Genomic DNA, 115343 nt, shown 5'->3' on the forward strand with positions numbered 1-115343 from the left:
CCCCCGTCGGTCGCGATCGCCTGGCACAGCCTGCCTGCCCCCGATGTGCTCTCCAGGATCGAGAGCGCCGAGGCCGGCCTCGCGGGCGACGAGGCCGCCCGGCGGCTCAAGGACGTCGGGCCCAACGTGATCCAGCGCGCGAAGGGCGACGGCCCGCTCAAGCTGCTCTTCCGTCAGATCAACGACCCGCTCATCTACGTGCTGCTCGCGTCGGCGGCCCTCGCGATGGCCATGGGCGAGGCGATCGACGGCGCGGTCGTGCTGGCGGTCGTGGTGCTCAACACGGCGATCGGCTTCGTCCAGGAGCTCCGCGCGGGCAAGGCGATCGAGGCGCTCGTCGACATGGTGCCCCAGACGGCCACGGTCGTGCGCGGCGGCCAGCGGAGCGTGATCCCCGCCGCCGACGTGGTCCCCGGCGACGTGGTGGTGCTCGACGCCGGCGACAAGGTCCCGGCTGACGCCCGGCTGCTCTCGGTGAAGAACCTCCACGTGGACGAGTCGGCGCTCACCGGGGAGTCGGTGCCGTCGGACAAACACGTCGCGCCGGTCCCCGAGGACGCCGGCGTCGGCGACCGCAAGAACCTCGCCTTCGGCGGGACGCTCGTGACCAGCGGCGCGGCCACCGCGGTGGTCGTCGCCACGGGCGCCGCGACCGAGCTCGGCCGCATCTCCTCGATGCTCCACGAGGCGACCGAGATCGAGACGCCGCTCACGCGCTCGATGGCCAAGGTCGGCCGCGTGCTGACCGTCGCGATCGTCGCGGTCGCGCTGCTCATCGTCGGGGTCGCGCTGCTCCGGGGCTACCCGCCGGTCGACGCGATGCTCGCGGGCATCTCGCTCGCGGTCGCCGCGATCCCGGAGGGGCTGCCCGCGATCATCACCATCTCGCTCGCCATCGGCGTGCAGCGGATGGCGCGGCGCCGCGCGGTGATCCGGAAGCTGCCCGCGGTCGAGACGCTGGGCAGCACGGGCGTCATCTGCTCGGACAAGACCGGGACGCTGACGCGGAACGAGATGACGGTCCGGGCCCTGTGGACGCCCGCCGCCGGCGCGCAAGGGGAGGCGGCGATCGAGCAGGCCGGAGCCGCGCTCGAGGTGACCGGCGTCGGCTACGCGCCCGAAGGCGAGCTCCGCCGCGACGGCGCGCCGGTCGGCGAGGTGCCCGAGGCGGTGCGCGCGCTGCTCCGCGCGGGGCTGCTCTGCAACGACGCCCGCATGACGCGCGAGGGGGACGCCTGTGGCATCGAGGGCGACCCGACCGAGGGCGCGCTCGTCGTCGCGGCCCAGAAGCTCGGCGTGGACGTCGAGGGGACGCGGCGGGAGCACCGCCGCGTCGATGTCGTCCCGTTCTCGTCGGAGCGGCAGCTCATGGCGACGCTCCACGAGGCCCCCGGCGGAGACCGGGTGATCTTCATGAAGGGGGCGCCCGAGGCGGTGCTCGGCCGCGTCGCGATCGGCGAGGCGGGGCGGGCCCAGGCGATGGCGCAGGTCGAGCAGATGGCGGCGCAGGGCATGCGCGTGCTCGCCGTGGCCTCGCGGCCGGCGGGCCGCGACGTGGCCTCGCTCGACGAGGAGCACCTCCCGGAGGGGTTCGAGCTCCTCGGCCTGGAGGGGATGATCGACCCGCCACGGCCCGAGGCGATCGACGCGATCAAGGCGTGCCACGCGGCCGGGATCACCGTGAAGATGATCACGGGCGATCACCTGGCGACCGCGCGGGCGATCGGCGGGCAGCTCGGGCTCGTGCCCGACGGGGCGCGCGCGATGAACGGCACCGAGCTCTCGCGGCTCTCGGAGGGCGAGCTGCGCGCGGCGGCGACGTCCACGCACGTGTTCGCGCGCGTCGCGCCCGAGCACAAGCTCCGCCTGGTGAAGGCGCTGCAGGCCGAGGGGAAGGTCGTCGCGATGACCGGCGACGGCGTGAACGACGCGCCCGCGCTCAAGCAGGCGGACATCGGCGTGGCCATGGGGATCACGGGGACCGCGGTGTCGAAGGAGTCCGCCGACGTCGTGCTGACGGACGACAACTTCGCGAGCATCCGGGCGGCGGTCGAGGAGGGGCGCCGCGTCTATGACAACCTGGTCAAGGCGCTCGCGTTCGTGCTGCCGACGAACCTGGGCGAGGCGCTGATCCTGCTCGTTGCGGTGATGACCTTCCCGATCGTCGGGGGCGCGCCGCTCATGCCGATCACGGCCGTGCAGATCCTCTGGGTCAACCTGGTCGCCACGGTGGCGCTCTCCCTGCCGCTCGCGTTCGAGGCGATGGAGAAGGACGTGATGAGCCGCCCGCCCCGGGATCCGGGCGAGCCGATCCTGAGCCGGTTCGTGCTCGTGCGTACGGCGATCGTCGCGGTCCTCATGACGGCCGGGGCGATCGGGCTGTTCTTTTACGAGTACATCACGGAGGTGCGCGGCGGCGTCGTCTCGGAGATCGCCTACCGCGAGGCCCAGACCGCGGCGGTCACGACGGTCGTGCTGTTCCAGATCTTCTACGTGCTCAACTGCCGGTCGCTGCGCGATTCGATGCTGAAGATCGGGCTCTTCTCGAATCCCTGGGTCTACGTCGGGATCGGCGCGCTGCTCGCGCTGCAGCTCTGCTTCGTCTACGTGCCGTTCATGCACACGCTGTTCGGCTCGGCGCCGCTCTCGCTCGACGCGTGGGTGAAGTCGACGCTGGTGGCGATGTCGATCCTGCCTGTGATGAGCGCCGAGCGGTGGTGGCGCACACGCCGGGCGCGGCGCTCGGCGGAGCGCGAGCGCAGGTCCGACGCGTCCGACGTGGGCGGCGTCGCGGGCGCGATGGCGAACCGCGGCGCGTAGGTATCGTGGAACCGTAGATCAATGACAGCGGCGATACCGAGCGCCGGCCGCGCCCGCGGCTCCGTCAAAACGCTGGTGCTGCGCCGAGTACCACGGCATCATCCTCGGTCGAGATGATCTACCTCGTCGCCGCGACGCGCCCGAACTTCATGAAGCTCGCCCCCATCTGCCGCGCCCTCAAGGCGCGCCGTCTACCGATGCGGCTGCTCCACACGGGGCAGCACTTCGACACGACGATGAGCGATGTGTTCTTCCGGGATCTCGGCCTGCCGACGCCGGATCACACGCTCAAGGCAGGCGGCGGCTCGCACGCCCAGCAGACCGCGGCGGTCCTCGTCGGCGCCGAGGCCGACATGATCGAGCACCGGCCCAAGGTGGTTGTCGTCGTCGGGGACGTGACCAGCACCCTCGCGGGCGCGCTCGCGGCGTCCAAGCTCGGAATTCCCGTCGTCCACGTGGAGTCCGGGCTGCGCTCGCGCGACTGGACGATGCCCGAGGAGATCAACCGCATCCTCACCGACCAGCTCTCCGATCTCCTGCTCACCCCCTCTCACGACGCCCACCCCAACCTGCTCGCGGAGGGCATCCCGCCCGAGCGAATCCGGTTCGTCGGCAACGTGATGATCGACTCGGTGCACTACGCCCTCAAGCGCCAGACGGACGCGCTCTCGCGCTTCGGGCTCGAGCCGAAGAAGTACGCGATCGCGACGCTCCACCGCCCGGCCAACGTCGACAGCGCCGAGCGGCTCGCCGAGACGCTCGACGCGCTCGAGGCGATCGCGCAGCGCCTGCCGACCGTGTTCCCCGTCCACCCGCGCACCGTCGCCCGCGCCGAGTCCTTCGGGCTGTCGGCGCGCCTCCGCGAGACGAAGGGGCTCCGGATCATGGAGCCGCTCGGATACGACGATTTCGTGACCGTGATGGGCAATGCGCTGCTCGTCGCCACCGACTCCGGCGGCATCCAGGAAGAGACGACCGCGCTCGGCATCCCGTGCCTCACGATGCGTCAGGGCACCGAGCGGCCCATCACCGTGACGCAGGGCACGAACATCGTCGTCGGGCTCGACGCCGCGCTCATCGCGCGCGAGGTCGACGCCATCCTCGACGGCCGCGCCAAGCGAGGCTCCGTGCCCGAGGGGTGGGACGGCAAGACCGGCGAGCGCATCGCCGACGCGCTGGAAGCGTTCCTCGCGGGGGATCCGCCGCCCAAGACCGCTGGCCCGCGCGCCTGAGCTCACCGCCCATCGTCGCTCGCCGCGGTGCCGGAGCGACGGGCGCGACTGAAGCGACGGACGCGACGGACGCGACGCCGAGCGCAGGATGCACCACGGGCGCTCACCGCGCCGCCACATCGCTTCTTCCGTGGCCTACGTGGGAGTCGCGCCGCTCGCACGACCACACTCCCCACAACCCCCGACCAAACAGCGCTCCATGGCCCAGAGCGCTCTGGGTTGTGCTTGTTTATCGATGAACAGCCCCGGTATATAGTTGTATCGTGGCAAGAAATTTTCGACCTGGCGTGGAGTGGGCGGATCGAGGGCGAGGTCAACGAGGTTTCTCGCTCGTCGAGGTGATGGTCGCGGGCGGGGTCGTGGCGATCCTGGCCGCCCTGGGGACCCAGGGGGTGTCCAGGTACCTCGTGTTCGCCAAATCGGCCGAGGCCAAGCAGACGATCGGCGGCATCGCCAGGGCCGTCGTCGGTTCGGCCGAGCGCCTCCAGGCCATGTCGGGCACCGCGGCGGTCCAGCCGCTGTGCAGCGATGCGGTCACCGTGCCCAACGCGTTCTATCATGTCCAGGGGCACAAATATCAGCCCGATCCCAGGCCGGGTGTGGACTACAACACCGGGAGTCCGACCGTTGGCTGGAAGTGCCTTGCGTTCTCGATCAGCCACCCTCAGTCGTACCAGTATCGATATCGGCTCGGTGGCTCTCCCATGCCCGTCTCCGTCAACCATTTCCCGGAGGACGTGCCGGTGGATCGCAGGTGGGCCGCCTATGCGCGAGGCGACCTCGACGGGGACAATACGCACGCGTGGTTCGCGCTGGATGGCTACATGAAGGACGGGCAGGTGGTGTTCGCCAGCACGATCGGCACCATCGACCCGGACGAGTAGGCGGCGCCGCCATGGACACCGCAGCTCTCCACACGCTCTTCGGTGCCCTCTCGTCGCGCCGCGGCGGCGAGAGCACCGCCATCGAGCTCCCGGGCGCGGACCTCGCGGCCGCGCACCTGCGTTGCGCCGACCTCCAGGGCGCGAACCTCGCGGGCGCGCGCCTCGACGGGGCCAAGCTCACCGGCGCGAACCTCGGGGGGGCGCGGCTCGACGCCGCGTCGCTCGTCAACGCCGATCTCACCGGGGCCGACCTGCGCTGGGCCGATCTCTCGGGGGCGCTGCTCGGCGGGGCGCTGCTCGCGGCCGCGGATCTGCGCGGGGCCAAGCTCCCGCGCTCGTTCCCCTCGGCGGGGTCGCTCGTGGGCGCGCGCGTCGATCCGTCGGCGTGCGCGCGCTCCGGCTTCGACGAGGAGGCCATCCTGGCGCTGGCGAGCGCGGGCGCGTCCTTCGACGACGTCGCGTCGTTCCCTTCGCCGCTGCGCGACGCCCTCGCGAGCGCCGACGCGGTCCCCGAGAGCGCAGCGCGGAGCCGTCGCCCCGCGGCGCCTGACTCGCGGCGGATGGAGGCGGCGCCTGACTCGCGGCGGGTGGAGGCGGCGCCTGACTCGCGGCGGGTGGAGGCGGCGCCTGACTCGCGGCGGGTGGAGGCGGCGCCTGACTCGCGGCGGATGGAGGCGGCGCCGGAGTCGCGGCGGGTGGAGGCGGCGTGGTCATCGCAACGGATCTCGGCGCCACCCGAGTCGCAGCGGATACCCGAGTCGCAGCGGATGCCCCCCGCGACCGACGTTCCCCGCCAGGGCGTGGCGATCAGCGCCTCGCGCCGCGCTGCCGGTGAGCGCGAGGCTCCGGCGGTCCGCCGCGCCGCCGTGTCCGGTGGCCCTGGGAGGGCGCCGGACGCGCCCCAGCTCGCGCGGTCGACCGAGCTGCGCCTCGCGCTCGCCGGCGGCGCATTGCTCCTCGTCCTCGCGGCCGCCGTCGCCCTGGCGAAGATCCCTCCGCGCGGCCTCCTCCTGGCAGCGCACGCCGGCAGCGCGCTGGGCGCGGCGCTCTTGACGTTCGCGCTGCCTCTCGTCGGCGTCGAGCGCAACGCCCCGCGTTCCCTGGGCGCCCGCCTCGTGCTCGCCGCGTTCGCCGCGACGCTCGTTTATGGGCTCGATCCGTCGCGCCTCGCGGTCTTCCGGCTGCGCGCCACGCTCGTCTCGGGCGACGCGGCGCAACGGTCCACCGCCGTACGCCTCCTCGCGCGGAGCGGTCACCGCAGCTTCGACGGGCTGGATCTGTCGGGACTCGATCTCTCCCGCGCCGATCTCGGCCAGAGCAGCTTCCGGAACGCGCGCCTCGCCGGGGCGGACCTCTCGGGCGCCGCGCTGATGGAGTCGACCTTCGGATCCGCCGATCTGACCGCTGCCAACCTCCGAGGTGCAGACCTCACCGGGACCGACGCCGAACAGGCGACCGGCTGGGAGCTCGCGGCGTGCGATGCGGCGACGGAGCTGCCCGAAGAAGGCGTGTGCCTGCTGGGACACCCGGTGCGGGCAAATCAGCCCTCGGGCGACACCACCGCGCGCTCCGCGCACGAGGGCGCCGCGCCGGCGGGGGCGCTGTAGCGAGCGGCGCATCGACGGTCGCGGGCCGGATCGCTCGGGAGGTCGGGCGCCGGACTGGCCAGACGTCTGGCGGTCCCCTGGCCAGGCGTCTGCCCGCCCCGTCACCGCACCGACGTCAGCCCGGACGCCGCGCCGCCGCGCGGGCTGCGCGGGCCGCCGCCGCGTCGTCGACCGCGAGCGCCTCCTCGGCGACGGCGGCGAGATCGGCGAACGAGGCGCCGGCGAGCGCGTCCTCCACCGCGTCGAACGCGGAGGCGCACATGCTGAGGCGCGTGATCCCGAGCCCGACGAGGAGCGGCGCGACGCCGGGATCGCCGGCGGCCTCGCCGCACACCGAGACCGGCCGCTTCGCGGCGTGCCCCGCCTCCACCACCCCGCGCACGAGCCGCAGCACGGCCGGGTGCGCCGGATCCGCGAGCGCGTGCAGCCGCGGGTGACCGCGCTCGGCCGCCAGCGTGTGCTGCGTCAGATCGTTGGTCCCGATGCTGAAGAAGTCGGCCTGGCGCGCGAGGCGCTCCGCCATGAGCGCCGCCGACGGCACCTCGACCATGATGCCCGTGGCCACGGGCCAGCGGTGCGCCGCGCCCGTCGCCGCGAGCGTCGCGTGCGCGCGCTCCAGCGCGGCGCGCACGGCGCTCACCTCCGCGGCGGTCGAGACCATCGGGACCAGCACCCGGATGTCATGGCCGCGCCCCGCGACCAGGATCGCCCGGAGCTGCGCCTCGAGCAGCGCCGGCCGCGCGAGGGAGAGGCGGACGCCGCGGACTCCCAGGCTGGGGTTCGTCTCGGCGTCGAGATCGAGGTACGGCAGCGCCTTGTCCCCGCCGGCGTCGAGCGTGCGGACCACGATGGGAGCGCCGGCGAACTCGGCGAAGATCTCCGCGAGCAGCTCCGCCTGCTCGTCCTCGCCAGGCTCGTCCACGCGGTCCAGGAACAGCATCTCGGTGCGCAGGAGCCCGATCCCGAGGGCGCCAGCCTCGCGCGCGGCGCGCGCGTCCGAGGGGCCAGCCACGTTCGCCCAGAGCTCGACCTCGCGGCCGCAGGCGAGGCGTAACCGGCCGTCCCGGGCGCCTGGCGGTCGCCGTGACGCGCGGAGGGCCGTCTGTCGCCGCTCGATCTCGATCGTGGTCTCGGGATCCGGGTCGAGCCACACCTCGCCGGTCACCCCGTCGAGGCCGGCTCGCGCGCCGCCCGCGTCCGGCACCAGCGCCGCGGCCCCGGCGACCGCGGGGATGCCGGCGCTCCGCAGCAGGATGGCCGCGTGCGAGGTGGGACCGCCGCGCCGGTCGATGACGCCGAGCACCCGCCTCGTATCGAGCCGCGCGGCCTCCGACGGCGTGAGGTCCTCGACCACGACGACGGCCGGCGGCCCGTCGGGCAGCACCGCCGCGGCGCCGCCGAGCAGGGCGCGCACCACGGCGTCGCCCACGTCGTGGACGTCGGCCTCGCGCGCCCGCAGGTACGGATCGTCGAGCCGCCGGTAGATCGCGGCCGCCGCGTGGATCGCCTGGCGGAAGGCCCAGGCGGCGTTGCAGCGCTCCCGCTCGATCCGGGCGATCGCCTCGTCGACGAGCGCCGGGTCGCAGAGCAGCGCCTGATGGGCGTCGAGGATGTCGGTGCCGCGCAGCGCGCTGCCGAGGTCCTGCGCCGCCAGAACGAGCGCCCGCCGCAGCCGCTCGGCCTCGGCTGCAGGGTCGTCGACCGTGGTCTCGGGGACCTCCGGCATCGACCGCACCAGCCGGACCATGGGGCCGATCGCGACGCCGGGCGCGACGGGGATCGCGTGGCACGACGCGGGGGGCGCCGCAGGCGCGGCCGCCGGCGCGTCGCGCTGCAGGAGCGCAGCGAGCGCGTCGACCGCCTCGACCGCCTGCCGCCCGGTCGCGCGCAAGCGCAGCACGTCGCCCCGGCGCGCCCCGAGGGACGCGAGCGCGATCAGGCTCGAGGCCGGCACCGGACCGCGCGCGGCCGTCACGTTCTCCAGGGTGATCGCCGCGTCGAAGGCCACCGCGCGCGTGATGAGCCGCGCGGCGGGGCGGGCGTGCAGGCCGCCCGGATCGGCGATCGCGAGCTCGACCGCCGCGACCGCCGCGGCCGCATCGGTCGCGGCCACCGCCGCCAGCGCGGCCGCATCGGTCGCCGCCACCGCCGCCGCGGGGCGCTCCGCCTCGCCGAGCTGCTCGGCCTTCGGAACGAGCGCCTGCCGCGCCTCCGCGGCGACCTGATCGAGCGTGCCGCCCGCCGCAGCCCGCACGGCCGCCGCGACCGCCCCTTCCACGATCGGCCCGCCGGAGAGGCGCGTGCGCGCGGCGATGGCCGGATCGATGAGCTCGAGCGCCGTCTCGGCGCTCAGGATCGCGCCGCCGATGTCCATCAGCACGACGGCGCCGGCCGGTCCGCAGACGCGCTCGATCGCCGCGGCGATCGCGGTCGCGTCGGTGCCGAGCTCCGCGCCGCCGTCGCCCGCGCCCGCCGCGCACGCGATGGCGACCGCCTCGCCGGTCATCTGGCGGGCCAGCGCCTCGGTGGCCTCGGCGAGCTGCCGGCTGTGCGAGACCAGGACGAGCCCGACGCGGCCCGCCGCCCCGCTCATACGCCTGCCGTCGCGGCCAGGCTCCGCAGCAAGAGCGAACACGACGTGGCGCCGGGGTCCTGGTGCCCAGCGCTGCGCTCACCGAGGTAGCTCGCCCGGCCCTTGCGGGCGATGAGCGGCACGGTCGCGAGCGCGCCGGCCTGCGCCGCCTCGGCGGCGCTAGCGAGCCCGTCCATGAGCGCGGAGCGCGCCGGGTCGCCCGTGGGCGCCGGCGTGCTCAGCGCGGCCTTGAGCGCGTCGACCGCAGGGGAGAGCGCGTCGACCATCGTCTTGTCGCCGGGCGACGCCTTGCCTCGCCGCTTCACGCCGTCGAGGCCCGCCTCGAGGCACCCGGTCAGGGCCGCGAGATCGAGCGCCGCGGCGCCGGCCGCCCGCTGGCCCGCGTCGCGGAACAGCGTGCCGTAGAGCGGGCCGCTCGCCCCGCCGACGGTCGACAGCAAGATCATCCCGACGCCCTTCAGCAGCGCGCCGACGTCGCCGTGATCGAGGCCGCCGAGCCGGGCGCGCACCGCCGTGAAGCCGCGCGCCATGTTGACGCCGTGGTCGCTGTCGCCGATCGCCGCGTCGAGCTCGGTCAGGAGCACCTTCTCGCGCTCCATGACGTCGGCCGCGCGCTCGATCCACGCCGCGATGTGCGCGCCGTTCAAGGCGTCCATGGCTCAGGTCCCCCAGCGCAGCGCCGGCGTGTGCACCGGCGCGTCCCACCAGCGGAGCATCTCGTCGTCGAGCTTGAGCAGGGTCACCGACGCGCCGGCCATCTCGAGCGACGTGATGTACGACCCCACGAGGCTGCGCGCGACCTTGAGGCCGCGGCCCTGCGCGATCGCGCGCGCCTTGCGGTACAGGACGTAGAGCTCGAGGAGCGGCGTCCCGCCCATGCCGTTGACGAACAGCAGCACGTCGTCGCCCGGCTCGAACGGCAGGTCGTCGAGGATCGGCTGCATCAGGATCTCGGCCACCCGGTCGGCCGGCTCCAGCTTGGCCCGCCGCCGGCCGGGCTCACCGTGGATGCCGGTGCCGACCTCCATCTCGCCAGGGCCGAGCTCGAACGACGGCTTGCCGGCGTGCGGCACCGTGCAGGCGGAGAGCGCGACCCCCATGCTGCGGCCGCGCGCGTTGACCCGTCGGCCGAGCGCCGCCACCTCCTCGAGCGGGCGGCCCGCCTCGGCGGCGCCGCCGCAGATCTTCTCGACGAGGACGGTCGTCCCCACGCCGCGCCGTCCGGCCGTGTACAGGCTGTCCTCGACCGCCACGTCGTCGTTCACGAGCACGCCCTCCACCGGGATTCCCGCCTCGCGCGCGAGCTCGGCGGCCATCTCGAAGTTCATCACGTCACCGGTGTAGTTCTTGATGATGTGGAGCACGCCGGCGTCGCCGTCGACTGCCCGCGTCGCTTCGAAGATCTGGTCGGGCGTCGGGCTCGTGAACACGGCGCCGGGGCAGGCGGCGTCGAGCATGCCGCGCCCGACGAACCCGGCGTGCAGCGGCTCGTGCCCGCTGCCGCCGCCGGAGAGGAGCGCGACCTTGCCCTTGCCCTTCGCCTCCGCGCGCGTGACGAAGCGCGGCGCGGCGTTCACCCGGAGGAGCTCGGCGTGCGCGAGCGCCATCCCCTCGAGCGCCTCATCGACGAGATCGTCCGGCGCATTGATGAGCTTCTTCATCCTGCCTCCGCTCCGTACCCGTTCGGCCCGCGCGCAGGATATCCCCATGCCATTGCCCGCCGCGAGAGGAGATCTTCGGCCCGCGCCGTCCTATGATGAGGTCGCCGTGGATCGAATCGCCCCCACGCTCCGCCCTCCTGGCCGTCCGGCAGGCTTCCAGCGCTGGAGAGAGCTGCTCTTCCTGCACTGGGAGACGCCGATCGCCGCGCTGCGCGCCGTCGTGCCGCCTGCGCTCGAACTCGACACCTTCGAGGGCAGGGCCTACGTCGGCGTCGTCGCCTTCACCATGCGCGACGTCAGCCCCTGGTGGTCGCCGAGCGTGCCCGGGATCTCGAACTTCCACGAGCTCAACGTCCGCACCTACGTTCACCAGGAGGGGCGAGCGCCGGGCGTCTGGTTCTTCAGCCTGGACGCGGCCAAGGCGATCGCGGTCGTCGCGGCCCGGGTCGGCTGGCACCTGCCCTATCACTACGCCTCGATGGATCTCGAATCGAGGGACGGGGACGTCCGTTACCGCAGCGAGCGGCGCTGGCCGGGCCCCGTGCCTGCGCGCTTCGAGGCGCGCTATCGCGTCGGCGCGGCGATCGACGGCGGCGCCGCGGCGCCGGGGACCTTCGAGCACTTCCTGGCCGAGCGTTACCTGCTCTTCGCCGCGAGCGGCGGCGCGCTCAGGATCGGGCAGGTGCACCACGCGCCCTATCCGCTCCACCGGGCCGAGGTGACCCACCTCGAGGAGAGCGTCGTCGCCGCGGCCGGCCTGCCCGCCCCGGCGGGGGCGCCGCACGTGCTCTATAGCCCGGGCGTGGACGTCGACGTCTACGCGCTGACGTCCGCCGCGCCGCGCGGGTGACGCCGCCGCGCCGCGGCCGCGCGTCAATGCCTCGTGAGCCAGTGGATGACCTGGGACTCGAGGCCCGGCGCCGCCCCGAACCCGAGGCTCAGCGTCCGCGGGAAGCCCACGTGCCCGCCGTGGCGGAGCCACTGCACGTCGAGCAGCGGCGAGCGCGGGCAGGCCTCGATCGCCGGCCGCACCGTGTCGAGGGGCACCATCGGGTCGGCCTCCGCCGCGACGATCAGCGACGGGACGGCGATGTCGCGGAGGCGCGGGGCGGCGCTCTCGCTCGCGTAGTAGGCCTCCGCGCTCTGGTAGCCGAAGCGTCGCGTCATGATGCGCCGGTCCCATTCGCGGATCGTGCGAATGGCGAGCGCCTCGTCGAGGGGCACGGGCACGGCGCGGCGCGAGGCGATGGCGGTGTACATCTCCTTCAGCCCGGCCATCACGTGCCTGCGGTAAACCCACCGTTCGGGCTGATCGATGGCGGCCACGGCTCGCTCCAGGTCGAGCGGCGGGCAGACGGCCGCCACGGCCTGGACGCGCCCGTCGAGCGAGCCCGACGCCGCGTAACGGAGGGCGATATGCCCGCCCAGCGAGTAGCCGAGCACGAGCACGCGCTCGTACCGGTCGAGCTCGGGGGAGGTGATGGCGGCGTGGAGATCGGAGAACAGGCCAGCGTGGTAGATGTCGTCTCCGTCGCCCCCGGCGCCGCGCAGGTTGATGCGCAGGCAGGCGAGCCCGGCGCGCTCGGCCCTCAGGGCGGCCTCGACCACATAATAACTCTCGCTGGTGCCGCCGAGCCCGTGGACGACGACGAGGATCGAGCCCGCGCCTTCTCGGTGGCGGATCCTGCCGAGCAACCGGACGGGCCCGGCAGGAGTCTCATCGACGTGGATCGAGAAGGGGGAAGACGGAGCGAGCCGCGGGGCGCGAATCTGATGCTTGAGCCAGGGAGCGACCGTCCAGAAGTGGCCGTGGAGGATGCGCTGCATCATCCCGTTCGTAACACGGGCGACGCAGCGTTTCTATTTCACCCGCTCGCTCAGCGACACACGACCTCCGACGAGCCGCTGCAATCGTTCCGGCACACGTCGCAGTGGGCGCACTGGAGCATCGCTTCGTAGAGGTCCGCGCTGGCCGGGTCTGCCGTCCTGCAGGCCGCCTTGCAGGCGGCCGTGTCGCACGTACGGAAGCAGCTGACGTACTCCATGCACGGGATGCTGTCCGTGCACGCCGAGAGCTCGTCGGCGCAGCTGGTCTCGAGCGCGCACCGGGTGCACCCCGAGCTGCCGTCGCCGCAGGTGCCCGAGTTGTCGCATACAGGCGGCGGGACGGCCCGCTTCACGTTGAGCGTGAACGCGCCATCGCTGGTGTCGGTCGAGCCGTCCACCACGACCACGACGGTCTGACCCGCCGCGAGCGTCACCGTGACCTCCGACTGCTCGACGTCCGTGTCGTCGTTGCACGCGAGCTGAGCCCCCCTGCAGGTCGCGTCGTGCACGTGGAGCATCGTGTCGAACGCCGATCCGAACGTATCGAAGGTGTAGTCGCCGGCGACCGGCGCCGTGAACGCGTATCCCGCGTCGGGGCTGCTCGATTGGCGGCAGGCCGTCGTCACGGTCGGCCGCACGCTGTTGGGTCGGCCGATCGTGCTGCCGGTGATCGTCTGCGGCACCGACGAGGCGAGGGTCCCCGCCGGGCAGCTCGGCGCGCTCGCACGCGTCACGCTCAGCTCGAAGGTGCCCGCCTGGCCCTCCGCGCCGTCGACCACGATGTAGACGGTCTGGCCCATGGCCAGGTCGGCCGTGATGACCGCGCTCGGGTCGGCGCTGCACGCGATCTCGGAGCACCCCGTCGCGTCGAGGAGGGCGAGGACGACGCTGTAGCCGGAGTTCGTGCTGTCGAACGAGTAGACGCCCGCGGTCGCGGCGGTGAACGAGTAGATGCGCTCGCCCGAGCTCGTGGCGGAGCACGTCGGGGAATACGTGTTCGCCTGGCCCGCGGTCGTGCCGTTGACGATCTGCGGCACGGCGCTGCCGAGATCGTTGCCCGGGCTCACCGTGCACGCGCACGCCCCGGACTGGCAGACCTGCGAGTCGTTGCACGCGGCGCCGCACTCGCCGCAGTGATCGGCGCTGGTCTGGAGGTCGACGCAGACCTCGACGCCGTTGCAGGCCGTGAGCCCGGAGCCGCAGCCGTCCTGGCATTCGCCGGCGACGCACGTCTGGTCGTCCGTGCACGCGGTGCCGCACGCGCCGCAATTCCCGGCGTCGTTCTGGAGGTTGACGCAGGCGCCGTTGCAGTCGGTGAGCCCCGTCGAGCACTCGCCGTCCTGGCACTCGCCAGACTCGCAGGTCTGGCCGTCCGTGCACGCGGCGTCGCACTCGCCGCAGTTGTCCGGATCGGACGCGACGTCGACGCACGTGCCGCCGCAGTCGGTGCGCCCCGCGGGGCAGCTGCCCTCGTCCTGGCACTCGCCGGCCTCGCAGGTCTGCCCCTCCTCGCAGGCGTTGTTACAGCGGCCGCAGTTCGCCTCGTCGCTCTGGGGGTCGACGCAGCTGTCGCCGCACGCCGCGAGGCCGTCGTCGCACGCGGCCACGGCCACGCACTCGCCGTCGCGGCAGGTCTGATCGCTGTCGCACGCCACGCCGCACGCGCCGCAGTGGCTCGTGCTCGTGCCCGTGTTGATACAGATGCCGTCGCACTCCGTCTCCGGCGCGACGCACGCGCTCGTGCTGGGGCCGCCGTCCGAACACGATGCCACGGAGGCGAGCGCCGCCGCAGCGAGCCAGAGCAGGGTATACGTCGGCGCGAGCCTGAAGCGCGATTTGAGCTTTTCCATGAACCTTCCCTCGGCAGAGTCGCCGACGACGGGGGTCGTAACGCGGAGCTACCGGGAGGATACGACGATGGCCTTCCAGGATGTCAATGCTTGCAGCCTGAATCCCGCGCGTGGATCGTCGATCGTCATCTGCGCCGGCGCGTGCGCGCGCCGTTTTGCCACCGTCGCACACCTTGACCACAGGGTGCGCTGCTCGGGCTGGCCTAGCCGCGCGTGGCCAGCCCGCGCCGGCGCTCTCCGGAGGGGAGGGCGGCAGCGCGGATTGCCCTGGCGCGGGAGGCGGTCTACGGAGGGATGGCGCGCGTGAGGGCCTGCCATGACGCAAACCGCTCCTAGCACCGACCGATTTCCCCCTCAGATCAAGTACATCATCGGAAACGAGGGGTGCGAGCGCTTCAGCTTTTACGGGATGAAGAACATCTTAACGTTCTTCATGATCAACTACATGCTCATCCACGAGCATGTGGCCAAGGCCAATTACCACCTGTTCGTGAGCGCCTGCTATTTCTTCCCGCTCCTCGGGGGATTCCTGTCCGACCGCTTCCTCGGGAAGTATCGGACGATCCTCTGGCTCTCGCTCGTCTATTGCGCGGGGCACGCGTGCCTCGCGGTCTTCGAGAGCCGTCCGGCCGGCTTCTACGCGGGGCTCGCGCTCATCGCGCTCGGCTCGGGCGGCATCAAGCCCTGCGTCTCGGCGCACGTCGGTGACCAGTTCTCCGAGGAGAACAAGCACCTCGTCAAGAGCGTGTTCGCCCTCTTTTACTGGATCATCAACTTCGGCTCGTTCTTCGCGTCGGCGCTGATCCCGAAGACCCTGGAGTGGTGGGGGCCGAGGGTGGCTTTCGGGATCCCGGGCGCGCTCATGTTCATCGCGACGCTCGTGTTCTGGAGTGGGCGCGACCGGTATGTGCACGTGCCGCCGACCGGCAAGAACCCCCACTCGTTCCTCCGCGTCCTCTGGGACGCTGTCCGGGTGGGGCGCGACGCGCGTGGCAGCGCCGCGCGCGGGCACTTCCTCGACGCCGCGCTCGGCAGGCACCCGGAGGGCGCGATCGACGGCGCCAAGGCCGTCCTGCGGGTGATGACGATCTTTGCCCCCATCCCGGTGTTCTGGGCGCTGTTCGATCAGAAGGGGTCGACCTGGATCGTCCAGGCGACCCGCATGGATCTCGAGGTGCTCGGCCACAAGCTCGCTCCGTCGCAGCTCATGGCGCTGAACCCCCTCCTCGTGATGCTGATCATCCCCTTCAACACGATGATCCTCTACCCCGCGCTCGAGCGGCGCGGCGTCCGCCTCGCGGCGCTCGGCCGCATGACGGCCGGGATGGCGATCGCGGGGCTCTCGTTCGTGGCCGTCGCCGCCATCGAGCTCGCCATGACCTCGGGTGAGCGCCCGAGCGTGCTCTGGCAGGCCGGGCCGTACCTGCTCATCACGCTCGCCGAGGTGCTGGTGTCCACCACGGGCCTCGAGTTCGCCTACTCCCAGGCGCCGCGGGAGATGAAGAGCACCATCATGAGCTTCTGGAACCTCACCGTGACGGTCGGCAACCTGATCACCGCCGGCGTGGCGGCGCTCAACGTGTTCACGGGCGCGCTTCAATACCTCTTCTTCGCGGCGCTCATCCTGATCGCGGCTGTCGTCTTCGGCCTCCTCGCCCGGCGCTACGTGGTTGTCGACTACTTCCAGCGGAGGCCCCCGGGCGCGCCCGCCGCTGCGTCCTGACGCGTCGCGCCGGCTCAGCCCTCGCCGCGCCGCTCCTCGTCCTCGGGCTCGCTCGGATGCGCGGGCGGGATGCGGACCCGCACCGTGCGGATCTGCCGCGGGCTCGCGTCGACGATGTGGAGCTCCGCCCCGTCCGGGGTCGTCACGACGTCGCCGGGCGCGGGGATTCGCCGGGCGAGCCCCAGGCAGAGCCCCGCGACCGTCGACCAGCGGACGTCGTCCGGCAGCGCGATCGCGAGCTGCCGGCTGACCTCGTGGACCGGCATGTCGCCGGGCACGAGCGCCGACCCGTCCGGCTCGCGCCGGATCGTCTCTGCGTGGGGCGGGTGCGCCTCGTTCTCGGCGAAGATCTCGCCGACGAGCTCCTCGACGAGGTCCTCCATCGTGATGATGCCGATCATGCCGCCCTGCTCGTCCACGACGACGGCGAGCTGGAGCCGGCGCCGCTTCAGCTCGGCGAGGAGATCGACGGCCGGCATCGACCCGACAACGAAGTACGCCGGGCGCAGGATGCTCTCCAGCGAGAACTGCCCGTCGCCCCACAGGAGCGCCAGCACCTCCGGCATCGTGACGTAGCCGATCACGTTGTCGTTCGACCCCTCGTAGACCGGCATCCGCGTGTGGCCGTGCTCCAGCACGGCGCGCTGCACCTCCGGGGCGGCCGCGTCGCGCGGGAGCGCCACGACGCGGCCGCGGGGGAGCATCACCTGGAGCGCGGTGAGCCAGCCGAAATCGATGGCGCGGGACGCGATCTCGCCGGCGCGCTTGTCGACCGAGCCCGCCTCGGCGGCCTCGTCGACGATCTGCTGGATCTCCTCGGGGGAGAGGCGCGCCTCGACGAAGTTCGTGCGGTCGCCGAAGAGCCTCAGCACCAGGTTGGAGCTGGCGGTGAGCAGCCAGACGAGCGGGCGGGCGAGCGACGAGAGCCCGCGGAGCGGCGGGCCGACGAGCATCGCGTACCGCTCGGAGGCGCGGAGCGCGAGCGACTTCGGGACGAGCTCGCCGAGGACGAGCGACAGGAAGGAGACGAGCGCGACCACCGCGGCGAACGCGAGCTCGTCCGCCGCGTCCCCGACCCACGGCACCGCGCGGAGGACCGGCGCGAGGTCCTTCGCGAGGGTCGACCCGCCGAAGGCGCTTGCGGTTGCGCCGACGACGGTGATGCCGATCTGCACGGTGGCGAGGAAGCGCTCCGGGTTGCCCCGCAGGCGCTTCACCGCCCACGCCCGGCGGCTCCCCGACTGGACGAGCTGGTCGAGCCGCGTCTTGCGGACCGTGACGATCGCGATCTCGGCGCCCGAGAAGACGCCGTTCACGAGCACGAGGGCCAGGATGATGAGGATTTCCGAGAGAATGGCGGCTCCCTCCGCGGCGTTCCCGGGTGCAGGCATAGCGTGTCGCTCGCCCGGACGGCAGCGGCGCCGAGCCCGCGGCGCACGAAACCCAGGCGGCCGTGGCTGCAGCGTGCCGCGGGCCGTGAATTACGCTTATGATGAAATTTTCTGAAGGGATCCGCCACGCGCGGCGGCCGCCGCGCCATCACGCGCGGCCGCAGGCGCTGCGCGGAGGGCTCACGCCGCCTTGCTGGCTCGCCGGTCCCGCACCGCCTGCGCGAGCAGCTCGAGCACCGGAACGGTGTCGTTCCACCCGAGGCAGGCGTCGGTGATGCTCTGGCCGTAGGTGGGGAGCTTGCCCGGCGCGAGATCCTGCCGGCCTCCCACGAGGTGGCTCTCGATCATCACGCCGAGGATGTCCCGCGAGCCCGAGCGCAGCTGGTCGGCCAGGCTCTCGGCCACGATCCTCTGGCGCGCCGGATCCTTCTGGCTGTTGCCGTGGCTGCAGTCGACCATCAGCCGGCGCGGCAGGCCTGCCTTGGTCAGGCGGTCGGCCGCCTCGCGGACGTGCTCGGCCGCGTAGTTGGGCCCGCGCTGCGAGCCGCGCAGGATCACGTGACACGACGCGTTGCCGCGCGTCGCCACGATCGCCGAGATCCCCTGCTTCGTCACGGAGAGGAAATGGTGCGCCTCGCGCGCGGCCCGCACGGCGTCGACCGCGATCTGGACGTCGCCCTCGGTGCTGTTCTTGAAGCCGACGGGGCACGAGAGCCCGGAGGCGAGCTCGCGGTGGATCTGGCTCTCGGTCGTGCGCGCGCCGATCGCGCCCCAGGAGATGAAATCCGCGATGAACTGCGGCGAGATCGTGTCCAGGAACTCGGTCGCGCTCGCGAGCCCGAGCTCGGCGATGTCGCGGAGCAGCCCGCGGGCGACGCGGAGCCCCTTGTTGATCGAGAAGCTCCCGTCGAGGTCGGGATCGTTGATCAGCCCCTTCCAGCCGACCGTGGTGCGCGGCTTCTCGAAGTACACGCGCATGACCACGAGCAGATCGTCGCTCAGCCGGTCGCGCGCCTCCCGGAGCTGCGCGGCGTACTCCAGGGCGGCCTTGGGGTCGTGGATGGAGCAGGGGCCCACCACCACGATGATCCGGTCGTCGTCGCCCGAGATCACGCGCTCGGCGGCCTTGCGCGTGAAGGCCACGGTCTCGGAGGCCGCGGGGCTGACGGGGATCTCTTCGATAAGGATCGCGGGGGGGATCAAGGGCCTGAGCCCTGCAATACGAAGGTCGTCGGTCGAGTAGTACATCGTTGAGGCTCCAGCATAGCGCGACGACATACGCCCCGACTACCCGCGCGTGGGCCGGAGACGCTTTCTGGTCGGCGCACGGCGCCCCGTACTCCCGTATCCCGTGCGGCTTGCGATCGGCCTGAAGATTTGTCTCGCAGGCGCGGGCGGGCTATCGGGTCATGGGGGGCCGTCGGATCCGGGCTGACGCCGGCGTTCGGGCGAGCGCTGGCCCGACCGCGCTGGCGGCCTCCGCCGGTCATAAGCGCGCTGGTGAGTGTGGCCGCTCCCCGCCCGGCCGCCGCAGGAACGGGGCGCCCTTCGGCTGCGTGCGGCAGGGCGCCGCCGGCCGCTTCGTGCCCGCTGTGGTCGAGCGGACGGGTCGCTCTGCCAGCGCCGTCCGGCGTGGGGGGGGCGCCGAGCGTGCGGCGCTCGCCGAGCGCGCCGCCTCGGTGACGTCGCTCGCCGTCGGTCGCGGCGGTCGTTGCGGCCTGCGCTCTGCGCGGGGCTCCTCGAGCAGCGCGCGCAGGGACGCGAGCGCGCGCGTGCGCCACTTGTACGCCGTCGACAGCGGGATCCCGTGTTGTTCGGCGACCGTCGCCATCGGCACGCCTTCGATGTCGTGCGCGATGAGGATCTGCTGCTCCTCGGCCTGCAGCGACCTGAGCCGCGAGAGGATGAGGGAGCGCGTCTGCTCTGCGTCGATCTGCTCCTCGGCGTTCGGGCGCTCGTCGGCGACGCGGCGCGGGGCGTGGCCGGAGGACAGCTCTTCGCGCCGGTGGTGCGCGCGGTCGCGGTAGTGGGCGGCCACGTGGACCGTGATCCTGTTGAGCCACCGCTCCGGTCGCGCGCGGAGCGGGTCGTACGATGGGAAGCTCTGGTATCCGGCGAGGAACACATCCTGGAGAATGTCTCGCCGATCACGGCGTGGGACCCCGAGCCGCCTAAGCCAATTCCATACGGAGTCGTAGGTCTTCCCCCGAAAGAGCCGGACGAAGGCCCGCTGTCTATCCAGCGGCATCGACGGTGCGAGAGTGCGATGCGGTTGTCCCATGCTCGCTTAATTAGGAGGACCTGATCTCCCATCTCAAAAAAAAAGCCATCGGCTCTGAAAAATGATCTTCTGTGCGCGCCCGATCCCCTGCATCTCGCCCCCGAGCGCCAAGGACGGGAGAGCAGCGCTCGGTATGGAGCGTCTCCTGTGCAGGAGAGCAGCACTGACGTCGTCGAGAGCTGAACAGGGGAATCGCTCTCGACCGGGCTTCGGCTTCGCCGTGCCCCGGCGGTGCCGATAGGAGAGGCGGACGAGGGGTCTAGAGGGGCGAGGGCTCCAGTCTCCTGGTGTCCTCGGCGGTTCAAATCCTCGCCATCCGCGCAGTGCTACAGCGGTTTCCGCCCACCTCTGCACCATGCAGATACATGGAGAGCAGAGCGGCGGTCTCCCGCACAGGAGACGGGCCCAGATCGGCGTTTTCGGCGCGCAAGCGCACTCCGGTGCGCTGAGCACCGAAAACGTCGAGGTGGGCCCGTATCCGAAGCGGGTGACCGCCGCTCTACAGGAGCGGGCGGGGCCCGGCGGCTGCCGTCCTCGCGCGGAGCGCGCGCAGCGCCGCGTTCCTCTCGGCGGTGAGGCGGCCGGCTGGGAACCTCATCCGGTGCTCGATCAGGCGGCGCTTCGCCTCCGCATAACGACCGCGCGACAGCGCCGTGATCGCGCCGTCGATGAGGGTGCGCTCCGCGGCGATCTCCTGATCGTTCGACGCCCCAGACGGTCCCGCGGAGGGCAAGGTCGCTCCGCCCGACGGACGGGGCGCGGCCTTCTGCGCGGGCAGCGCCGCGCTTGTCGCTCGCGAGTTCCCGGCGCCCGCGATCCGGCCGCCCTGCGGATCGCCCGCCGCTGCAGCTGCGGCGGGCGGCGGCAGCTGCGCGGCCGGGGACGGCGGCAGCGCGGCCGGGGACGGTGGCAGCGCGGGCGGGGGCGGCGGCGGCAGCGCGGGCGGGGGCGGCGGCGTCGGGATGACCGCCATGGCGAGCCCGGTCGCCGCGCGCGTGCCGGCGGCGGCCGGCGTCGAGGCGGCGCGCAGCGCGCCGAGGGTGAGCGCGATGACGGCGGCGGCGCTCGCCAGCGGGACTGCGATGCTCGCTGCGATATGGAGCGAGCCTGTCCGCGTCGGCGCGCCGCCCTCGATCGGGAGCTTCCATGGCCACGGAGAGAACACCCCGCGGACGCTGCGGTACAGCCTCGTGAGCAACGTCGGCGCGCCCTCGCCTCCCGTGCGCGCCTCCTGGACGAGCGCGCCGGCGCTGAAGGGGATGAGCGCGATGCCGCGGCCGCGCTGCCGCGCCTGCCAGCGACGCATCGCCGCCTCGATGTCGACCCAGGCGAGCCGGTGCCGGCTCCACGCGGTGCTCAGGGGGATCGACAGCTGCTGGGCGATCTCGGCCATGTCGATCTCCTCGAGCTCATGGGCGACGAACACGCAGCGGCGCTCCATGGGCATCTCCTGGAGCAGCTTGTCGAGCACGCAGCGCCGGTCCCTCGCGATGGCGTGCTGCTCGGAGTCGGGGGTGACGTCGGGCAGCGCCGCGAGATCGTCGAACGGCCGGAGGCGCTCGTGGCGGCGGTGGGCCCGTCGGAAATGGTTCGACGCCTGGTGGGTCGCGATGCCCATGAGCCACGACCGCACGGTGCCCCGGCTGGGATCGAACCGCGGCAGCGCACGGTAGGCGCCGGCGAGGACCTCCTGGGTGACGTCCTCGATGTCCTGCGCGCGAACCCCGAGCCGGGCGAGGTAGCGGGCGATGAACGAGAAGTGCTCGTCGGCGATCTCCGCCATGCGGGCGTGGGAAGGCTCTGCGGATGTGTTTTTGCGTGACTGTGACCCCATCTCTGTTCCCCCCTCGAGCGTGGCGACGGCGTCGTCGTCGCGAAGCTTGTCAATGCGCTGCCTCGGCACCCCGAGGGAGGGCAGCGCGACGCGCGGGCGCCTCGCTCCGCGGATCGAGGTTGACGTCCAGGCGGAGGCCCACGAGCCCGCCGTAGGCGGGCGGGGTCCAGAGCACACGTTCCTGGCTCTCGACGCGGAACTCCGAGAGGCGGAGCAGGATGTCGCCATAGAACTGGATGGCGAGCCGATCGGAGATCGGCATCTCGATGCCTGCGCGCGGCCCTGTGGCGAGCCAGAGCGACGAGGTGTCGATGATCCTGGCGTCGGTGCTGGAGGTCGTCACGACCCCGACCGACGCGACGGCACACGCGAAGAGGTGACGGCGCTGCGAACACGGCATCACGTTCGCCGCCGCGAGCCAGGTCGAGATGCTCGTCGCCTCGTCGAGCTGAATCGTGACCGGCAATTGAACATGGCCTTCCACGCCGAGGGTGAAGGATGGATAGCGGAGCGCGACATGGAGCGCCGTCCCGGCGGTCGTCCCCTGCAGGGTTCCGAGCACCGCGGACCCCGCAAGGCCGACCCTGACGTCGGGCCACGCCCGCCGCGCGGGCGCGGCGGCAGCGGCGTCGGCCGGGGGCGGGGCGGGGGAGGGCGGCGGTGGGGGCGCGGCGGGCGGCACGTGGAGGCTCGGATCGAGCGCGACCCGGAGCGAGAGCGCCATGTTCATGACAAGCTCTTTGCAGTCGTCGTGATAGACGACCAGGTGCCGTGACCATGCGATGGATCCATCCGCGTCGTAGAGATCCATGGTGGCGTGTATCTCCCTCCCTGGACCGCGGAAGACAAGGGCTTTGGCCTGCGCGGCCGCCTCGGGCTCCACCGGGTCATAGCCGAGCTGCCTGGCCATCTCCTCGCGCAGGAGCGCCTCGCCCGGGCAGCGCTCGGCCCCTGGCGCGCGCCGGTACTCGAGCTGCACTGCGGCGCGGGGCGGCGCGGCGCCGGCGCGCCAGGGCGACAGCAGGGCCGCGGCCGCAGCGACGAGCCACCACGGCGCTCGGACGCTGGTTCCGCCCGCCCGAAGTCCGGCCAGGGATCGCCGACGCGCGGAGCCGGGTCGGTCCTGCGTCGCCGCGTCAGCCCCGGTGTCTCTTGCTGATGCTGCTGACATGGTGCTCATCGCGGCGTGGTGACCGCTTGTTCAGGCCAGGTGTCATCGGCCGCATTCCCGTCCAGGGGGCGGCCAGGGTGACTCGCTCAGAAGGCATCCACGGGGAGCACGAGCCCCACGCCGACCACGCCGGAGAGCGGAGGGACCCGCCATACCTCTCTGTTGTTCACCCAGAGGGACGGACGGCTGTGGTTCGTGTGCAGCTCGGCGAACCCGCGCAGGAACAGCTGCTCGGAGAAGCGCCAGTCGCCCGCGACCCGCAGGCCGACCGAGCTGACCCACGGCTGGCGCGCTTGAATGCTGACGCCGGGGTCGCTCGTGATCCGCAGCTCGCCGGCGTCGAAGACGGCGCACACCGACAGGACCCCGCGATGACCGCAGATGTCGAGCGTCGGCATCGCCAGGCTCGCATGGACCAGGACGCCGTCCGCGAAGGTGTCTGCCAGGGAGGTGAACATCCGCGCCTCGACGCCGATCGACAGGCTGGGCCAGCGGAACGCCGTGGCGAAAGAGGCCCCTCCGCCGAGCGCGGGCAGGAGGCCCACGGCGAGCAGCGGTGACGCGGAGATCTCGCCGCGGAACATGTGGTCGTCCTCCTGAGTCTCCCGTCCCGATTCAGACCGAGGCGTATCCGCGTGCACCGGGGTCGTCGCCATCAAAACAACGAGCACGGCGGCACAACCGGCGCGTCGCATCGGCGTCCCGGCTAGGGCGGGATCGGTGCGGTACGGAGCGGAGTGGACACCTCGACCCGATGCACGCCGCTGTCTCCCGTCCGGCCGCAACACCCCGCCATGTGGCCCCCCTCTTCAACGTCTCCGGCGCCCGTAGGACAGTGCACCTCTGCCGCGTGACGGAGGCCGGCTCGACGTCGCCGCTCCCACGTCGTGATCCTGTAGATACTGACTTTGGAGCGCACGTAAAGGCTTTTGTGTGCGCTCTCGAGCGCGCGGGTCGCATTGCGTTTTGGCTCGTCGATTTCTCCCTATCGAGAGATTTTTCCGTCATGCCCACGGATCCATCTACCTGGCGCCTTTGCCTGACATCGTAGATTCTGGTCAAGCCCGACCGTGGTTCAGGAGAAGCCCGAATCGTGTGGCTCGGGCGGCGCTGCGCCACCCTTCGCGGCGCGTGACCGTCACCCGTTCTCGCCTGGACGTGTTTGGCAGCAAAACGTGCTCGGGCCGGTGAGGACGATCTCGCCTCGCAGCTCTCCGCCGCTCGGCTCGCAGCTTCCGGGCTGATTGACCTGCCAGATAGCCTGCATGCTCTTGGGCGTTTTCCCCGGCACGGCGGCGACGCAGCCCGGGGCATGGCTCGAAGCGGTGCCGGCGGTGATCAGCTCGCCGCACGCGCCGTCCCGGAAGGAAAGGAGCGCCAGGGAACACTCGCTGCCTGTCGGAGGGCCGCACTCACATGGCGTGCAGTGGCGTTCGTCCCTCATGCCGTCGTAAAGGACGACGTCCTCCGGGTAATCTTCCGGGCAGGTCACCTCGCCCTCGCCGAGGTACATGATGCACTGAGCGAAGCCGTGTTCCTGATCGGGCGACACGCACGTCTTCGACGGAGAGGCGCACGTGCGTTCCTGGGGGATGCCTCCGCACGCCACGCCCGAGCGATACCACCGCAAGGTGAACTGTGGCACCGGGGGGGGCTCGATGCTGGCTTCGCAAGGCGTCACTCGGGTCGCGCCGAGGACGATCGATTGATGATCGTTCGCAAGGACGTCGCCGGGCACCACGCAGGTGCCGTTCAGCATGTCCCGGGGCTCATGCACCGAGACCGCCGGGCCACCGCACTTCAGCGAGGCGGCCGTCCTGAGATCGTCGGGCAAGGCGCAGGCTGGCTCGCCGCACCGACATGGGCTGCACGCGAAGGGGACGTCAGCGGTCTCGTACCCCCTGTACACCGTGGTCGGGGCGCTGCCGGGGCAGTTCGGCTCGTCCACCGTCCTGCCGACCCAGAGCAGCGCCGGGCCATAGAAGCCCTCGGGAGCCGGCTCGACACACTGGTCGCCGCTGCAGGTGCCGCAACGCGAGATGCACGCGTCGCGGTCGGGCTGGTTTCTACACACTTTCGCGCACGTCCGGCATTCCGCTATGCAATCCCAGCGGTCGGGCCCGAAGGGCTCGCTTTTACATTGATCCACGCACGTCCGGCATTCCGCTAGACACGCGTCCTGGTTGGGCACGTTCTCACACTCGGTGTCGCATGTTTCGATGGTCTCTCTGGTGTAGAACGAGCAGCCTGGGAGGCACACGGCGAACAGCAGCGCAAGCGCGAGAACGGTAGTCTTCATAGACCTCCTGTCGGGAAGAGCTCGCAGCCCGCTTTACTACAGAGGCGACCGTTCCAAGCGAAGATGGGCCGGAGTACACAAGGAATGACCTCTCTGGACGCATTGCGATCAGCGCCAACGAATTCCAAGAGAACGCCAACAGCGGCGATTTTTGTCAGCGCAGCCCGGGCTTGAGCGGAGCGACGCACCTCGTGAAATGAAGACACGCCGGGCCACGTAAGCGCTCTGTGTCGGAGTGCACCCTCGACCCAACTCCTGGGTGACCGAGCGCGCTCCTGCGCAACCCTGCGCGACCGAGCGCAGGCCGCGACGCTCAGGGCGAGCCAAGGCGACCGACCGGGCGCACCGCGTCGGAGGGGGTCGGTTCGGCTCGGATGCGCCCGCGCCCGATCGCAGGAAAGCGAGCCGCGTGTCCCCAGGCGGCGTACTGGGACCGGGCTCAGACGCTTGAACATGCGTCGAAAGCGTCGCAGGCGCAGAAAGCGCTCGCGGGGCGTGCGCTTGCTGCGTTAGGCTCCGATCCTGATGAGCGGGGATCCACCCGATAGCGAGCGCGGGCTGCATCAGGCCGGGCTCCGTCCTCAGGAAGAGATGGGCTCGCGGGGGGCGGCGAGCGGCGCGCCGGTCCCCTCGGCGACCGTCTCGCTCTCCTCCGGGCGGCGCTACGAGATGGAGGTGACGCCCTCGGGTGATCGGCTCGTCGTTCGCGGAAGGACGGGTGAGATCATCCTGCAGATGGAGATCACCGACGCCGGTCCGGTGCTGTCGTTCGCGGCGCCCGACGGCGAGCGCGCCGGCTCACGGCGAGGCGGCCGGGGGAGCGCCTCCTCTGCGCCGCCGCGGCGCGCGGCCTCGTCGCCGCAGTCGGTGATCGTCCCCATGTCGAGCGGAAAACGCCCCCCTTCGGAGGGCGAGGCCGACGAGACCGTCGAGGTGCCGCGGGCCCTGCCGCTGCCCTCGATCAAGCTCCCGTCGGACGCCGAGCCGCTGGAGCTCGATGGCGGCAACGCGCGGTCGGGGGTCACCCTCCGGCGATCTCCCGGCGAGCTCGACGCGAGCGGCGCCGTGCCGGCCGCGTCCGGGGTGGCGACGCCGAGCGTTGCGGCCCCTGCGCCCGCCCCGCGGAGCGACCTTCCGGGCGCGCGGAGCGCGCTGCCCTCGCTCAGCCTTCAGCAGTACGCGGTCCTCTGCGCCGAGTCGTCGATCGGAGCGGCCTCGTCGTTCGACCAGGCGCTCCTGCGCCACGGCATCGCCGACCGCGACCTGTGGAAAGCCGTCGATCGCAGCTGGCAGGATCGGCTCGAGCGCGAGCCGATCCTCACGTTGCGCTGGATGGAGCTCACGACGCGCTATCGCGAGCACCTGACGCGTCGGTGAAGCTCGCCGCGTGATGCCGCGCGGATACCTGCTACAGCAGCGCCCCGCTCATGCCGGGCAAGCTCCCGGAATCTGGAGGACGAGGCAGCGGAAGAAGCGGAAGAAGACGCCTGAACCTCTTTCCGTCATCCTCGTCTTTCTGTGAACATCCCAAGAAGTGGCGCTGGTCCCGGGAGAGCGCGCGAGCTACCGCGGCCAGCCGTCGGTGTCTGGAGTCTCAGTGCAGGGTCTTCTCGAAGCCATCAGGAAAGCCTGTCTTCCGGGCCTCTGGTCCCAGGGCGTCAAGCTCGCCCGTGAGGGCGCTGCCTTCGGACGGGAGGATCGCGGCGATGCCATCGTGGTCCGCATCAAGGCGGCCGGGCAGCCCGTTGCGCCAACCGTCACCCTCTACCCAGCGGACGCCGAGTGGACGTGCGACTGCGGTGGAAAAATCGACCCCTGCGCGCACGCTGTCGCGGCGACGCTGTCGCTCTCGCAACCGGTCGCGCAAGGCCAGCCGGCTGCGCAGGGCCAGCCAGCGGCGCAGGGCCAGCCGGCCGCGCAGGGCCAGCCAGCGGCGCAGGGCCAGCCGGCCGCGCAGGGCGGCGCGACCGGCGCGGCTGCGCCGCCGGCGCGGCTGCGGTACCGGCTCCGGCGCAAGGGGCTCGTGCTCGCGCTCGAGCGGATGATCGTGCACGCGAGCGGCGCCGAGGAGCCGCTCCGGGTCTCGCTCGCCAGCCTCGCTGGCCGCGCCGTGCGGGCTCCAGCGAGCCCGGAGCGGCCGGGGCCGAGGCTGCCCGAGCTCTACCCGACGCACGAGGACCTGGCGATCGACCGCCTCGTGGGCACGAAGCAGCACGGCTACTTCCCCTCGGATCGCCAGCCCGAGCTCTTCGCGGCGCTGGCGGGCGTCGCGGACGTGGAGCTCGACGGCGCGCCCGTGCGCGTCTCCAGCGAGGCGATCGGCCCTCGCGCGGCGGTGCGCGATCACGACGATGGCGCGGCGCTCGTCGTGGAGCGGGACCCGCGCGTCGACGAGGTGATCGCGTCGGGCGTCGTGCGGTGCGGCGGCACGCTGCACCTGCTCCGGGAGATGGACCTCACGGGGCCGAAGCTCGAGCGGCTGCCGCTCCGGCGGGTGTTCCCGCGGGGGGACCTCGGCAAGCTGGTGACCGACGTCCTCCCGGAGCTGACCAAGCGCGTCCCGGTCACGATCCAGAGCCAGCGCCTGCCCCGCGCGGGCGGCGCGTCCCGGCCGCGGATCCTCCTGGAGCTCAGCCAGAAGGAGCACACGCTCTCCGTCGTCCCCAGCCTCGTCTACGGCGACCCGCCGGAGGCGCGCATCGAGAACGGCCGGCTCGTGCACCTGTCCGGCGCCGTGCCCGTCCGCGACGAGCCCGCGGAGCGCATGTTGCTGGTCCGGCTGCGCGACGAGCTCCACCTCATCCCGGGCCGCCGGGTCGACTTCGACGGCGTCGAGGCGATCCGCTTCGCCTCGCGCCTCGAGTCGTGGGACACCCGCGCCTTCGCCGACGCGCGCGGCGAGATCTTCGGCAAGGCCGCGCTCGTGCCGCGCTTCGTCATCCAGGACCGGGCCTTCGACGTCGAGTTCGAGCTCTCGGCGGGGCGCGACGACGGCGCGGGTGACGAGGGCGACGGCGCCGGCGCGCCCCCGAAGCGCGCGGACGCGACGGCCGTGATCCGCGCGTGGCAGGACGGCCTGCCGCTCGTGCCGCTCCTCGGCGGCGGGTGGGCGCCGCTGCCCTCGGAGTGGCTCGACAGGTACGGCGCGCGCGTCGCCGATCTGCTCGCGGCGCGGCGCGAAGACAAGGAGGTGCCGCCCGCGGCGCTCCCGGCGCTGGCCGCGCTGTGCGACGAGATCGAGTACCCGCGCCCGTCGGGCTTCGACAAGCTCATGCCGCTGCTCGACGGCTTCGCGTCGCTCCCGGAGGCGCCGCTGCCCTCCGACCTGACCGCGACGCTGCGCCCCTACCAGCGGCGCGGCGTCGACTGGCTGTCGTTCCTGCGCGACGCCGGCCTCGGCGCGGTGCTCGCCGACGACATGGGGCTCGGCAAGACGCTGCAGACGCTCTGCTCGCTGCGCGGGCGGACGCTCGTCGTGTGCCCGCGCAGCGTCGTCCACAACTGGGCCGACGAGATACGGCGCTTCCGCCCGGGCCTCCGGTTCGCGATCTACCACGGCACGCGGCGCGCCCTCGATCCTGCGGCCGACGTCACGCTGACGACGTACGCCGTGCTCCGCAACGACGCCGAGCTGCTCGCGACGCAGGCCTGGGAGGCCGTGGTGCTCGACGAGGCGCAGGCGATCAAGAACCCCGACAGCCAGGCGGCGCGGGCGGCGTTCGCGCTCCGCGCCGAGCTGCGCGTGGCGCTGAGCGGCACGCCGGTCGAGAACCGGCTCGAGGAGCTCTGGAGCCTGCTCCACTTCACGAACCGCGGCCTTCTCGGCGGGCGGAGCGCCTTCCAGGAGCGCTACGGCCGGCCGATCGCCGAGGGCGTGCAGGGCGCCGCGGCCGAGCTGCGGCAGAAGATCCGCCCCTTCGTGCTGCGGCGGCTGAAGGGCGAGGTGGCGCCGGAGCTGCCGCCGCGATCGGAGATGGTGCTCTACTGCGAGCTCGAGGAGGCGGAGCGCGAGCTCTACGATGCGGTGCGCGCGGCCACCCGCAAGGACGTCGTGGAGAAGCTCGCGGAGGGGGCGAGCGTCATGGCGGCGCTGGAGGCGCTGCTCCGCCTGCGCCAGGCGGCCTGCCATCCGGCGCTGATCCCGGGATCGAGCGCCGGCGGCGCGGCGCCGGCGGCGCGGACCACGCCCTCCTCCAAGGTGACGCGGCTGATCGAGGCGCTCGAGGAGTGCGTCGCGGACGGCCACAAGGCGCTCGTGTTCTCGCAGTGGACCTCGCTGCTCGACCTCGTCGAGCCGCACCTCAACGGGGCGGGGATCCCGTGGAGCCGCCTCGACGGCGGGACGCGCGACCGCGCCGGGGTGGTCAACGAGTTCCAGTCGCCGGGCGGCCCGCCGGTGATGCTGATCTCGCTCAAGGCGGGTGGCACCGGCCTGAACCTGACCGCGGCGGATCACGTCTTCCTGCTCGATCCCTGGTGGAACCCGGCGGTCGAAGATCAGGCGGCGGATCGGGCCCACCGTATCGGACAGCACCGGCCGGTGATGGTCCACCGGCTCGTCGCGAAGGACACGGTGGAGGAGGGGATCCTCGCGCTGCAGGAGCGGAAGCGCGCGATCGCGGGCGCCGCGCTGGGCGAGGCGGACAGGGCGGCCTCGCTGACGCGGGAGGATCTGCTCGCGCTGCTGGGGTAGCGCACGTCGATCGCGGCCTTCCGCGCGGCGCTCCCCGCCGTGTCGTCGCTCGCGGGGCGGGCGCATCGCCGCGGCCTCTGGCGGTCCACGCGTTGCGCGTGTTGAGCCGCCATGGGATGAGCGGGTGTGATGCGAACGTTCATCCTCCCCCTCGCCGCGCTGCTGGCGCCGCTCGCTGCGTGCACCGTCAACGGTCCGCGCGAGCCGGCGCCCGAGCCGTCATCACCCGCGGGGCCGTTGTCCACCGCGGCGCCGGGCACGCCCGCGCCGCAGGCTTCGGCCACGGTCACCGCGACGACCCAGGCGCCGGCCACGACAGCGCGGACCGCGACCACCGGCCCCGGCGAGGAAGCTCTGTTCGGCACGTGGAGCTCCGCCGCGTGCGGTCCGCGCAAGTACGAGCGCCGGCTCTCCCTCGCGAAAGACGGCAGCTTCGTCGCCGAGGATCGCGTCTCTCCCTGCCCGCCGAATGTGGCGTGCGTCTGGTCGGGCATCGTCCATCGCAAGGGGGCGTTCCAGCGCGCCGACAGGACGATCCTGCTCTCGGTCTCCGAAGGGTCGCAGGGGCCGGGCGCTCACCCGTTCCCGACCGCGCTCACCATCGATCCTTCGACGGGCGCCCTCGCCGAGACCGGAGAAGGCGGCGCTCCCTGCCCCTACGCGCCCGCCGGCAAGTAGCGTCCTCTGTGCGCGAGCGCACCGCGCTCAGCACCCGCACGCCTTCTGGACCGCTCCGAGGAGGGCCTCGTAGCGGATCGGCTTCCTGAGCAACGGTGTTCCGGGCGGCGGGGACGTGATCGACGCGGCCGACAGGACGACGACCGGGATGCCCGCGAACCGCGCGTCGCGCCGCATCCGGTCGATCAACTCCACACCGTCCATGACGGGCATCAACAGATCGATGAGCATCATATTCGGCCGCTCGCCGCGCTCGAGCAGCGCGAGCGCCTCCGCTCCGTTTCCAGCCGTCATGACGATGTAAGCACCGTCTTCCTCCAGCGCGTCGCGGAGCGAGATCTGAATATCCTCGTTGTCCTCCACCAACAGGATGTGCTTCATCGTGTCAGCTTAAGGAGATTTGGTCTCGGTGTCATCGAGGTTCCCACGTTGTCGAGGCAACTCCACAGTAAAGGTCGAGCCGACGTCTGGTTCACTCGCGACGGACACCGTCCCACCCATGGCCCCGACGACCTCCCGCACGATCCACAGCCCGAGGCCGAGCCCCCCGTAGTGCCGCTCCGAGACCGCGCGCTCGAACTGGTTGAAGATGATGGCCTGGTGCTCGGGCGCGATGCCGATGCCCTGGTCCGCGATCGTGAGCCACGCGCGGACATCGCTTGACCACACGGTGATCGTGATCGGACGTCCACGGCCGTACTTGAGCGCGTTGGTGAGGAGGTTGTTCACCACCTGGTCGAGGCGCCTGCGATCCCAGCCGCCCGTGGCGTCGGCGGCGAGCTGGAGCGACATCGAGTTCCTGGCGAGGTCGTATTTGTGCTGCTCGACCACCTCGCACACGACCTCCGCGAGGTCGACCTCCTGTATCTGAAGCTCGATCCGTCCAGCGGCGATGCGCGAGACGTCGAGCAGGTCGGAGACCAGCCGTTCCAGGCGATCGATCTGCCGCTCCACGACCGATAGCTTGATGACCAGGCGCTCGGGCGTGAGGCGGTCTGCGCGCGCGGCGCGCGCCGCGCGCAGCACGCTCTCCACCTCGGCGCGCAGCGGCGTGATCGGTGTCTTGAGCTCATGGGCCGCGACGGCGAGGAAGATCTCTCGCGCCCTCACGGCCTCTCGCGCCTGCTGGAGCATCACCTCGCGCTCCTCGGCCGCGATCTTCTGCTCCTGGATGTCGGTGCAGGTGCCGAACCACTTCACGATCCGCCTGGTCGTGTCGTGCAGGGGCAACCCGCGCACGAGGAACCAGCGGTAGATCCCGTCGCTGCGCCGAATTCGGTACTCGATCTCGTAAGCGTCTCCGCTGGCGAAGCTCTCCTTCCAGCGCGCCACGACCCGATCCGCGTCCTCGGGGTGGATGGCGGCCGTCCAGGCCGCGCCGCTGGGCCGACGCTCGCCGACGTACTCCGCGAAGCGCCGGTTGACGTAGTCGAACTCCCCGTCCGGCGTCGCGGTCCATACGAGCTGGGGAATGGCCTCCGCGAGCGCCTCGCGCGTGCTCTCATAGAGCGCCGAGAGCTGGCGGTTCAGCTCCTCCCTGCGGAGCTCGTCCTCGCGTGTGACACGCGCCGCGCCCGCCAGCGCGACCACCTTGGGGAGCAGCGGAACGAGCAGGATCGCGGTGCCGACGGAGGCGATCGCCGTGATGGCCCGGAGGGCCCCATCCAGCCAGTACAGCGGCTGCCAGATGACCCACACATCCATGAAGTGCGTGAACCCACAGGCAACGATGAAGGTGCCGAACGCGAGGTACACCCACTGGAAGGGGATGTCCCGGATGCGCCGGACGAGGTGGGCGAGGGTCAGGGAGATCGAGAGATAGGCGAAGCCGATCGCGAGGTTGGTGATGACCTGCAGCCAGACCATGCCCGGCTGCCAGAAGTAGCAATGGCCATGGGGCATGAATTCCGTCGCGAACAGACTGTGTGCCGACTCGAGCATAAGATCCTCTGCTTGAGTTTCCGAGGGCTCAGGGGGATGTGCGGGCATAGTGTACAATCGTCAGCCGGCGAACAGGATGCGGCTCGCGCGACTCGTCCGCGGGGCTCTGGGCGCGGCGCGGCGCGGCACGATGGGGCACAATGGGGCGCGATGCGGCGCGGTTAGAAGCGTGCCGGCAGGACCCGAAGCGCCCCTGCGGTTCGCGCGCGGTCTCCCGCGTGCTATGCACGCACGCTTCGATGAGTCCCGACCGCGAAGCCGCCGGCGCAGGCCGGCCGTTCACTGCCGCCGATCTCGACGCTTGCCTCAAGGTGCTGGAGGCCTTGGCCCTCGATCGCGCGCAGCTCGCCGCCATCAGCTCCGAGGACCGCCGCCGGCTCCTCCTGGCCGCCGGCCGCGTCTCGCGCCCCGAGCGCGCCGAGCAGCGAGAGCTCGCCAGGGCGTTCCGCAAGCGCGACCGGCACGCGCAGAAGTCCGCCGACGCCGCCCTGCTCGATGCGGTCGGCATCCGCGTCGCCCGTCGAGAGCCGGTGTTCCGCACGCCGGACGCGCTCGCCCCGGCCGCGCCCCCGCTGTCGTGGGCCGACCCCGCCGAGGAGCCCGCGCCGCCGCCCGAGGCCACCGAGGAGCCTGGGCCGCCGGCCGAGCCGGGCGCGCCGGAGCTCGCACGGCCGCGCAAGTGTTACGTCTGCAAGGCCGAGTTCCGCAAAGTCCACTTCTTCTACGACGCGATGTGCGCCGCGTGCGGCGACTTCAACTACCGCAAACGCAGCCAGACCGCGCCGCTCGACGGCCGCGTCGCGCTCGTCACGGGCGCGCGCGTGAAGATCGGTTATCAGGCGGCGATCATGCTCCTCCGCGCCGGCGCGCGGGTCATCGTCACGACCCGCTTCCCGCACGACGCCGCGCGCCGCTTCTCGGCCGAGCGCGACTTCGACGCCTGGGGATCACGGGTCGCCATCTACGGCCTCGATCTCCGACACACGCCGAGCGTCGAGCTCTTCACGCGCCACCTCCTCCACACGCTCGACCGGCTCGATTTCATCATCAACAACGCGTGTCAGACCGTGCGGCGACCGCCGGGCTTCTACGGCCACCTCATCGAGGGCGAGACCGCGCCCGTCCACTCTCTCCCGCAGGGCGCTCAGGCTCCGCTCCGCGAGTACGACGCGCTCCGCGCGTGCGGCACGCTCCCCCTCGTCGCCGGCGCCGACCCCACCGCGGGCCTGCGCGAGCCCGCCTTGCTCTCCCAGATCCCGGCTCCGGGCGATGAGCGCCTCGACGAGCTGCTCTTCCCCCAGGGGCGCTACGACGCCGATCTCCAGCAGGTCGATCTCCGGACGCTGAACAGCTGGCGGCTCACCCTCGCCGAGGTCCCGACCGTCGAGATGCTCGAGGTGCAGCTCGTCAACGCGGTCGCCCCCTTCGTCCTGAACTCCCGGCTGAAGCCGCTCATGACGCGACGGCCCACGTTCGACAGGCACATCGTCAACGTCTCGGCGATGGAGGGGCAGTTCTACCGTCGTTACAAGACGGACAGGCACCCTCACACCAACATGGCGAAAGCCGCGCTCAACATGATGACGCGCACGTCCGCGCCCGATTATGTGAAGGACGGCATCTTCATGAACAGCGTCGATACCGGGTGGGTCACCGACGAGGACCCCGCGGCGCTCGCCGCGCGAAAGCTCGAGGAGCACGGCTTTCATCCGCCGCTCGATATCGTCGACGGCGCCGCCCGCATCTGCGATCCTATCTTCTCCGGGCTGCTCAGCGGCCAACACGCGTACGGCCAGTTCTTCAAAGACTACATGCCGACCGACTGGTAGGCGCCGCCTGCGCCAGGGCGCGCTCCTACGCTCAACAACCGCCCGCGAGAGGCACCCGCCGACGAGCTGGTCGAGCTGGGCCCGCTCGTCCGATCGCGCGGCGCACCTGGTCGCTCACGCGGCCTGCCTGACGCGCTGTCGGCGCGCCTCCGACGTCCTGTTCAGGCCGCTTGACGCTGCGCATCCCTTTCTTGACAGCCGAGACAGCCCGCTGATAAGCGATAACTTAACACTTACCACCAGGAGGGAGCGCTCCCCATGGAGATTCTGATCCACAACTCGCTGAGCCGCTTCCTCATCCAGGCGTTCTTGATCATCGCCTGCGCGCGGCTCGTGGGCCTGGTGGCCCGCCGGATGGAGCAGCCGATGGTCATCGCCGAGGTCACGGCGGGCATCCTGCTCGGCCCGTCGCTGTTCGGCTGGCTCTTTCCCGATACGTCGGCGCTCCTGTTTGCAAACGAGTCGCTGCCGCTCCTGAAGCTGGTGAGCGAGGTCGGCCTCATCGTCTTCATGTTCCTCATCGGGCTGGAGCTCGACCCGAAGCTCCTGCGCGGGCGCGGCCACGCCTCGGTCATCATCAGCCACACGAGCATCGTCGTGCCGTTCGCGCTGGGCGGGCTCCTCGCGCTCTACCTGTACCCGCGGCTCTCCGACAGCTCCGTCCCGTTCTCGTCGTTCACGCTGTTCATGGGCGTGGCCATGAGCATCACGGCGTTCCCGGTGCTCGCGCGCATCCTCACCGAGCGGCGCCTGCTGGGCACGAAGGTCGGCGCCCTCACCATCACGTGCGCCGCCGTCGATGACGTGACCGCCTGGTGCATCCTCGCGTTCGTCGTCTCGATCGCGCGCGCCACGGGGCTCGTGGGCGCTGTCTGGACCACCGTCTTCGCCGTCGCCTACATCGCCGGCATGCTGTTCGTGGTCCGCCCCTTCCTCGCCCGGCTCGGCGAGCGCGGCTCCAGCAAGGAAGGGCTCTCGCAGGATCTCGTCGCCGTCACGCTCCTCCTGCTCATCGTCTCGAGCTGGATGACCGAGATGATCGGCATCCACCCGCTGTTCGGGGCCTTCATGCTCGGCGCGATCATGCCGAAGGGCACCGGCTTCGCGCAGAGCCTCGCCGAGAAGCTCGAGGACTTCGCCGTGGTCTTCCTGCTCCCGCTGTTCTTCGCCTACAGCGGCCTGCGCACGCACATCGGGCTGCTCAACTCGGTCGACGGCTGGATGATGTGCGGCCTCATCATCCTGGTCGCCTGCCTCGGCAAGTTCGGCGGCAGCACCGTGGCCGCCCGCTTCACCGGCCAGAGCTGGCGGGAGGCCAGCGCGCTCGGCATCCTCATGAACACCCGCGGCCTGATGGAGCTCATCGTCCTGAACCTCGGGCTCGATCTGGGCATCATCTCGCCCAAGCTGTTCACGATGATGGTGCTCATGGCGCTGGTCACCACCTTCATGACCACGCCGCTCCTGCGCTGGATCTACCCGCCGGAGGAGCTCGCCAAGGAGCTCGCCGACGCGCCGGAGCGGACGCCTCTGCCCGCGGCAGCAGAGGTGTTCACCGTGCTCATGTGCGTCTCCTACGAGCGCTCCGGCCCCGGCATGGTGACGCTCGCGAGCGCGCTCGCCGGCACGGGCCCCGAGGCGAGGCGCCTCTACGCCCTGCGCCTCATCCCGCCGACCGATCGCGGCTCGTTCTACCTCGACCAGGGGCCCGAGCGGCAGGGGGCCGCCGCGCTCGCGCCGCTCCTGTCGAGGGCCAAGGAGCTGGGCGCCGAGGTCCGGCCGCTCTCCTTCGTCTCGCCCAAGCCGAGCAACGACATCTGCAACGTCGCCGACGTGAAGCAGGCCGACCTCGTGCTGGTCGGCTGGCACAAGCCGCTCCTCAGCCAGACCGTGCTCGGCGGCACCGTCTACGAGGTCATGCGCGGCGCCCACACCGACGTCGGCGTGCTCATCGATCGCGGGCTCGCCGCGGTCCGCAAGCTGCTCGTGCCGTTCCACGGCACGTTGCACGACAAGGCGGCGCTCTCGCTCGCCCGCCGGCTCGCGCAGCAGGTCGGCGCGGACGTCACCATCCTCCACGTCGTCAAGCCGAAGCGCAGGTCCGACGACGCGCTCGGCGCGCAGCAGACGGTCGACGAGGTGTTCGAGGGCGAGGAGGGCGGCGCGCTGCAGAAGTCCAAGGTGCTTCTCAAGGTGGTGGAGCACGACTCCCCCGCGGACGCGGCCCTCGAGGAGGCGAAGCGCGGCTACGATCTCGTCCTCGTCGGCGTCGGGCCCGAGTGGGGCCTCGCGCAGCGCCGGTTCGGCATCCGCGCCGAGCACATCATCCAGGGGTGCCCGACCTCGCTGCTCGTCGTGCGCCACTACGAGCCCGCCGCCGTGTCCGCCCCGGCCACGGCGCCCGTCCCGAAAGTCCTCCCGACCGCCCTCGCGGTCGAGCCCGATCGTTCCTGAAGCCTATGCCAGCGATGTCCGACGCTGACGGCGCCGCGCGCGCCCGCGCGGTCGCCGAGTTCGGGGCTACGCTGCGGCTCCTCCGCGTCGAGGCGGGCCTGAGCCTGCGCGCGCTCGCGCACCGCATCGGCGTCTCCAGCGCCTACCTGAGCCGCGTCGAGCATGGGCACGACGCCATCCCCACGCCCGACCGGCTCACGGCGATCGCGGGCGCGCTCGATCTCCCGCCGGCGGTGCTCCTCGAGCTAGGCCACCAGGTCGAGCCGCTCGTCTCCCGCTACCTCGACCGCGTCCCGTCGGCGAAGGCGCTCTGCGTGGAGCTCGCGCGGCGCAACCTCACCGGCCCGCAGCTCGCGCGCGTCAAGGCGTTCATCGACGCCGAGTTCCCGGCGAGCGCGGCCTTCGGGGGGCGGCCCGCGCGGCGGCTCTGCGAGCTGCTCACGCCCGAGCGCGTCGTGCTGCACCTCTCGTGCGCGGACATCGAGGACGTCATCGACGTCGCGGCGTCCCGGCTGGCGCCTCCCGGCAGCGTGCTCGCGGCGAGCGCGCTCGCCCAGGAGATCCTGCGGCGCGAGCGCGAGTCGCCCACGGCGCTCGGCAACGGCGTCGCGGTCCCGCACGCGATCGTCCCCGGCGCGTGCCTGGCGGCCGCGCTCGCGACGCTGGCCGAGCCGCTCGCGGTGCCGACGCCGGGCGGGGCGCCGCTCCGGTTGTTCGTCGTCCTCGTCTGCGCCGAGGGGGGCCGCGCGCACCTCGAGCTGCTCGCCCAGGCGGCCAGGCTCGCCAGGCTCGGGGCCGCCGACGCGCTGTGCGCAGCCCGCGACCCCGCGCAGCTCATCGACCAGCTCTCGCAGATCGAAGCGGGCTGCGGCTGATCGCCGCGGCCCCCGCCGCGGGGGCCGATGGGCCGCCGTCACTCCACGCGGACGAGGCGCTGCACAACGGACGAGCCGCCGCGCGCGTCGCGCAGGACCGCGGTGATCGTGGCGACGCCCGGCTCGGCAGGCGGGATCCACCTCACGGCGTGATCGCCGATGTACCCCTTATTCGCGTCGCTCACGAGCTTGATGCTCCCGTCGAGATCGCCCAGATCGGCGAAGTAGTCGACCCAGACGATCTCCTTCAGCGCCTGCTGCTGCGCGCTGGGATCGTCCTCCGCCACCGTGTCGGGGTCGACGATCGCGTCGAGCTCGTAGGCGTCGCACTCGACGAACGGATCCTCCGCGCTGCAGCCGGCCTCGCGCCGCGCCTCCGCGCTCACGCGGCAGCGCTGGACGGTGGGGATGTCGGCGAAGTCCTCTGGCAGGGGCTCGCCGTCGAGCGTGAGCCCCCGCATCTCCGGGTTCGCGTTCTCGCGACCCCCCTCGAAGGCGTAGATCTGCGTGTAGCCGGGCACGAAGCTGTCCGGGCCGAGCCGGCGCCCGCCGCTGAAGCAGGCGGCGGGGAACGTCCCGGCGCGGCCGGTGCCCTGGTCCTCCACGAGACCGAGCTCCCCGGTGCAGGCGACGAAGAAGACGAACGCGCTCCCGAAGGCCGGACCCCCGGTGGTGGGCGGCTTGCGGCCGGTGAGGATGTCGTCGCTGATCGTGATCGTGTACGTGTCCCCGAAGCCGGGGCGCACGCCGTTGAGGTCGGGCAGCGGGACCGTCGGGTCGCCTCGCTCCACCCACGCCTCCATCTCGGAGGCGATGCCTTCGAGCTGCGCGTAGCAGCCGTAGTAGTCGTCCCCGACGGGGTTCTCGCACCCGCCGAACCAGTAGACCGAGACAGGGCGCGACCCGTCCTCGGGGCCGCCCAGCCCGTCCTGGTAGTGGATCCGGAAGGTGACCTGGTCTCCGGGGTTGGCGTACGGCTTGTCGGCGACCACCGCGAGGACGCGGAGCCCGCTCACGAGGCTCGGCGCATCGAAGCCCGCGACGCACCCCGAGGCGATCGCCGGCGACGCGATCGCCGCGAGCGCGAGCGCCCCCAGGACCGCGCGCCGCCACCGGCGCCCGCGGCGCTCGGGACGCTCGCGCTTCGCCGCGCCGTTCATCACCTGCGCCCCGCGCATCTCAGAACTCTCCTCGCATCCCGAAGCTCGGCAGGATGGGCAGCCCCGTGACGTACTGCCGGGCTGTGTAGTTGTAATTGTACTGAATCGCCTCGCTGTTCGCGTTGTTGTAGACGTTCTGCACGTCGAGGTAGGCCGAGAGCCGCCAGGTCTTGAACTTCCACGTCTTGTCCAGGCGCAGATCGAGCTGGTGGAACGCCGGGAGCCGCTCGCTGTTCGGGCCGGAGAACGGGATGGGCGTATACGTCCCGGTGGGCGCGTAGAAGAGCGCGTTGGTGCGGTACGGGTCGCAGCTCTGCTCGTTGACGTTGCACACGTTGGGCGTGACCAGGTTGCCGGAGACGAGGCGGAACCGGGCGCCGAACTCCCAGCCGTCGCCCAGGCGGTAGCTGCCGAGCACCGTCAGGATGTGGGTCTGATCGAACGGGACGAGCCGCTCCGGCTCGCCGGGCTCCGGCACCCGCGTGCTGCGGGACAGCGTGTACGCGGCCCAGCCGAAGAAGCGATCGTCGGGCTTGTACTTGAGCAGGAACTCGCCGCCGATGACCCTGCCCGATCCGACGTTCTGGTAGTCGAGCTGGATCGACCCGGGTCGGTTCACGCCGACGACGAGCTCGTCGAGCTGCTTGTAGAACCCCTCCGCCGACGCCTCGATGTGCCGGGTCAGCTCCTGCTCGACGCCGGCTGCGTAGTGCAGCGCGCGGGTCGACTTCAGGCCGGGGTTGCCGAGCGGCGGGATCACCTCCTGGAACTGCGGCGGCTGATGGAACACCCCGAGGCCGCCCTTCACCGTGGTCCGCGGGAACCCGGGGACGACGTCGAAGCGCCCGTTCACGCGCGGGCTCACGGTGACCTGCTGGTTCAGGTCCTGGTAGTCGACGCGCAGGCCCGGGACGATCTTCGCCCGAGGGCTCGGGGCGAGCTCGAGCTCGGCGTACGCCGCGGGGTAGAAGAACTCGCCGTCGCGCGAGACCTCCTGGAGGGTGCGCGTCGAGAACGGCTGGTTCGGCGGCTCGCCGGGGCGGTTCGGCCCGGGGGCGCGGAGGTTCACGGCGTAGAGGCCGGCGAAGACGTCGAGCCCCGCGTTGAACACCGTGCCCTTCGAGACACGCCGCGCGTACTCGAGGCGGCCGGAGATCGTCTTGAGATCGAGCTGGAAGTAGATCGGCCCGATCCCGAAATCGGCGTCGTCGCGCGCGATCGCGAGCACGCCGTCGAGCCGGTCCTTGTCGGTCAGCTCGTGATCGTAGCGGAGCTGCAGCCGCTGAAACGCCGTGTGCAGCCCGACGTTGCCGGAGAGGGCCGGCTCGTTCGGCGCCGGGTCGCTGAGCAGCAGCTCGAGGGCGTCGTCGGAGCCGAAGAACGTGAGGCGGAGCCGCGCGGAGGGCGTGGGCTCGGTCTCGAGGAGGACCTGGTAGTCGTAATAGACCGGCGCCTGCGTGACGCCTGCGCCCGCGGCCTCGAGCACGGGGCCGAACGACTCGCCGATGTAGCTCCGCCGTCCTGCCACCATGAAGCGGGTGTTCTCGAGGAACGGCACGGGGCCCTCGAGCAGGACGCGCGCGTCGATGAGGTCCATCTGCGCCAGGCCGTGGAGCTTGCCGTCCTCCTTGGGGGAGCGGAGGGCGACGTCGACGATGCCGCCCTGCACCCGGCCGTACTTGGCGCTGAAGTTGCCGGGGTAGAAGTCGATCCGATCCAGCATCTCGGTCGGCACGACCGAGGAGAGGCCGCCGAAGTGGTAGATGAGCGGCACCTGCGTGCCGTCGACGAAGGTCTGCGTGTCCTGCGGGCCGGAGCCGCGGACGATGAGCAGCCCCGCGATGCTGGGCGGGCGGGCGACGCCCGGCAGGTTCTGCAGCGAGCGCAGGGCGTCGCCGTTCGTGCCGGGGATGCGGTTGATCTCGCGCTGCTCGATCGTGCGCTTCGTGACCTCGCGCGGCGGCCGCTTGCCGCGGACCGTGACCTCGAGGCCGTCGCCTTGCGGCAGGAGCCGGTACTTCACCTCGAGCTGCTCTCCGGGGGCGAGCGCCTCCTCGACGGAGAGCGGCTCGAAGCCGGGCGCCGCGATGGTGACCTGGTAGCGCCCCGGCGGCAGCGCGGCGAAGGCGAAGGCGCCGCCCTCGTCGGTCGTGAGCCCCGGCGGCGCGGCGGCCGTCGCGGCGCCCGCGCCCGCGCCCGCGACGCGCGCGACCGAGACGGTGGCGCCGGCGAGCGGGACGTCGCCCCCGCTGGCGAGCACGGTGCCGCGGAGGCTCTCGGCGGGCTTCGCGGGCTCGCCGGCGGCCGGCGGCGGCGAGGCCGTCTTCAGGGTGAACGAGTAGCGGTACAGGATGCGGGCCGGGGCGGGGGTCCCGTCGGCGCGGCGGGCGGGCTCGAAATCGAGCTTCTGGGCCGCGGCGAGCGCCGACTCATCGAACCCGTGCCCCGCGCTCTCGACGACGACGGCGTGCTTCACGCGCCCGTCGCGGTCGATGTCGAGCTGCAGGGTGACCGACGCTTCGCGCCCCTGCTTCTCGGCCTCCGGCGGGTACTCCGGGGGCGTGTAGTTGAGCGCCCGCGGCGGCGTCGCCTTCCCCGCCGGCGCGGCCGTGGAGGCAGGCGGCGTGACGATCGCGCCGCCCGGGCCTCGGGGCACGGCCGCACCGCCCTCGGGCGCCTGCCCCTCCTGGCCTTGCTGCTGCGCCCGCGCCGGGGAGGGCGCGAGGGCGGCGAGCAGCGAGAGGAGCGCCGCGGCGGCCGGCCTGCGATCGCCGCGCGGGCGCCGGTCAACGATGCGGATGGAAGCGGCGGGCTCCTGCGCGGTCACGACGTCACACCGGGTCGCGCCGCTTCAGCACCGCGCAGAGCGTGACGAGGATGATGAAGGTCATTCCGGCGAGCACCGCATAGGGCATCCAGGTCTGATCGTACGTGGTGAAGCCCCACGCGCCCGCATAGTTGTCGGCCGCCATCTGCGCGATGGCGCACTTGAACTTGCCGCCCTCGATGAAGTCCGCGGCGCTCGTGTCGGTGCGGTGCAGATCGATGACCCACGCTGGATCCTCCGCGGTCGCGAGCCGCTCCGGCGCGATCGCCCCCTCGAAGCCCCAGCGCGCCGGGATGATGTACATGAGCGGCCGGAGGTGCGGCACGGTCGTCATCGGCACCATGAGCCCGCCGAGGACGACCTGCGGGATGAGCGCGATCGGCGTGAGCGCCATCGCCGCCTCGGACGAGGCGACCACCGTGGAGAGGAGGAGCCCCATCGCGACGGCGCTGAGCGAGGTGGCGGTCAGCGCGGCGAGCTGCATGCCGAACGCCTGCATGCCGCCGTGGAAGCCGAGCGCGAAGAACACGATCGCCAGCAGGACGGTGCACTGGACGAGGCAGAAGCCGGCGAGCAGCAGGTACTTGGAGAGCACGTAGTTGACGAGCCCCAGGTTGACCATGCGCTCGCGGAGGTAGATGGCCCGCTCGCTGACGATCTCGCGCGCCGCGTTCGAGGTCCCGAACCAGACCGCGGCGACGACGAGGAAGAAGATCGCCGCGGTGTGGTCGGTGGTGACCTCCATGCCCTTGATGACGTCGGTGCTCTTGTCCGCGCCGCCGGCGCGGCGGCCGAGCTCCTGGAGCGCGCCGAGGCACCACGCCGGGATCGCCTTCTCCTGCCCGCCGAAGACGATCGCGAGCAGGATGCCGATGATCGGGGCCTGGAGGAGCATGATCAGGGTGCCGCCGATGTCGCGCTTCTTCACCTTGAAGTAGCGCGACAGGAGCAGGCCGAGCTGCCCCTTGGTCGTGGCGCGCCCGGCGGGGATGCCGCGCTGCCCCTGGCCGGTTCCGATCTCGCGCCGGCCGGAGTACATCCGGCGGTACGTCGGGTTGCCGTCGCTGAAGAACTCCTTGCGCCACTCGATGGCGGCGAGCTTCCTGGCGTCGCCGCGCGACGCGTTCGGGTTCCGCGCGCGGAGCTGATCGAAGATGGGCCGCTCGCGGAGCGCGAGCATCTCGAACATGTCGCGCGGGTTGTCGACGTCGTTCTGCTGGCCGTGCCGCTCCTTCCAGCTGCCGAAGAAGCGGTACGCGTCGGGCCGGGTCGGCCCGAAGAACATCGGGATGCCGCCGTAGCCCAGGATGAGCGCGTGGCTGAACTTCTCGAACTCGTCCTTCGCCGGCTGGTGGATCGTCATGATGATCGTCTTGCCGGTGGCCTTCGTGAGGTCATGCAGCAGGCTGATCAGCGCGGTCGTGTCGTCGGCGGCGAGGCCCGAGGTCGGCTCGTCGAGGAAGAGGATGACCGGATCGGTGACGAGCTCGAGCGCGATGTTGACGCGCTTGCGCTGCCCGCCCGAGAGGATCTTGTTCTCGGGCTTGCCGATCTGGAGGTTCTTGACGCCCTCGAGGCCGAGATCCTTGATGGTCTGCTCGACGCGGGCGTCGATCTCGGCCTCGGTGTAGTCGGGCGGGAGGCGGAACTTCGCGCTGTAGCGGACGGCCTCGAAGACGGTGAGCTCCGGGTGGACGAGATCGTCCTGCGGCACGTAGCCGATGGATCCGCGGAGCGTGTCGTAGATGTTGTAGAGGTCCTCGCCGTTGATGCGGACGACGCCGCTCGTCGGCGGCAGGTAGCCGTTCAGCGTGAGCAGGAGCGTCGTCTTGCCGGCGCCCGACGGCCCCATGAGCGCGATCATGTCGCCCGGCAGCGCCTTGAACGACACGTTGTCGAGCAGGGTCTTCTGCTCGTTCGGGTTGTCCCGGTCGGGGACCTGGAGGGCGAGGCTCCACGCCTCGATCTCATAGAGCGGGCGCCCTGCCCACCGATCGGCGGAGTACTCCTCCTGGACGACCTCGACGGCGCCCGCGCCCCCCATCTCGATCTGGAGGGGCATGGGCCCGATGTAGATCTTCTCGCCGCTCTGCACGGCGATCTTCTGGCCGGGCGCGATGCGGTTGCCGCGGACGTAGGTCCCGTTCGCGCTGCCGCGGTCCTCGACGTAGAGCTGCCCGTTGATCGAGTGCAGGAGCGCGTGGTGGCTCGACACCTGGGGGTGGGCGAGCACGATGTCGTTGTCGGGCGTGCGGCCGATCTTCTTGACGTTCGATCCACCGCCGGAGAAGTCGAGCTGGCCGAGGACCGTCTTGTTCTTCCGCCCGGGCGCGCCGGCGGCGGGCACCGAGGACGCCGCGTGCGCGGGCTGCTGCGGCGGCGCGTAACCGCCGGCGACGCCTGGCGGCGCGTGACTCACGGCGCCGGGCTGCTGCGGCGCGTAACCCCCGGCGCCGGGCTGCTGCGGCGGCGCGTAGCCGGAAGCGGCAGGCTGCGGCGGCAGGACGCTCGCCGCGGGCGGGGCGCCGGAGGCGGCCGGCAGCGCGGATTGCCGGGCGGCCTGCGCGAGCTGGACGAGCAGGCTGATCTGGACCGGGACGGGCCCGAAGGCGATGGCGCCTTGCGGATCGATGGGCGTCGGCGAGCCAGCGGCGATGCGCTGCGCGCCCACGTACGTGCCGCTCGTCGAGTTGTGGTCGATGACCATCATGCGATCGAGCGTGACGGTCGCGTGCTGGCTCGAGACGCTCGGGTGCTGGAGCACCAAGGAGGCGCGCCCCGGGTCTCGTCCGATCACGACCTGGCCGGGCGCGGGCGCGAGGTTCCCGGGCGACGCCAGCATCAGCGTGATGGCCGGATGGTTCAGCGGGACCGGCGTCTGCGCGACCACGAACTGGGTGCGGAAGTCGAACGGGACCTGCTCTCCCGGCGAGAGGGGCCGCCCGTTCGCCGACGCCGGCCCTTGCCCGCAGGAGAAGAGCAGCTTGCCACCCCCCTGGTTGACGATGCGCGCGTGCTCGGGCAGGACGCCGGGAGCGACGAGCACCACATCGCAGGTGGGGGCGCTGCCGATCGTGATGCTTTGTTTGCCTAGCCCCGGGATCATGCGGGCCGCGTTTCACCACAGGCCGTCGGGGAGGGCAAGGGAAGAGGCGCGTCCCGTGCGCCGCCTCGCGCCGCGCTGGCGCGGTGCCGCTCGCGGGAGAGGAGCGCGCTTCTGCACGCGCGCGGCGGTGGGCGCCGTTCGGCGGAGGCTCTCGCCCGCTGGACGAACGGAGTGTCGGCGCGGAGGGTCGTGACTTCCGGGAACCACGTGGTTCAGCGGGTCACAGATCGAGCAGCATGAAACCGGCGCGGGCCTCCTCGAGAGAGGGTGTACGGGTCGACTCCGGCACCTCTTCTTCCAGATCCTCAGGCGCGCCATCCATGTCGTCGCCGTGCTCGAGCTCTTGGTCGCCAGGCATGGAGGGACCTCCGGAAAGTTAGGCTAATCCGGAATCCGATCTTTCTTCAATCGCATTCCGCGAGCGGGGCCGTTGCGCGGCGGTCATCTGGGTCGAGTGAGCCGAGCTCGGTCCTCGTTCTCGCTCGTCTCCGTCGCGGTTTCCGCTCATCCGTGCGGGGCGGTGGGTGGGGGGCGTCCTTTCCGCTCCGCGCTCAGCTGCCGAGGAGCTTCCAGAGCAGGAAGACGACCAGCACGAGGATCACGGCCGAGGCCGAGGCGATGAGGGCGATGTAGACGCCGCGCGGGGCGCGCACGGTGCTCGGCACGCTCGATGCCCCGGAGGACGAGACAGGTCCGGAGAAGCTCGGTGCTGGCGCGGGGCGCGGGCCGGTCGCGGCGTACGCGTGAGCATGCAGCGGCGCGGGCGCGAGGTGGGGGGGCGGGGCGGCGGCGACCGGGGGACCACCGGGCGCTGCTGGGTTGTGCCCCTGGAAGGCCACCGAAGGCGGCGGAACATCCTGCTCGGTCGCGTGAAGAGGCGCACCATAGGCGGCGCCGACGTGAGGCGGCGCGCCGTAGGCGGCGCCAGGATGGTGCGGTGCGCCGTAAGGGACGCCAGGAGGGGGCGGCGCGCCGTAGGCGGCGCCAGGAGGGTGCGGAGCGCCGTAGGGGACGGCGGGGTGGGGCGGAGCGCCGTAAGCGGCGCCTGGGTGAGGCGGCGCTCCGAACGAACCAGGCTGAAGGGCCGCGACGCGGCCCATCGGAGCCGGCGCAGGAGCGCTCAGGGGAAGGGGAGACAGCACGGCGGGCGCGTCGGGCGCGTTCGGGTAAGCCACCGGGGGATGGGCGCCTGGCACGGTTGGAGGCAGCGCCAGCGCGGAGTCCATCGGCGTGGGCGTCATGGCCGACCCGCCGTCGGCCGCCGTGGGGCTCACGGCCTTCGCGCTGGGGGCAGCGGCCGGAGCCACGGGAGGCAGCTCGTCGGTGGCCGTGGGGCTCACGGCCGGCGCGCTGTCGACGGTGGTGGGGCGAAGCGCCGGCGCGCCATGGGCGGCGCTCGGCGCGACGGCCGGCACGTTGTCGGTGGCCGTCGGCGCGACGACCGGCACGTTGTCGGTGGCCGTCGGCGCGACGACCGGCACGTTGTCGGTGGCCGTCGGCGCGACGGCCGGCACGTTGTCGGAGCCGGTCGAGGCCGCGCTCGCCGCGGAGCGGGGGGACGCTGGACGCAGCCCCGGCGCGCCGGTGGAGCCAGCCGGGATCACGGTGACGGCGTCGCTGGTGGACGCAGGGCGCGGCGTGTCGGGCGAGCCCGTCGGGACCACGGTGATCGCGTTGTTGATGGACGCCGGGTACGGCGCCGGGGCGTTTCCCGCGGCCGCTATGCCCGCCGCCGCGCCGCTCGCTGCCGCAGGAGCGCCATGGCCGTGGGGGAGCGGCGTGCTCGTGGCGAGCTGCTGGCCGATCGCCGCCGCCTCGGACCGGGTCATCGCGACGGTCTCCTGAGGGCGTGAAGCGCGCGCAGGATTGACGCCGTCGCCCGGGCCAGCCGCCCCTGGTGGCCCGTGCGCGATGGTCAGCGAGCGGCTGCCCGTCTCGAGCACCCGGACCATCTGGACGGTGATGTTGTCGTGACCGCCGCGGTGGTTCGCGAGCTGCACGAGCATCCGGCACGCGTGATCGACCGAGCCCGATGCGAGCGCTTGCCGCGTGCACCCGAGGATGTCGCCGGGGAGCACGAGATCGGTGAGCCCGTCGCTCGACTGGATCAGCACGTCTCCCGGGTAGAGCTCCATCGGCTCGGGTCGAACCTCGACCTCCACCTCCGGCCTCATCCCGAGCGCGCGCGTGATCTTGTTCGCGTCGGGGTGGCCGATCGCCTGCGCCTCCGTGATCATGCCCGCGTCGATCATCCCCTGCACCATCGAGTGGTCGCGCGTGAGGGGGTAGATCTGGTGGCTCCGGATCACGTACGCGCGGCTGTCGCCGACGTGCGCGACGTCGATGCCGCGATCGTGGAGGACCATCGCGACGACGGTCGAGCCAGGCCGGACGCGGTTCTCCGGCGGCCCGCCCAGCTGGTAGACGCGGCGCCCCGCTTCCTCGATCGCGGCCTTGAGGGCACCGCTCGGATCCACGGTGGCGGGCGTGCGCTCGATCATCTCGAAGATGGTCGTGATGGCGGTGCGGCTCGCCTCGCTGCCGCCATAGTGTCCGCCCATGCCGTCGCACAGGACGCACAGGTAACCGAACTTGGTCTCGGCGTAGCCGCAGGCATCCTCGTTGACCTGCTTGTTCGGGTCCCGACCAGCATCGCTGGCCTGGGCGAACTCGATCTTGAGGTGCGGGGAGGACTCGGTCGGGGGCATCATGGGGGGGCGTCGCTCGGGGCGCGAGAACGGGCCCCGGACACGCTACTCCAAACGGACGCTGAACTCGACGGGGCCGAACCGCAACGACGCGCCGGGTGGCACGAGCGTCCACACGGCCGCGGCGATGCGCTGGCCGTTCACGTAGGTCCCGTTGTTGGAGTTCTCGTCCCGCACGAACAGCTGGCCGGCCTCGAGCTTCACGCTCGCATGGGTGCCGGACACGCGCGGCTCCGACAGCGCGATCAGGCACGAGGCGCCGTCGCGCCCGGCGCGCACCTCGGCGCCGGGGTGCACGGTGAAGATGCCCGCCGGGCCCGAGAGCGTCGCCCGGCTGGCCCCGCCCATGGGAGGGCCCATCATCGGCCCGCCGCCATAGCCGAAGTCGCCCGGAGGCGGCGGCGCGGGCGCGTAGGGCGGAGGCGGCCCGCTCCCGGCCACGATGGGCCTCGGGGGCGCGGCCGCCACCGTGCCGCCGCGTCGCTTCCCGCCGCCGCGGAAGATGGAGACGAGGAGCAGCACGATGACGACGCCGCCGAAGGTCACGCCACCGATGAGCAGGTACGGCAGCGGCGCCTCCTTCGCCTTCAGCGTGACGATCTTGTCGGCCGTGACCGCGCTCGTCCGCCGCGCCTGGTTGTCGTAGATGATGAGGCGCGCCGTCATCTGGTCGCCCTTGCCGACGAGGAACTTGTCGGTGTCCGGGAGCTCGAACTCGACGACGCTGTCGCCGGCCGAGACCGCCTTGCCGCGCATCCCGCCCTCGATCAGCGTCCGCTGGGCCTTCTTCGCGTCCTCGAGGTTCCCGCCCTGCAGCGACTGCGGCGCGGCCTGGTTCTTCGGGACCATGTAGATCTCGGCCCGCTGCGCGTTGCCACCCCAGCAGAAGTTGCCGAAGATCTTGACCGTGCCGCCGGGGTAGATCGGCGTCTTCTTCGCCGCGCGGTCGGTCGCGTCGCGGTCGATGTCGAGCGGCCACGCGGTCGGATCGATGCCGACGGGGACGTTCTGAAAGGTGGCGTCGCCCGCGATCGGCGGATCCGTGTTGATGAAGGCGAGCTTGAACGTCTGCGTGATGCTCGGCGCGACGCACGAGACCCGCCACTTCACGATGTGCATCTTGTTGAAGCGGGTGCGGATCGCGTTGACGATGTTGGCCGCGCGCCGCTGCTGGCCGTCCCGCACCACGCTGAAGAAGCCGCCGATCTCGGTGTTCGCCATCCCTTCCATGAACTCGCGGGCGTTCGCCGTGAACTCCTCGACGAGCTGGCTCGGGAACCAGATCGAGATGACGGGCACCGGCGTCTTCGGCAGGACGTCGTTGTTCTCGGGGAACCGCCCCTTCGTCAGGTACTCGCGGAGGAGGTTCGACGCGGCGGCGGTCGAGCTGGGATCCGCGCCGGCGGAGCCGTTCGAGAGGACCACCATCGCCTGGTGCATCGGCACCTGGACGCCCTGACCTGCGTTGCCGAGCTCCTTGAACGCGTCGGTGGCGGCGTTCTTGATGATCGTGAAGAGCGGGCGCGTGCGGCCCTGCGTCGGGTAGGTGCGCGCGACGCCGGCGATCGCCTGCGCCGCCGCCTGCTTGTTGCTCACCCACTTCGAGTCCTCGACGATGCCGCGATCGTTGAAGAACATCACGTCGACGATGTCGTTCGGCTGCATCGCGTTGACGAACGCGCTCGCGACCGCCTTCGCCTCGTCGAAGCGGTTGCCCATGCTCGACGCGGCGTCGATCAGGATGAGCCACGCCGTCCCGACGCCCGGCTGACCGGCGCTGTCGCCCCACCGCGCCTTCGACTCGAACTTCGCCGGCAGATCCGTGCCGTCGACCGTGACGGAGAGGATCGCGTTCTTGTCCGGGAAGTCGAACGACGAGTAGAGCGCCGACGGCTGCTCGATCGCATCGGCGACGCAATCGAGGTTCGCGTTGCCCGTGAGCGCGGCGCAGTTGCGGGTGAGGTCGCTGAGTCGCTTGTTCTGCACGACCTCGAGCACGGTCGTGAGCACGGGCGAGCCGTCCACGGTGCTCGCGCGCGGGTCGATGCGGAGCACGTGCGCCTCGGGCGCGGCCTCGGCGCGGCGCTGTCCGGCGAGGAGCGCGAGGACAGCGGCCGCGAGCGCGAGGAGCCTCGCGCAGCGCAGGGCCTTGCCCTCGCGCCTGCCGCGACGGGCGGAGGCGCTCATGGAGTGGATCGGGCGAGTCGCGTCATGAGAGGGAGTCATGCGTGGGGATCTCCAGCGGGCGCGAGGGAGCCGAGGAGCGCTCCCTGCGCGAGCGGGGCGGCCGCCGCGCGCTGGCGGCGGCTATCCGGTTGGTTTTCACGCAGCCTGGCGGGGCGCCAGGTGCCGGTCGAACGTCGCGGGGGAAGGGGGGCCAGGCTCGGCAACGCCTCTCCTCGTGCGATGGGCCCGTCAGGCCCGCGCGGCCACGCTGAGCAGGATGACGCTGAACCCGCCGAAGCGGATCTTGTCGCCATCGCGCAGCTCGCGTCGGCCCTGGAAGCCGATCGCCTCCTCGTTGTGGAATGTCCCGTTGGTGGAGCCGAGGTCGGCGAGGACGATCCGACCTCCGTCGATCTCGACCGTCGCGTGATGCGTCGAGGTCGTCCCATGCGCTATCTCGATGTCGACCTTCTGCCCTGTCTCGGCGCGGCCGACGATGTTCTTGCCTTGCCAGAGCGGCCAGAACCTGCCGAGCGCGTCGTCCTGGAAGCTGACGAGGAAGCCGGCGAGGGTGCGGCGGCTCTCCTGCCCCGCGGCCCTCGGCGGCGCCGGCGTCGGCGGGCGCACCGCGGGAGGAGGCGGGATGTACGCGGGCGGCGGGCCCGGCGGGGCGATGTTCTGCTGTGGCTGCGGCGGCTCGCCGTAGGCTCCGCTGCCGCTCGCCTGCGGCATCGGCGGCGGCGCGGATGCCCCTTGCTGGTTGGGCGCATAGGCCGTCTGGTTGAAGGGATCGCCGCTCATCTGGATGCCGTCGAGGGCGATCGGGTGGCCTCCTTCCATGCAGAACGAGCCGCCCGCCGGGATCGCGTGCCCCTGCACGCAGCGCGCGCCCTGCGGCTGCGGGGGAGGACCGAACCCAGGCTGCGGGGGCGGGCCGAAGCCGGGCTGCGGGGGCGGGCCGAAGCCGGGCCGCGGGGGCGGAGGGCCGGGATAGCTGCCCTGCTGCTCCGGGAAGCTCGGGGCCGAGCCATAGCCGCCGCCCGGCGCGCCGTAGATCGGCGGCTCCGGCGGGAACGGCGGCGGCTTCAGCGGCACCGGAGGAGGCGGCTGGGGCGCCCCGTAACCACCAGGCTGCGGCCCGAAGGGCGGAGGCGGACCGAAGCCGGCCGGGCCGCCCTCGGGCGCCGGCGGGAACCCGGGAGGCGAGCCTGGAGGAGCCCCGAAAGGCGCCGGCGGGGGCGGACCAAAACCGCCGCTCGGCGAGCCATAGTTCGGGGGAGGCTCGGGGGGCGCCCCGAAGCCCGGAGCAGGAAACGGCGGAGGAGGCGGCGGCGGCGGAGGAGCCCCGAACGCTCCAGGCCCGGACGGGGTGAGCGGCGAGGCGCACACAGCGCAGAATTTATCGGCGGGGGTCGCGGGCGCACCGCAACGCGGACAGAGCATGGTGATCCTTCTCGGGTTTCGCGGCGCCGGGGCACCGCCGCCGCGAGCATACCGTGGCCGCTCGGCCGAGGATCAAGGAAGAAGTATGCGGGAACCCTTGCTACAGGCCGGCAACGCGGTGCGTGCGCGCGCATGCAGGCGTCACCGCCCAGCGTGCAGCTGCTTCCGCGCTGTGCCATGGATGCTTGCGCGCGCGATCGAGCCAGGGAGCCGGCTGTCCCCCTGGCAATCTGCGCTGCGGGAGCGCTCTCCTCGCGGCCGGTGTGCCGGCCGGCGGGATCAATCCTTTGCGTCGCGGACGCGAGCGGCCTTGCCTGCCAGGTTGCGCAGGTAGAAGAGCCGCGAACGGCGGACCACGCCGCGCGAGACGATCTCGACCTTGTCGATGCGGGGGCTGTGGAGGAGGAACATGCGCTCGACGCCGACCGTGAAGCTCACCTTGCGCACGGTGAAGGTGCTCCGGACCCCGGCGCGGTGGCGCTTCAGAACGACACCCTGGAACACCTGGATGCGCTCCTTCTCGCCCTCGACGATCTTGTAGTGGACGCGCACCGTATCGCCGACCCGGAAATCCGGGATCCCCTCGCGGAACAGGGGAGCTTCGATCTTCGCGAGGATGTTCGAGGTCTGCATGGTCGGTCAATCCTTCAAAGGGTCGGGGATCCGTCTTCGCGGTCCCGTGCCCGTGCTCAAGGGGGCTGGGCCGCCGCCGTTCGTTGACTGCGTCCGGCGGAGCGGGGGCCGCGCGCGGCCCTCGTGCTTCACGCGATGAACGCAGATGGAACCCGGTTGCGGTTCCGGGAGAACATGGGCGCGAGCGCGTGCCCGCGCACCTCCCCGGGGGGTACCGGAGAGGTGCGGCATTATGCATGCGGGCGATCCGGTGTCAACGCCGGCAGCGGCGCAGTCGCGCAGTCGCTCTTGATGCGCGCGCTTCGTGCCGGGCCTGCTGCCTCAGCGGCGAACGGGGATGATTTGCACGCGGCGGGCCTCGCCCTCGCCGTCGCTCTTGGTGACGACGCCCGGGAACTTCGCCAGCGCCAGGTGGACGACGCGGCGGTCCTGCGGGTTCATCGGCTCGAAGGTGATGATCTTGCCCTCCTCGACTGCCTGCTTGCCCAGCCTGCGCGCCATGGAAGAGAGCGTGTCCTCGCGCCGCTGCCGGTAGCCCTCGGCGTCGATGATCACATGACGCCGCTTCTTGCCCGGCCGGTTGATCACGCGGTTGGCGAGGAACTGCAGCGCCGAGAGCGTCTGCCCCTTCTTGCCGATCACGCGGCCCGCGTCCTTCCCCTCGATCTCGAGCCGGATCTCCTCGGGCGGATCTTCCTCCTCGTTCTCGAGGAGGTCGACGGTGCAGTCCATGCCCATCGCCGCGAGCACATCGATGACGAAGTCGAGCGCGACGTCGGCGCGCCCGTCCTCCTCGAACTCGGCCGCGTCGCCAGCGCCCTGCGCCTCGGCATCGACATCGACGTCCGCTGCGTCGATTCCCCTTTCGGCAACTTCACTATCCACGGACACGTGCTTTTCCCTTTCCGAGAGCAGGGGCCGACTTGTCGTCGTCGCCCGGAGTCTTCTTCATCGCGGATTGGGGCTCCGCGCTCGCGACCTCTCGCACCTGGATGCCGCCGGCCCGTTCGTTCTTCGCCTTCAGGTAGCGCTCGACGAGCACCTGCTGCCCGATGCCGAGCCAGGTGTTCGTCAACATGTAAACGCCGAGGCCGGCCGGGAGGAAGAGCATCATCGCGGTGAAGATGCCGGGCATCAGGTACAGCATCATCTTCTGCTGCGCCGGGTCGCCCTGCGGGGGCATGAGCTTCTGCTGGATGAAGCTCGAGCCGCCGAGGACGATGGGGATGATGAAGTACTTTCCCGGGGCCGACAGGTCCGGAATCACGGGGCCGAACGGGGTGTGGTAGAGCTCCACCGCGGTCTGGAGCGCGGTGTAGAGGGCGAACCATACCGGCATCTGGAGCAGCATCGGGAAGCAGCCGACGACCGGGTTCGCGACCTTGTTCTTGCGCCAGAGCTCCTGCATCGCGAGGCCGCGCTGGGCGGCGTCGTCCTTGTACCTCGCGTTGATCTCATCCATCTCCGGCTTGAGCTTGCGCATCGCCGCGGCGCTCTTGATCTGCTGGATGCTCAGCGGGAAGAGCAGGAGCCGGACCGTGATGGTGAGCAGGACGATCGCCCAGCCCCAGCTGCCCACGGCGCCGTAGAGGACGTAGAGGTACGAGACGAGGAGCTTCGCGATCGGCGAGAACCAGCCGAGGTTGATGACCTCGCTCGCCCCGTGGTCCACGGCGGCGAGCAGCTCGCGCTCCTTCGGCCCGGTGAAGGACAGGAGCTTGTAGGTCACCGCGCCGCCGGGCGCGAGCTCGTGCTCCGGATAGGCGAGCCGCGCGCGATAGACGTGCCCGAAGCTCGGGTCCTTGCTTTTGTCCTGGAACTTCGATGTATCCCAGACGTCCTCGATCTGCGTCTCGGCCGTGGGCTGCCCTGGCCCTTCCAGCGGGATCGCGATCTTGCTGAAGTAGCTGCTGGAGACCGCGGCGAACCGCGCGTTGCCCGGGGTGCGCCGCCAGCGCTCGGCGGTGAACTCCGGGTCCTTGAAGTCGCCGGGCTCGAAGGCGTCGGGGAGCTGACGCTCGGTCTTCTGGTCGGTCGCGGCGACCGTCTCGGTGATCCACTCGGAGATCAGGCCGAGATGGCCCTCCGTCTCCTTCTGGGTCCGCCACGCGGTCTGCTCGACGGCGAGCCGGTGCTTGCGCGGCTCCTGCGCGAGGTTCTCGACCGTCATCTGCACCGAGAGCTCGAAGGGACGCCCCGTGGCCGCGACGACCTTGGTGAGCCTCGTCGCGCTGTCGGCGTAGGTGAACGTGCAGCTCTTGCCGTCCTGCGCCGAGAGCTTCCAGTCGAGGTCGTCGAACGGCACCTGCTGCGCACTGCCGCCAGGCAGGTGCAGGTCCGTCCTGAGAGGCATCCGCGACTCGAGCGAGGTCGTCACCAGGTCCATCGGCCTGCGCTCGCCGTTCCCCGTCGTGTATTTCGGGTCCGTCATCCAGAGGTGCCGGAGCGACCCGCCCTGCGTCGACAGCTCAGCCTTGAAGCGATCTCCGTCGATGACGCACGTCTCCGCGGGCGCGCGCTCGGCGGGGGCCGTGCTGTCGTTGACGTCGAGCGGCTGGAGCTGCGGCGCGCCCTCACCGAAGAGGAGCGGCTTGCCGAACTGGAAGAACAGGATGATGGCGAGGCCGAGGAACAGCCATTTGGCGATATTGCTGCGTTCCATGAAGTCCTTCGTCGATCCCAGGATCTCGAGCCGCGCCCTTCGCTGCGGGCGTCTCGTGACGCCTCACGAGCCTGCCCAGGGTCGCTCCGTGCGGGCTCCGCTCCGCGGCGTGTCGGGCGCCGTGCCGCAGGGGGCCTTGTCGATGGCCGAGCGGGATTAGTCCATGAGGGTGACCCGGCCGCTGAAGCCCGCTCGACAAGGGGATGAGGCGCGCGAGGCGAGCTCCGCGCCAGTAGACGAACAGCGTGTCGTATCCCGCGGGTCAGCGTCCCGTTGACGCGGCATCCGGGCAGCCGCGGCACGGTGAAGACGAGGTGGTGGCGGAGGGTCGAACCCGCCTGGATGAAACGGGTGACACCTACACAGTCGCTTGAGCGAAAGCAAGCTCCCCCGGAGCGCCCCATGGTCCACGATGCAGGCGGCGGCGTAGCGCGAGCAGGAGGGCTCGAACCGACAGACCGGGCCCATCAACGCCACGATGAGCCTGGAGAGCGTCATCTGGTAGGCGCGGATCAGCGCGAGGAGGAGCGTCGCCAGCATGCGGTGAGCCGTGAGAGAGCGAGGAGCTTGGGGCCCAGCGCACCACGGCGCAAGGTATGCCGCGCCATCTTCCTTCTAGCCGTCGGTCGGGTCAGTCTGGTCTGGCGCGGCCGCTGGCGGATCGCCTGCGCTGCGCTCGGCCATGACCTCCGTTCGCGCGCGCGACGCGGCGGTGAGCGCCTCCTTCGCCCGGCGGCGGAGCACCGGAACCACGCCACGAAGCTCCGTGAGGACGTCATCGAGGCCGAGCGAGCCGGCGCCAGTGCGGAGGATCACCACGATGTCGACGCGCTCAGGGAAGAGCTCCGGGAATCTCCGGAACGCCTCCCTGAGCAGGCGCTTCGCGCGGTTGCGCGCCACAGCGCCGCCCACCTTGCGCGAAGCGACGAGGCCCAGGCGAGGCGCCCCCGATGGGACAGGCGCGGCAGCGCTCTTCGTGCCGCGGGGGGCCTCGCCGCGAGCAGCGCCCTCGGTGGGGGCCGCGACGAGGAGCAGCAGGTGGCGGGTGCTGACGCGATGACCACCGTTCTGGATGCGGACAAATTCTGCCCGCCTGCGAATGCGGCGCTCGCGCGGGAACGTGGAGGAGGACGCCGACGAGCGCGGTTGCGCTGGCGCCATCACCGCCGCGTTACTTCTTGTAGATGCTGGGCGCGAGCCGGGCGCGGCCCTTGCGGCGGCGGTTGTTGATGACCTTGCGACCGCCGGCGGTCGCCATACGCGCACGGAAGCCGTGGGTCCGGGCGCGGCGGGTGTTATGGGGCTGGTAGGTGCGCTTCATGGCTGGTGGTCCTTCGGTCTGGAGCGCGAACGGCGGCATCCTGGCCGCACGTCAAGCGGGCGCGCAAGAAAGCACGGCATTTGGCCCAGGTCAACACCAGACGACGTGGTGACGCGCGGTGATGCGCGGTTACGCGCACGGTTACGCGCCTTGCCCACGTTCGCCGTTCTCTCTCACCTTTCTAGAGGCCTGGGTTAGCGTGTAGCCTCCGATCGACCGCAACGGTCGTTCAAAAGCGGGTCACAGGAGGGAATTTGACGCGCACCGGAGGACATGAGGGGGAAAAGCAGCACGCGCCCGCACGGGGCGTCAAGCGACGCGCGCTGGCGGCTGCTGCGGCGGGAGCCTTGTTCTTGAGCGCGCTCCCTGTGAGCGCGCAGACGAGAACGTTCTACCTGGACCGGCTCTACATGGCCGGCGCTCCCGACGACTCGATCGCGCTCTGGCGACCGCAAGTGGCGCCGGAGACGCGCTTCTTCGGGCAGTTCGGGCTCGGCCTCGGCCTCAATCCCTTCCGGGTCGAGAACATGCTGAATGACGAGCAGGCCGCGGGGCGGTTCAGCAGGGAACACGGCTCGCCGGTGTCCTCGCAGCTCATCGGCTACTTCAACGGGGGCGTCGAGCTGCTCGACCGCTTCTCGCTCCAGCTGGGGCTACCGATCATCGCCCTCCAGACGAGCAACCCGACGAACGACCCGAGCGTCGCCGGCGCAGAGGACGCGGCGAGCCCGTCGACCGCCGCGCTCATGGACATCCGGCTCGACGGGCGGGCGATCCTGTACCGCACCGAGGATCGCTTCTTCAAGCTGGGCGCCAACGCGACGGCGTGGGTGCCTACCGGCAGCAAGCTCTCGTTCTCGGGCGACAACGCCGCGAGCGCGATGATCGGGCTCTCGGGTGAGATCGATCTCAAGTCGATGTTCTTCGTCCTGAACACCGGGGTGCACTTCCGTCCGTACTCATCGCTCAACGACTTCACCGTGACGAACGAGTGGAGGTGGGGGATCGGCGGCTTCCTCCCGCTGCGGAACGGGGCGCTGCGGCTCGGCGCGCAGATCTTCGGATCGACGGGCCTCGGCCGCGACACGACGTTCACCGGCGACAACACGCCGCTGGAGTGGATGGCCGAGGGGCGGCTCGCGCTCGATCAGCGGAAGAAGGGGTGGCTCGGGGTCGGCGCCGGGACGCGGCTGTCGGGCGGCTACGCGCCGGATTTCCGGATGGTCGCGGTCGCCGGCTACTCGTTCGGTATCAAGGATGTCGAGCCCATGTCTCCTGGCAGGCGCTTCCAGGCGGTCCCGCCGCGCGCCGCGGATACGGACAAGGACGGGCTCCCGGACGACATTGATCTCTGCCCGACCGATCCCGAGGACGGCAAGCCGCCGAACGCCGACGACGGCTGCCCGGCGCTGCCCGATCGCGACGGCGACGGCATCCCCGACACCAGCGACAAGTGCCCGGATCAGCCCGAGGATTTCGACAAGATCAACGACGCCGACGGCTGCCCTGAGGACGACGCCGACGAGGACAGCATCCCGGACGCGAAGGACGCCTGCCCCAAGGAGCCGGGCCAGCCGAGCCCCGAGCCGACGAAGAACGGCTGCCCGCAGTTCATCCGCCGCATCACGGGGTCGAGCGAGATCCAGATCCTGAAGCAGGTGCAGTTCGCGACCGGCAGCGCGAGGATCCTGCAGAACAGCTACAGCATCCTGGACGAGGTCGTCCGGCTCTTGAAGGTGAACCCCGAGATCACGCTCGTCGCGATCGAGGGCCACACCGACAACCGGGGCTCGGACCAGCTCAACGAGAAGCTCTCGAACGATCGCGCTCACTCGGTCAGGACGTACCTGATCGAGCGGGGCGGCATCGATCCGGCCCGGCTCACGGCGGCGGGCTTTGGTCCGAAGCGGCCGATCGACGACAACAACACCGAGGCCGGGCGCCAGAAGAACCGGCGCGTCGAGTTCCACATCCGCGAGAGCACCACGGGCGGGAACAAGGCTGGCGGCGACAAGGGTGGCGGTACCGTCACGCCGTAGGTGGCCCATCCGGGCGGCGCGCGCGGGAGCCCTGCTGTGCGTGGTGCTCTCGCCGGCGTGCCGCCCTGAGCAGGGCACGCCCTACCGCTGCAGCTGCACCTTCGTCACGGACTTCGACGACGACTCGAGGCTCGACGTGGAGGTCTGCGCTCCGAGCGACGCCCGCGCCGAAGGCGTCGGACGTGGATGCGCGCAGACCCACGCGCCGGGCCCGGTGTCTGGATGCACCTGCGGAGGCGCGCCGGATCGCGGCCCGTGCGAGCTCGGCGCGTGCCGCGTTACGCCAGCAGCGCCTTGAGGTCGGCCGCCGTCGTGACGGGCGCCGAGCACGTCCGCCCGCGACATGCGTAGGCGACCGCCCCGTCAGGGCGCGCGGGCTTGCCCTCGGCGACGACCTTCACCGCCGCGGCGCTCTCCGGCCGAGCCGGGTCCACGAGCACGATCGCCCGGTTCGGCAGGTACGCCTTGAACGCCTCGCGCGCGAGCTCGGCCGCCGACGCCGAGCCCGCCTCGCCGACCACAACGACCGTCACTGCACCGCGCGTCAGGCGGTCGAGCACGCACACGGTCTGGCCGAGACCGAAGGAGTTCTCGAGCGCCGTCGGCGCGAGGACGTCCAGCTGCCGCTCTGCCGGTGAGCGGTAACGCTCGTCGGCGATCTCGGAGAGGCGCAGGCAGAGGAGCGCCGCCATCGAGGCGGCCGAGGGCGCGGCCTGGTCGTAGATGTCCTGCGTGCGCGCGATCAGCGCGTCGCCGTCGTCCGGCGTGAAGAAGAACCCGGGCGCGGCCTCGTCCCAGTGGTGCGCGATCATCGCGTCGGCGATCGCGCGCGCGACGTCGACGTAGCGCGGGTCGGAGGTGGCCTCGTACAGGTCGAGGGCCGCGTTCCCGAGGTACGCCTGGTCGTCGAGGAACCCTGGCCGGACGTCGCCCACGGCCGCCCCGGAGCCGCCTTGCTCGCTCTTCGCGCCTGCAGGCGCGCCGTCCTTGAGATAACGGCCGACGCGGCCGCCGCGGATGAGCTTCCGCTCGAGCAGCGCAAAGGCGCGCGCCGCGGCGTCGACCCAGGCGGGCTCGTCCAGCGCGCGCCCGGCGTCGGCGAGCGCCCCGATGAGCAGCCCGTTCCAGCTCGCGAGCACCTTGTCGTCGCGCGCCGGTCGAGGCCTCGCGTCGCGCGCCGCGAGCATCGCGACCCTGGCGCGCGCGAGCGCATCGCGGCACCGATCGAGGTGGGTCGAGGCGGCACCTGCCGCGCCGTCGTCGATGACCGCCGCGGCCTGCTCGAGCGTGCGGTGCTGCGAGAGCACCGTCGCGCCGCTGTCCTCGAAGTTGCCCTCCTCGCTGATGCCGAAGACGAGGCGGGCCACGTCGTACGCGAGCTGATCCTCGCCGACGGCGTCGCGGAGCTGATCGAGCGTCCACACGAAGAACTTGCCCTCGCGCCCCTCGGAGTCGGCGTCCTGCGACGCGTAGAAGCCGCCCTCCGGGTCGCGCATCTCGGCGAACAGGTAGCCGACGATCTCGCGCGCCGTCTCGGCGTAGATCGGCTTCTTGAACGCGCGGAACCCGTCGGCGTAGAGGCGCAGGAGCAGCGCGTTGTCGTAGAGCATCTTCTCGAAGTGGGGCACGAGCCAGCGCTCGTCCGTCGAGTAGCGGTGGAAGCCGCCGCGCAGGTGATCCCAGATGCCGCCGTCCCGCATCCTGTCCAGCGTGAGCTCGACGCCCTCCGCCGCGACGCGATCGCCCTCCAGCACGCCGCGGCGGAGCAGCACGTCGAGCGCCATCGTGTTCGGGAACTTCGGCCGCGATCCGATGCCGCCGTGGCGGGGGTCGAGGCGCGCGAGCAGCTGCCGCGACGCGCGCCGGAGCAGATCGGACGACGCGGGCGCGACGATACCTGCAGCGCGCGCCGGCGCGCGCTGAGCGCGCTCGATGGCCTCGGTGATCTCCTGCGCCTGCTGCTCGACGTCGTCGCGCCGGTTCCTGAAGGCGTCGGCGATCTTGTCGAGCACCTTCGGGAAGCCGGGCATGCCGAGCGCGTCCTTCGGCGGGAAGTACGTGCCCGCGAAGAAGGGGCGCTGATCCGGGGTGAGGAACACCGTCAGCGGCCAGCCGCCGCTCCGGCCCATGAGCTGCACGACGAGCTGGTAGATGTGGTCGAGATCGGGCCGCTCTTCCCGGTCGACCTTGATGTTCACGAAGAGGTCGTTCATATGCCGGGCGATCGCCTCGTCCTCGAACGACTCGCGCTCCATCACGTGGCACCAGTGGCAGGCGGCGTAGCCGATGGACAGGAGGATCGGCTTGTCCTCTCGACGAGCGAGATCGAGCGCCTCGGCGCCCCACGGGTACCACGCGACCGGGTTGTGCGCGTGCTGCAGGAGGTACGGCGACGACTCGCTCGCGAGCCTGTTCTTGTGGGCTGCCATGGGCCCCACGTAGGGCCGGGCGCGGGGGGCCGCCAGCCGTCCGCCAGCCGTGGCGCGGTCGCCGGCGCTACGCCCGCTCCAGCACCAGCGCGCAGTTGTGCCCGCCGAAGCCCGCCGAGCACTTCACCGCGTGACGCAGATCGACCGCCCGCCGCTCCCTCACGACGTCCAGGGAGCACTCTGGATCGAGCTCATCCACGTTGATCGACGGGTGCAGCAGCTGGTCGCGCAGCGAGCACACGACCGCGATCGTCTCGACGGCGCCGGCGCCGCCGAGCAGGTGCCCGATCATCGACTTGGTCGCCGAGATCGGGATGCGCGCGAGGCGCTCGCCGAACACGCGCCGCAGCGCGAGCACCTCGGCGGCGTCGCCCTGCGGCGTCGAGGTCGCGTGCGGGTTGATGTAGCCGATCGCCTCCGGCGCCGTGCCCGCTCTGGCGAGGGCGCGCTCCAGCGCGAGCGCGAGCCCGAGCCCCCAAGAGTGAGGCCGCGTGAGGTGCTCCGCGTCCGTGGTCATCCCGAAGCCGGCCACGACGGCGAGCGGCTTCGCGCCGCGCGCGAGCGCGTGCTGCTCCTCCTCGAGCACGAGCGCGCCTGCTCCCTCGCCCATCACGAAGCCCTGGCGGCGCCGGTCGAACGGGCGGCTCGCGCGCGTCGGGTCGCCGTCGACGGCCCTGGCGAGCGCCTTCGCATTGCCGAACCCCGCGACGGTGTTGAGCCGCGTCGCGGCCTCGGCGCCCCCCGCGACCATCACGTCGGCCTCGCCCGCCTCGATCATGAGGGCCGAGGTCGCGATCGAGTGCGTGCCCGTCGCGCACGCGCTCGCGAGGTTGTACGACGGCCCCATGAGCCCGTAGCGCATGGAGATGAGCGCCGCCGCGCCGTTCGGCATGACCCCCGGGATGAAGTAGGGCGACACGGCCCGCGGACCGCGCGCCGCGCTCCTGCCGACCTGCTCTTCGAAGATCTCGACCGACCCCATGCCCGTGGACATCAGGCACCCAACGCGGGTCCGGTCGATGCCGCTCGCCGGCGCCGCGGCGGCGAGCGGCGCGCCCTGTGCCCGCGCGCCCGCGCGCTCCGCCGCCTCGTCCTCCGCGCCAGAGGCGCGCTCGATCGGCACGATGCCGGCCTCGCGCAGCGCCTCCACCGCGGCCGCGAGGCTGAAGTGGGTCACGCGGCCATAGATCTCCGCCTCCTTGGGCGACAGGTACCTCCCGACATCGAACCCCTTCACGCTGGCTGCGATGTCGCTGCGGAGCCTGTCGACGGGGAAATCGCGGATGTAGTCCACGCCGGATCGGCCGGCGAGGAGGTTTTGCCAGGTGGTCGCGACGTCATTGCCCAGCGGGCAAACGGCGCCGATCCCGGTCACGACGACGCGCCTTCGCATCGGACTGCTCTTGCTCGTTGGGGGGGAGGTGGAAGGTTCAGGCGGACAGCGCCTGGGGCGCAGTGTTGTCCAGGTTGGGAGCGTTTGCGAGGCCCTCGATCGAGGGGTCACGGCGCTCACCGCCGCGGCGAAGATCGAGCGCGGTGCGCTGGGCGGCGAGCATCTCGTGCCGGTTCACGCCGAGGTACTTGAGGATCGGCATGTAGACCTTCTGGATGAACACGTTCCGGTCGACGCCGGCCTCGCGCATCTTCAGGATGCGCGAGTCGTAGTCCGGGACGATCCCGACGCCGGGCATCTCGAAGTTCGCGAACACGTGCGCCATGTCCGCGAGCGTCCCCGGCCGGTCCTCCTCGAGCAGCACCTTGACGACGCTCTGGTAGAAGCGGCAATGGGCGATCTCGTCGCGGGCGATGTAGTCGTAGATCGTCCGCAGGCACTCGTCGCCCTCCGTCGCGGCCCGCTCCCGGTGCTTCACGTAGATGACGAACGTCGCCATCTCCTGCACGCAGCCGTAGAACGTCATCTGTCGCGGCGTGTGGAACGGGAGGTCCCACTTCTTCGCGAAGATCTGGTGCTGCAGATCGCTGAGCTGCTCCTCCGTGCGCTTTCCGGAGCGCAGGAGGTACTGCATCAGCGTGAGCGAGTGCTTCGACTCTTCATAGGCCCAGTTGGCCTGGAACCACGCCTGGCCGAAGTACTTCCGCACGAGGTTGATGCCGTTCGCCACGTAGTCGGGCAGGTACATCTCGACCGAGCAGAAGGTCTCCGCGCACAGGGCGAGCTCCTCGCTCGCCTCCTTGTTCACGCGCTCCCACGGGATGTCCTGGAAGACGTTCCAGCGGCGCTCGCGCTCCGCCTTCTCGAAGAACGTCATGTACTCCTGGAAGATCTTCTCCTCCAGCCGGCTCATACGATCGCCTCCAGCCGCTCTCCGACCTTCTTGCAGAGGTCGCCCACCGTGATGAGCTCGACCAGATCCTCGTCCGGAATCATGATCCCGAGCTCGGTCTCCATCTCTCCCACGATCTGCATCATCGAGAGCGAGTCGATGCCGAGCTCCGTGATCACAGACGCCGCGGTGACATTGGGGAACTCGCGCTTGTCCACCCGGGCGGCAACCGTCTTGAAAATCTCGAGCAGATTGGTCTTGTCCGTCATGGTTCAGTCGATCCTGCGAAGCTCGTATTGAGCGAGGGAGCTGTAGTGCTTGTCGAACGCGTTCACGCACGTCGACAGGTAACGATCGTAGTCGTCGAAGACCTTGTCCCCCCACGTCGACCGGATGGTCTTCTCGTTCAGCTTGAGGCGGCGGAGCCACTCCGCGGTGGTGCGCTGGTAGTGCTCGCGCCGCGTGTTGACCTGCATCACCTCCCAGTAGGGGTTCGCCGCCTGGATGATGTCCTCGAGCCGAGGGTTCAGGCCGCCGGGGAAGATCTCCTTCGTGACGAAGTAGATGTCCTCCAGCTCTTTCCTCGTGCCGGCGGGGAGCCCGCCCCAGGGCGTCATCCGCGGCGTCCGGTTGCGGAGGATGGTCTGGAGGCCGAACCAGGCGCCCTTGTTCGTGAGCTCCCAGGCCTTCTTGAAGTAAGCCCGATAGATGTCGATCGCCTTGCCCTGGCGCGCCTCCTCCGGCGAGCACAGGTGATCGATCATGCAGATCGAGATGAGGCTGTCGAACCGCTCGGCCGTCGCGAAGGTCCGGAAGTCGCCGCCGACCACCTCGACGCCGGGGATCTTCCGGGCGTTCACCTCGGCGGCCTGCGCGGTGGACAGGGTGACGCCGACCGCGCGCGTCACGCCGCGCGCCGTGGCCACGTACTCGAGCGCCGCGCCCCAGCCGCAGCCGATGTCGAGCACCTTCTTCCCGGGCCCCGCCTTGGCGAAGTCCGACAGGATCCGGAGCTTGTTCAGCTGCGCGGCCTCGAGCGACTGCTCGGGGGACTCGTAGACGGCGCAGGTGTAGTTCATGCGCTCGTCGAGCCAGAGCCTGAAGAACTCGTTCGAGACGTCGTAGCTGACCTCGACCTCGGCCTTACTGGATCCCATCGATGACTCCTTCGACACGTGCCGGGGCGCCGCCCGCGCGGCCCCCTTCGGTTCGCGACACAGGGCCGCCCGCGCGGACCACGTCGCCATGGGGAGAGGGCGTCGCGCCCTCGTCAATGTCCGAGGCGACCTCGAGCTCGCCGGCCTCGAAGCGCCGCTTCATCTCGCGGCGCCGCACCTTCCCGCTCGACGTCTTCGCCAGCGTCCCTCGCTTGATCAGCGCGACCTCGGACAGCTGCACGCCGAGCTGGGAGCGCACGGCCTGGGTGATCGCCTGCGCGACGCCGGCGACGCTCCGCTTGGCCTCGGCGACGACGATCGCGCGCTCGGCCCCCTCGGCGGTGAGGCACGAGAACGCGACGCAGTGGCCGTCGCGCACCCCCTCGACGGAGGACGCGATGCGCTCGATGTCCTGGGGGAAGTAGTTCTTGCCGCCCAGGATGATGAGGTCCTTGGAGCGGCCGCACAGGTACACCTCGCCGGCGACGGTATAGCCGAGATCGCCTGTCCGCAGCCAGCCCCCTCCGAACGCGGCCTCCGTCGCCTCTGGCTCGTTGAAGTAGCCGGCGGCGACGCTCGGGCCGCGCACCCAGATCTCCCCGACCTCACGCGGGCCGAGCGGCGATCCGTCGGGGCCCGCGACGATGAGCTCGTGGCAGGGGAGGGGGCGACCGCAGGAGACAAGCTCCAGCGAGGCGCCGCCGTTCGCCGGCCACGCCTTGCCGGCCTGCATCGCCTTCGCGTCCACGCGGTCGGTGGTGAGCGGGGCCTTGAGGTCGCTGAACGTGATCGCCAGCGTGGCCTCGGCCATGCCGTACGAGGGAAGGATGCTCTCCGGGCGGAGCCCCCGCTCGCTGAAGCGGCGGAGGAACGCGCGGAGCACGTCGGCCTGGATCGGCTCGGCGCCGCACCCGAGCGCGCGCACGCAGGAGAGGTCCCAGTTGCCCGCCTGCGCGTCGGTGACGGCGCGCGTGGCGAGGGCGAAGGCGAAGTTCGGGGCAAAGGTGATCGTGCCGCGGAACCTGTGGATCGCGTCGAGCCAGAGCGAGGGGCGGCGGATGAACGCCGTCGTCGGCAGGAACATCACCGGCACGAGCGCGTAGAGCGGCGCGATGACGAAGCCGATGAGCCCCATGTCGTGGTAGAGGGGCAGCCAGCTGACGCCGCGATCTTCCGGCGTGGAGCGCAGCCCGTCGAACATGATGGCGTGGCTGTTCACCGTCAGGTTGCGGTGGGTCACCATCACGCCCTTCGGCCGCGAGGTGCTCCCCGAAGTGAACTGCAGGAACGCGAGGTCGTCGAGGGACACGCGCCAGGGCTCGGCCGCGTGGGATGCCTCGGACGCGTCGAACCCATCGCCAGCGCGCAGATCGCGCTCGAGGACGACGCGCAGGCCTGGCAGGGCCTCACGGCTCTCTCCGTTCGCCGCGAGGTAGGCGTCGATCATCTCCTTGAGCTGCTCGTTCGTGACGAGCACGCTGGCGCCTGACGCCTCGAGGATGTGCTGCACCGTCTCGCCGTACGCCTCGAGCTTGGCCAGCGACTGCGGCGGGTACATCGGGACGGCGACGATGCCTGCCGTCAGCGCGCCCACGAAGGTCAGGACGAACTCGTCGGCCTCCGTCAGGATCAGCGCGACGCGGTCGCCCTTGCGGAGCCCGAGCTTGCGAAGCGCGTACGCTCGGCGCTTCGCCTCGAGCCAGAGCTCGGCATAGCTGATCGCCCGCTCCTCCCCGGAGCTGCGAACGAACGTGACTGCGCGGTCGGCGTGCACCGAATTCTGCTGAAGGACTTCGACGAACGTGCGCATAGGCTCTCTGGCGGCTCAGGTCGGCCGGACGTAGTGATCCGTCCAATAAGGACAGCGGGGGACCTGAGTGAGCGCAGCCATAAGCGAAAATCGAGCCAGGGCAAACAGAAAACACGGGAATCCAGGGTTTGGGCTTGATTCCGCCGTGAACGCCTCTGATTCCCCCGGGCGCGAGGGTCATAGGTGACGAAAAATCGTGCGCAGAGTGCGTCGAATATTCGTCACATCGGCCCCTGAGTGCGAATCGAGGTTCGCGTGGCGCGAGAGCCACACCGGGCCGATTGGATTGCACCGACCCAGGTTGAGGTTGCCGGCGCCGACCCAGGTTGAGGTTGCCGGCGCCGACCCAGGTTGAGGTTGTCTCGCCGACGGGCTTGGGGAGGCGGGCGCACAAAATGCAAGGAGGCGCCGGTCTCCCAGCGCCTCCCGCTCTCACACGCGACGTCGCCTGCTACTCGGCGTCGTCCAGGCCCATGTGGCCCGCCGCCTCATCTTCATGGGCGTCTTCGCCCTTCTTGTCGTCCTTCTTCTCGGTCTTCTCGAACCTCTTCGGCTCTGCGAGGGCCCAGTCGGCCGACCACGACGACAGGACGTAGATCGTGCCGTCGCCGCCTTCCTTCGTGGCGTAGCGGCTCGACCCCTTCGCGATCTTGCCCACCTTGACGGTGAAGTCGCCCGCGTTGTCCTTCAGCTTGATCGTGATGATGCCGCCGTTCGAGGCCGCCGCGTCGAGCCCGGTGTCCGACTTCTCGTCGCCGAAGTCCTCCGCGCCGAGGTTCTTGTAGGCGCGCAGCAGGTCCTTCACCTTGGCCTCGTCGAACTTCTCCCACTTCGCGGAGGCCGCGCCCAGCTTGCCGCCCTTGTCGCGCTGAGCGAACGTGCCGGCCCACTTGTCGTCGTTCTTCGAGAAGCTGAACAGGCCGTTCTTGTTCTCGACCGAGACCTGGATGGCGTTCTCGTCCTCGAACTTGAGGATCGACGTCTCGCGCCAGTTCTTCGGCTCCCGCGTGTAAAGGTAGCTCGAGTAGCCGCCCGCGACGTAGACGCCGTCCTGCCCGTCGACGCGCGCCATCTGCCCGCGCGAGCCGCTCTTGCCCAAGTACAGGTCGAGCGCCTTCTCCTCGCCCTTGTACGCGACGACGTGGACCGCCTTCTCGTCGGTGAGCTCGTACTGAGGGTACGTGCCGCTCGTCCGGTCGATGACCTCCTTCAGCTTGAGCTCCTTCAGGTTGTCGAGGAGGCTCCGCACGTTCGCCGCGTTCGCCTTGGCGTTGACGGGCTTCGTGACCTCCCACGTGTCGCCCTTCTTCTCGAGCGTCACGTCGGACTTGTCGGCGTTCTTGATCGAGATCTTCGTGACCTTCTCGACGTCTTCCTTCGAGACCCCCACCTTCGGCAGATCCGCCGTGGCGGCGGTCGCCGAGTGCGCGGCGAGCTCGTCCTTCTGCTTCTTCTGCGTGAAGTACACGCCGAGGCCGAGGAGCGCGAGGACGGCGAGGGCGATGTAGATTCTGTGCTCGGTCTTCATGGCTCTTTCACCCGATGGGGCTCTGGCTCAGTCGAGCGTGATGTTCTCGCGGGCGCTCTCGCGACGCCGCCACCGGATGAGGCCGAACACGGCGAAGAGCGCCGCCGGCAGGAGCGTCAGCGTCCACTGCACGCGCTGCTGCACGGTCTTGCGCTCCGCCCGGTACTCCTCGGCCTTCTTGGCCAGGGTGGCCTCGTCGTCCGTGGCCTCCTGCTTCGGCTTCTCGATGCCCGCGTAGGTCAGGTTCGTCTCGCCGAACATCTTCGCGGTCGCGGCGAGCAGCGTGCTGTCCCCCGCCATCCAGTCGAGGGTGTTCTTGAACGCCAGGATGGTGGCGGTCAGGTACTTCTGCGCGTACGGCTGCGAGAGCATCAGGAGATCCTCGTCGCCGCCCATCCCGCCCATCATCGCCATCTGCGGCGGCATGGGGGGCGGGTTGCCCGAGCGGGCGAACGGGTTCGCGAGGAACTGCGACGCCGAGAGCACGAGGATGCGGCCCTTGTCCGCGCTCTCCGCAGGCGCGCTGATGCCGAGCCCCTCCTGGCCGCCGAACGCGCTCTTGAGCTTGCCCTCGACCGTCACCGCGATCGCGCGCTGCGCGTACTCGCCCTTCGGCTTCCAGTCGGCCGAGAACTTCATGTCGATGGCCTCGGACACGTCGACCGTCGTCTTCGGCGTCGAGCGCGCGACGACCTTCATCGTCGCCTCGGGCTGCTTCTCCGGGTGCGGCACGAGGGTCGACGGGAAGGGGAAGGCGAGCTCGGGGAGGCGGAAGAAGCCGGGGAACGACGAGTCGAGGATCTGCTCCTTCTCGTCGAAGCGGCTGTCCTCCTGGAGCTGGAGGATGCCCGGCGCGCGGAACCACATCATCTGGCCCGACTGCGTCTGCACCGGGATGGCCATCGAGCGGCTCCAGTCGAGGATCGCCTCCTTCTTCATCTCGACGCCGTAGCCGTCGAGCAGCTTCTCGAGGCCCCAGGTGTTGAGCGACGCCTTCATCGCCGGGTCGGACGCCTTGAGGTTCACCGCGCCGGCGAACACGGCGAGCGCCTTGTTGCCGAGCATCATGAACTGGTCGATGCGGCGCAGCTCCTTCTCGGTGAACTCCTTGCCCGGCTGCGTGATCACGAGGCCGGCGAGCTCCTTGTTGATCTCGCTGTCGCCGCCCTTCAGGTCGACGTCCTCGAACTTGTAGAACGGGAAGTGGTGCTCGAGCAGCGCGCGCATCGACGGGCCGCCGCCCCGGCCGCCCTGCGACGCGACGAGGTTCGCGTCCGTCAGCTTGATCTCATCCTTGCCGGTCACGACGCCGATCTTGGTGTCGATGGCGTCCGCCTTGTCGCGGATCTCGCGGATGGTGTTCGTGATCCAGAACTCGAGGCCCTGCGCCTGGTCCGGCGAGAGCATCGGGATCGCCTCCTTCTCGCTGCCGTACTTGAAGGCGATGCCCATGAACCCGCGGGTGATCGTGGCCTGATCCTGGCCGGTCTCGCTCCCCTCGCCGAAGGCGGCCTCCTGCAGGCCCGCCTCCTTGGCGGCGGCGCGCTGCTCGTCCGTCTTCGCCTCGATGATCGCGTAGTGGAGCTTGCCGTTCGAGGCCTGCTCGTACTCGTTCATGAGGTCGGTGAGGTCCTGGATGAACGCCTCGTGCTTCGGGAGCCCCCGGGTGACGTAGACGTCGATCTGGAGATCCTGCTTGAGCCCCTCGCGGACGAGGTGGGCCGAGCCCTTCGAGAGGGTGAACCTCTCGGTCTTGGTCATGTCGAAGCGCTTGTAGGCGCCGTACGAGATGACGTTGGCCGCCACGAGGATGGCGGCGACGATGGCCAGGTAGACGCCTGTCTGCGTCGCGGCTTTGGCTTTCCGTTCCATGGTTGGTCCTTACGCCCACTTCCTGCGCTCGAGCGCCCTGAACGAGGCCATGAGGCAGCCCGCTGTGATCGAGAGGAAGAAGACGATGTCTCGGGTGGACACCATGCCGCGCGCGAACGGCGTGAGGCGGGTGTCGAAGCTGATGAAGGAGAGGACGTCGCGGAAGAGCGACGGGGCGTAGTCGGCGAGGTTGTCCACGCCGTGCAAGAAGCCGAGCACCAGGAAGGTGATGAAGAACGCGATCACCTGGCTGTCGGTCAGCGACGAGATGAGGAGGCCGATCGACACCGCCGCCGCGCTGTAGAGCACGAGGCCGATGTACCCCGAGAGCACCGGCCCGCTGTCGAGCGCGCCGAGGTGCCAGGGCCACACGAACATCATCAGCGGGTAGAGGATCGTCGAGAAGACGAGCACGAGGACGAGCCCCCACGCGCCGAGGAACTTGCCGAGGACGACCTCGTGATCCTGCACGGGCAGGGTGATCAGCATCTCCAGCGTGCCGCTCCGCTTCTCCTCGGCGAGGAGCCGCATCGTGATGACGGGGATGATGAGGAAGGAGAGCCCTATCGGCGCCCAGCTGAACAGCTGCACGAGCGAGGCGCGGTCCGCCTGCCAGAAGCCGCCGTTCATCAGGAAGAAGATGACGCCGAGCGCGATCAGCCCGAAGCAGATCACGACATAGGCCAGGGGGGAATCGAAGTTGGAGCGGAACTCCCGCTTCGCGATGGTCAGGGTGGTGCTCATACCGTTCAGCCCTTCTTCTTGGCGGGCGCTTCTTCCTCTGCGCCTTCGTCCTCGCCGCCGTCGCCGCCGTCCTTGGCTTCGTCGCCGGCGCTGTCGTCTTCGTCGTCCTCGTCGTCCTCGTCGTCGGCCGACGCGCTCGCCTCGTCCTCGTCGTCGAGGTCGTCGGTGATCAGCTTGCGGCCGCGGTCCTTGCGCTCGTCGCCGCGCGTGAGCGCCTTGAACACGTCCTCGAGGCTCTGCGAGTCGCGCCGCATCTCGAGGAGGAGCCAGCCCTTCTGCACGACGAGCTGGAAGAGCTCGGGCCGGATGTCGCCGCCGAGCGCGCCGAGCAGCTGGAAGCTGTGGGCGCTGTCGCCGGTCGGCAGCTCGGTGACGCTGGTGACCCCGGGCAGACCGGAGAGCGCCTCCTGGACCTCCTGGGCCGTCGGGGGCTTGCGCGCGCCCGACCGGTAACCGTCGCCGCCCTCGAAGACCTTCTTCTCGTGGACGGTGACGACGTACCGGACCTTGCCGCTCTTGGCGCGGATCTCGTCGAGCGGGCCGTCGGCGACGACGCGCCCCTTGGAGACGACGATGGCGCGGGCACAGGCGGCCTCGACCTCGGACAGGTTGTGGGTGGAGAGGAGGATCGTCCGCTCCTTGCCGATCTCCTTGATGTAGCGGATGACCTCCGCCTTCTCGTTCGGGTCGAGATCGCTCGTCGGCTCGTCGAGGATGAGGATCGGGGGGTCGTGGACGAGCGCCTGGCCGAGGCCGACGCGCTGGCGATAGCCGTGAGAGAGCGTGCCGATGTCCTTGCCGAGCACCTGGGCGAGGCCGCACACCTCGACGATCCCCTTCATTCGCTTCTTGAAGAGCGATTGATCGAGGCCGCGCATGTCGGCGACGAACGAGAGGTATTCCCAGACGTTCATCTCGCCGTAGAGCGGGGCGCGCTGGGGCAGGTACCCGAGCTTGCGCCGGACATCGAGCGGGTCGTCGAAGACGTCGTACCCGTGGACCCGCGCCGTCCCGGCCGACGCCGAGAGGAAGCAGGTGAGGATGCGCATCGTCGTCGACTTGCCGGCCCCGTTCGGTCCCAGGAAGCCGACGACCTCGCCGCGATGGACCTCGAAGCTCACCTTGTCGAGCGCGCGCAGCGACCCATAGCGCTTGGTCAGCGAGCTCGCCTCGATCATCACATCGCTAGCCAAAATGACCTCCTTAGATGGTTCCTTGAGAAGCGGAGCGCCCGGCTCCGTCGTTCGCCCCTGGCGATCCCCCCCGCACTGACCAGCGGGCGCGCCGTTGTGGCACCCTGGATCACCCATTACCCAGGCGAAAGGCGGCGCCATCGTAGCGGCGGGTGGATCTCTGTCAACAGCGCCGACCCGAAGCGGCTGAACCTGGGGTTTATTCCCGGCGATCGCGGCTGCTCCGGGCACGGTTGTCCGGGCTATCCCCGGTTTGGCGGCGTCGCCGCGGTTCCTCCGCGGCGTGTCGTGCGTGGGACGGGCTCGCCCGGCGCGCGCGGCTGCCGAATTTATCCTTGACCTGGGCGTCTGTGTTGGACTAGTTGGCCACACCTCGCGTGAGCCTCATCGTCCAGAAGTTCGGCGGCACGTCCGTCGGGTCCATCGAGCGCATCCAGCGGGCGGCCGCGCGGGCGCTCGCCACACAGCAGGCCGGTCATGACGTCGTGGTCATCGTCAGCGCGATGTCCGGCGAGACGAACCGGCTGCTCAAGCTGGCGTCGGACATCGCGCCCGTGCCCGACGCGCGGGAGATGGACGCGCTCGCGGCGACCGGCGAGCAGGTCTCGGCCGCGCTGATGGCGATTGCGATCCAGGCGCAGGGGGGCAAGGCGCGGAGCTTCCTTGGCCACCAGCTGAAGATCCTGACGGACAGCGCCTATACGAAGGCGCGGATCAAGGCGATCGACGCCCAGCGGCTGCACGAGGCGCTCGCCGGGGGGAAGATCGCGGTGGTCGCCGGGTTCCAGGGCGTGGACGACGCGGGCAACATCACGACGCTCGGCCGAGGCGGCAGCGACACGAGCGCCGTGGCGATCGCGGCGGCGGTCGGCGCCGAGTGCGAGATCTACACGGACGTCGACGGCGTTTACACAACGGACCCGAACATCTGCAAGACGGCGCGGAAGATCGAGCGGATCAGCTACGAAGAGATGCTGGAGCTCGCCTCGCTGGGAGCGAAGGTCCTTCAGATACGGAGCGTGGAGGTTGCGATGAAGTACGGTGTCCCGGTGCATGTGCGGTCATCGTTCTCGGACGTGCCGGGCACGTGGGTCGTCAGCGAGGAGCAGTCTCTCGAGAGCGTGACGGTGACGGGCGTGGCGCTCGACCGGAACGAGGCGCGGGTCATGCTCGTCGGCGTCGACGACAAGCCGGGCGTGGTGGCGCAGATCTTCGGCGCGCTGGCCGAGGAGAACATCAGCGTCGACATGATCATCCAGAACGCGCCGAGCTACGGCCTGGAGACGCGCGGCACGTCCGGCGAGGTGAAGGCCGACGTCACGTTCACCGTCGGCAAGGCGGATCTCCCGCGGGCGAAGCTCGTGATGGAGAAGGTCGCCAGCGCCGTGCGCGCGATGAGCATCCGTTACGAGGAGGACATCGTGAAGGTGTCGATCGTCGGCCTCGGGATGCGGACGCACGCGGGCGTGGCGGCGCGGATGTTCCAGCTGCTCGCGGCGGATGGGATCAACATCCAGGCGATCTCCACGAGCGAGATCAAGATCTCGTGTCTTGTCTCGACGAAGTACGCCGAGCTCGCCGTTCGTGCGCTGCACGATGGCTTCGGGCTCGGCGGCAAGGCCTGACCGAACCCGTTCTACCGTCGTGATGCGCTCGCCGTGAGCGGCCCCCGACGCGGTCGGTGAGGCTGCTCGCGGCGTGTCGCATTCTGGCGTCGAGTGCACGGACATCGCTCCGCCGAGCGGGGATTGCGCCGCGGCCCATCCGATGTGCCCCTGATGCGGCCCGGCGCGCCGACTGCTACTGCTGCGCCATCGCCGCGGCGAAGCGCAGCAGCCCCTCGCCCCAGCCGCCGAGGATGTACGTGCGGTCGTAGAACTCGGGCACGAGCGTGTCCTGGTACCCGGCGACCTGGACCAGGAACACGCGCACGTCGCGGTTCACCCGGGCGCGGTACGTCGCCACGAGCTTCGCCACGTCGATGTAGTGCCCGTTCCAGGCGAAGTCCGCGTAGTCCTTCGGCCGCGTACCGTACAGGCCGCCGTGGCCGGCCTGCATGTCGCTCATCACGAACACCGAGTCCCAGCGCTGCCGCTCGCGGATCGCGCGATCCCAGAAGAGCCACACGCCGTTCTCGGTCGCCGTCCCGATCGTGCGGGCGATGTGCTCCGCCTTCTCGAGCTGCGAGAACACGCTCTCCTGCTTGCGCACCGCGAAGGTCTCCAGCCGGTCGCCGAACACGCCGAGGTGCCCGTCGCTCGCGCGCATCCCGGCCACGACGCCCGTGAGGTTCGCGATCGTGGAGATCTGCATCGTCCCGAGGCTGCTCGTGGTCGTGCCCTGCGCGGAGCCGCTGTTGTCGCAGAGCACCATCACGCGGCCGGGGAAGTATGGCACCTGGCCGAGCGATCGGCTCAGGCACTTCTCCACCGCGTCGAGCACGGCGCCCGGCGCGCAGCCCTTCACGGCGCGGTAAGCGCTGTAGTACCGGAACGGCAGCTGCTTGCCCTCCGCGGCCGTCTCGACGAGCTTCGGCAGGAACTGGTCGAACGGCACGCCCGCCTCGATCAGGTTGCGCAGGTTGCGCAGCAGGGCCATGTGGCCCATGACCGGCAGCGCCTTGCGCCACGCGCACCGGTTCGAGCCGCGCGCCGAGACGATCGCCTCCCAGGTGCGGCCCGTCGCGCGGAGCGCGCCCTTCGCGAGGCGGTCCACGCTGGGGCTCTTCGGGTGCACAAGGTTCATGACGTCCACGGTCTTGCTCCCCTTGCCCTCGAGCCGGTACTTCGCGAGGGCGTGATCATCGAAGCGCTCGAGCGCGTCGCGCAGCGCGCGCTTCAGCGCGTTCGGCACCGGCTTGCCGAAGCGGTAGAGCTGGTACGCGAGGGCGACCGCCGGCTCGTCCGCGCGCTTCAGGATGCGCGGCGCGTAGCTGCGCACGAGGCCCGTCCCGCGCACGGAGGCGGTGTTCGCCGCGCGCACCAGGATGACCTGGGGCGTCGTGCGCATGTGCTCCTCCTCGCGCAGCCGCACCGCCTCGGCGAGCGTCGCCTCCGGATCGGCCGCGAGCGCCTCGTCGATGGCCTTCTCGATCAGCGCCGCCGGCGAGAGCTTGCGCCACTCGGCCGGGTCCACGGCGCCGAGCGTCTCGCGCAGGCGCCGCACCTCGGCGTCGGAGAGGCGCGCGCGGGCGGCCGCCTTCTTCGCGGCCTTCGTCGACGCCTTCGCCTTCGCCGCGTTCACGGCCTTCGCCGGGCGCGGATCCGCAGGCTCGCGGTGGTAGTACATCGGCTCGCCGAAGAAGCACGACGAGGCCGCGAGGCGGAGGCGCTTCAGCGGATCGGCGATATCGAAGGAGCGGCCGCCCATCCAGTTCAGGTGCGAGTCGGCGCTGCGCTTGTCCTGACGCTTGAGATGCTGAAAGAACGCCATGATGACACCTCCATCCTCGACGCACGCGCGGCGAGGGGTCGAGAGCTGGGCGCAGATTCGAGCTGCGCCCCGCTCGTAGAAAACGGGCGCAGCGCGGAGGATGGTGGTCACGGGGTTGGTCGTGTCAAAACGAAGGAACCGTGACGCTCACTGCCGCGCTGCACCCTGGTGCCAGAGGCGGGACTCGAACCCGCGACCTCGTCCTGAGAAGGGAAGTAACCCCGGAACTCACTGCCGGCGCTCATCGCGCCGGAGAACACCGTCCGGAGTTGTTTTCGCGCTCTAACCGCTGAGCTACTCTGGCGTGGACGCTGGGGGGTATTGCAGGGCGGATGCCAAGGTGGTCTCGGCCGGTGCCGGCCGCAGAAACCCCGTGGAACGGGCGAGAAGCGAGGGCCGCTGACGTCTCTCGCCGGTCTAGTGTCTATCCCATGGGATAAAATCCTAGATGAGCCGATAGATCGGTGCGGTCGCCGTAGGTCGACCCGCTAGCAGGGGGCGTCGGCGCGAGCGGCGCGGACCTGAGCTGGGTCACGGGGCTCGCGGGCCTCGAGCGGATCGAGGCGCGCTCCGACTCCATCACCGACCTCACGTCCCTCCTGGGCGTACCGCTCATCGCCACGCTGGATCTGTCGGACAACCTGATCGAGGACGCGTCTCCGCTGAACGAGGTCGTATTCATCCACTGCGCGCAGGTCTCTCTCGCGGGGAACCCCGGTGAAAGCGCGTTCGGCAGCGTGCTGGACGCGCTCTGCGCGAGGAACGTCGTGGTCGGCGGCTATTGCATGCCCGCTGTTTGCGACCCTTGCGCGAACCTCGGCTGCGATTGAGCGCCTCGGCTCGACGGAGCTGACCCAGGGCGCCGAGCTCGGGCCGCCGCGCACGTCAGGGTCCCCTCGAGTGGGCAGTGGTACACTCCACAGCCTGCGGGTGATGCGAGGCATGTCCAGCGTGTGGAAGGGGCGAGGTGGCTCTTGAAGTACCAGCTTCGTAATGGCGTCGTTTCGGCGATCGCGCTGGCTGCCCTCGTCGGCAGTTGCGTGGCCGCGTGCGGCGGAAGCGGCGGCGCGAGCGCCAGTGACGGCGAGGCTGGCGGCGGGGGCTCGACCTCCGGAGGGACTTCGGGGGCGGCGGGCGGCTCCGGCAGCCAGGGCAGCGGCGGTAGCAATGGCAGCTCGGGCGGCCAAGGGACGTCGAGCGGCGGCTCGACGAGCTCGGGCGGCAGCGGCGGCAGCGGCCCGATGACGGGCGCTGGCGGCGGTGACCCGAGCGACGGGTGCGCGACGCCGGGCCAGGCAACCGAAGGTTACAGGTCAATCGAGGTGGGCGGCACGACTCGCCGCTACTATCTCGTTCCCGCGACGACGACGACGACGCCCGCGCCGCTCGTCATCAGCTTTCACGGGCACAGCGGCACGGGTCAGGGAGACGTGTCCACCTTCGCCCTCCGCGACACCACGGGGGGACAAGCCGTCCTGATGTTCCCCGATGGCGTGCCGCAGGATTGGTACGGTGATGCCGTGGGATGGGACAATCGCAGCACCACGTCCCCCGACGTTGCGTTCACCAAGGCGCTCATCGACGAGGCCGCGGCGTCGCACTGTATCGATCGTTCGCGCGTCTTCCTGGTGGGCTTCAGCTGGGGTGGCTGGATGTCGGCCCAGGCGGGCTGCGCGCTGGGCGATCAGGTGCGCGCGCTGGTCTCCGGCGCGGGCGGGCCGCCCGAAGGTACGTGCGCCGGACCGGTGAGCGCTCTCATCGTCCACGGCGCGGCGGACCCTGCCGAGCCGCTCGACTCCGGCATCCAGACCCGGGACAGGTTCGTGGCCTTGAACCAATGCGGCTCCGGCACTTCGCCGGCAGGCTCGGGCTCGTGCGTCGCCTACGAAGGCTGCTCCAAGCCGACGTGGTGGTGGCAGCATGAGCTCGGTCACACGCTTCCTGAGGACTCACAGAGAATGATCTGGGAGTTTCTGCTCGCTGCGCCGTAGCTCCACGGCGTCCATTTCTTGGGCGAGCTCGCGGGGGCGTGATGCAGGGGGCGCAACCAGCATCACGACGTGGGGATGGGAGCGGGTGCGGCGGGGACCTCGGCTGCGTAGGCCAGGAGCTCCAGAACGAGGCGCCGCCTCGCCCGAGTGGAGCGCGGGATCCGGAACGTCGCGACCGTGGCGCGCGCGCATCACCGTGGATGTGAGAGGGGCACGATCCAGGGCTCGGTAGAATTCTGAAGGAGCGCCCAGAGCCGGGCCTGCGCGCTCGTCACCGCCGGCGCGCCGAGAGGAAACCGGCGGCGATCTCGGTTGTGTAGAGTGCGAGATGACGGCGCTCGTGCTCGGCTCATGGTGCATCGCGGCGGACGGGTCCCTCGCGCCGAGGCTCCCGTGAACCTCGCCGCCCGATCCCGGCTCGGCCCGCAGGCCGGGGCCGAGGAGCTGCTCCCCCGTCCCGCGGACGGCGAGCGGTACGACCCGCCCGAGCACATCGTCCCCATGGCGTCCCAGGACCTCCCGGTGTCCAGGGTGCGGGCCTCGGGCGCGGCGGCGCTGGACGCCGAGGCGCTGTACCGCCGCCACCATCCGCTGGTGTACCGCCTGGCCCTCCGTTACGGCCGCGGCAACGTGGCCTGGGCCGAGGATGTGACGCAGGACGTGTTTCTCGACCTCATGAAGGCGCTCGCGACGCTGAACGATCGAGACAACCTCGAAGGATGGCTGTACCGGGCGACCTCGAATCGCTGCCTGAACCGCCTGCGGCGGGACCGGTTCCTCGACCTCGCGCCCATCCGCTGGCTGTTCGGGCAGGACGAGGCCGATCCGCGCCCGATGCTGGAGGAGGTGGCCATCGCGCGCGACGATCTGCGCCGGGCCTTCAAGGCGCTGGGCACGCTGCCTCCCAAGGAGCAGGTGGCGTTCTCGATGTTCTATCTCGACGGCAAGGAGCAGGAGGAGATCGGGAGCGTCCTTGGCCACTCCAAAGGGTACGTGTGCAAGCTGATTCAAAGGGCCGTCGCGCGGCTCCGCGAGGCCGGGTGGGAGGTGGGGCCATGACGCGAGACCGCGACCTGCTCGCGCTGCTGCACGAGGTCGACGCGCGGCTCGCGGCGGCGACGCCTTCGCCCCGGCTCGCGGCGCGCCTCGGCGCGCAGCTGCGCGGGGAACGCCCGTCACTCGCCCGGCGCGTGGGGCGCCCGCTCGCGCTGGCCCTCGCCGCCGGAACGGCCGCGGTCGCCCTCGGCGCCGCCCTCCAGCGCCCCGCGACCCCCGAGGTCTCCGCGCGCATCCCGGCCGTCGAGCCCGCGATCGGGATCGTCGGCGATCGCTCCCGCGAGGACGGCGGGATCCCGGAGCGCACGCCGGCCGAGGGCCGCCCGCCGGCGCCGCCCAGGATCTACGCCCCGCTCCTCCGGGAGCCGCCCCGCCGGCTCGCTCCGCCGCCGAAGACCTCGCCCCCTGCACCGCACAGCTCGGCAGCGCCGCCGGAGGCGCGCGACGCGCCCGAAGGCCAGCGAAGCAGCGAGCTCCCCGAAGGTCGCACCCTAGCCCCGCCGTCGCGCGCGCGCGCCCAGCCGCCGGCCGCCGTGCTCCCGTCGAGCCCGGGGTGGGTCGACGCCCTGGAACGGGCGCCGCTCCACGCGTCGCGCGGACTGCTCCCCGCGTGGAGCCGAGGCTCCGGCGGCGCCAGCGCTCCGGTGGAGGTGGCTGGGCAAAAGGGCGAGCGAAGCGCCGAGAGCAGCGCCGAGGAGGCGGACGGCGCGGCGACCGGGGCGCCCCGCGAGAAGCCGACGGGTCCGCAGGAAGAGGCGGTCTGCCGGACGGCGGAGGATTTGACGAGCGAGGTCGAGGCGATGTGCGACGTGCAGGGCCTCCTCCTCGGCGACGTCAAGCTGCTCGATCGCTGCAGAGACGGCGGCTACCGCGGCGTCGAGCACACGTGCGTCGACGGCGAGCCGACCGAGTGCTGGCGCGGCCGGCTCGGCGACGGCCTCACCTGTCATGACAGCGGCGATCTGAAGGATCAGGCCTACATCACGTGCAGCAACCAGGGAGCGGATCTCACCGAATTCACGTACGACCGGGGTGTCCCTGGGTGCGGGCCCAGCGAGACGACAGGGGCCGTCTATGCGTGCTGTCCGGCGGCGGAGCCGCTTCCGTCGCGCCTGTGCTGGACGACCAAGATCGACCACGGGGACGTGTGCCAGGCGCAGTCGACGCTCGGTGAAGAGGCCAGCGCCATGTGCGCAGACGCCGGGCAGCGGATCTTCCGTATCTGGTACAACTCCGGCACCGCGATCTGCCCCGAGGCGCACGACACGAGCGCGCTCTTCACCTGCTGCCCGTGAGCAGCGGTCGAGGGCCTGCCTGGCGGAGCTTGAAGTGCCGTATCCCCTCCGGCACGAGCGAGAGCGACGCGGCCGCGGGTGAAATCGACGCGACGGCGGGCGAGGGCGCGTCCGTCGCTGCGCGCAGGTGGTTTCGTCAACGCCGGCGACAGGTATGATGGCGCCCGCCCTGAACGCGCCCGCGCGCGGTGGAGTCGCTCCCATGCCCGATCCCTACATCTACCAGCGTGATATCGAGACGTACGGCCGCTTCACCGCGTCGCAGATCCAGAAGCTCGTCCTGCCGGTCGACGCGGGGTTCGGGAAGGCGCTGCGCACCGTCACGGCGCGCCTGGACGCCGCGACCGAGGCCCTGCGCAAGGCGAAGCTGGACGCGACGGCCGCTCCCGTGCCTCCCAGCGCGTCCCGCGGATCGAGGGGCGGCCGAGCCAATCCGGTCGCGGCGGGCCGCGGCCTGCTGCGCCGCCTCGTGGAGCGCGCCGCCTCGCGGCCCAACGGGGTCGCGCTGGCCCGCGATCTCCTCCAGGGCCAGTCGCTCGCCACCGTGCTGCGCCGCCGCCCCGCGGCGCTCGCCGCGGCGCTGACGCACGCGATCGAGGTGCTCGAGCAGCACGAGGGGCAGCTGCCCGAGCGCGAGGCGTGGACGGACGACCTCGAGCGCTCCCGGGACGCGATCGAGCCGCTCATCAGGAGCGTGCGCAAGACCCGGCTCGCGCGCCGCACCGTGACCCCGGAGATGAAGGCCGCCCGCGACGAGTGGATCAACACCTATCGCGCGGCGAAGCTCCTCGTGGAGTGTGTGCTCCGGCTCCACGGCAAGACGTCGTTGATGCCGGAGATCTTCGGCGATCTCCCGCGCGCTCCCCGCGCCGCCGCGGTGGCCGCCGCCGCGCGACGCCCGCCGGCCAGCGCGCCCGCGCACGCGTGACGATTCCGCTGCTCACGCCGGAGCTCGACCCGCGCCGACACGTGGCCTCGGACCGGGCGGCCCGGAACACGCTCGTTTCTACCCGCCCCCGAGGTGCGCCCGGAAGAAACGCACGAGGTGCCCATACTGGAGCACCTGGTTGTCCCGCTTCTGCGCGCCGTGCCCCTCGTCGGCGAACAGGATGAGCTCGGACGGGATCTTCCTTGCCTCCAGCGCCTGCTGGATCTGCACCGACTCGCCCGCAGGGACCCGCGGATCCGACACGCCCTGCACGATCAGCAGAGGCGCCTTCACCCGATCGAGGTAGGTGATCGGCGAGAGCTTGAGCAACGCGTCCCGATCCTTCTCGGGATCACCGTACTCGGAGATCCGGAGGATGCGCCGGTAAGGCGCCGTGTTCTGGAGGAACGTCACGAGGTTGCTCATCCCGACGACGGCGGCGCCCGCGTCGTACGCGCCGGCGAACATGGTCATGCCGATCAGCGAAGAATAGCCGCCATAGCTGCCGCCGAAGATGCCGACCTTCGGCGGTCGGCCCTCGTGGCCGAAGCTCGCCTTGACGAACTTCGCGGCGTCCTCGATGTCCGTGATGACGTCGAGCCGCTTCGCGCCGTCGTCGGCGTGCAGCCATGTCTTGCCGTAACCGTCGCTCCCGCGGACGTTCGGCTCGACGAACACGAACCCGGCGTCCACGAAGATCTGCGCCCGCGCGCTGAACCCAGCCCTGGTCTGGACCTCCGGGCCGCCGTGGAAATGGACGATCACAGGACAAGGCCGCTCGCACCGCGCAGGGCGGCGCACGAACATCGGGATCTGCGCGCCGTCGCGCGCCGGATAGGACTCCAGCGTGGCCGCCGAGAACGCGCCCGGCGCCACCTCGGGCATGCTCGGAGCGTGCCACTGCGAAAGCTTGCCAGTCGTCCAGTCGAGGACATGCGCCGTCGCCGGCGACGTCGACGTCTCCAGGAGCAGCGTCGTGAACCGGCCGTCCCGCGTCGTCGAGACCGGGGTCACGTGATCCGCCGCCGGGAGCGCTGGCAGCTTGATCTCGCGGTGCGATCTCGCGTCGAGCGCGCGGAGCCGCGTGTAGCCCCGCTCGTTCACCGTGTAGAGGATCCTCTTCTTCGCCCGATCGACGGAGAACGCGCTGACGTCGAACGGGATCTCCGGCGAGATCGGCGTGAGCTTCCCCGCCTTCCAGCTGTAGAGCCGGCGATATTCCCCGAGGCGCGGCGTGAGCACGAGGACCTCGCCGGGGGCCGCGCCGTAAAGGGCCCTGTAGTCCTCGCGCTCGCCCTGCCCGAAGAGGGGAGTCAGCGCGTCGGCGCCCGGAGCGGTCTTTGCGCCAGGCGCCCACTCGAAGAGCTCGCTCATGTTGGAGCCCACGTCCTTCGCGAGCAGCAGGCGACCGTCGCCCGTGGCGTCCACGGCGCGCCAGATGCCCTCGCGATCGAACACGACCTCTCGCTGCCTCGACGCGATGTCGTACCTGTAGATGACGTACGCGTCCTTCTTGACGTCGTTGGCCCGATAGTAAACGTGCCGCCCGTCGTCGGAGATGAACTGGAGCTGCGTCTGCACGCCGGGCATGTGCTGGATGGCGACGAGCGGGCCGCCCTTCGCGTCCTGCAAGTAGAGCCCGGGGTTCTCCTCGCCCTTGCGGTCGCGCGAGAGGACGAGGCGCGCGCCGTCCGGCGTGACGTCCGCAACAACCGTCGGATCCTCGCCGCCCGTCAGCTGCAGCGGGAAGCGCTGCGGCCCGTCGAGCCGGAAGACCTGCCTCGTCCCCGTGATCGTCCAGGTGAAGTAGAGCGCCTTGCCATCCGGCCCGAGGACGCCTCCAGAAGGAGCGCGCACGTCGAGCATGGCCTGGATCCGGCGCGAGACGTCGTCCGGGAGCGGCGGCGGCGCGTAGCGCGCCAGGATCTCCGGAGAGACGCTCGCCGCGCCGTGCCCCGCGTACCCGGGCCGCTCCGGCGCGGGCGCAGGCCGCGGCGGTCCGGCGGGCGAAGGCGGCGCTGGAGGCGCGGACGTGACAGGCCGAGGCGCAGCCGGAGGCGCCGGCCGGGCCGGCGCGCACGCCGCCGAGAGGGCGAGGGAGCCGAGCAAGCCGAGCAAGGAGCGCCGCGCGGCGCCATGGCGCCGGCGCCGCGTCGAGGAGGACGACATGCGGCGCATTTCGCCGGAGCGGGCGCACGCCGGCAAGGTCAAAGGCCGCGCGGCGCGGGCCCGCCTCAGTCCGGCTCGCCCGGGAGCTTCGCGCGGCCGAGGGCCGCTTCCGCCGCCGCCAGCTGCGCCGCGAGCTTCCGCAGCTCCTCGGCTTCCTCGCCCTGGAGCGAGATGTTCGGGACGAGCGCGTTCAGGGCGCGGCGGTTGTACGCGAGCCCGAGCGGCGAGCCCTTCTCGAGGTTCATCACCATCGACTCGGCCAGCACCGCCAGCGCCTCCCGGTGCAACCCCTTCGCCGAGAGCACCTCCGCGAGCGCGGCCGTCGAGCGGGCCAGGCCGAGCAGGTCGCCGAGCGCCTCCTCGGCCTCGATCGCCGCGGTCAGGCGCTGCGTCGCGCGGTCGAGGCGGCCGTTGCGGAGCTCCAGCCGGCCGATCGTCTCCCACACCCGGGCGAGCTCCCGGGCGTCGCCGAGCTGCTTGTAGGCGCGCTCCGCGGCGAGCGCGTGGTCGAGGCCCATCGACAGCGCGTCGGACTCGCGCCCGGGGCGGGCGGGGACGTGGAGCGGGATGCGCGCGAAGAGGTGGTCGGTCTCGGCGAGCTCGACGCGCGCCGACGGATCGACCCGGGCCCGCTCCTCGAAGGTCCGGCGCGACTCGATCAGGAGGTGCGTCGCACGGACGGGATCGCCCATGCGCACGTGGACCGCCGCCTGATCGTTGAGCAGCCGGGCCGCGCCGAGCGCGTCCCCGGCGTCGAGCAGCAGGCGGCTCGCGGTCGCGAGCTCCTCCAGCGCGCGCTCCAGCGAGCGCGCGTCGCCCATGTCGTAACAGACGCCGGCGATGAGGGTGGCGACCTCGGCGTGCAGCTCCGGCGGGTCGCCCTGCGCGAGGAGCGCGCGCGCGGCGTCGAGCACCTCGAGCGCGCCCGCGAGCGTGCTGGCGGGGTCCGGGCCGGCCGCGTGCCATTGCACCCGGGCGATGCCCGCGAGCGCGCCGATGCGGAGCCGGCGGCGGGCGGGCGTGGCCGGCATGCCGTCGAGCAGCGAGAGCGCCTTCCGCCCGTAGCTCAGGGCCTGGGCGTACGCGCCCATGGCCGCCGCCTCGACCGCGGCCGCGCAGTAGCGCTGCGCCGCTTCCTCGTGCTCGCCCGCCTCGGTCAGGTGCGCCGCCGCGCGCACGTCGTGGAGGTGGCGCCCAGCGCCGTGCGCCGCCGCGCTCGCGGCGCCCGCTGCCTCGGCGCGATCGGGCGCCGCGGGCGCCGGGTACATGGACACGCCGAGCGGCGCCGCGGCGCGCAGGGACTCGGCCGCGGCGCGCCCGGCGACGGAGTCGGCCGCCGCCGGCCAGGAGAAGGCGTGGCGGGAGCCGGAAGACGATCGCTCGGACAGCGCGGCAGGGACGCGCAGCGAGGCCCCACGGGCCGAGCGGCTCGGCTCGTCCGGGAAGGCGCCGCCGAGGGACGCGAGATCGCGGGGCACCCGCATCGGCCCCGGGATGGGCGCGTCGAGCGAGTCGGGCGGGGCGTCGAACATGAGGGACTCGGGCGGCTCCGAGACGCGGCGGCTCTCGGGGCTGCGATGGAACAGATCGGCGTAGGACCACGCGGGATTGCCGGGCCCTGCGGGGGCCATCGGCGCGGGCCTGTCCTGGGTGACGCGCGGCGGCGCGCGGCGCGTGTTGCTCATGGACGCGCCGCCCGCAGGGGCCACGGCAGGCGGCGGCCTCAGCGTCTCGGCCGCCCGCGGCACCCCGCCGCGCGCCACCGAGAGCGTGGGGTCGGCGGTCTTCTCCCACTCGTCCACGTTCGACGCGCCGCCGGCTTCGGGGGTCGGCCCGCCTGCGACGGGCGCGCTGGGCGACGCGGCCGCTGGTGACGCCGTCGCCGGCGGCGGGCCCGCCGGCGGGGGCGCGGCGGCCATCGTGCGCGGCGTCGCCATGGCGGGCAACGACGCGGACGGCGGCGCGGTCGAGAGCGGCGGCGCCCCGGCCTTCGCCTGCGCGGCGGCGGCCCTCGTGGTCGGGTCGTCGCCGCGAGGCACGCCGAGGTTCGCTCCGGCGATGACGTGCCGCTCGACGGTCGACGTGAGGATGGCCGCGCTCTGCGTCGGCGGCGCGGCGGCATGAGCTGCCGCCGCGGCATGGGCCGGCGCCGCCGCGGCATGGGCTGGCGCCGCCGCGGCATGGGTCGCCTGGTGATCGGCCGCGACGACGCCCGACGCGGCGCGCGGCTCGCGCGCGGCCGGGGCGTCCGGCTCGGTCCGCTCCTCGATGAGCAGCGTCGCGAGCCGCCGGTGCCACACGCGGGCGAGCGACGGGAGGATCGAGCCGCGGAGCGCCTCGACGGTCTCCTGCGGAAGATGGAAGCGCCCGTCGCCGCGGTCCTCGACCGGAACACCCGCGTCCGCGGCGCGCTGCAGCGCCTCGAGCACGTCGAGCGCGTCGACGCGGAGGAGCGCGGCGACGAGCTCGCTCTCGAACCCCGAGCCGACGATCGCGCCGGCCCGGAGCACCCGGAGCACCTCGCCGGGCAGCTCGCGCACCGCGACCTGCGGCGGCGGCGGGGGGGGCGTGGTCGCGCTCGTCAGCGTGATCGCGCCGTCGGCCGGCCGGAGGAGCGCGTCGGCTCCGCAGGCGGCGCGCATCGCGTCGACCAGGCCGCCTGCGGGGCCGGTCGGCGCGTGCAGGCGGAAGGAGAGGACCAGCGCGACGCGGAGCGCGTCAGGCCGGGACACCACCCGGCGCAGCACGTCGAGCGTGGCAGGATCGGCGTGCTCGACCGCGTCGAACACGATGGCCCACGTGCGATCCGCCTGCTGCGCGAGGCGGTTGGCGGTCTCGATGAACTCGGCGTCCACCATCAGCTCGTGCACGTCGCCGAGGAGGCGGCGCCGGAGCCCCGAGGCGGCGCGGCTGCGCGCCTGATCGAGCGTCGGCTGCGCCCCGCCGGCGAGGCGCTCGATCTGGATCCGCGCGTCGCGCAGCGGCCCGAGCGTCATCTCGGGGACGTCGCAGCGCACGCGCACGATCCGCAGCCCGAGCCGCGCCGGCGGATCCCCGGGGACGATGTTCAGCAAGGCCGTGTGCCGGCCCTCGGAAATGCGCTGCCAGAGCTGTTCCACGGTCCGCTCCTCCTCTCTCCGGGCGCACACGGCCCAGAGCGGGGCGCATCGTCGTGCGCTACGGGATCATCCGCGTCGTTCGGCTCGCTGCGGCGTACTTTCGTGCGCCTCGCTCGCCTGCCTCGCGGCTGAGCCCGTATCCTACGAGCCTGCACCCCGCTCTAGTATCCCCAGAGGAACTCCGCGCGGGCGAACGCCGTGAAATAGCTCCCCGGACCGTCGCCCGCGCCAGGGAGGAGCAGCGTGTACTTGCCGGCGAAGCCGGCGGCGAACTCGCGATTGAACGCGTAGTCGATGCCGAACGGGATGGAGACCCCGAACTGCCCCCGGTGGCAGCCCGGCTGGCCAGACGAGCCGCAGGGCGCGAGGCGCACACTGTCGTATGCGCCGGTCATGAGGCCGACGTAGGGGACCCACTGCAGAATATCGATGACGTACGTGGCGCCGGCGGATGCGCCGAGGAGCATGAGATCGCCCCCCGGGTGGGACGCGGTGTTGACCTCGGCGACCGCGTTGAAGGCGTCCGTGAGCCCGTAGGCGAGGTGCAGGCTGCCGCCGATCCCCGGGTACGTCCCGCCGTCCGCGAGGAGCGCGTACCCGACGCCCGCGCCGGCATGCCATTGCCGTTCAAAGGCGTCGGCCCGCGAGGGGGCCAGGAGCGCGAGGAGCGCGAGCGCGGCGGAGGTCAGCAGGGCGACAGGGGGGCATCTCATGGTCAGTTGCGGCGAGCAGCCCGGAGCGCCCCCGCGACGAACCATGGATCGAGGGCGACGACGGCGCGCGCCGGGCGCTCGATGAGGGCGCGCGGCGCGAGGCTAGCACGCGCGCCGCAGGACATGTTCAGCGGAGCTGCTCGCGGCGACGGGGGGCCCGCGACGCCCCCGCGTCCTCGTCCTCGATCTCGTCGGCGTAGATGCGCGCCGCGGGGTCGGCCGCGCCCTCGCCCGGATCGATGCGGAGCGACGGCTGAGGAAAGCGGACGGCGGCCGCCCCCGGGATCCCGGGGAAGGTGTAGAGGATCTCGCCGCGCTCGCCGATCTCGACGCCCACGTCGCCGGGGCGCTCCTTGGCGAGCTCGGTGAGCAGGGCGTCCGCCTCCGGGGCCGGCAGGTCGAGCGCGACGCCGACCTCCTGCGCCGTGAGCGGGCGGCGGCGGTGCGACGCGAGCGAGAAGATCGCCTGAACCTGGGCGTCGCGCGAGGCCTTCGCCCCGGAGCGGGAGAGCTTCCGTCCGCCCAGCAGGAGGAGCAGGCCGAAGGCGAGGGCGACGAAGCCGATCGGCAGGCCGATCGCGAGGCCGGCGATCGACCCCGGGAACAGCGCGGCCGCGCCCAGCCCGAGGAGGAGCGCCAGCGCGAGCCCGCCGACGAGGACCAGCCAGCCGAGCACGCCGGCGACCGCGCCGCCGACCCTGGACGGCTGCCCCGCCAGGCTGACCGATTTGCCCGCGAACGGCAGGCGCTCCCGACCGCACGCGGTGCAGTACGCGGCGAGCCCGCGGTGGATGACGGGCGCGTTCTTTCCGCAATGAGGACACATGAGGACTCCCCCGGGAGCAGATCTTCGCGAGCCAGGCTGTAGCGTAGGAATGAAGCCCCTCCGCCGCCAGGTGTGCGGCCGCGGGATCTCCAGGTTTTTCGCGGGCACGCCGCGCGGGTCGGCGCCGGTCAGCGTCGGTCAGCGTCAGATTCCGAGGTAGCGCGCGATCTCGGCGCGGTCCGGGTCGGAGGCCACGGCGCGCAGGGCGTCGTACCGGCGTTGCCATGCGGCCGCGCTGCCTTCATCTCCACGCCATCGCGCCGCCTCGGCGCGGGCGAAGGCGTAGCGCCGGAGCGAGAAGCGCGAGGCGTCGAGCGCGAGGAAGGCGTCGAGCCACACCTCGGGATCGCCCTCGCCGTCGCCGAGCAGCTGGGCCGACAGCGCGGCGTACGGGACGAGCGCGGGCGGCGCGTCGCCGCGCCGGCGGAGGGCGGCGTAGCGGAGCGCGCGGCGCGCGGGCGGCGGCGCGTCGCGCGCGGCGCTCCAGGTGGCGAGCGCGCGCGAGAGCGCCGGCTGGCCGTCGCGCGCCCAGGGCGCGTCGAGGCTCGCGAAGCCGACCCACGGCCAGGCGGCGGCGTGGTCCGCGGGCAGCTGGGCGGGCGGGCTGCCCTGGCGGAGCGGCGAGTCGCCCGGAGGGAGCGCGAGGGAGAGCCGGGTCCACCGCGATCGCGCGTCGAGCTCGGCGAGCTCCGCGCGGGAAGGCATCGCCTCGCCGGCGGGGTCCACCACGCGCGCGGCGGCGGCCTCCTCGTCGGCGAGCACGGCCGCGCGCGCGGCGTCGCGCCGGCGCCCGCGCGAGGCGAGGAGCTCGGCGCGCTGCAGGAGCACGGCCGCGCGGAGCGCGGGCGGCGCGGCGGCGAGGTCGACGCGCTCGACGAGATCGAGCGCGCGATCGCGCTCGCCGACGAGGGCCCACGCGCTCGATCGCGCGAGCGCGCGGGCCGCCTCCGGCGCGAGCTCCGGGGCGAGCGGGCCAAGGCGATCCAGCGCGTCGACCGCCCGGGGCGCGTCGCCTTCGAGCGCGAGCTCGCGGGCGGCGCGCAGCGCGAGCGCGCCCGCGGCGGCGCGCAGCGCGTCGGCCTGGGACGGCGAGAGCTGGGGGGCGGCGGCCAGCTCGGCGGCGCGCGCGGCGGCGCGCGCGCGCAACGACCCGGCGATCGCGGGCCTCGCGAGCCCGCGCTCCGGGAGCCAGGCGAGCGCGCGCAGCGAGCTCGCAGGCAGCCCCGTCGGCGCGCGGGGCCCCGAGCGCGCCGGGGCGCCGTCGAGGCCTGCCTCTCCGGCCGCGGGCTCGTCCCCATCGTCGTCCAGCCGCGCGAGCGCGGCGGCTTCGGCTGCGTCGAGCGCCTCGTCCTCCGCCAGCACGACGGCGAGCAGATCGCCGCGGGCCTCTGGATCGAGCGCGGCCGAGGTGCCGAGCAGGTCGCGGATCGCGCGCGTCGCGCGCTGCGTCGCCTCGGCGGCGTCCTTCCGGGCGGCGGCGAGGCGGGCGCGCTGCGCGAGCCGCACCTCCACGGCGTCGGCCACGCCGGCCTCGGGGGCTCCTGGCATCGGCGGAGGCTCCACGCCGACCCGGGCGGCGCAGGCGACGAGGACGGCGCGGACCTCGCCCCAGTTGCGCGCCATGCCGGCGTAGCGCCTCGATGCCCGGTCGTCCTGGGTGAGCGTCAGGAGCTCGATGCCGCGCTTCGCCTCGGCGCTCGCGCCGAGGCAGAGGATCGCGCCGGTGGTCGTGCGCAGATCCTCGTCGCGGGGCTCCATCGCCGCGTACCCCTTGGCGATCGCGAGCGCGCGCTGCAGGTCGCCCTCGGTGAGCGCCGCGCGGAGGGTGTGCACGCGCACGTGCCAGTCGGTCCAGCGGTCCGGCTGCGAGAGGAGCGTGCGGCGATCGCCGAGCCTCGCCGCCTCGCGGCCGAGGCTCGGCACGCCGCAGGCGGGCCCGAGCTCATCGAACGTGACGCGCCCGGTCCCGGCGGCGACCGTTGCCTGGGCCATCACCACCGCCTCGGTCGCGCCGGCGAGCGCCGCGCCATCCGGCCGGCCGACCGCGGCGTCGGTGTAGTCGGCGACCGCTGCGCGCACGCCGAGCTCCTCGGCCAGCGCGCTCGCCGCCCTGTAGGTCCAGGGCAGCCGCGAGGGCAGCGCGAACCAGCGGATCTCGGGCCTGCAGTCGGGCAGCGCCGGGCCGCGCGGCGCCTCGATCGAGGCGAGGCATGCGGCGGCGGTGCGCGTGCCCACGAGGACCGCCGCGACAGGGCCAAGGAGAGCGAGCGCGGACAAGGCCACGGCCGCCGCGAGCGCCAGGGCGAGGGGGCGCCGCCAGGGCGGCCGCGCGGGCGAGGCGTCGCGGTGGAGCGGGGAGCTCCCGTCGCGCTCACGAGGCCGTGGGGTGGGCTGCGCGCACACGGGACGGCTTTTAGCCCACGGCACGGCCGAGCGACACTGCCTCCGCGACGCAGCGTGTCCCACGTCCCGGGAGCCGGCGTCACCCGCGGAGCGCGCGCCATGCGACGTCGGCGCGCTCCTCGCCCCGGAGGCCGGCGCGCGCGGCTAGGGCGCGCTCCGGCCCTCGGCGGCGCCAGCGTCCGGGGCCAGGAGCGCGCCCGCGAGATCCGAGACAGCCGACAGATCCTCGACGCAGGCGACGTCGAGCTCGAGCCCGCGGGCGAGCTGCGGCGCGCTGGCCAGGGCGACCTCGGCGACGGTGAGCTTCCGCCCGGTGAGCTGGTGGAGCGACGTCACGCCGTGATCTCGGATGCCGCAGGGCACGATCAGCTCGAACGCCTTGAGGTCCACCGCGATGTTGAACGCGAAGCCGTGCATCGTGAGCCATCGCGACAGGCGCACGCCGATCGCGCCGAGCTTCGCGATCTCGCGCGCCCACTCGGCGCCGCCCCACGCCTCCGGGGCGGCGCGATCGACCCAGACGCCGATCATGCCGTCGACCACGCCGCCCTCGACGTGGTGCTCGCGCGCGAGCAGGATCATCACCTCCGCGAGCGAGCGCACGTACCTGCGCACGTCGCAGCGGTCCGGCCTGAGATCGAGCAGCGGGTAACACACGAGCTGGCCGGGGCCGTGGTAGGTGACGTCGCCCCCGCGCCCCGTCGCGACGAGGTCGATGTCGCGCTCGTCCAGCGCGCGGGCGTCGAGGAGCACGTTTTCGGGGTTCGCTCGCGGGCCGAGCGTGATCACGGGATCGTGCTCCAGGAGCAGGATCGTGTCGCCGATCCGCCCCTGCGCGCGCGCCTCGACGAGCTGCTTCTGCAGATCGTGGATCGGGGCGTAGCGGCGCCGGCCGATCCACACGGCGCGCGCGCGCCTCGGCCGGGGCGCCTCGACGGCCGTCGTCTGGCCGTTCGCGGGCTGGAGGAGGTCGCGGAGCGAGGTGGTCGGCATGGCTACTCCGGGACCTTCTCGCCCCGCGCCCGCCGCTCCTCGCGGTAGGCCTCGATGTGCGTCGTGAAGGTGGCCGCGACCTCGGGGTCGAACTGCGAGCCCGAGCACCGCTCGATCTCGGTCACCGCGACCTCGTGGGGGAGCGCGCGGCGGTACGAGCGGTCGCTCGTCATGGCGTCGTACGTGTCGGCCACGGAGATGATGCGCGCGATGATCGGGATCTCGTTGCCCCGCATCCGGAGCGGGTAGCCGCGCCCGTCCCAGCGCTCGTGGTGCAGGTGCACGCCGGGGATGAGCGGGTGCAGGAACTTGATCGGGTCGAGGATGTCGCGCCCGTAGGCGGGGTGCCGCTTGAACACCTCGTACTCGTCGTTCGTGAGCTTGCCCGGCTTGTTCAGGTTGAGCACGCACCCGATCTTGCCGATGTCGTGCATGAGCGCGCTCTGCCGGACGATCTCGATCTCGTGCGGGCCGAGGCCGAGCCGCTGCGCCAGCAGCACGGCGTAGACGGCGACCCGATCCGAGTGGCCCGAGGTGTAGCGGTCCATCTTGTCGATCGCCTTGGCGAGGCCCTCGATCGTCTGCTGGAACGTCGCCTGGAGATCCTGGTAAAGGCGCGCGTTCTCGATCGCCGCGGCGGCGCGCGAGCCGATGATGCTGAGCAGCTTGCGCTGCCCCTCGTCGAAGCGCCTCGTCCGCGTGAACGACGCGACGGCGAGGAAGCCCATGAGCCGCTTCTGGATGCGGAGCGGCACGGCGACGAGCGACTGGAGCGGGAGCGCCGGCTCCGCCGCGAAGAACCTGAGCCCCTTCATGCCCTGCTCGAGCAGCTGCGCGTCGGGGCGGAAGTGCTCGAGCACGAGCGCGGGGTCGAGCCGCCCGAGGTCGGCGCCCGCCGGCATGGACGGGCCGCGGAGGTGCTGGCGCTCGAAGAAGCCGCCCTCGCCGTCGTCGAGCCAGGTCGAGATGAGATCGCCGCACACCTCGTGGAGGCAGCTGTCCGCGACGGTCTCCAGCACCTGGTCGAGCGAGAGGCTGGCCGCGATGGCCTCGCTCACCTTGTAGAGCGACACCGCCTCGCGCAGCCGGATGTTCTCGGCGGCCATCCGTTGCTTCTCGATCCCGCGCTGGACGACGTGCACCACCTCGTCCAGCTTGAACGGCTTGAGCACGTAGTCGTAGGCGCCGCGCTTCATCGCGTCGATCGCGGTCTCGACGGTGCCGAAGCCCGTCATGATGACCGTGAGCGCGTTCGGCGCCGTCTTGCCGATCTCGTCCAGCAGCGCGATGCCGCCCATGCGCGGCATCTTGAGATCGCTGATCACGAGATCGTAGTGACCCTTCGTGAGCTCGTTCAGCGCGCTGGAGCCGTCCTCCGCCGTGCGGACGTAGTAGCCCTCCATGCCGAGGAAGTCGGCCAGCATGTCGCGGATCACCTTCTCGTCGTCCACGACGAGGATGCGAGGGCGGTCTTCTGGAAACGTGGACATGCGGCCGGTAAGCCTACCAGATCCGCTCGCAGCGCATCGCACCAAGGTGGGCGGGGCGGGCACAGGAGCGGACCCGCCTCGCCGGGGTGGCCGAGCGGCGGCGCGCGCCGCTCAGTCCTCGTCGCCGGTCGAGATGATGGGGTGCCGCATGGTCCGGGGCGATTCGTCCAGATCCGGGACGCGGATCGAGATGGGCCCGGGGCTGCGGATGGAGGGAGGAGGCGCGGACTCCGCGTCCTCGGGGCGGAGCGGGATCATCCTGCTGCTCGGCGCGGGCTCGTCGCTCGCGGTCGTCAGCACGGGCACGGCGCGCTGCTCGCCGAGGGCGTGCTTCTGCTCGAGGAAGCGCAGGACCGAGGGGCCGGTCGAGCGCTCCAGCGCGGAGCGCAGATCGCCGGGCAGCGTCGACTCGATGATCATCTTCACCCCGGTGCGGGGGTGCTCGATCTCGATGCGCACGAGGTGCACGAACGAGCGATCGAGCCCGTGCTTCTCCTCGAAATACCGGTTCGTGGGCACGTGACCGTAGCGCTCGTCGCCGAGGATCGGGTGCCCGATCGCGGCGAGGTGCCGCCGGATCTGGTGCGTGCGCCCGCCGTCCGGGATGACGCGGAGGATCGAGTGGCCCGAGGCGACCGCGAGGCGGCGGTACCGCGTGCGCGCCGTGTAGGTGCGCGTCCCTTCGCGGAGATCGCGGGTGATCGCGCCCTTGCCCGGCGTGACGCCCTTGGCCGCGGCGAGGTAGATGAGGCGCCCCGTCTTCGCGAGCGCCTCGCCCCAGCGCGCGGCCGCCTCCTCGCTCCGCGCGAGCATGACCAGGCCGCTCGTGCCCGGATCCAGCGGGTGCACGATGATGGGCGTCGTCGTGCTGCCCGGGATGCGGGCGCACCGGGCGAGCAGCGAGCCGAGGTACTCCGGCTGCGTGGCCACCGGCTCGTGGGGGCCCTTCTCGACGACCAGCACGCCGTCGTCGTCGTAGATGACCTTCGGCGCGGGCGGGGGCGTCCGGCGGAGGGCCGCGATCGTCTCGATCTCCTCCGTGAGCGGGATCATGTCGAGCGGCGTGAGCTCCGTCGACGAGTACCCGAGGCGGCAGAAGTGATCGAGGTCGCGCGCGAGCGTGTCGGGATCACACGAGACGTAGACGAGCAGCGGCGCGCCGAGGCGCGCGATCGCCTCGCGCGCCGTCGGGGAGACGCCGCGGCGCGGCGGGTTCACCACGATGCCGTCGAACTTCTCCGAGCTGTTGACGAGGGAGCTGACGATCTCCGCGACGTCGCCGGTGCGCACCTCCACGCGCTGGCTGAGGCCCTGGGCCTCGGCCGCGGCGCGGGCGTTCGCCGCCGCGGGCGCGAAGGACTCGACCATCAGGACCCGGTTGCCGCCCTGCGCGAGGGCGAGCGAGATCGCGCCCGAGCCGCCGTACAGATCGAGGATGCGCGGCGGCTCCTTGCGCCGGGAGGCGGGGCCGAGCGCGGCTTCCCCCTCGATGACGGGCCCGTCGTTCTCGAGCGACGCGATCTCGCGGAGCAGGAGGGCGTGCACGCGCGCGGCCTGCGCGCGGTGCGCCTGCACGAACGAGCCGAACGCGGCGATGTGGTAGGTCTGCCCGATCCGGTCCTCCGCGTGCGCGGTGCCGTCGAGCACGATCGTCTCGGGCCCGAGGATCTGCGGCGCCTCCGCGTCGTGGAAGTTCGCCGCGACGCCGATGACGCGCGGGAGCATCGGGCGGATGGCGTGGCCGGCCTCCCGCAGCTCGTCGCGCGTGCACGCGCGCTCGCGCTGCAGGACGAAGGTGATAAGCACGAACGCCGGGTTGTCCTCTGTCGCTCCCACCTCCGCGAAGAGCGGCGTCCCGGGCGCGAGGTGGACCTCGCGCAGATCGAGGGCGCGGAGCACGCCGCCCCTCGCCGGGTCGTACGGGAGGAGCAGCGGCCGGACCTCCGGCGGCGGCGACGCGATCAGCTCGCGCAGCCGCGAGGTGACCGCGGCGAGGGCCGGGGTGAGGACCCGGCAGCCCGGGATGTCGACGACCTCGTGATGTCCCGTGCGGCCGTACAGCCCGATCGCGCCGGAGGGGGCGACGATGAGCTTCGCTCGACCGCGATAGCCGGTGATCGGATCGGCCGGGATGACCGAGCTCGTCTGGAGCAGCCCGAGCGATGGGTAGTGCGCGGCTGCGGACACGACCCGAGCACGCTTGGTGCCGAGCTGCTCCGCGTAATCACCCGCGATGAGCGGACAGCCCGCGCACTCGACCGAGTGCGTGCACTCGATCAGCGTGTTCGGGATCTCGCCTGCCTTCAATGTGCGTCGCACGGGCCCGGACAAAACACCGCCGCCCGATCCCTCTGCGCTGGTGCTCTCGCCCAGCCCGTGCGGTCCTTCGATACCTGCGCCGGAAGCCATTCCGGGGGAGCTTACAGGGGCTCTCGGCCAGCGTCGAAGGTGTAAAGCGGAATCCGTCGAGCTTTTCGTCTGCGGCGCTCGGCGCGCCGGGGAGCGCTCTTGGGTCCTGACGAGATCCCGCGCTTTCGCCGGGGTCTGCGGTATCTGCCCGGACGGTGGGCGGTTCAGGCCCCGCTCGCTCCGTCGAGCCAGCCGCCAGGCAACGCAGGGGCCAATGTGGGCGATCCCTGGCGCTGTTCCTTACCTCGGGCCGCGCCGTTCGCGACATCCGCGGTCGTAGCGTCGCAGCGCCCGGTCCGTCCCGCGCGCCTCGCGGGGGCAGTGGTAGACTGAGCGCCTCTTGCGTCTTTCGATCGCTTCTCTCTTCGGCCTCCTGGCTGTGCTGCTCGCCCCTCCGGTGTTCGCCGGACCCGGCGACAAGGAGGCGAACCAGGGCATGAACGCAGCCAGAGGCGGCTTCTGCAAGCGGGCGATCCCGCTGCTCGAGTCCGCCGAGAGCCAGCGGCATCGCCCGAGCTCGGCGGTTCCGCTCGCCGACTGCTACGTCAAGCAGGGCGATCTGCTGAAGGCCAGCGACATCTATCACAAGGTCGCGAGCGAGAAGAAGGCGCCCGGCTACAACGCGCGGGATGTCGCGGCCATCACATCGGCCAAGAAGAAGGCAGCTCAGCTCGATGTGCGCATCCCGACGCTCGTCGTCACGCCGGCGGAGCCGTACGAGGGGCTGGTGGTCGAGATCGACGGCGAGGTGATCAGCGAGCCGTCGGCGCCGCACCGGTTCGATCCGGGCGAGGTGCTGGTGATCGTCGCCAGGGCCGAGGGCCACGAGGAGACGTCGCAGAAGGTCACGCTGAAGGAGAAGCAGCGGCGCGAGATCAAGCTCCGCCTCAAGCCGAAGCCCGGGGGGAAGAAGCCGCCGGAGAAGAAGCCGCCGGAGAAGCCTGTCGCGGAGAAGCCGCCGGAGAAGAAGCCGCCGGAGAAGCCTGTCGCGAAGAAGCCGCCGGAGAAGAAGCCGCCGAAGAAGCCTGTCGCGAAGAAGCCGCCGGAGAAGAAGCCGCCGAAGAAGCCTGTCGCGAAGAAGCCGCCGGAGAAGAAGCCGCCTCGCGCCGCCGAGAAGCCTGTCGCGAAGAAGCCGCCGGAGAAGAAGCCGCCTCGCGCCGCCGAGAAGCCTGTCGCGAAGAAGCCGCCTCGCGCCGCCGAGAAGCCGGCCGAGGACACGCCGCGCGTCGCGACGGGCCCCGACGAGAGGCCGAAGCCCGCCGTCGAGATGCCCGAGCCCACGCCGCCCAGCCCGCGCAGGCAGCGCGACGTGTGGCTCGGCGCAGGCTTCCAGGGCTTCTTCATCCCTCAGCTCATGTTCGGGCTCCTCGGAGAAGGGGGGCGGGACGTCCTCGTCCCCGGCGGAGACATCTCGCTGTCCACGCGGCTCGGGCGGCGGTTCGATCTCGTGTTCTCGGTCGCCTACGCGCGCTTCTGGATGGACGAGACGCCGTTCAAGCCGAAGGGACACCCGGACACCGACTACGAGATCGTCGAGAGCGATCTCCAGGCGCTCCAGGCGGGCGTCCGACTGGTCTGGAACATCCCGCTCGATCGGGACGAGCTGTTCGCCTTCCGCGTCGGGGCCGGCCTTGGCGTGGGCTGGACGTTCATGGGCGACCTCTACCGGACCCAGGCATATCCCGGCGACGCGGTGCCCGGCGACCCGGGCTCGTTCGTGCCGGGGGACCCGTACCGCTATGTGAAATGCCGCGGACCCAACAACCCGGTCGGGAGCTTCCGGTACTGCAACCAGCTCGATTACGACGCGGATCACTACCCTGGCTACGTCGAGCCGAGCTGGTTCACCCGTCCCAAGGGGCGGCCTCAAGGCCTGCGGCCGCTCGTCTATCCGTGGCTCGTCCTGCCCGAGATCGGGCTCGCCCTTCGCCCGTGGGACCGCGTCGCCTTCGACCTCCGGGTCGGCGCCTCCGTGACGGGCCTGCTCGGAGGGCTCGGCATCCGCTTCGCCCTGTGACGCACCTCGCCCCGCGGGCCGCGCGGCTCAGCAAGCGAGCTTCACGGCGCGGCCGAGCTTCCGGGACAGCACGGCCTCGAGCGTGCTCCAGAGCTCTTCGCCCGACTTCTGGGCCACCCAGCGGTCCTCGGACGGCCGGTAGTCGAAGTGCCACGCGGCCCGCTCGGCGGCCATCCAGATCTGCCGCGCCGCGCGGTGGCTGTTGACGACGTACTTGATGCCGTCCTCGAACTCCAGGGTGAGGATGCCGCTCTGCAGGTCGGCCTCGACGCCGTCGGGGATCTCGTTGATCGCTCGATCCAGCGCGCGCAGCGACCGATCGGCCACGTCGTCGAACTCTCGCTCCGATAGGGGCTCTCCGCTCATGCCGATCCGCTTACAACGGCGCGCGCCGAGGCGGTACGGGGAAGCGCCGGCGCCCCCTCACTCCCAGGGGACCGTGTAGAGCTTCACGTTGGTCATCGCCTTCATCGCCTCGACGACGCCCTCCTTGACCCCGATGCCGCTGTCCTTGATCCCCCCGAACGGCGACAGCTCGGACCGGTACCCCGGCACCTCGCGCACGTTCACCGTGCCGCAGCGGAGCTCCCGCACGAGCCTGTGGACGCGCCGCAGGTCGTTCGTGCAGACGCCGGCGGAGAGGCCGTAGCTCGTCCCGTTCGCCACGGCGATCGCCTCGTCGATGTCCCTCACCCGCAGGATGGGCGCGTGCGGGCCGAAGGTCTCGTGCTGCACGGAGGGGGCGTCCCGCGGGACGTGATCCATCACGGTGGGGCCGTACAGGGCCCCGCGGCGCTCGTTCCCGAACAGCAGCCGGGCGCCGCGCGCGAGCGTGTCCTCGGCCGCCGCCTCGAGCTGCCGCGCCGCGGCCTCGGAGATCACCGTCCCCATGTCCGTCGCCGGATCGAACGGATCGCCCACCTTGATCTGCGCCGACGCGGCGGCGAGGCGGCCGGCGAGCTCGTCGGCGACGCGCTCGCTCACGATGAGCCGCTTCACCGCCGTGCAGCGCTGCCCCGAGTTCCTGTAACAGCCGTACGCCGCGAGCCGCACGGCCTCGTCGAGATCCGCGTCGTCGAGCACGATGAGCGGGTCGTTGCCGCCGAGCTCGAGCACCGCGCGCCGGTAGCCGAGCAGGCCGGCGATGCGCTTGCCGATCTCGACCCCGCCGGTGAAGCTCACGAGCTCCACGGCGGGGTGGGTCACGAGCGCGCGCCCGATCTCCGCCGGATCGCCGGTCACAACGCTGAGCATGCCGGGCGGCAGCCCCGACTCGTGCAGCACGGACGCGAGGTAGATCGCGGAGAGGGGCGTCTTCTCCGACGGCTTGAGCACCATGGAGCTGCCGCTCGCGACGCTCGGCGCGACCTTGTGGGCGACCTGGTTGAGCGGGTGGTTGAACGGGGTGATCGCCGTCACCAGGCGGAGCGGCTCGCGCAGCGTGTACCCCCGCCGGGGCTTGCCGTTCGCCGAGATGTCGAACGCGAGGCACTGGCCGTCGTCGCGGAGCGCCTCGTACGCGGAGAAGCGGAGCACGTCGAGCGCGCGCCGCACCTCGTAGGCCGTGTCCTTGAGGCAGAGCCCGCTCTCCCACGTGATGAGCCGCGCCACCGCCCCCGCCTGCGCCTCGATGTGCGCCGCGGCGCGGAGCAGGATCTCGCTGCGCTCGTGGCGAGAGAGCCGCGGCGGGCCGGAGGACACGCTCGCGAGCGCCTCCAGCACCGCCCCCTCGTCGAGCCTCGGCACGCTGCCGATCACCTCGCCCGTGAACGGGTAGCGCACGAGGATGACCTCGTCCCGGCTCACCGGTCTTCCCCCGATCAGGCACGGAAAATGGAACGCTGGTCGATCGATTGAGAGCATCGAGCCCATCCCTGTCCCCCCTTCAGGCGCTCGATCGTCGGCGCTAGGCCATGGCGGTCGAGAGTCGGTTGAGCACCAGATCGAAGACGTCCGCGTTCGACAGCGCGCTCGGCCGGCCGTGCGCGGCGCCCGCGTCCGCCTTGGCCGCTTCCGCGCCGAGGAGCCAGGCGCGCTCCCCGGGCCGGAGCGGGTGGCTCGCGAGGATCGGCACCTCCGCCTCGTGCAGGCCGCCGTGGGACCTGAGCCCGCGCTGGACGGCGGAGAGGTCGTGGTAGGCCGCGCTCTTGCCGAGCACCGTGCTCCGGTCGCCGAGGACCACGAGGTCGCCGATCCGATCCGGCGGCAGCGCGAAGCGCCGCGCGGCCTCCTCCCGGGTCAGGACGAGCTCCACGCCCGGGAGCCGCTCGAGGACCTGCGCGGCGCGCGCGCCGTCGTCCGGCGCGCCGAGGTACACGGTCGCGTACGACCCGAGCGCGCCGTGGTGCACGACGTACGGGTCGGTGATCGGCAGGAGCACGCGGAAGCTCGAGAGGCCGGCCTCGCGCAGCGCGTCGTCCAGGTAGCGCACGTTCGGCGAGCCGTCCTGCGCGGTCTTGTCGTTCATGCCGTGATCCGCGGTGATGCCGCAGACGAAGCCGGCGTCGAGGTACTCGCCGAAGAGGGCGTCGAAGCGGGCGTAGAACCGATCGGACATCGGCCCGCGCGGCGGCTCCTTGTGCTGCACGTAGTCGGTCAGCGACACGTAGAGCAGCGTGGCCGAGAGCCGCTCGTGCAGCGCGAGGCCCATCTCCATGGCGTAGTGGGAGATGTCCCAGTCGTAGATCGACGGGTTCTCGCGGCCTACCGCGGCGGTGATCGAGCCGATCCCGCGCTCCGGGATCGCCTGCTCGTGCGCCTTCTCCGCCGACAGCGAGATCGGGCGAGGGCCCCCCTCGCGGCAGGCGCCGAGGAGCGCGCGGAGCTTGTCCTTGGCCGTGACGCAGAGGGTCCTGACGCCCGCCTGCTCCATTTTCTCGAAGAGCGTCGGGACGCGCAGGAACCGAGGATCGTTCATCGGCACCTCCTCCCCCGTGGCGGCGTCGAGGTAATAGTTGCCCGAGATGCCGTGCACGCGCGCCGGCTGGCCGGTGACGATCGACACGTTGTTCGGGTTCGTGAAGCTCGGGACCTGGCCTCGACCGCGCACGTACAGGCCGCCGGCGGCGAGCGTGCCCGCGAGCCGCGGCATCAGCCCGTCCGCGAGCGCCTGGTCGAGGTACTCCGGCCCGCACCCGTCGACGCAGAACACCACCGTCTTGCGCGCGGGCAGCGCATAGCGCCGGTCGCCGAGTTCGATCATGCCGAACGCTGACACGCGGCGCGCGGGCCGAGAAGGGGCGTCGCTGCGCCGCCATGCGCGCTCCTCCGCCTCGAACGGCGGGCAGGGGAGCGGCGGTGCGTCAGTAGCCCGGCCAGGGGTCTGCCGGCTTCGGAGGCGCCGGGACCGGTCGCTTGAAGCACATCACGCCGGCGTCGAGCGCCACGAGCTCCCAGCCGCCCTCGCCCCGCGCCTTCGCGATGGCGCGGGCCTCGTCCACGCCGTGCGCCTGCTCGCAGTCCTGCTCCCACCGCGGTGGGGGGACGCTCGGCGTGAGCCCCTGGGCGCGCACCCGCCCCGCCGCGAGCGCGACGGCCGCGCCCAGCACCAGACCGCCCAGCACGAGCACGACCCTCTTGTCCATGGCGTCAGGGACATGGTGGTCCGCGCCGGGCAGCACCGTCAAGCGACGCTCCGAGGACGTTGGGCACGCCCGGCAGGATTCGAACCTGCGACCCGCGGCTTAGAAGGCCGCTGCTCTATCCAGCTGAGCTACGGGCGCTTGGACGACAAGCGCATCTCTCGTACTGCATCGCGGACGCGGAATCGAGCGTTACAAGCGTTGCGAGCGTTACAAGCATCACCGGTGCCGTGGGCGCGGGGAGCGCCCCGGCGAGGTCCGCTCAGGTCGACGCGGCCAGGCGGCGGACCTGCTCGCCGGTCCGGCCGTAACGCCGCTGTCGCCGGCAATAGGTCGCGACCGCCTCATCGAAGGTCGCCTCGGTGAAATCGGGCCAGAGCGTGTCGGTGAAGAACAGCTCCGCGTACGCGGCCTCGAAGAGCAGGAAGTCGCTGAGGCGCTTCTCGCCGCCGGTGCGGATGATGAGATCGGGATCCGGCATCGAGCTGGTCGTCAGGAAGTTCCGGAGCGACTTCTCGTTGATCTCCTCCGGGATGACCAGCCCGGCCCGCGCGCGGACCGCGAGCGCGCGCATGGCGTTCGCCATGTCGCGGCGACCGCCGTAGCTCAGCGCGAGCGCCAGGGTCATCTCGGTGCCGCCGGCGGTGTCCTCCACGAGCTTCTCCATCGCGCGCCGCGTCGGCGTCGGGATGTCCTCGAGGTCGCCGACCACCTGGACCGCGATCCCTCGACGGATCAGCTCGTCGTGCTCCCCCTCGGCGAACTCCTGGCAGATGCGCATCAGCGCGTCGATCTCGTCCTTGGGCCTCGACCAGTTCGCCACGCTGAACGCGTAGAGCGTGAGGTACGGGATGCCGCGATCGCGGCAGGCGCGCACCGAGAGGCGCACGGCCTGCGCTCCGTGCTGGTGCCCCTGCATGCGGGGGAGCCCCCGCGCCGCCGCCCAGCGGCCATTGCCATCGAGGATGATCGCGACGTGCTTGGGGAGATTGCTGGACGTCATGGGCTTTCCTGGGTGGGGACGACGAAAGACTCTGCGCCGAGCATGGGCGCGGTGGGGGGGCCGACGGTGATGCGATTGTGGAGGTTCTGTGGAGGATGGCGCGGGAGAGCTCAAGACGCTCTGCTCGCTGACGGGTGCGCGAGCTCTCCAGCCCGCTCGCCGAAGACCGCCGCCGCGCCTTCGCACCACCGATCCGGTGCGCTGTCAAACCGAGGAAACCTCCCGGAAACCAAGAGGGTCGCCGGGGCGGCATGGCGAGAGAGCTCATCCTTTCACAGGATCAGGCCCCCGGCAGCGAGAGCTTGAACTCGACCTCGGGCGGCCCGCGGTGGGTGCACTCGGCCGAGCCGCTGTGGGCCTCGGCGATCGCCTTGACGATCGCGAGGCCCAGGCCGGTGCCGCCCCGGTCGGCGCGGGTCGTCACGAAACGGCGGAAAAGGCGGCCCGCGACGTGCCGCCCGATCTCGCCGCGGTTGCGGATCGAGATCGCGACCTGTCCGCCCATGCGAGACACGGCGATCTGGACGGGGGCCGCGGCGTCGCCGTGCGTGCGCGCGTTGTCGAGCAGGTTGTCGAGGGCGCGCGAGAGCCACTGCTCGTCGCCGCGCACCGTCGCCGAGCTCGGCGCGTCGAGCTCGACGCGGCTGCCGCGCTCTCGCGCCCGCGCCGCGGCGGCCTCTGCGATCGCGACCAGGTCGACCACCGCGGCGTGCTCCACGCCGCGCGCCTCGAGGCGCGCGAGCGACAGCAGCTCCCCGAGGAGCGCCTCGATCCGCGTGGTCGCCTCGCGGATGCGCGCGACGAAGCGGGCGGCCTCCTCGGCGTCGTCGAGCGCGCCCTCGGAGAGCACCTCGGCGCTCGCGCGGATCGCGGCGACGGGGTTCTTGAGCTCGTGCGAGAGATCCGCGGCGAAGGTCTCGACGAAGGGGCGGCCCTCGATCTGGCGCCGCATCGAGTCGATGGCGCGCGTCAGCCGCTGGACCTCGCGGCCCTGCGCCGGCGGCGTCGCCGCGCGCACCTCGCCCTCGCTCACGCGCACCGCGAACTCGGTGAGCGCCTCGATCGGCGTCGCGATGGTGCGGCCGATCAGGAACGACGAGATCGCCGCCGCTGCGCCGAGCACCGTGCTGAGCACGAGGATCGGCGGGGCGAAGTCGGCGACCATCCGCTGCACCACGATGGTCGGCTTCACGACCTGCACGCTGCCGACGCGCTGGCCGCCGACCTGGATGGGCGCGGTCACGAAGACGGTCCCGGGCTCGCCCGGCGAGGCGCCGCGCGCCCGGAGCACGCGGCCCTCGGGATCGAGCAGCGCGATGCTCTGGGCGGTCGGGCCCTCGGCCTCGCCGTCGAGCGCGCGCACCGCCGCGAGATCGACGCCGCGCACCTCCATCTCCATCGCGGCCACGGCGGCGAACGCGGCCGCCTCGTCGCGCGCGCTGCCCTCGGCGAGCAGGGTCGCGCGCGCCTCGATGCGATCGATGACGAGCAGCCCGAGCCCGAACGCGAACGCGCCGACGATGCCGCCGAGCGCGATGAAGATCTGCATCCGGATGCTCATCCCCGCCGTCCGGGCGCGGACGAGGCGGGAGGCGAACAGCGCGACGAGCAGGATGAGCGAGACCGCCGCCGCCGCGGTGACGACGAGGCGCAGCACCCGTCAGCCTCCGCCTTCCGCGGGGCCCGGCTTGTCCGCGACGCGGTAGCCGACGCCGCGCACCGTCTCGATGAGGTCGGCGTCGCCGCCGGCCTCGACGACCTTCTTCCGGAGCCCCTTCACGTGCGAGTCGATGGTCCGGTCGGTGATCGCGAACCCGTCGCCCCAGACGCGATCGATGAGCTGCGCGCGCGTGAAGACCCTGCCCGGCGCGGCGAGCATGCAGGCGAGCAGATCGAACTCGACGCGGGTGAGGTCGACCTTCTGGCCGCTCACGTACGCGCGCCGCGTGGCCTCGTCGACAACGAGCGGCAGCGGCGCCGGCGCGCCGGCGGACGGCGAGGGCCGCGCGGCGCGGCGCAGGACGGCCCGCACCCGCGCCACGATCTCACGGGGGGAGAACGGCTTGGTCACGTAGTCGTCGGCGCCGGTCTCGAGCGCGGCGACGCGGTCGGCCTCGCTGTCGCGGCTCGACAGGACGATGATCGCGGCGCGCGCCGCGCTCCGCCGGGCCTGCCCGATCAGGTCGAAGCCGCTGCCGTCGGGGAGCATGAGATCGAGGATGATGAGGTCGGCGTTGTCGATCTCCCGCTCCGCGGCCGCGAGCGTGGTGGCGACGGTGGCCGCGAACCCGTCGCGGCGCAGGAAGTAGGCGATCGACTCGGCGATGGCCGGCTCATCCTCGACGACCAGGACCTTGGCCATGGCCTCTGAGCCTAGAACGGCGCCGCGGACGCGTCGACAGGGCTGGCCAGCGGGCCTGGCCGGCCCCGCCCCTGCGGGGGGCTCGCGGGCGTCGCGATCGCCGCGTTCGTGCGCGCTCAGGCGCTGGGGATCGCCGCGTTGACGAGCTCGCGCACGACGCCGAGCAGCCGCTCGTAGTGCTCCGGGATGGGCCGCAGGCCGGCGCAGTGGACCACGAGGCCGCCAGGGCGGAGCTCGATGTGCCCCTGGAAACCGCGGCGGGCGAGGAGCTTGCGCAGCCGCGGATGGAACGCGCCTGCGGCCTCGCGCTGGGAGGCGGCGAAGGTCGTCACGTGGGCGTCCCAAAGCGCATCGTCGAGGGTGACCCGGGGCGGGGGAGCGCTCTCGATGAAGGCGACGCGCGTCAGGAAATGCTCGCCGACGCGCATCGAGGCGCGGCGCTGGAGCGCCGGGTGCGCCGCGAAGCCGAGCAGCGTCCGCTCGAGGGGCTCGGCTTCGCCCTCGGCGTACCAGGGCTCGGCGATCACCGCGTGCCCGGGGTTCGCCGTCCAGGTGCACGCGGAGAGGTACGCGGAGGGCGGCGCGATCGTGTCGTAGGGCTCCCAGCGGCGGAACCAGGCCTCGTCAGGGCGCGCGGTGAAGGCGAGGCCGCGCCGGGCAGCCCACGCCGCGATGTGCTCGGATCCCAGCGGAGGCGGCATGGATGTCGAGGTTAGTCGGCGCGGCGTCGCCTCGGAAGCCTCCGGAGCGATGCGACCGCGAGCGCCCCGGCGCAGAGCGAGAGCCAGGACGCCGCACCCGCGGCCGCGCCGTTCCCGGGCGCGTCGCAGGAGCATCGGCCGTAGATGCCGACCGTCGTCTCGTCGTCATGGTCGTCGTCGTTGCCCAGCGGGCCTCCAGCGCCTCCGTGGGCTGCGGTCGTGATGGGCGCGCCGCCGGCGTCTCCGGCGTCGCCGCCGCTCCCGCCTGCGCCGCCGCGGCCGCCCGTGCCGCCGCGGCCGCCCGTGCCGCCGCCTTCACCGCCGCTCCCGTCTTTTCCGCCGCCGCTGCCAGCGCCGCCATCGCCGCCTGCGCCGCCGCCGCCCGTCGCGCCGCCTTCGTCCGCGCAGCGCGTGAGATGGAGGGGACGTTTGCGCGTGCAGTCCGTCGGCGACGCGCAGCGGGGATCCGAGAGCGCGGGCGGCGCGCCTGTGCCGCCGATCTCGCCCAGGTCAGGGTAGGCGGCCTCGGTCCTCTCCCAGCGCCCCCCCGTGTGCTCCATCCAGCCGAACACCCGCTCCTGGTACGGAGCGGCGCCGCCGATCGCCGGGTCGTAGACGCCGCGCCCCGCGTCGTAGTTGGGGTTATTCGGGTTGTTGACGTACGCGAGCCCGTTGTAGGCCCAGACGGCGCTGTACCAGTGCTCGATGAACGCGGGTTGCCGGTCGCCGACGCAGCGCGTGGCCCTCCACTTCGAGGCCAGGATCTGGGTGCCGGTGGCCGCGTTGTAGGTCGGCTCCGCGGCCACGCGGCGCGGATCGAAATCCGGGCTGTCGCCGCGCCGCATGCCGCTCGTGATCTGCGAGGCGCCGTAGCCGCAGTCGAAGGAGATGATCGTCCGCGAGCTCTCCCCCGCCTGATCCATGGGCCGGTCCGGCGCGCAGAACTGCTGCCACCCCGACTCCTGCATGGCGATCGCCTTGAGCAGCTCGCAGGGGAACGTGGCGGGAACGTCGCGCCGCGCCTCGGGCAGATCGCAGCCCTGACCGAGGTTGAAGGCCGGCGGTCCGGCGTCGCCCCAGGCCTCGGGGCCCCGCGAGACGCGGTCGAAGATGGCGTTCCACTCCGCGACGGAGGGGTTGATCCCGGGCACGGCCTCGATCGCGCAGCCGCGATCGTTGTACGCGCTCGACGCGGTGAAGCAGGGGCAGTACGCGGCGCGCGCGGCCGGCGCGACCAGCGCGGCCGCGGAGAGCGCCGCCGGGACCAGGAGAAGGCGGCCCGTCACGGCTCCTCCTTCGCGGCGGTGAAGCCGGCGACCGCGATGCGCGCTCCGGGTGGCGCAGGGATCGCGGCGACATCGCCGCTCTCCACCCGGATCGCGAAGGGGACGGCGAACGCGGACGGCTTCGCGTGCAGCGCCGCCACCCACGCCGCGTCCTGCGAGACGGCCTGGATGACGTCGATGCCGGGGCCGAGCGGGCTGCGGACCGCGGCGCGCGCGCCGACGACGAACAAGCCGGTGGCGCGCTCGGGCGTGTACGCGATCCCGCCGCCCGGCCAGGCGTACGGGGCGAGGGCGTGGCTCGCGCTCGCCTCGAGCCGGGTGCGCTTGCCCCGGGCGAGATCGAGCCGATCGATGACCCACAGGCCGGGGTCGGTCTCGTGCCGCTCCTGGAACACGAGCGCGCCCGCCGCGGCGTCGATCGAGAAATCGCGCGCGAACGGCGGGATTGACGGGGCGATCACCCGCGTCGCGCCGGAGTCGGGGTCCACGAGGACGATGTCGGCCGACGCCGGGGAGACGCGGTAGAGGACGAGCTCGCCGTTCCACGCGCCGGCGAGGAAGGCGAGGTGGCCGGTGTGTCGGTGCACGGTGCGGATCGCGCCGGTGGCGAGGTCGACCTCGTCGATGGTGAGCGCGTCGACCCGGAGCTGCGCGGGCTCGTTGTCGGGCTGCGGCTCCGGGCCGGCGACGCCGCGCGAGACGAAGACGCGCCCGTCGGCGGTGACGAGCGGGCGGCTCGCGTGGACCACGCCGTCGCAGAGCGCGACGGGCTCTGCGCCCGGCTGGATCCGGAAGAGGCTCGCGTTGAACGAGCGGTCGCTGGACGGGCTCGTCTCGGCGGTCGCGACCACGAGCCGCGTTCGCGGGACGACGCGGGCGCGGACCACGGCGTCGCTCAGGTGCCGGAGCGTGGCGAGCGCGGGACCGGCCTTGGCTCCGCCGATCGGCGCGATGTGGAGCGTGGTCCGGGCCGCCCCCGGAGGCGTCGCGAGGATCGCGACGCTGGGTGGCGCCGAGGAATCGGCGGGCGCCGCGACGGCCGTGGGCACGAGCAGACGGCCGACCCGTGAGATCGCGGGCGCAGGGGCGTCGCCATCGGCGAGCACCGCCGTCATCGTACCCGTGAGCGCGGCGAGCAGCGCGCAGGGGAGCGCGATCCTGTGCAGACAGCGCCGTGTCAGGGGCGAGCAGGCGTAGGAGCTGAGACGCACGACAGGAGAGTAGACGATGCGCCGGTGAGCGCTCGCTCGCGAGGCGGCGCTCGCTTGCCAGCCTCTGCCGCCCCGCCGTCCCGTGCGGCCAGGGCGCCCGACGACGTCGCCGTCGCGCCCGGCGAAAGGCAGCGGGTGGCCAGGAAGCCGGCTCTCAGAAGCGGCCGGCCATGCCCAGCCCGGCCGCGCCCGGTCCAGCGACCGGGGTCAGCTGGAGCTTGCTGGGCCAGGGCTGGTTGAACCCGAGCTCCCAGATGAGGCCACCGGCGACGCCGGCGGCGCCCAACCCGAGCAGCACGCCGCCGACCGTCGCGTGCGTGCGCCCCTGATTGCCCCGCTCGGCCACCTTTTCCGTGCAGCCCTTGCGCGACGGGCAACGGTCCTCGGCGGCGCCAATGTCCGCGAAGCCGCTCGAGGTCAAGATCCCGCCGACCAGCAGCGTGACGACCCCAGCGCCCGTCGCGACCCACGGCGAATAGCCGTAAGGAGGCTGCGGCGGAGGCTCCTCCTTGGGGCGCTCCGGGATCGCCGAGGCGGTGGGGGCCGTCGGGAGCACCGCCGGCGCCGACGCGGACGCGCTCGCGCTGGCGCTCGGCGCCGGCCGGAGGGCGTTCTTGAGGTTCTGGATCTTGTCCTGGATCGTCTGCGCGTCGCTCGCGTCCGGCGTACGGGCCAGGTAGGTCTCCAGCGCCGTGACCGCCTCGGCCCGCTCGCCCTTCTTCTCGTAGGCGTTGGCGATGTTGATCAGCACGCCGTGCGCCGAGCAGTCGAGCTGGTAAGCGTCCTTCCAGTACTGGATGGCGCGATCGTAGTCAGCGCGCTCGTAGAACTGGGTGGCGGCCTTGTGCGCCCCCTTGGCGCCTTCCAGGTCGGCGGGGGTCGCCGTGCGGTAGCACTCGGGATATTCGATGGCCGGATCTCCTGCTAAGGCCAACCCCGCGGCGAGGAATATCCCCGCGCCGAGACCGACCAGCCAAGTCCGAAGCACACGCATCCGAGCCGCCCTCCGAGAAGTGGCCGCAGCATACTGATCCGCTTCGCCGGCAGCGAGAAAAAGGAACTATTACGGACCTCGAGGCAATGCGTTCGGCCTGCCGACCGGCGTGGCGAGCGCCGAGCGAAGCGGCGGCCAGGGGAGCGGGACAGGAGCGCCGAGCGAAGCGACAGCCGGGGGACGGCATGGGAGCGCCGAGCGAGGCGGCGGCCGCGGGGAGCGCCGCGGGGAGCGGGACGGGAACGCCGCCGGCGCGCCCGCGCGGCGCGAGGGCGACCGGCCGGAGCGTCGAGGGGCGGTCCCGGCGCTTGCTTGGTTTCCGGTTCTGCTAGTCTCGCCCGGTGATGCTCCCCGAAAAGAAGCAGATCCTCGTCGTGGATGACGAGGCGAACCTCCGGCGGGTCCTCAGCGCCCAGCTCGGCCGGGATGGCTACGAGGTCCACACCGCGGAAGACGGCGAGGAGGGGCTCGCGTTCCTGAAGGAGCACCACATCGATCTGGTCATCACCGATCTCCGGATGCCCAAGGTCGACGGCATGGACCTGCTCCGCGCCGCGCTCCGCGACGACCCGTCGCGGCCCGTGGTGCTGCTCACGGCGCACGGGACCGTCGACAACGCCGTCGAGGCGCTCAAGACGGGCGCGTTCGACTACATCACGAAGCCGTTCGATCAGAACGAGGTGCGCGTCGTCGTGAAGAAGGCGCTCCGCACCCGCGATCTCGCGAGCGCGGACGCGACGCGGGACGTCTCCGCGGCGCAGCCCCGGGGGGGCTCCGACCGCTTCGGCATCATCGGCGAGAGCCCGCCCATCCAGGAGCTCTACGCGATCCTCGAGCGGGTCGCCGACACGCCGACCACGGTGCTCATCAGCGGCGAGAGCGGCACCGGGAAGGAGCTCGTCGCGCGGGCGTTGCACGAGAACTCCAGCCGTCGCGACCGGCCGTTCATCAAGGTCAACTGCGCGGCCATCCCGAAGGACCTCATGGAGTCGGAGCTCTTCGGCTACGAGCGCGGGGCCTTCACCGGCGCGGTCGCCTCCAAGCCGGGGCGCTTCGAGCTCGCCTCCGGCGGGACGCTCTTCCTCGACGAGATCGGCGAGATCCCGAACGAGATGCAGGTGAAGCTCCTGCGCGTCCTGCAGGAGAGCGAGTTCGAGCGGGTCGGGGGCATCAAGACCATCCACGTCGACGTCCGGCTCGTCGCCGCCACCAACCGCGACCTCAAGCGGGAGATCGCGGCGGGCACGTTCCGGGAAGACCTCTTCTACCGGCTCAACGTCGTCCCGATCGCGCTCCCCGCGCTGCGCGACCGGAGGAGCGATATCCCCCACCTCTGCACCCACTTCGTCGCGAAGTTCAACGCGCGCCTCAAGAAGAGCATCGAGAGCATCGAGCCCGAGGCGCTCGAGCGCCTGGCCTCGCACGCCTGGCCGGGGAACATCCGCGAGCTCGAGAACGTCGTCGAGCGGGCGCTGCTCTTCGCCGACGGCGCGCGCATCCGCCTCGACGACCTGCCGGAGGAGATCCGCGGCGGCGCCACGTCGGCGCCCGGCGCGACGCTGCCGCTCGCGGCCGCCGCCGCGGACACCTCCGCCGCGCCCTCGACGCCCGACGGCCTCAAGGAGCAGGTGAAGGCGGCGATGAGCAAGCTCGAGCGCGACCTCATCGAGCGCGCCCTCAAGCAGACGCACGGCAACGTCACCCACGCCGCGCGGCTCCTCAAGATCTCGCGCAAGGGGCTCCAGCTCAAGATGAAGGAGCTGAACCTCCGCGAGCGCGACGCCGAGTGAGCCCGTGGGCCTCGGCGAGCAGCGCTCCGTCCGCGCACAGGGCCGCGCGCCGGGGGGGAAGGCCCTCGCCGTCGCCGCCTCGCTCGCCGGCCTCCTCGCGGCCTCTCCCGGCTGCGATCGCGGCGGCGCCCCGCAGGGCACGGACGCCGATCTCGACGCCGCCCCGCCCTGGGACGTGAGCCAGACCGAGCCGGAGCCGCGCCCCGGCATGGCGTGGATCCCGAAGGGCGTGCTCATCGCGGGCACGCCGCCGGACCGGCTGCCGCGCATCGCCGACGAGGAGATGGCGGGCGCGCAGGTCGTGATGCACGGCTTCTACATCGACATCTTCTCGTACCCCAACGAGGTCGGCGCGATCCCGACCACGAACATCGCGCAGGACGAGGCGCGCGCGCTGTGCGAGGCGCAGGGCAAGCGCCTCTGCACGGAGCTCGAGATCGAGCGGGCCTGCAAGGGGCCGGACAACACCACGTACGAGTACGGCGACACGTACAAGGCGCCGGTCTGCGCGACCGGGCAGAGCCGGGTCCTGACGCCCAACGGGGTGAACGCCGGGTGCGTGAGCGCGTTCGGGGTGCACGATCTCCATGGCGGCGTATGGACCTGGACCTCGAGCCAGTGGCAGCGGGACAGCGGCAAGCAGGGGCTCGTCACGCTGCGCGGAGGCAACGGGCCGACGGGCGAGCTCGTGGGGCGATGCGCCCACGGGCGCGGCGTCAAGCCGGACACGCGCCGCCCCGAGGTCGGCGTCCGCTGCTGTGCCGGCGAGGTGAACAGCTTCGAGGTGGTGCTCGAGGTGACGCGCGATCGCCCGCTCCGGCTGGAGCCGCTCGTCGACGCGCGCGCGGCGGCGCAGCTCGCGGCGCTCGCGCCGGAGGAGGTGCGCAACGCGTCCCGGGCCGGGTCGGCCGAGGGGGCGTTCAGCGTGGAGCGCATGTGGACCTGGCACCCCCGGGGCAACGAGGAGCTCGTGCTCGGCGGCGGCTGCGCGCGGCCGGCCGGGGTGAACGGGGCGCCGCGCAGCCGCGCCAAGCGCGCGAAGCGCTCGCGCCCGGGCGACGGAACGACGTGCGGGCTCCTCATCAGCCGGATGCGCATGAGCGCGCCGGCGCTGCTCGCGTTCGTCCCGTCGGATCTCTGGGAGCCCACGATCGGCGAGACGGACTCGCCGCGCGAGCTCTTCCTGTACGGCGGCGATGCGCTGGGCGCCTTCCGCCGTCGAATCACCTACGAGTGGGGCAAGATCGGCGTCGCCGACAAGGAGCGCAAGCGCAAGCACAAGGGCCGCCGCGGGCTCTCGTACGACTGAGGCCCCTCGGCGTCGCGACGAGCGCGCCCGGGCTCGCGGTCGCGACGCCGTCGTAACGGGTGGCGCTGGCGCGCGGCGGCGCCACATTCCGGCGGCGCGCTCCGGCCCGCGGCACATTCACCTTGCGCCCGGGCGCCTGGAAGGGCAGCGCTAGCAGCGCGTCGCCGCCGCGCCGTCCGCACGCTCCTCCGATGACCCGCCCGCACGACCCCGAACCGCGCGACGCGCCGAGCAAGCGCCCGGACGATCCCGCGCGGCGGCGCGCGGCCGCGCGCCGCTCGCTGCGCGCAGCCGTCGCGCTCGGCTGCGCGCGGCTCCGCGGCGCGCGCGGCGGGCGGCTCGGCCTCGCCATGGCGGCGCTCATCTCGCTCGGGTGCGGCGTCATGGCGCTCGTGCTCCGGCTGGACGACGGGACGACCTCGCTGGACGCGCTGCTCGGGTCCGCGGCGCGCGGGCTCGCGTGGGCGGCCGCCGGCCCCATCGCCCTCGCCGCGGCGCACGATCGCCCGGGGGCTGATCGCCGCGACGGCGTCGAGGCGCTCGCCGCCGCGCGGGGGATCTCGCGGGCCTCGCTCCACGGCGTGCGCAGCCTCGCCGCGATGCTCGAGGTCGCGCGCGTCGTCGCGCTCCCGCTCGCCGCGCTCTCGGTGCTCGCGGCGCTCCTCTCCGGCTCGCTGCTGCTCGGCCTCCAGCACCTCGCGTACGGCGCGGCGCTCGCCCTGTTCGGCGCGGTCTCCGGTGTGACGCTCGGCGGCCTCGCGGCGGCGAGCGGCCGCGTCGCCGGGGCGCGAGGGCGCGCCCTGTTCCTGGTGCTGACCCTCGTCCCCTGGGGGCTCGCCGATCTCGCTGGCGACTCGAGGTGGTCGATCCCGGGAGCGCTCGGCGCGTTCCTCTCCTTCGCGGCCCGCTCGGCGGGAGGCCCTGCAGCATGAGCCCGGGCGCTCCTGTCGTGGTGCTCGAGGGCGTGCGCGCGCGCGACGGCGCCGGCGAAGTGGGGCGCCCTCGGGGGGGCCTCTCGGGCCTGTCCTTGGCCCTCGGCCCGGGCGTGCACGCGGTGCTCGGCGCCCCGGAGGACGGGACGCTCGCCCTCGCGGAGGTGCTCGCAGGGCGCGCAGCCCCCCTCGCTGGCCGCGTCCTCGTGGCGGGGCGCGACCCGTGCCGGAGCGCGGCGACGCGGGCGCAGATCGGCGTCCTGGCCGCCACCCCGGAGCTGCCCGACGGCGCGTCGGTGGCGTCGTTCATGTCGGTCGCGCTCCGGGCCCGCGGCGCGCCCGCGAGCGGCGCCGCGGCGCTCCTCGAGCCGCTCGGCGTCGCGCCGCTCCTCGCCCGCAGCACGGCCTCGCTGAGCTTCTCCGAGGCCCGGGCGGTCGAGCTGTCGCTCGCCCTCGGGGTGCCGCGGCCGCTCCTGCTCTGCCTCGTCGAGCCGTTCGCCGACGTCGCCGTGCCGTCTCCGGAGCCGGTCCGAGAGCGCCTGCGCGCCCTGGCTGCAGCTGGCGCCTGCGTCGTGCTCGTCACGTCCTCGACCGCCGACGCGAGCGCCCTCGCCGACCGCATCCACGTGCTCGATCGCGGCGTCATCGCGCGCACCGAGCCCGGCGCCGGCGACCGCCTTGCCGCTGCCCCGGGCGCGGCCCCGCCGGGCGTGGGGCGGCCCGAGGTCGAGATCCACGTGCTCGTCCACGAGCGGGCGCCCGACGCGCCCGGCGCGCGCGCGCTCGCCGCGGCGCTCGCGAGCGCTCCCGCCGTGCGCGCGGGCGCGTGGGAGCAGGGGCCGGCGGAGGCGTCGTCGACGCTGCGGATCCGGGCCGCGGACAGGGAGGCGGCCGCGCTCGCGATCCTGGATGCGGCCGCGAGGGAGGACGTCACGCTCATCGCGATCTCCTCGCCGCCCCCGTCGATGCACGACGTGCGGGCGGCGACCGCGCTGCACCTGGCCGCCGTTCGCTCGCGCCGGCCCTTCGGCGCACCTGCGGTCGAGGGGGCTGCCCCGCTGCCGGGCGCGCCCGAGGGGCCGTTTGCGGTGGCGGCGTTCGACGCACCGGCGCCGCTCGTCCCGGCAGCGCCGCTCAGCCGGCCGTCGGACGGCCCGTCCGCGCCCGCTGGTGTGCCGCTGTCGGCGCACGGCGATGCCGCTGCCGGCGGACGGATCGGGGCCGACCCGCCGGGGGCCGACGGCTCGCCGCACGCTGCGGAGACAGGACGCCACGATGGTGGGTGAGAGCGCATCCAGCGCCGCGGCGCAGCCGCTTCCTCCCGCGGAAGGGGGGGCCGAGCGGGGCGGGCCCGCGCTGACGGGCGTCCGCCTCGGGATGGAGATGACCCTGAGCCGCCTCCGCGCGCGGCGTCCGCTGCTGGCGTTCGGGCTCGGCGCCGCGCTCGCGGTCGCGGCCGCGTTCATCGAGATCGCGTTCGGGTCCTCCGGGGCCGTGGACCGGGCGCTGCTCTCCACGTTCCGCCTCGCCACGCCGCTCACGATCTTCGCCCTGGCCGCCGACGCCGCCGATCGCACCACGCTGCGCGACGCAGCCTGGCCGGTGGCCCGCTTCGGCGCCTCGTCCCACCATGTCGCGCTCGGCATCGCCCTGGCCACGGCCCTCGCTTCCGCCCTCGTGGGAGCGCTGCTTGCCGTCGTCGTCGTCGCCGCCGCCCATGGTCCCGGCGCTGCGCCATTCGTCCGAGACATGCTCGTCAGTGGGTGGATCGGCGCGCTCACCGGAGCCGCCTACGCTGGCTGGTTCTCGGTCGGTGCGACCTTTTTCCGGCGCGGCCTCGGCCGCTTCGTGCCGCTCGCGGCCGATCTCCTGCTCGGTGGCTCGGCCGGGGTGATCGGCGCACTGTTGCCCCGGGGCAACGCCGTCAACCTCCTCGGCGGCCCGTCGCCGCTCGGGCTCGGGCAGCCCGCGAGCGCCGCCCTGCTCGCTTCGAGCGCCCTCGTCCTCGCGCTCGTCGCGGCGGCTCGCTGCAGGGAGTAGCGCGCGGGCCGGGGCCGCGGCGGCTCGGCTCGCCTTGCCCCGACCGGCTGCTTGACGTTCACGGCGATAGCGTGAGCGGCGCAAGAGGGATGGCTTCATCCGCTCGTTCACGTACTCTTCGGGGAATGACTCAGGAGCACGGGGACGACGAGGCCACCAAGGCGGTCAACGCGCCTCGATCGGTCCTGCTCGTCGGCTCGGCCGAGGCGCTGGCGGCGCGCTGCAGGGGGATGTGCCTGCGGGCTCGCGTCATGCTCATCGTCGAGAGCGACCTGGCGGCGCTGACGAACACGGCGGTGGAGCGGAAGCCGCTCGCGCTCCTGTTCCCCGACGACATCTACGCCTTCGACAGCGCGGAGTTCGACGCCCTGGCGCGCGACATCCAGGCCGCGGTGGTGACCCTCGAGCCAGGCGTCACGGACGAGGTCATCGAGGCGCGGCTCGCGGAGGCGCTGCTCCGAGCCGAGCTCCTCCGGCAGCCCGAGCCGTCGTCGAGCCGCTACGTGCTCGTGCCCGACGGCCCCCGCCGCTCCAAGCGTCGCTGACCGGCGCGCCCTTGCATGACGATGAAAAGGAGCTTTATCCGATGAGCGAGCTGCACCTCGATCCGAACGCGTCCCGCCTGACGATCCACACCCGAGCCGTGGGCATGCTCGCGCGCCTGGCGCACGACCTCGAGATCACGGCGTCCGAGCTGCGCGGTCGGGCGCGGCTCGACGGCGAGTCGTGGACCGTCGAGCTCGAGGTCCCCGTGGCCAAGCTCTCCGTCGCGGGGGTCCTGCGCGGCGATCGCGTCGATCCCGACGCGCTCTCCGCGGGAGATCGCGGCGACATCGAGCGGCGCCTGCGCGGCGAGGTGCTCGCGGGGACCGAGATCGTGGCGGTGCGCGCCTCGGGGGCCACGCGTGACCGCGCCGAGGTGCGCGTCCAGGTCGCCTTGGGGAGCGCCTCGCTGGTGGCGCGGCTCTCCTCGCGCGATCGCGGCGACGGCGCGATCGGGGTGACGGGTACCTGTCAGCTGTCGATGGCTGCGCTCGGCGTGCGCGAGGTCAAGGGGCCGCTCGGCGCCTTCAAGGTGCGGGACGAGCTCGACGTCCTCTTCGATCTCACTCTGCGGCCTGCGAGCTAGGCGGCTCGGACGGGAGCTCGGGCGCCGCGTCGCCGCGCGAGCAGGCGCCGTGGACCTGGTAGGGCTTGCCGGCGAGCCGCTTCGCGAGCGAAGCCCCGCGCCAGGCGACGTACGCCTTGTTGAAGTCGAGCAGCTGGTCGGGGGCGAAGTACGGGTTCTTCGTCTTGCCCAGCGTGACCAGCGTGAGCACCTGCTCCGCCACGCTCACGGGGCAGCCCTCGAGCCGGAGGGTGGTCTCGTTCCGGGCCATCGCGAGCTTGGTCGTCACCTTCACCATCTTCGCGAGGACGTCATCGTGCTTCGCGGTGTAGGGGTCCCGCGCGCTCCGCTCCCGGTACAGGCTCTCGACGCTGACCAGCTGATCGCCGATCTTCCCTTTGTACGTCGCGCAGTCGCCGATGAAGACCACCTTCTCGCCCGGCTTCGCGTCGATGGGGCCCTCGTAGGCGCCGAACACGACGTGCATCCGCGGCATCTTCGCGTCGCACTCCTTGTCGTACTCGCGCAGGATCTCGATCGCCTCCTCGATGGCCCCTGGACAGCCGCCCCAGCAGTAGTCGGTGCGCTCGGGCTCGGGCGGCGAGCCCGCGTAGGCCGTGATGTTCGTGCCCTCGAAGTACTTCTCGACGCGGACGAGGCCCACCTTGAACCCCTTGGCCTTGTGCTTCGCCTCCTCGAGCGTCACGTCCCCCGTGATCTCGATCTCGCCGAGGTCCATCGGGCCGAAGCCGCGCTCCGACGCCAGGCGGATGTGCTCGACGCTCCTCGGATCGACGCCGATGATCTGGCAGCAGACCGAGTCGAACGCGACCTGGTTGTTCCCCATGATGATGAGGCCCAGGTCGAACGGCGAGGGCGTGAGCATCCGCCCCTCGCCCGCGGTGATGGCGTCGATCGCGATGAACTGCGGCTGCACGATGTACTGGAGATCGGCGACCTTCTCGTTCAGCCGGTGATCGTGATCGATGAGCCTGTGCCGATCGTCCTGGATCCCGATGTAGTTCTTCATCGAGAAGGTCACGGTGGTCCAGGGGTGCGACTTGAACTTGGGGCAGTTCACGAAGAAGTCGGCCTTTGCGACGGGCTCCGGCGTGAACACGTAGTCGCGCAGCCGGCCCTCGTGCGTGAGCGGGATCTCGACCTGCTGCTCTTCCTCGAAGTGGTAGTGCTTGACCCCGGTCCTGCGGAACATCGGGTAGTAGCCGGCGCTCTCGTACGTCATGCGGGTCGGGAGCGTGATGCCGCACCGCTCCCCGACGGCGAGCTCTCTCACGCGCCCGTCGTCGCGATCCTTGAGCGCGCCGATCACTCCCTCGACGAACTCGGGCCGCGTGTACGCGTGCGGAAAGTGCGCTCCCGACGCGACGACGTTGGGCTTGATGAGCGTCCGGCCGTGCGGGCGCAGCGAGAGCTCCTCGAGACCGCTGCGCACGATGCC

At 71.9% G+C, this 115343-nt stretch carries 85 protein-coding genes and 2 tRNA genes (2 of these 87 cut by a window edge); 27 read left to right on the forward strand and 60 right to left on the reverse strand.

Features of this window, described 5'->3' with window-relative positions:
- The 4 genes from WME97_RS13550 to WME97_RS13565 form a co-directional block, all read left to right on the forward strand.
- On the forward strand, positions 1 to 2820 hold the 3' portion of the coding sequence (locus tag WME97_RS13550) for a cation-translocating P-type ATPase (RefSeq protein ID WP_437552315.1). Its footprint begins 18 nt before the window's first position; the window shows 2820 of its 2838 coding nt (coding positions 19-2838); the start codon falls outside the window, past its left edge; the stop codon is at positions 2818 to 2820.
- A gap of 113 nt (positions 2821 to 2933) precedes the next feature.
- Positions 2934 to 4052 (forward strand): non-hydrolyzing UDP-N-acetylglucosamine 2-epimerase, encoded by a 1119-nt coding sequence (gene wecB / locus WME97_RS13555; RefSeq protein ID WP_437535334.1) that lies wholly within the window; start codon positions 2934 to 2936, stop codon positions 4050 to 4052.
- 263 nt (positions 4053 to 4315) lie between these two features.
- Positions 4316 to 4936, forward strand: coding sequence for a pilin (locus WME97_RS13560; RefSeq protein ID WP_437552316.1), 621 nt, complete (start codon positions 4316 to 4318; stop codon positions 4934 to 4936).
- 11 nt (positions 4937 to 4947) lie between these two features.
- The gene (locus WME97_RS13565; protein ID WP_437552317.1) at positions 4948 to 6543 is read left to right on the forward strand and encodes a pentapeptide repeat-containing protein; all 1596 of its coding nucleotides are present in this window, start codon (positions 4948 to 4950) and stop codon (positions 6541 to 6543) included.
- A 115-nt stretch (positions 6544 to 6658) separates the two neighbouring features.
- Here WME97_RS13565 and ptsP read toward each other — a convergent pair whose 3' ends face one another.
- The 3 genes from ptsP to dhaK are packed head-to-tail and all read right to left on the reverse strand — an operon-like array spanning position 6659 to position 10797.
- Positions 6659 to 9136 carry a phosphoenolpyruvate--protein phosphotransferase gene (ptsP, locus tag WME97_RS13570; RefSeq protein WP_437552318.1) on the reverse strand — a complete coding sequence of 826 codons (2478 nt, stop codon included), beginning with the start codon at positions 9134 to 9136 and terminating at the stop codon, positions 6659 to 6661.
- Complete coding sequence (dhaL, locus tag WME97_RS13575) at positions 9133 to 9792, reverse strand: dihydroxyacetone kinase subunit DhaL (protein WP_437552319.1); 660 nt, start codon at positions 9790 to 9792, stop codon at positions 9133 to 9135. Before dhaL ends, ptsP begins: the two co-directional genes overlap by 4 nt.
- 3 nt (positions 9793 to 9795) lie before the next feature.
- Positions 9796 to 10797: a dihydroxyacetone kinase subunit DhaK gene (gene dhaK, locus WME97_RS13580; RefSeq protein ID WP_437552320.1), complete on the reverse strand. Its 1002-nt coding sequence runs from the start codon at positions 10795 to 10797 to the stop codon at positions 9796 to 9798.
- 106 nt (positions 10798 to 10903) lie between these two features.
- On the opposite strand from dhaK, the gene WME97_RS13585 reads away from it, so the two are divergent.
- Positions 10904 to 11647: a YqjF family protein gene (locus WME97_RS13585; protein ID WP_437552321.1), complete on the forward strand. Its 744-nt coding sequence runs from the start codon at positions 10904 to 10906 to the stop codon at positions 11645 to 11647.
- Between the two features lie 23 nt (positions 11648 to 11670).
- Here WME97_RS13585 and WME97_RS13590 read toward each other — a convergent pair whose 3' ends face one another.
- A complete protein-coding gene (locus tag WME97_RS13590; RefSeq protein ID WP_437552322.1) occupies positions 11671 to 12627 on the reverse strand; it encodes a YheT family hydrolase in 957 nt (318 codons plus the stop codon).
- Positions 12628 to 12674: 47 nt separating this feature from the next.
- Positions 12675 to 14474 carry an MXAN_6577-like cysteine-rich protein gene (locus WME97_RS13595; protein ID WP_437552323.1) on the reverse strand — a complete coding sequence of 600 codons (1800 nt, stop codon included), beginning with the start codon at positions 14472 to 14474 and terminating at the stop codon, positions 12675 to 12677.
- Positions 14475 to 14790: 316 nt separating this feature from the next.
- Between WME97_RS13595 and WME97_RS13600 the strand changes: the two genes are divergently transcribed.
- Positions 14791 to 16197 (forward strand): POT family MFS transporter, encoded by a 1407-nt coding sequence (locus tag WME97_RS13600; RefSeq protein WP_437552324.1) that lies wholly within the window; start codon positions 14791 to 14793, stop codon positions 16195 to 16197.
- 14 nt (positions 16198 to 16211) lie between these two features.
- On the opposite strand, the gene WME97_RS13605 is transcribed toward WME97_RS13600, so the two are convergent.
- From WME97_RS13605 to WME97_RS13635, 7 genes are all read right to left on the reverse strand, one after another.
- Complete coding sequence (locus WME97_RS13605) at positions 16212 to 17588, reverse strand: hemolysin family protein (protein WP_437552325.1); 1377 nt, start codon at positions 17586 to 17588, stop codon at positions 16212 to 16214.
- Between the two features lie 180 nt (positions 17589 to 17768).
- The gene (locus tag WME97_RS13610) at positions 17769 to 18836 is read right to left on the reverse strand and encodes a 3-deoxy-7-phosphoheptulonate synthase (protein ID WP_437552326.1); all 1068 of its coding nucleotides are present in this window, start codon (positions 18834 to 18836) and stop codon (positions 17769 to 17771) included.
- Between the two features lie 238 nt (positions 18837 to 19074).
- Complete coding sequence (locus WME97_RS13615; RefSeq protein WP_437552327.1) at positions 19075 to 19869, reverse strand: RNA polymerase sigma factor; 795 nt, start codon at positions 19867 to 19869, stop codon at positions 19075 to 19077.
- Positions 19870 to 20368: 499 nt separating this feature from the next.
- Complete coding sequence (locus WME97_RS13620) at positions 20369 to 21652, reverse strand: RNA polymerase sigma factor (protein WP_437552328.1); 1284 nt, start codon at positions 21650 to 21652, stop codon at positions 20369 to 20371.
- Between the two features lie 100 nt (positions 21653 to 21752).
- Entirely contained in the window at positions 21753 to 22682 is a 930-nt protein-coding gene (locus WME97_RS13625; RefSeq protein ID WP_437552329.1) for a hypothetical protein, read from the reverse strand.
- A 278-nt stretch (positions 22683 to 22960) separates the two neighbouring features.
- Positions 22961 to 23458, reverse strand: a complete 498-nt coding sequence (locus WME97_RS13630) for a hypothetical protein (RefSeq protein WP_437552330.1) — start codon at positions 23456 to 23458, stop codon at positions 22961 to 22963.
- A 554-nt stretch (positions 23459 to 24012) separates the two neighbouring features.
- Positions 24013 to 24633 (reverse strand): hypothetical protein, encoded by a 621-nt coding sequence (locus WME97_RS13635; protein ID WP_437552331.1) that lies wholly within the window; start codon positions 24631 to 24633, stop codon positions 24013 to 24015.
- On the opposite strand from WME97_RS13635, the gene WME97_RS13640 reads away from it, so the two are divergent.
- From WME97_RS13640 to WME97_RS13655, 4 genes are all read left to right on the forward strand, one after another.
- Positions 24632 to 24856, forward strand: a complete 225-nt coding sequence (locus WME97_RS13640) for a hypothetical protein (RefSeq protein ID WP_437552332.1) — start codon at positions 24632 to 24634, stop codon at positions 24854 to 24856. The genes WME97_RS13635 and WME97_RS13640 overlap by 2 nt on opposite strands.
- 842 nt (positions 24857 to 25698) lie before the next feature.
- Positions 25699 to 26550, forward strand: a complete 852-nt coding sequence (locus WME97_RS13645; RefSeq protein ID WP_437552333.1) for a hypothetical protein — start codon at positions 25699 to 25701, stop codon at positions 26548 to 26550.
- A 220-nt stretch (positions 26551 to 26770) separates the two neighbouring features.
- The gene (locus WME97_RS13650; protein ID WP_437552334.1) at positions 26771 to 29866 is read left to right on the forward strand and encodes a DEAD/DEAH box helicase; all 3096 of its coding nucleotides are present in this window, start codon (positions 26771 to 26773) and stop codon (positions 29864 to 29866) included.
- 129 nt (positions 29867 to 29995) lie between these two features.
- Complete coding sequence (locus WME97_RS13655; RefSeq protein WP_437552335.1) at positions 29996 to 30544, forward strand: hypothetical protein; 549 nt, start codon at positions 29996 to 29998, stop codon at positions 30542 to 30544.
- Between the two features lie 27 nt (positions 30545 to 30571).
- Here the strand turns inward: WME97_RS13655 and WME97_RS13660 are convergent, their stop codons facing one another.
- Positions 30572 to 30925, reverse strand: coding sequence for a response regulator (locus WME97_RS13660; RefSeq protein WP_437552336.1), 354 nt, complete (start codon positions 30923 to 30925; stop codon positions 30572 to 30574).
- Positions 30926 to 30934: 9 nt separating this feature from the next.
- Positions 30935 to 32485 carry an ATP-binding protein gene (locus WME97_RS13665; protein WP_437552337.1) on the reverse strand — a complete coding sequence of 517 codons (1551 nt, stop codon included), beginning with the start codon at positions 32483 to 32485 and terminating at the stop codon, positions 30935 to 30937.
- A gap of 239 nt (positions 32486 to 32724) precedes the next feature.
- On the opposite strand from WME97_RS13665, the gene WME97_RS13670 reads away from it, so the two are divergent.
- The 3 genes from WME97_RS13670 (at position 32725) to WME97_RS13680 (ending at position 37643) form a co-directional block, all read left to right on the forward strand.
- A complete protein-coding gene (locus WME97_RS13670; RefSeq protein ID WP_437552338.1) occupies positions 32725 to 34314 on the forward strand; it encodes an SDR family NAD(P)-dependent oxidoreductase in 1590 nt (529 codons plus the stop codon).
- Positions 34315 to 34572: 258 nt separating this feature from the next.
- Positions 34573 to 36768, forward strand: a complete 2196-nt coding sequence (locus WME97_RS13675) for a cation:proton antiporter domain-containing protein (RefSeq protein ID WP_437552339.1) — start codon at positions 34573 to 34575, stop codon at positions 36766 to 36768.
- A gap of 5 nt (positions 36769 to 36773) precedes the next feature.
- Positions 36774 to 37643, forward strand: coding sequence for a PTS sugar transporter subunit IIA (locus tag WME97_RS13680; RefSeq protein WP_437552340.1), 870 nt, complete (start codon positions 36774 to 36776; stop codon positions 37641 to 37643).
- A 38-nt stretch (positions 37644 to 37681) separates the two neighbouring features.
- On the opposite strand, the gene WME97_RS13685 is transcribed toward WME97_RS13680, so the two are convergent.
- The 13 genes from WME97_RS13685 to rpmH all read right to left on the reverse strand — a co-directional run bounded on the left by WME97_RS13685 (position 37682) and on the right by rpmH (position 55669).
- Positions 37682 to 38821 carry a hypothetical protein gene (locus WME97_RS13685; RefSeq protein ID WP_437552341.1) on the reverse strand — a complete coding sequence of 380 codons (1140 nt, stop codon included), beginning with the start codon at positions 38819 to 38821 and terminating at the stop codon, positions 37682 to 37684.
- Position 38822: 1 nt separating this feature from the next.
- Complete coding sequence (locus WME97_RS13690; protein WP_437552342.1) at positions 38823 to 41630, reverse strand: TonB-dependent receptor domain-containing protein; 2808 nt, start codon at positions 41628 to 41630, stop codon at positions 38823 to 38825.
- A 4-nt stretch (positions 41631 to 41634) separates the two neighbouring features.
- Entirely contained in the window at positions 41635 to 44736 is a 3102-nt protein-coding gene (locus WME97_RS13695) for an FHA domain-containing protein (RefSeq protein ID WP_437552343.1), read from the reverse strand.
- A 220-nt stretch (positions 44737 to 44956) separates the two neighbouring features.
- Positions 44957 to 45094 carry a hypothetical protein gene (locus tag WME97_RS13700; protein WP_437552344.1) on the reverse strand — a complete coding sequence of 46 codons (138 nt, stop codon included), beginning with the start codon at positions 45092 to 45094 and terminating at the stop codon, positions 44957 to 44959.
- A 193-nt stretch (positions 45095 to 45287) separates the two neighbouring features.
- Complete coding sequence (locus tag WME97_RS13705) at positions 45288 to 47447, reverse strand: protein phosphatase 2C domain-containing protein (RefSeq protein WP_437552345.1); 2160 nt, start codon at positions 47445 to 47447, stop codon at positions 45288 to 45290.
- A 42-nt stretch (positions 47448 to 47489) separates the two neighbouring features.
- The gene (locus tag WME97_RS13710; RefSeq protein WP_437552346.1) at positions 47490 to 49631 is read right to left on the reverse strand and encodes an FHA domain-containing protein; all 2142 of its coding nucleotides are present in this window, start codon (positions 49629 to 49631) and stop codon (positions 47490 to 47492) included.
- Between the two features lie 228 nt (positions 49632 to 49859).
- Positions 49860 to 51053, reverse strand: coding sequence for an FHA domain-containing protein (locus WME97_RS13715; RefSeq protein WP_437552347.1), 1194 nt, complete (start codon positions 51051 to 51053; stop codon positions 49860 to 49862).
- A 279-nt stretch (positions 51054 to 51332) separates the two neighbouring features.
- Positions 51333 to 51686 carry a 50S ribosomal protein L19 gene (rplS, locus tag WME97_RS13720; RefSeq protein WP_437552348.1) on the reverse strand — a complete coding sequence of 118 codons (354 nt, stop codon included), beginning with the start codon at positions 51684 to 51686 and terminating at the stop codon, positions 51333 to 51335.
- A gap of 321 nt (positions 51687 to 52007) precedes the next feature.
- Entirely contained in the window at positions 52008 to 52571 is a 564-nt protein-coding gene (locus WME97_RS13725) for a protein jag (RefSeq protein WP_231864816.1), read from the reverse strand.
- Positions 52564 to 54348, reverse strand: coding sequence for a membrane protein insertase YidC (yidC, locus tag WME97_RS13730; protein ID WP_437552349.1), 1785 nt, complete (start codon positions 54346 to 54348; stop codon positions 52564 to 52566). The genes WME97_RS13725 and yidC overlap by 8 nt, the downstream gene beginning before the upstream one ends.
- A gap of 156 nt (positions 54349 to 54504) precedes the next feature.
- Positions 54505 to 54888, reverse strand: coding sequence for a membrane protein insertion efficiency factor YidD (gene yidD / locus WME97_RS13735; RefSeq protein ID WP_437552351.1), 384 nt, complete (start codon positions 54886 to 54888; stop codon positions 54505 to 54507).
- Positions 54889 to 54963: 75 nt separating this feature from the next.
- Positions 54964 to 55509 carry a ribonuclease P protein component gene (rnpA, locus tag WME97_RS13740; protein WP_437552352.1) on the reverse strand — a complete coding sequence of 182 codons (546 nt, stop codon included), beginning with the start codon at positions 55507 to 55509 and terminating at the stop codon, positions 54964 to 54966.
- A gap of 10 nt (positions 55510 to 55519) precedes the next feature.
- Positions 55520 to 55669: a 50S ribosomal protein L34 gene (rpmH, locus tag WME97_RS13745; RefSeq protein ID WP_061605775.1), complete on the reverse strand. Its 150-nt coding sequence runs from the start codon at positions 55667 to 55669 to the stop codon at positions 55520 to 55522.
- A gap of 353 nt (positions 55670 to 56022) precedes the next feature.
- Here rpmH and WME97_RS13750 point away from each other — a divergent pair, with 353 nt between their 5' ends.
- Entirely contained in the window at positions 56023 to 57708 is a 1686-nt protein-coding gene (locus WME97_RS13750) for an OmpA family protein (protein ID WP_437552353.1), read from the forward strand.
- Positions 57709 to 57986: 278 nt separating this feature from the next.
- Here WME97_RS13750 and WME97_RS13755 read toward each other — a convergent pair whose 3' ends face one another.
- From WME97_RS13755 to WME97_RS13800, 10 genes are all read right to left on the reverse strand, one after another.
- A complete protein-coding gene (locus WME97_RS13755) occupies positions 57987 to 60137 on the reverse strand; it encodes a thioredoxin domain-containing protein (RefSeq protein WP_437552354.1) in 2151 nt (716 codons plus the stop codon).
- Positions 60138 to 60204: 67 nt separating this feature from the next.
- The gene (locus WME97_RS13760; protein WP_437552355.1) at positions 60205 to 61530 is read right to left on the reverse strand and encodes a beta-ketoacyl-[acyl-carrier-protein] synthase family protein; all 1326 of its coding nucleotides are present in this window, start codon (positions 61528 to 61530) and stop codon (positions 60205 to 60207) included.
- A 37-nt stretch (positions 61531 to 61567) separates the two neighbouring features.
- Entirely contained in the window at positions 61568 to 62443 is an 876-nt protein-coding gene (locus WME97_RS13765; RefSeq protein WP_437552356.1) for an acyl-ACP desaturase, read from the reverse strand.
- Entirely contained in the window at positions 62440 to 62691 is a 252-nt protein-coding gene (locus WME97_RS13770; RefSeq protein WP_437281439.1) for an acyl carrier protein, read from the reverse strand. The genes WME97_RS13765 and WME97_RS13770 overlap by 4 nt, the downstream gene beginning before the upstream one ends.
- Positions 62692 to 62694: 3 nt before the next feature.
- Positions 62695 to 63579: a class I SAM-dependent methyltransferase gene (locus WME97_RS13775; protein ID WP_437552357.1), complete on the reverse strand. Its 885-nt coding sequence runs from the start codon at positions 63577 to 63579 to the stop codon at positions 62695 to 62697.
- On the reverse strand, positions 63566 to 65353 hold the full coding sequence (locus WME97_RS13780) for a fatty acyl-AMP ligase (protein WP_437552358.1): 1788 nt from the start codon (positions 65351 to 65353) through the stop codon (positions 63566 to 63568). Before WME97_RS13780 ends, WME97_RS13775 begins: the two co-directional genes overlap by 14 nt.
- Before the next feature lie 487 nt (positions 65354 to 65840).
- Positions 65841 to 66917 (reverse strand): DUF4340 domain-containing protein, encoded by a 1077-nt coding sequence (locus WME97_RS13785; protein ID WP_437552359.1) that lies wholly within the window; start codon positions 66915 to 66917, stop codon positions 65841 to 65843.
- A 27-nt stretch (positions 66918 to 66944) separates the two neighbouring features.
- Positions 66945 to 68789, reverse strand: coding sequence for a GldG family protein (locus WME97_RS13790; RefSeq protein WP_437552360.1), 1845 nt, complete (start codon positions 68787 to 68789; stop codon positions 66945 to 66947).
- Between the two features lie 9 nt (positions 68790 to 68798).
- Positions 68799 to 69533, reverse strand: coding sequence for an ABC transporter permease (locus WME97_RS13795; RefSeq protein WP_437552361.1), 735 nt, complete (start codon positions 69531 to 69533; stop codon positions 68799 to 68801).
- A gap of 5 nt (positions 69534 to 69538) precedes the next feature.
- Complete coding sequence (locus tag WME97_RS13800) at positions 69539 to 70726, reverse strand: ATP-binding cassette domain-containing protein (protein WP_437552362.1); 1188 nt, start codon at positions 70724 to 70726, stop codon at positions 69539 to 69541.
- A 377-nt stretch (positions 70727 to 71103) separates the two neighbouring features.
- Between WME97_RS13800 and WME97_RS13805 the strand changes: the two genes are divergently transcribed.
- The gene (locus WME97_RS13805; protein ID WP_437329235.1) at positions 71104 to 72351 is read left to right on the forward strand and encodes an aspartate kinase; all 1248 of its coding nucleotides are present in this window, start codon (positions 71104 to 71106) and stop codon (positions 72349 to 72351) included.
- 175 nt (positions 72352 to 72526) lie between these two features.
- Here the strand turns inward: WME97_RS13805 and WME97_RS13810 are convergent, their stop codons facing one another.
- Together WME97_RS13810 and WME97_RS13815 are read right to left on the reverse strand one after the other, a co-directional pair.
- On the reverse strand, positions 72527 to 74158 hold the full coding sequence (locus WME97_RS13810; protein WP_437552363.1) for a TROVE domain-containing protein: 1632 nt from the start codon (positions 74156 to 74158) through the stop codon (positions 72527 to 72529).
- Positions 74159 to 74324: 166 nt separating this feature from the next.
- Positions 74325 to 74462 (reverse strand) — tRNA-Arg (locus WME97_RS13815).
- Between the two features lie 670 nt (positions 74463 to 75132).
- Here WME97_RS13815 and WME97_RS13820 point away from each other — a divergent pair.
- The 4 genes from WME97_RS13820 (at position 75133) to WME97_RS13835 (ending at position 79428) form a co-directional block, all read left to right on the forward strand.
- The gene (locus WME97_RS13820; RefSeq protein WP_437552364.1) at positions 75133 to 76149 is read left to right on the forward strand and encodes an alpha/beta hydrolase family esterase; all 1017 of its coding nucleotides are present in this window, start codon (positions 75133 to 75135) and stop codon (positions 76147 to 76149) included.
- A gap of 393 nt (positions 76150 to 76542) precedes the next feature.
- Entirely contained in the window at positions 76543 to 77208 is a 666-nt protein-coding gene (locus WME97_RS13825; RefSeq protein ID WP_437552365.1) for an RNA polymerase sigma factor, read from the forward strand.
- Positions 77205 to 78500, forward strand: coding sequence for a hypothetical protein (locus WME97_RS13830; RefSeq protein WP_437552366.1), 1296 nt, complete (start codon positions 77205 to 77207; stop codon positions 78498 to 78500). The genes WME97_RS13825 and WME97_RS13830 overlap by 4 nt, the downstream gene beginning before the upstream one ends.
- A gap of 202 nt (positions 78501 to 78702) precedes the next feature.
- Positions 78703 to 79428: a hypothetical protein gene (locus tag WME97_RS13835; protein WP_437552367.1), complete on the forward strand. Its 726-nt coding sequence runs from the start codon at positions 78703 to 78705 to the stop codon at positions 79426 to 79428.
- Positions 79429 to 79506: 78 nt separating this feature from the next.
- On the opposite strand, the gene WME97_RS13840 is transcribed toward WME97_RS13835, so the two are convergent.
- From WME97_RS13840 to WME97_RS13875, 8 genes are all read right to left on the reverse strand, one after another.
- Positions 79507 to 81597 (reverse strand): S9 family peptidase, encoded by a 2091-nt coding sequence (locus WME97_RS13840; RefSeq protein WP_437552368.1) that lies wholly within the window; start codon positions 81595 to 81597, stop codon positions 79507 to 79509.
- 65 nt (positions 81598 to 81662) lie between these two features.
- Complete coding sequence (locus WME97_RS13845; protein ID WP_437552369.1) at positions 81663 to 84716, reverse strand: hypothetical protein; 3054 nt, start codon at positions 84714 to 84716, stop codon at positions 81663 to 81665.
- A gap of 161 nt (positions 84717 to 84877) precedes the next feature.
- Positions 84878 to 85429 (reverse strand): hypothetical protein, encoded by a 552-nt coding sequence (locus tag WME97_RS13850; RefSeq protein ID WP_437299583.1) that lies wholly within the window; start codon positions 85427 to 85429, stop codon positions 84878 to 84880.
- Positions 85430 to 85556: 127 nt separating this feature from the next.
- On the reverse strand, positions 85557 to 86255 hold the full coding sequence (locus WME97_RS13855) for a hypothetical protein (RefSeq protein WP_437552370.1): 699 nt from the start codon (positions 86253 to 86255) through the stop codon (positions 85557 to 85559).
- A 144-nt stretch (positions 86256 to 86399) separates the two neighbouring features.
- Positions 86400 to 88658, reverse strand: a complete 2259-nt coding sequence (locus tag WME97_RS13860; protein WP_437552371.1) for a hypothetical protein — start codon at positions 88656 to 88658, stop codon at positions 86400 to 86402.
- A 144-nt stretch (positions 88659 to 88802) separates the two neighbouring features.
- Positions 88803 to 89651, reverse strand: a complete 849-nt coding sequence (gene lipB, locus WME97_RS13865; RefSeq protein ID WP_437552372.1) for a lipoyl(octanoyl) transferase LipB — start codon at positions 89649 to 89651, stop codon at positions 88803 to 88805.
- Between the two features lie 2 nt (positions 89652 to 89653).
- Positions 89654 to 91141: an HD domain-containing phosphohydrolase gene (locus WME97_RS13870; protein ID WP_437299587.1), complete on the reverse strand. Its 1488-nt coding sequence runs from the start codon at positions 91139 to 91141 to the stop codon at positions 89654 to 89656.
- Between the two features lie 111 nt (positions 91142 to 91252).
- Entirely contained in the window at positions 91253 to 93460 is a 2208-nt protein-coding gene (locus WME97_RS13875; protein WP_437552373.1) for a pseudouridine synthase, read from the reverse strand.
- A gap of 430 nt (positions 93461 to 93890) precedes the next feature.
- Between WME97_RS13875 and WME97_RS13880 the strand changes: the two genes are divergently transcribed.
- Positions 93891 to 95567, forward strand: coding sequence for a hypothetical protein (locus tag WME97_RS13880; protein ID WP_437552374.1), 1677 nt, complete (start codon positions 93891 to 93893; stop codon positions 95565 to 95567).
- 27 nt (positions 95568 to 95594) lie between these two features.
- Here the strand turns inward: WME97_RS13880 and cyaY are convergent, their stop codons facing one another.
- From cyaY to WME97_RS13940, 12 genes are all read right to left on the reverse strand, one after another.
- On the reverse strand, positions 95595 to 95933 hold the full coding sequence (gene cyaY / locus WME97_RS13885; RefSeq protein WP_437552375.1) for an iron donor protein CyaY: 339 nt from the start codon (positions 95931 to 95933) through the stop codon (positions 95595 to 95597).
- A gap of 57 nt (positions 95934 to 95990) precedes the next feature.
- Positions 95991 to 97439, reverse strand: coding sequence for a phosphonoacetaldehyde dehydrogenase (phnY, locus tag WME97_RS13890; protein ID WP_437552376.1), 1449 nt, complete (start codon positions 97437 to 97439; stop codon positions 95991 to 95993).
- Between the two features lie 34 nt (positions 97440 to 97473).
- A complete protein-coding gene (gene phnA / locus WME97_RS13895; RefSeq protein ID WP_437552377.1) occupies positions 97474 to 98769 on the reverse strand; it encodes a phosphonoacetate hydrolase in 1296 nt (431 codons plus the stop codon).
- Positions 98770 to 98869: 100 nt separating this feature from the next.
- Positions 98870 to 99151, reverse strand: a complete 282-nt coding sequence (locus tag WME97_RS13900; RefSeq protein ID WP_437552378.1) for a hypothetical protein — start codon at positions 99149 to 99151, stop codon at positions 98870 to 98872.
- A gap of 64 nt (positions 99152 to 99215) precedes the next feature.
- Positions 99216 to 99289, reverse strand: a tRNA-Arg gene (locus WME97_RS13905).
- Positions 99290 to 99410: 121 nt separating this feature from the next.
- The gene (gene uppS, locus WME97_RS13910; protein WP_437552379.1) at positions 99411 to 100151 is read right to left on the reverse strand and encodes a polyprenyl diphosphate synthase; all 741 of its coding nucleotides are present in this window, start codon (positions 100149 to 100151) and stop codon (positions 99411 to 99413) included.
- Between the two features lie 280 nt (positions 100152 to 100431).
- Positions 100432 to 101808 (reverse strand): histidine kinase dimerization/phospho-acceptor domain-containing protein, encoded by a 1377-nt coding sequence (locus WME97_RS13915; RefSeq protein WP_437552380.1) that lies wholly within the window; start codon positions 101806 to 101808, stop codon positions 100432 to 100434.
- A 3-nt stretch (positions 101809 to 101811) separates the two neighbouring features.
- Complete coding sequence (locus WME97_RS13920; RefSeq protein WP_437552381.1) at positions 101812 to 102513, reverse strand: winged helix-turn-helix domain-containing protein; 702 nt, start codon at positions 102511 to 102513, stop codon at positions 101812 to 101814.
- A 116-nt stretch (positions 102514 to 102629) separates the two neighbouring features.
- Entirely contained in the window at positions 102630 to 103214 is a 585-nt protein-coding gene (locus tag WME97_RS13925; protein ID WP_437552383.1) for a hypothetical protein, read from the reverse strand.
- Positions 103215 to 103225: 11 nt separating this feature from the next.
- Positions 103226 to 104500 (reverse strand): hypothetical protein, encoded by a 1275-nt coding sequence (locus tag WME97_RS13930; RefSeq protein ID WP_437552384.1) that lies wholly within the window; start codon positions 104498 to 104500, stop codon positions 103226 to 103228.
- Positions 104497 to 105711: a hypothetical protein gene (locus WME97_RS13935; RefSeq protein WP_437552385.1), complete on the reverse strand. Its 1215-nt coding sequence runs from the start codon at positions 105709 to 105711 to the stop codon at positions 104497 to 104499. Before WME97_RS13935 ends, WME97_RS13930 begins: the two co-directional genes overlap by 4 nt.
- Before the next feature lie 154 nt (positions 105712 to 105865).
- Positions 105866 to 106705, reverse strand: a complete 840-nt coding sequence (locus tag WME97_RS13940) for a tetratricopeptide repeat protein (RefSeq protein ID WP_437552386.1) — start codon at positions 106703 to 106705, stop codon at positions 105866 to 105868.
- A 344-nt stretch (positions 106706 to 107049) separates the two neighbouring features.
- On the opposite strand from WME97_RS13940, the gene WME97_RS13945 reads away from it, so the two are divergent.
- The 7 genes from WME97_RS13945 to WME97_RS13975 all read left to right on the forward strand — a co-directional run bounded on the left by WME97_RS13945 (position 107050) and on the right by WME97_RS13975 (position 113905).
- Complete coding sequence (locus tag WME97_RS13945; RefSeq protein WP_437555384.1) at positions 107050 to 108495, forward strand: sigma-54-dependent transcriptional regulator; 1446 nt, start codon at positions 107050 to 107052, stop codon at positions 108493 to 108495.
- A gap of 4 nt (positions 108496 to 108499) precedes the next feature.
- On the forward strand, positions 108500 to 109804 hold the full coding sequence (locus WME97_RS13950; RefSeq protein ID WP_437552387.1) for a formylglycine-generating enzyme family protein: 1305 nt from the start codon (positions 108500 to 108502) through the stop codon (positions 109802 to 109804).
- A gap of 191 nt (positions 109805 to 109995) precedes the next feature.
- Positions 109996 to 110736, forward strand: coding sequence for a hypothetical protein (locus tag WME97_RS13955; RefSeq protein ID WP_437552388.1), 741 nt, complete (start codon positions 109996 to 109998; stop codon positions 110734 to 110736).
- Entirely contained in the window at positions 110733 to 112022 is a 1290-nt protein-coding gene (locus WME97_RS13960; protein ID WP_437552390.1) for an ABC transporter ATP-binding protein, read from the forward strand. The genes WME97_RS13955 and WME97_RS13960 overlap by 4 nt, the downstream gene beginning before the upstream one ends.
- Complete coding sequence (locus WME97_RS13965) at positions 112012 to 112776, forward strand: hypothetical protein (RefSeq protein WP_437552392.1); 765 nt, start codon at positions 112012 to 112014, stop codon at positions 112774 to 112776. Before WME97_RS13960 ends, WME97_RS13965 begins: the two co-directional genes overlap by 11 nt.
- A gap of 125 nt (positions 112777 to 112901) precedes the next feature.
- Positions 112902 to 113321, forward strand: a complete 420-nt coding sequence (locus WME97_RS13970) for a hypothetical protein (RefSeq protein ID WP_437552393.1) — start codon at positions 112902 to 112904, stop codon at positions 113319 to 113321.
- A 41-nt stretch (positions 113322 to 113362) separates the two neighbouring features.
- Positions 113363 to 113905, forward strand: coding sequence for a hypothetical protein (locus tag WME97_RS13975; protein WP_437552394.1), 543 nt, complete (start codon positions 113363 to 113365; stop codon positions 113903 to 113905).
- Here WME97_RS13975 and WME97_RS13980 read toward each other — a convergent pair.
- On the reverse strand, positions 113883 to 115343 hold the 3' portion of the coding sequence (locus WME97_RS13980) for a DUF362 domain-containing protein (RefSeq protein WP_437552395.1). The gene runs 15 nt beyond the window's last position; the window shows 1461 of its 1476 coding nt (coding positions 16-1476); its start codon lies beyond the right edge, outside the window; the stop codon is at positions 113883 to 113885. The two genes, WME97_RS13975 and WME97_RS13980, sit on opposite strands and share 23 nt — an antisense overlap.

It is taken from the genome of Sorangium sp. So ce367, from assembly GCF_051520455.1.
Classification (GTDB): Bacteria; Myxococcota_A; Polyangia; order Polyangiales; family Polyangiaceae; genus Sorangium; species Sorangium cellulosum_B.

Coding starts and splice junctions, on each gene's coding strand:
- WME97_RS13675 (WP_437552339.1), top strand. CDS start 34,573: ATGGAGATTCTGATCCACAACTCGCTGAGCCGCTTCCTCATCCAGGCG.
- yidD (WP_437552351.1), bottom strand. CDS start 54,888: ATGCTGGCGACGCTCCTCCTCGCGCTGATCCGCGCCTACCAGATGACG.
- WME97_RS13775 (WP_437552357.1), bottom strand. CDS start 63,579: ATGGGATCCAGTAAGGCCGAGGTCGAGGTCAGCTACGACGTCTCGAAC.
- WME97_RS13600 (WP_437552324.1), top strand. CDS start 14,791: ATGACGCAAACCGCTCCTAGCACCGACCGATTTCCCCCTCAGATCAAG.
- phnY (WP_437552376.1), bottom strand. CDS start 97,439: ATGGGCTCGATGCTCTCAATCGATCGACCAGCGTTCCATTTTCCGTGC.
- WME97_RS13925 (WP_437552383.1), bottom strand. CDS start 103,214: ATGCCGCCTCCGCTGGGATCCGAGCACATCGCGGCGTGGGCTGCCCGG.
- WME97_RS13620 (WP_437552328.1), bottom strand. CDS start 21,652: ATGGCGGAGATCGCCGACGAGCACTTCTCGTTCATCGCCCGCTACCTC.
- WME97_RS13920 (WP_437552381.1), bottom strand. CDS start 102,513: ATGGCCAAGGTCCTGGTCGTCGAGGATGAGCCGGCCATCGCCGAGTCG.
- WME97_RS13590 (WP_437552322.1), bottom strand. CDS start 12,627: ATGATGCAGCGCATCCTCCACGGCCACTTCTGGACGGTCGCTCCCTGG.
- WME97_RS13595 (WP_437552323.1), bottom strand. CDS start 14,474: ATGGAAAAGCTCAAATCGCGCTTCAGGCTCGCGCCGACGTATACCCTG.
- WME97_RS13660 (WP_437552336.1), bottom strand. CDS start 30,925: ATGAAGCACATCCTGTTGGTGGAGGACAACGAGGATATTCAGATCTCG.
- WME97_RS13645 (WP_437552333.1), top strand. CDS start 25,699: ATGAGCGGGGATCCACCCGATAGCGAGCGCGGGCTGCATCAGGCCGGG.
- wecB (WP_437535334.1), top strand. CDS start 2,934: ATGATCTACCTCGTCGCCGCGACGCGCCCGAACTTCATGAAGCTCGCC.
- WME97_RS13850 (WP_437299583.1), bottom strand. CDS start 85,429: ATGAGATGCCCCCCTGTCGCCCTGCTGACCTCCGCCGCGCTCGCGCTC.
- ptsP (WP_437552318.1), bottom strand. CDS start 9,136: ATGAGCGGGGCGGCGGGCCGCGTCGGGCTCGTCCTGGTCTCGCACAGC.
- WME97_RS13565 (WP_437552317.1), top strand. CDS start 4,948: ATGGACACCGCAGCTCTCCACACGCTCTTCGGTGCCCTCTCGTCGCGC.
- WME97_RS13695 (WP_437552343.1), bottom strand. CDS start 44,736: ATGATCCCGGGGCTAGGCAAACAAAGCATCACGATCGGCAGCGCCCCC.
- uppS (WP_437552379.1), bottom strand. CDS start 100,151: ATGACGTCCAGCAATCTCCCCAAGCACGTCGCGATCATCCTCGATGGC.
- WME97_RS13975 (WP_437552394.1), top strand. CDS start 113,363: ATGAGCGAGCTGCACCTCGATCCGAACGCGTCCCGCCTGACGATCCAC.
- WME97_RS13710 (WP_437552346.1), bottom strand. CDS start 49,631: ATGAGCGCCTCCGCCCGTCGCGGCAGGCGCGAGGGCAAGGCCCTGCGC.
- WME97_RS13770 (WP_437281439.1), bottom strand. CDS start 62,691: ATGACGGACAAGACCAATCTGCTCGAGATTTTCAAGACGGTTGCCGCC.
- WME97_RS13680 (WP_437552340.1), top strand. CDS start 36,774: ATGCCAGCGATGTCCGACGCTGACGGCGCCGCGCGCGCCCGCGCGGTC.
- rplS (WP_437552348.1), bottom strand. CDS start 51,686: ATGCAGACCTCGAACATCCTCGCGAAGATCGAAGCTCCCCTGTTCCGC.
- WME97_RS13835 (WP_437552367.1), top strand. CDS start 78,703: ATGCCCGATCCCTACATCTACCAGCGTGATATCGAGACGTACGGCCGC.
- WME97_RS13760 (WP_437552355.1), bottom strand. CDS start 61,530: ATGCGAAGGCGCGTCGTCGTGACCGGGATCGGCGCCGTTTGCCCGCTG.
- cyaY (WP_437552375.1), bottom strand. CDS start 95,933: ATGAGCGGAGAGCCCCTATCGGAGCGAGAGTTCGACGACGTGGCCGAT.
- WME97_RS13940 (WP_437552386.1), bottom strand. CDS start 106,705: ATGCGTGTGCTTCGGACTTGGCTGGTCGGTCTCGGCGCGGGGATATTC.
- WME97_RS13615 (WP_437552327.1), bottom strand. CDS start 19,869: ATGGGACAACCGCATCGCACTCTCGCACCGTCGATGCCGCTGGATAGA.
- dhaL (WP_437552319.1), bottom strand. CDS start 9,792: ATGGACGCCTTGAACGGCGCGCACATCGCGGCGTGGATCGAGCGCGCG.
- WME97_RS13640 (WP_437552332.1), top strand. CDS start 24,632: ATGTCCCGGGGCTCATGCACCGAGACCGCCGGGCCACCGCACTTCAGC.
- WME97_RS13610 (WP_437552326.1), bottom strand. CDS start 18,836: ATGTACTACTCGACCGACGACCTTCGTATTGCAGGGCTCAGGCCCTTG.
- WME97_RS13965 (WP_437552392.1), top strand. CDS start 112,012: ATGGTGGGTGAGAGCGCATCCAGCGCCGCGGCGCAGCCGCTTCCTCCC.
- WME97_RS13705 (WP_437552345.1), bottom strand. CDS start 47,447: ATGATGCCCCCGACCGAGTCCTCCCCGCACCTCAAGATCGAGTTCGCC.
- WME97_RS13810 (WP_437552363.1), bottom strand. CDS start 74,158: ATGGCGTTCTTTCAGCATCTCAAGCGTCAGGACAAGCGCAGCGCCGAC.
- WME97_RS13855 (WP_437552370.1), bottom strand. CDS start 86,255: ATGTGTCCTCATTGCGGAAAGAACGCGCCCGTCATCCACCGCGGGCTC.
- rnpA (WP_437552352.1), bottom strand. CDS start 55,509: ATGGCGCCAGCGCAACCGCGCTCGTCGGCGTCCTCCTCCACGTTCCCG.
- WME97_RS13795 (WP_437552361.1), bottom strand. CDS start 69,533: ATGAGCACCACCCTGACCATCGCGAAGCGGGAGTTCCGCTCCAACTTC.
- WME97_RS13670 (WP_437552338.1), top strand. CDS start 32,725: ATGAGTCCCGACCGCGAAGCCGCCGGCGCAGGCCGGCCGTTCACTGCC.
- WME97_RS13630 (WP_437552330.1), bottom strand. CDS start 23,458: ATGTTCCGCGGCGAGATCTCCGCGTCACCGCTGCTCGCCGTGGGCCTC.
- WME97_RS13900 (WP_437552378.1), bottom strand. CDS start 99,151: ATGGACAAGAGGGTCGTGCTCGTGCTGGGCGGTCTGGTGCTGGGCGCG.
- WME97_RS13765 (WP_437552356.1), bottom strand. CDS start 62,443: ATGAGCCGGCTGGAGGAGAAGATCTTCCAGGAGTACATGACGTTCTTC.
- WME97_RS13685 (WP_437552341.1), bottom strand. CDS start 38,821: ATGCGCGGGGCGCAGGTGATGAACGGCGCGGCGAAGCGCGAGCGTCCC.
- WME97_RS13970 (WP_437552393.1), top strand. CDS start 112,902: ATGACTCAGGAGCACGGGGACGACGAGGCCACCAAGGCGGTCAACGCG.
- WME97_RS13870 (WP_437299587.1), bottom strand. CDS start 91,141: ATGTCCACGTTTCCAGAAGACCGCCCTCGCATCCTCGTCGTGGACGAC.
- WME97_RS13755 (WP_437552354.1), bottom strand. CDS start 60,137: ATGGCAGCCCACAAGAACAGGCTCGCGAGCGAGTCGTCGCCGTACCTC.
- WME97_RS13790 (WP_437552360.1), bottom strand. CDS start 68,789: ATGGAACGGAAAGCCAAAGCCGCGACGCAGACAGGCGTCTACCTGGCC.
- WME97_RS13840 (WP_437552368.1), bottom strand. CDS start 81,597: ATGTCGTCCTCCTCGACGCGGCGCCGGCGCCATGGCGCCGCGCGGCGC.
- phnA (WP_437552377.1), bottom strand. CDS start 98,769: ATGATCGAACTCGGCGACCGGCGCTATGCGCTGCCCGCGCGCAAGACG.
- dhaK (WP_437552320.1), bottom strand. CDS start 10,797: ATGAAGAAGCTCATCAATGCGCCGGACGATCTCGTCGATGAGGCGCTC.
- WME97_RS13960 (WP_437552390.1), top strand. CDS start 110,733: ATGAGCCCGGGCGCTCCTGTCGTGGTGCTCGAGGGCGTGCGCGCGCGC.
- WME97_RS13655 (WP_437552335.1), top strand. CDS start 29,996: ATGCGAACGTTCATCCTCCCCCTCGCCGCGCTGCTGGCGCCGCTCGCT.
- WME97_RS13635 (WP_437552331.1), bottom strand. CDS start 24,633: ATGCTGAACGGCACCTGCGTGGTGCCCGGCGACGTCCTTGCGAACGAT.
- WME97_RS13785 (WP_437552359.1), bottom strand. CDS start 66,917: ATGAAGACCGAGCACAGAATCTACATCGCCCTCGCCGTCCTCGCGCTC.
- rpmH (WP_061605775.1), bottom strand. CDS start 55,669: ATGAAGCGCACCTACCAGCCCCATAACACCCGCCGCGCCCGGACCCAC.
- WME97_RS13665 (WP_437552337.1), bottom strand. CDS start 32,485: ATGCTCGAGTCGGCACACAGTCTGTTCGCGACGGAATTCATGCCCCAT.
- lipB (WP_437552372.1), bottom strand. CDS start 89,651: ATGCCGACCACCTCGCTCCGCGACCTCCTCCAGCCCGCGAACGGCCAG.
- WME97_RS13830 (WP_437552366.1), top strand. CDS start 77,205: ATGACGCGAGACCGCGACCTGCTCGCGCTGCTGCACGAGGTCGACGCG.
- yidC (WP_437552349.1), bottom strand. CDS start 54,348: ATGGAACGCAGCAATATCGCCAAATGGCTGTTCCTCGGCCTCGCCATC.
- WME97_RS13945 (WP_437555384.1), top strand. CDS start 107,050: ATGCTCCCCGAAAAGAAGCAGATCCTCGTCGTGGATGACGAGGCGAAC.
- WME97_RS13955 (WP_437552388.1), top strand. CDS start 109,996: ATGACCCGCCCGCACGACCCCGAACCGCGCGACGCGCCGAGCAAGCGC.
- WME97_RS13715 (WP_437552347.1), bottom strand. CDS start 51,053: ATGCTCTGTCCGCGTTGCGGTGCGCCCGCGACCCCCGCCGATAAATTC.
- WME97_RS13700 (WP_437552344.1), bottom strand. CDS start 45,094: ATGCCTGGCGACCAAGAGCTCGAGCACGGCGACGACATGGATGGCGCG.
- WME97_RS13605 (WP_437552325.1), bottom strand. CDS start 17,588: ATGCCTGCACCCGGGAACGCCGCGGAGGGAGCCGCCATTCTCTCGGAA.